The organism is Streptomyces sp. NPDC102467 (assembly GCF_044765445.1).
Classification (GTDB): Bacteria; Actinomycetota; Actinomycetes; order Streptomycetales; family Streptomycetaceae; genus Streptomyces.
This window is the reverse complement of the sequence record NZ_JBIWKA010000013.1, coordinates 55,926-170,328: the sequence shown is the minus strand read 5'-3', so window position 1 is coordinate 170,328 and position 114,403 is coordinate 55,926. Positions and strand designations below refer to the sequence as shown.

96 protein-coding genes, 5 pseudogenes and 1 riboswitch (2 of these 102 only partly in view) are annotated in these 114,403 nt (G+C 70.2%); of the genes and pseudogenes, 41 read left to right on the top strand and 60 right to left on the bottom strand.

Annotated elements, in window-relative coordinates; translation table 11 throughout:
• A protein-coding gene (locus tag ACIREE_RS27200; protein WP_404157361.1) for a DUF4239 domain-containing protein crosses the window boundary here: on the bottom strand, positions 1-75 show its 5' end (the start). It extends 714 nt beyond the left edge of the window; only the first 75 of its 789 coding nucleotides appear in the window; its start codon is at positions 73-75; its stop codon lies off the left edge, out of view.
• Positions 76-237: 162 nt separating this feature from the next.
• On the bottom strand, positions 238-1,965 hold the full coding sequence (locus tag ACIREE_RS27195; RefSeq protein WP_404157358.1) for a SpoIIE family protein phosphatase: 1,728 nt from the start codon (positions 1,963-1,965) through the stop codon (positions 238-240).
• A gap of 343 nt (positions 1,966-2,308) precedes the next feature.
• Between ACIREE_RS27195 and ACIREE_RS27190 the strand changes: the two genes are divergently transcribed.
• The 4 genes from ACIREE_RS27190 to ACIREE_RS27175 are packed head-to-tail and all read left to right on the top strand — an operon-like array spanning position 2,309 to position 7,203.
• Entirely contained in the window at positions 2,309-3,688 is a 1,380-nt protein-coding gene (locus ACIREE_RS27190; protein ID WP_404157355.1) for an MFS transporter, read from the top strand.
• Complete coding sequence (locus ACIREE_RS27185; protein ID WP_404157352.1) at positions 3,685-4,971, top strand: CaiB/BaiF CoA transferase family protein; 1,287 nt, start codon at positions 3,685-3,687, stop codon at positions 4,969-4,971. The genes ACIREE_RS27190 and ACIREE_RS27185 overlap by 4 nt, the downstream gene beginning before the upstream one ends.
• Positions 4,968-6,185, top strand: a complete 1,218-nt coding sequence (locus ACIREE_RS27180) for an acyl-CoA dehydrogenase family protein (protein WP_404157350.1) — start codon at positions 4,968-4,970, stop codon at positions 6,183-6,185. The genes ACIREE_RS27185 and ACIREE_RS27180 overlap by 4 nt, the downstream gene beginning before the upstream one ends.
• Positions 6,186-6,237: 52 nt before the next feature.
• Positions 6,238-7,203, top strand: a complete 966-nt coding sequence (locus tag ACIREE_RS27175; protein WP_404157347.1) for a LysR family transcriptional regulator — start codon at positions 6,238-6,240, stop codon at positions 7,201-7,203.
• A 515-nt stretch (positions 7,204-7,718) separates the two neighbouring features.
• Here the strand turns inward: ACIREE_RS27175 and ACIREE_RS27170 are convergent.
• Positions 7,719-8,387, bottom strand: a complete 669-nt coding sequence (locus tag ACIREE_RS27170) for a LysE family translocator (protein ID WP_404157344.1) — start codon at positions 8,385-8,387, stop codon at positions 7,719-7,721.
• Between the two features lie 26 nt (positions 8,388-8,413).
• Here ACIREE_RS27170 and ACIREE_RS27165 point away from each other — a divergent pair, with 26 nt between their 5' ends.
• The 3 genes from ACIREE_RS27165 to ligA all read left to right on the top strand — a co-directional run bounded on the left by ACIREE_RS27165 (position 8,414) and on the right by ligA (position 12,087).
• A complete protein-coding gene (locus ACIREE_RS27165; protein WP_404157343.1) occupies positions 8,414-8,938 on the top strand; it encodes a CGNR zinc finger domain-containing protein in 525 nt (174 codons plus the stop codon).
• Positions 8,939-9,076: 138 nt separating this feature from the next.
• Positions 9,077-9,640: a hypothetical protein gene (locus ACIREE_RS27160; RefSeq protein WP_404157340.1), complete on the top strand. Its 564-nt coding sequence runs from the start codon at positions 9,077-9,079 to the stop codon at positions 9,638-9,640.
• Positions 9,641-10,008: 368 nt separating this feature from the next.
• On the top strand, positions 10,009-12,087 hold the full coding sequence (gene ligA, locus ACIREE_RS27155) for an NAD-dependent DNA ligase LigA (protein ID WP_404157337.1): 2,079 nt from the start codon (positions 10,009-10,011) through the stop codon (positions 12,085-12,087).
• A gap of 324 nt (positions 12,088-12,411) precedes the next feature.
• On the opposite strand, the gene ACIREE_RS27150 is transcribed toward ligA, so the two are convergent.
• The 3 genes from ACIREE_RS27150 to ACIREE_RS27140 form a co-directional block, all read right to left on the bottom strand.
• The gene (locus ACIREE_RS27150) at positions 12,412-13,845 is read right to left on the bottom strand and encodes a DUF4157 domain-containing protein (protein WP_404157335.1); all 1,434 of its coding nucleotides are present in this window, start codon (positions 13,843-13,845) and stop codon (positions 12,412-12,414) included.
• Between the two features lie 160 nt (positions 13,846-14,005).
• On the bottom strand, positions 14,006-14,320 hold the full coding sequence (locus ACIREE_RS27145; RefSeq protein ID WP_404157332.1) for an RICIN domain-containing protein: 315 nt from the start codon (positions 14,318-14,320) through the stop codon (positions 14,006-14,008).
• Between the two features lie 371 nt (positions 14,321-14,691).
• Positions 14,692-15,267: a hypothetical protein gene (locus tag ACIREE_RS27140; RefSeq protein WP_404157329.1), complete on the bottom strand. Its 576-nt coding sequence runs from the start codon at positions 15,265-15,267 to the stop codon at positions 14,692-14,694.
• Positions 15,268-15,677: 410 nt separating this feature from the next.
• On the opposite strand from ACIREE_RS27140, the gene ACIREE_RS27135 reads away from it, so the two are divergent.
• On the top strand, positions 15,678-16,508 hold the full coding sequence (locus ACIREE_RS27135; RefSeq protein WP_404157683.1) for a hypothetical protein: 831 nt from the start codon (positions 15,678-15,680) through the stop codon (positions 16,506-16,508).
• Between the two features lie 190 nt (positions 16,509-16,698).
• Here the strand turns inward: ACIREE_RS27135 and ACIREE_RS27130 are convergent, their stop codons facing one another.
• Positions 16,699-17,631 (bottom strand): alpha/beta fold hydrolase, encoded by a 933-nt coding sequence (locus ACIREE_RS27130; protein WP_404157326.1) that lies wholly within the window; start codon positions 17,629-17,631, stop codon positions 16,699-16,701.
• Positions 17,632-18,282: 651 nt separating this feature from the next.
• Here ACIREE_RS27130 and ACIREE_RS27125 point away from each other — a divergent pair.
• Positions 18,283-18,873 carry a TetR/AcrR family transcriptional regulator gene (locus tag ACIREE_RS27125; RefSeq protein ID WP_404157323.1) on the top strand — a complete coding sequence of 197 codons (591 nt, stop codon included), beginning with the start codon at positions 18,283-18,285 and terminating at the stop codon, positions 18,871-18,873.
• A gap of 145 nt (positions 18,874-19,018) precedes the next feature.
• Here the strand turns inward: ACIREE_RS27125 and ACIREE_RS27120 are convergent, their stop codons facing one another.
• Positions 19,019-19,255, bottom strand: coding sequence for a hypothetical protein (locus ACIREE_RS27120; protein ID WP_404157320.1), 237 nt, complete (start codon positions 19,253-19,255; stop codon positions 19,019-19,021).
• Positions 19,252-19,671 carry a DUF1622 domain-containing protein gene (locus ACIREE_RS27115; protein ID WP_404157317.1) on the bottom strand — a complete coding sequence of 140 codons (420 nt, stop codon included), beginning with the start codon at positions 19,669-19,671 and terminating at the stop codon, positions 19,252-19,254. Before ACIREE_RS27115 ends, ACIREE_RS27120 begins: the two co-directional genes overlap by 4 nt.
• A 741-nt stretch (positions 19,672-20,412) precedes the next feature.
• Between ACIREE_RS27115 and ACIREE_RS27110 the strand changes: the two genes are divergently transcribed.
• On the top strand, positions 20,413-20,679 hold the full coding sequence (locus ACIREE_RS27110; RefSeq protein ID WP_404157314.1) for a hypothetical protein: 267 nt from the start codon (positions 20,413-20,415) through the stop codon (positions 20,677-20,679).
• A 440-nt stretch (positions 20,680-21,119) separates the two neighbouring features.
• Here ACIREE_RS27110 and ACIREE_RS27105 read toward each other — a convergent pair whose 3' ends face one another.
• Both ACIREE_RS27105 and ACIREE_RS27100 read right to left on the bottom strand, forming a co-directional pair.
• Positions 21,120-21,515, bottom strand: coding sequence for a Rid family hydrolase (locus ACIREE_RS27105; protein WP_404157311.1), 396 nt, complete (start codon positions 21,513-21,515; stop codon positions 21,120-21,122).
• Between the two features lie 244 nt (positions 21,516-21,759).
• Positions 21,760-23,163: a hypothetical protein gene (locus ACIREE_RS27100; RefSeq protein WP_404157308.1), complete on the bottom strand. Its 1,404-nt coding sequence runs from the start codon at positions 23,161-23,163 to the stop codon at positions 21,760-21,762.
• A gap of 960 nt (positions 23,164-24,123) precedes the next feature.
• Here ACIREE_RS27100 and ACIREE_RS27095 point away from each other — a divergent pair.
• The 3 genes from ACIREE_RS27095 to ACIREE_RS27085 all read left to right on the top strand — a co-directional run bounded on the left by ACIREE_RS27095 (position 24,124) and on the right by ACIREE_RS27085 (position 29,219).
• Positions 24,124-26,184: an ATP-binding protein gene (locus tag ACIREE_RS27095; RefSeq protein ID WP_404157305.1), complete on the top strand. Its 2,061-nt coding sequence runs from the start codon at positions 24,124-24,126 to the stop codon at positions 26,182-26,184.
• 366 nt (positions 26,185-26,550) lie between these two features.
• Positions 26,551-28,026, top strand: coding sequence for an amidohydrolase family protein (locus ACIREE_RS27090; RefSeq protein WP_404157303.1), 1,476 nt, complete (start codon positions 26,551-26,553; stop codon positions 28,024-28,026).
• Positions 28,023-29,219: a M20 family metallopeptidase gene (locus tag ACIREE_RS27085; RefSeq protein ID WP_404157300.1), complete on the top strand. Its 1,197-nt coding sequence runs from the start codon at positions 28,023-28,025 to the stop codon at positions 29,217-29,219. Before ACIREE_RS27090 ends, ACIREE_RS27085 begins: the two co-directional genes overlap by 4 nt.
• Positions 29,220-29,594: 375 nt before the next feature.
• On the opposite strand, the gene ACIREE_RS27080 is transcribed toward ACIREE_RS27085, so the two are convergent.
• Together ACIREE_RS27080 and ACIREE_RS27075 are read right to left on the bottom strand one after the other, a co-directional pair.
• The gene (locus ACIREE_RS27080; RefSeq protein WP_404157297.1) at positions 29,595-30,110 is read right to left on the bottom strand and encodes a hypothetical protein; all 516 of its coding nucleotides are present in this window, start codon (positions 30,108-30,110) and stop codon (positions 29,595-29,597) included.
• 553 nt (positions 30,111-30,663) lie between these two features.
• Complete coding sequence (locus ACIREE_RS27075) at positions 30,664-31,593, bottom strand: MBL fold metallo-hydrolase (RefSeq protein ID WP_404157294.1); 930 nt, start codon at positions 31,591-31,593, stop codon at positions 30,664-30,666.
• 508 nt (positions 31,594-32,101) lie between these two features.
• Here ACIREE_RS27075 and ACIREE_RS27070 point away from each other — a divergent pair.
• The 3 genes from ACIREE_RS27070 (at position 32,102) to ACIREE_RS27060 (ending at position 34,091) form a co-directional block, all read left to right on the top strand.
• A complete protein-coding gene (locus tag ACIREE_RS27070) occupies positions 32,102-32,662 on the top strand; it encodes a TetR/AcrR family transcriptional regulator (protein ID WP_404157290.1) in 561 nt (186 codons plus the stop codon).
• Between the two features lie 42 nt (positions 32,663-32,704).
• Entirely contained in the window at positions 32,705-33,244 is a 540-nt protein-coding gene (locus tag ACIREE_RS27065; protein WP_404157287.1) for a GNAT family N-acetyltransferase, read from the top strand.
• A gap of 526 nt (positions 33,245-33,770) precedes the next feature.
• Positions 33,771-34,091 carry a DUF6191 domain-containing protein gene (locus ACIREE_RS27060; RefSeq protein ID WP_404157285.1) on the top strand — a complete coding sequence of 107 codons (321 nt, stop codon included), beginning with the start codon at positions 33,771-33,773 and terminating at the stop codon, positions 34,089-34,091.
• Positions 34,092-34,193: 102 nt separating this feature from the next.
• Here ACIREE_RS27060 and ACIREE_RS27055 read toward each other — a convergent pair whose 3' ends face one another.
• Positions 34,194-34,784 (bottom strand): helix-turn-helix domain-containing protein, encoded by a 591-nt coding sequence (locus tag ACIREE_RS27055; protein WP_404157282.1) that lies wholly within the window; start codon positions 34,782-34,784, stop codon positions 34,194-34,196.
• A gap of 74 nt (positions 34,785-34,858) precedes the next feature.
• On the opposite strand from ACIREE_RS27055, the gene ACIREE_RS27050 reads away from it, so the two are divergent.
• Together ACIREE_RS27050 and ACIREE_RS27045 are read left to right on the top strand one after the other, a co-directional pair.
• Positions 34,859-35,800, top strand: coding sequence for an alpha/beta hydrolase (locus tag ACIREE_RS27050; protein WP_404157278.1), 942 nt, complete (start codon positions 34,859-34,861; stop codon positions 35,798-35,800).
• A 161-nt stretch (positions 35,801-35,961) separates the two neighbouring features.
• Positions 35,962-36,519 (top strand): GH25 family lysozyme, encoded by a 558-nt coding sequence (locus ACIREE_RS27045; protein WP_404157275.1) that lies wholly within the window; start codon positions 35,962-35,964, stop codon positions 36,517-36,519.
• A 105-nt stretch (positions 36,520-36,624) separates the two neighbouring features.
• Here the strand turns inward: ACIREE_RS27045 and ACIREE_RS27040 are convergent, their stop codons facing one another.
• On the bottom strand, positions 36,625-37,506 hold the full coding sequence (locus tag ACIREE_RS27040; protein WP_404157272.1) for a GNAT family N-acetyltransferase: 882 nt from the start codon (positions 37,504-37,506) through the stop codon (positions 36,625-36,627).
• 235 nt (positions 37,507-37,741) lie between these two features.
• On the opposite strand from ACIREE_RS27040, the gene ACIREE_RS27035 reads away from it, so the two are divergent.
• Entirely contained in the window at positions 37,742-38,929 is a 1,188-nt protein-coding gene (locus tag ACIREE_RS27035; protein WP_404157269.1) for an MFS transporter, read from the top strand.
• 90 nt (positions 38,930-39,019) lie between these two features.
• Here ACIREE_RS27035 and ACIREE_RS27030 read toward each other — a convergent pair whose 3' ends face one another.
• Positions 39,020-40,348, bottom strand: a complete 1,329-nt coding sequence (locus tag ACIREE_RS27030) for a beta-propeller fold lactonase family protein (RefSeq protein ID WP_404157266.1) — start codon at positions 40,346-40,348, stop codon at positions 39,020-39,022.
• 640 nt (positions 40,349-40,988) lie between these two features.
• Between ACIREE_RS27030 and ACIREE_RS27025 the strand changes: the two genes are divergently transcribed.
• Positions 40,989-41,576 (top strand): exonuclease domain-containing protein, encoded by a 588-nt coding sequence (locus ACIREE_RS27025; RefSeq protein WP_404157263.1) that lies wholly within the window; start codon positions 40,989-40,991, stop codon positions 41,574-41,576.
• 36 nt (positions 41,577-41,612) lie between these two features.
• On the opposite strand, the gene ACIREE_RS27020 is transcribed toward ACIREE_RS27025, so the two are convergent.
• The 5 genes and pseudogenes from ACIREE_RS27020 to ACIREE_RS27000 all read right to left on the bottom strand — a co-directional run bounded on the left by ACIREE_RS27020 (position 41,613) and on the right by ACIREE_RS27000 (position 45,916).
• Positions 41,613-42,821 carry a cytochrome P450 gene (locus ACIREE_RS27020; RefSeq protein WP_404157260.1) on the bottom strand — a complete coding sequence of 403 codons (1,209 nt, stop codon included), beginning with the start codon at positions 42,819-42,821 and terminating at the stop codon, positions 41,613-41,615.
• A gap of 29 nt (positions 42,822-42,850) precedes the next feature.
• Positions 42,851-44,224 (bottom strand): NAD(P)/FAD-dependent oxidoreductase, encoded by a 1,374-nt coding sequence (locus ACIREE_RS27015; RefSeq protein ID WP_404157257.1) that lies wholly within the window; start codon positions 44,222-44,224, stop codon positions 42,851-42,853.
• Positions 44,214-44,423 carry a ferredoxin gene (locus tag ACIREE_RS27010; protein WP_404157254.1) on the bottom strand — a complete coding sequence of 70 codons (210 nt, stop codon included), beginning with the start codon at positions 44,421-44,423 and terminating at the stop codon, positions 44,214-44,216. Before ACIREE_RS27010 ends, ACIREE_RS27015 begins: the two co-directional genes overlap by 11 nt.
• Positions 44,424-44,625: 202 nt before the next feature.
• A complete protein-coding gene (locus ACIREE_RS27005; RefSeq protein ID WP_404157251.1) occupies positions 44,626-44,889 on the bottom strand; it encodes a hypothetical protein in 264 nt (87 codons plus the stop codon).
• A gap of 45 nt (positions 44,890-44,934) precedes the next feature.
• Positions 44,935-45,916, bottom strand: a pseudogene (locus ACIREE_RS27000) (anion permease).
• A gap of 275 nt (positions 45,917-46,191) precedes the next feature.
• Here ACIREE_RS27000 and ACIREE_RS26995 point away from each other — a divergent pair.
• Positions 46,192-47,325 (top strand): PP2C family protein-serine/threonine phosphatase, encoded by a 1,134-nt coding sequence (locus ACIREE_RS26995; protein WP_404157248.1) that lies wholly within the window; start codon positions 46,192-46,194, stop codon positions 47,323-47,325.
• 239 nt (positions 47,326-47,564) lie between these two features.
• Here the strand turns inward: ACIREE_RS26995 and ACIREE_RS26990 are convergent, their stop codons facing one another.
• A complete protein-coding gene (locus tag ACIREE_RS26990; RefSeq protein ID WP_404157245.1) occupies positions 47,565-48,143 on the bottom strand; it encodes a TetR/AcrR family transcriptional regulator in 579 nt (192 codons plus the stop codon).
• Positions 48,144-48,409: 266 nt separating this feature from the next.
• Between ACIREE_RS26990 and ACIREE_RS26985 the strand changes: the two genes are divergently transcribed.
• From ACIREE_RS26985 to ACIREE_RS26970, 4 genes are all read left to right on the top strand, one after another.
• Positions 48,410-48,883: a DUF4267 domain-containing protein gene (locus ACIREE_RS26985; protein ID WP_404157242.1), complete on the top strand. Its 474-nt coding sequence runs from the start codon at positions 48,410-48,412 to the stop codon at positions 48,881-48,883.
• Between the two features lie 325 nt (positions 48,884-49,208).
• On the top strand, positions 49,209-50,135 hold the full coding sequence (locus ACIREE_RS26980) for a phosphotransferase family protein (protein ID WP_404157239.1): 927 nt from the start codon (positions 49,209-49,211) through the stop codon (positions 50,133-50,135).
• Positions 50,136-50,465: 330 nt separating this feature from the next.
• Positions 50,466-52,103, top strand: a complete 1,638-nt coding sequence (locus ACIREE_RS26975; protein ID WP_404157237.1) for an NAD-dependent malic enzyme — start codon at positions 50,466-50,468, stop codon at positions 52,101-52,103.
• 148 nt (positions 52,104-52,251) lie between these two features.
• Positions 52,252-54,396 carry an ATP-binding protein gene (locus ACIREE_RS26970; protein ID WP_404157234.1) on the top strand — a complete coding sequence of 715 codons (2,145 nt, stop codon included), beginning with the start codon at positions 52,252-52,254 and terminating at the stop codon, positions 54,394-54,396.
• Between the two features lie 46 nt (positions 54,397-54,442).
• Here the strand turns inward: ACIREE_RS26970 and ACIREE_RS26965 are convergent, their stop codons facing one another.
• Entirely contained in the window at positions 54,443-54,949 is a 507-nt protein-coding gene (locus tag ACIREE_RS26965) for a DinB family protein (protein WP_404157231.1), read from the bottom strand.
• A 38-nt stretch (positions 54,950-54,987) separates the two neighbouring features.
• Positions 54,988-55,839: an SDR family oxidoreductase gene (locus ACIREE_RS26960; RefSeq protein ID WP_404157228.1), complete on the bottom strand. Its 852-nt coding sequence runs from the start codon at positions 55,837-55,839 to the stop codon at positions 54,988-54,990.
• Positions 55,840-55,931: 92 nt separating this feature from the next.
• On the opposite strand from ACIREE_RS26960, the gene ACIREE_RS26955 reads away from it, so the two are divergent.
• Complete coding sequence (locus tag ACIREE_RS26955) at positions 55,932-56,309, top strand: winged helix-turn-helix transcriptional regulator (protein ID WP_404157225.1); 378 nt, start codon at positions 55,932-55,934, stop codon at positions 56,307-56,309.
• 51 nt (positions 56,310-56,360) lie between these two features.
• On the opposite strand, the gene ACIREE_RS26950 is transcribed toward ACIREE_RS26955, so the two are convergent.
• From ACIREE_RS26950 to ACIREE_RS26940, 3 genes are all read right to left on the bottom strand, one after another.
• Positions 56,361-57,575 carry an ATP-binding cassette domain-containing protein gene (locus tag ACIREE_RS26950; RefSeq protein WP_404157223.1) on the bottom strand — a complete coding sequence of 405 codons (1,215 nt, stop codon included), beginning with the start codon at positions 57,573-57,575 and terminating at the stop codon, positions 56,361-56,363.
• Entirely contained in the window at positions 57,545-57,985 is a 441-nt protein-coding gene (locus ACIREE_RS26945; protein ID WP_404157220.1) for an ABC transporter substrate-binding protein, read from the bottom strand. The genes ACIREE_RS26950 and ACIREE_RS26945 overlap by 31 nt, the downstream gene beginning before the upstream one ends.
• A gap of 116 nt (positions 57,986-58,101) precedes the next feature.
• The gene (locus tag ACIREE_RS26940; RefSeq protein ID WP_404157217.1) at positions 58,102-61,710 is read right to left on the bottom strand and encodes a choice-of-anchor D domain-containing protein; all 3,609 of its coding nucleotides are present in this window, start codon (positions 61,708-61,710) and stop codon (positions 58,102-58,104) included.
• A gap of 312 nt (positions 61,711-62,022) precedes the next feature.
• Between ACIREE_RS26940 and ACIREE_RS26935 the strand changes: the two genes are divergently transcribed.
• Entirely contained in the window at positions 62,023-62,712 is a 690-nt protein-coding gene (locus tag ACIREE_RS26935) for a TetR/AcrR family transcriptional regulator (RefSeq protein WP_404157214.1), read from the top strand.
• Positions 62,713-62,841: 129 nt separating this feature from the next.
• On the opposite strand, the gene ACIREE_RS26930 is transcribed toward ACIREE_RS26935, so the two are convergent.
• From ACIREE_RS26930 to ACIREE_RS26900, 7 genes are all read right to left on the bottom strand, one after another.
• A complete protein-coding gene (locus tag ACIREE_RS26930) occupies positions 62,842-64,449 on the bottom strand; it encodes an FAD-dependent oxidoreductase (RefSeq protein WP_404157212.1) in 1,608 nt (535 codons plus the stop codon).
• 42 nt (positions 64,450-64,491) lie between these two features.
• A complete protein-coding gene (locus tag ACIREE_RS26925) occupies positions 64,492-65,460 on the bottom strand; it encodes a diiron oxygenase (protein WP_404157209.1) in 969 nt (322 codons plus the stop codon).
• Between the two features lie 75 nt (positions 65,461-65,535).
• Positions 65,536-67,071: a flavin-containing monooxygenase gene (locus ACIREE_RS26920; RefSeq protein WP_404157206.1), complete on the bottom strand. Its 1,536-nt coding sequence runs from the start codon at positions 67,069-67,071 to the stop codon at positions 65,536-65,538.
• A gap of 243 nt (positions 67,072-67,314) precedes the next feature.
• Positions 67,315-68,616, bottom strand: coding sequence for a crotonyl-CoA carboxylase/reductase (ccrA, locus tag ACIREE_RS26915; RefSeq protein WP_404157203.1), 1,302 nt, complete (start codon positions 68,614-68,616; stop codon positions 67,315-67,317).
• A 93-nt stretch (positions 68,617-68,709) separates the two neighbouring features.
• Positions 68,710-69,777, bottom strand: coding sequence for an alpha/beta hydrolase (locus ACIREE_RS26910; protein WP_404157200.1), 1,068 nt, complete (start codon positions 69,775-69,777; stop codon positions 68,710-68,712).
• A gap of 56 nt (positions 69,778-69,833) precedes the next feature.
• Positions 69,834-74,021: a beta-ketoacyl synthase N-terminal-like domain-containing protein gene (locus ACIREE_RS26905; protein WP_404157198.1), complete on the bottom strand. Its 4,188-nt coding sequence runs from the start codon at positions 74,019-74,021 to the stop codon at positions 69,834-69,836.
• Between the two features lie 133 nt (positions 74,022-74,154).
• Positions 74,155-75,897 carry a fatty acyl-AMP ligase gene (locus tag ACIREE_RS26900; protein WP_404157195.1) on the bottom strand — a complete coding sequence of 581 codons (1,743 nt, stop codon included), beginning with the start codon at positions 75,895-75,897 and terminating at the stop codon, positions 74,155-74,157.
• A 283-nt stretch (positions 75,898-76,180) separates the two neighbouring features.
• Here ACIREE_RS26900 and ACIREE_RS26895 point away from each other — a divergent pair, with 283 nt between their 5' ends.
• Positions 76,181-77,599: an MFS transporter gene (locus ACIREE_RS26895; RefSeq protein WP_404157192.1), complete on the top strand. Its 1,419-nt coding sequence runs from the start codon at positions 76,181-76,183 to the stop codon at positions 77,597-77,599.
• On the opposite strand, the gene ACIREE_RS26890 is transcribed toward ACIREE_RS26895, so the two are convergent.
• Positions 77,538-79,019 carry an AMP-binding protein gene (locus tag ACIREE_RS26890; RefSeq protein WP_404157189.1) on the bottom strand — a complete coding sequence of 494 codons (1,482 nt, stop codon included), beginning with the start codon at positions 79,017-79,019 and terminating at the stop codon, positions 77,538-77,540. The genes ACIREE_RS26895 and ACIREE_RS26890 overlap by 62 nt on opposite strands.
• A 245-nt stretch (positions 79,020-79,264) precedes the next feature.
• Here ACIREE_RS26890 and ACIREE_RS26885 point away from each other — a divergent pair, with 245 nt between their 5' ends.
• Positions 79,265-80,518, top strand: coding sequence for a PucR family transcriptional regulator (locus ACIREE_RS26885; protein WP_404157186.1), 1,254 nt, complete (start codon positions 79,265-79,267; stop codon positions 80,516-80,518).
• A 26-nt stretch (positions 80,519-80,544) separates the two neighbouring features.
• Positions 80,545-81,186: a class I SAM-dependent methyltransferase gene (locus ACIREE_RS26880; protein WP_404157184.1), complete on the top strand. Its 642-nt coding sequence runs from the start codon at positions 80,545-80,547 to the stop codon at positions 81,184-81,186.
• A 62-nt stretch (positions 81,187-81,248) separates the two neighbouring features.
• On the opposite strand, the gene ACIREE_RS26875 is transcribed toward ACIREE_RS26880, so the two are convergent.
• A complete protein-coding gene (locus tag ACIREE_RS26875; RefSeq protein ID WP_404157181.1) occupies positions 81,249-81,791 on the bottom strand; it encodes a MarR family winged helix-turn-helix transcriptional regulator in 543 nt (180 codons plus the stop codon).
• A gap of 262 nt (positions 81,792-82,053) precedes the next feature.
• On the opposite strand from ACIREE_RS26875, the gene ACIREE_RS26870 reads away from it, so the two are divergent.
• Positions 82,054-83,556, top strand: coding sequence for an MFS transporter (locus ACIREE_RS26870; RefSeq protein ID WP_404157178.1), 1,503 nt, complete (start codon positions 82,054-82,056; stop codon positions 83,554-83,556).
• A 67-nt stretch (positions 83,557-83,623) separates the two neighbouring features.
• Here the strand turns inward: ACIREE_RS26870 and ACIREE_RS26865 are convergent, their stop codons facing one another.
• From ACIREE_RS26865 to ACIREE_RS26825, 9 genes and pseudogenes are all read right to left on the bottom strand, one after another.
• Positions 83,624-84,736, bottom strand: coding sequence for a B12-binding domain-containing protein (locus ACIREE_RS26865; RefSeq protein ID WP_404157175.1), 1,113 nt, complete (start codon positions 84,734-84,736; stop codon positions 83,624-83,626).
• Between the two features lie 27 nt (positions 84,737-84,763).
• Complete coding sequence (locus ACIREE_RS26860) at positions 84,764-86,389, bottom strand: PP2C family protein-serine/threonine phosphatase (protein ID WP_404157173.1); 1,626 nt, start codon at positions 86,387-86,389, stop codon at positions 84,764-84,766.
• Positions 86,390-86,552: 163 nt separating this feature from the next.
• Positions 86,553-86,909: pseudogene (locus tag ACIREE_RS26855) on the bottom strand (peptidase C39 family protein); the annotation flags it as partial.
• Between the two features lie 86 nt (positions 86,910-86,995).
• Positions 86,996-87,202 (bottom strand): annotated as a pseudogene (locus ACIREE_RS26850) (AraC family transcriptional regulator); the annotation flags it as partial.
• 46 nt (positions 87,203-87,248) lie between these two features.
• A complete protein-coding gene (locus ACIREE_RS26845; protein ID WP_404157170.1) occupies positions 87,249-88,901 on the bottom strand; it encodes an ABC transporter ATP-binding protein in 1,653 nt (550 codons plus the stop codon).
• Positions 88,898-89,203, bottom strand: coding sequence for a hypothetical protein (locus tag ACIREE_RS26840; RefSeq protein WP_404157168.1), 306 nt, complete (start codon positions 89,201-89,203; stop codon positions 88,898-88,900). Before ACIREE_RS26840 ends, ACIREE_RS26845 begins: the two co-directional genes overlap by 4 nt.
• Positions 89,204-89,298: 95 nt before the next feature.
• Positions 89,299-89,391 (bottom strand): annotated as a pseudogene (locus ACIREE_RS26835) (ABC transporter permease); the annotation flags it as partial.
• Positions 89,392-89,726: 335 nt separating this feature from the next.
• The gene (locus tag ACIREE_RS26830; RefSeq protein WP_404157165.1) at positions 89,727-90,674 is read right to left on the bottom strand and encodes an ABC transporter permease; all 948 of its coding nucleotides are present in this window, start codon (positions 90,672-90,674) and stop codon (positions 89,727-89,729) included.
• Between the two features lies 1 nt (position 90,675).
• On the bottom strand, positions 90,676-92,238 hold the full coding sequence (locus ACIREE_RS26825; protein ID WP_404157162.1) for an ABC transporter substrate-binding protein: 1,563 nt from the start codon (positions 92,236-92,238) through the stop codon (positions 90,676-90,678).
• Between the two features lie 52 nt (positions 92,239-92,290).
• Positions 92,291-92,419, bottom strand: a riboswitch (cobalamin riboswitch).
• Positions 92,420-92,644: 225 nt separating this feature from the next.
• Here ACIREE_RS26825 and ACIREE_RS26820 point away from each other — a divergent pair.
• On the top strand, positions 92,645-93,427 hold the full coding sequence (locus tag ACIREE_RS26820; RefSeq protein WP_404157160.1) for a class I SAM-dependent methyltransferase: 783 nt from the start codon (positions 92,645-92,647) through the stop codon (positions 93,425-93,427).
• Positions 93,428-93,568: 141 nt separating this feature from the next.
• On the opposite strand, the gene ACIREE_RS26815 is transcribed toward ACIREE_RS26820, so the two are convergent.
• Positions 93,569-94,420, bottom strand: coding sequence for a LysR substrate-binding domain-containing protein (locus ACIREE_RS26815; RefSeq protein WP_404157157.1), 852 nt, complete (start codon positions 94,418-94,420; stop codon positions 93,569-93,571).
• An 81-nt stretch (positions 94,421-94,501) separates the two neighbouring features.
• Between ACIREE_RS26815 and ACIREE_RS26810 the strand changes: the two genes are divergently transcribed.
• The 3 genes and pseudogenes from ACIREE_RS26810 (at position 94,502) to ACIREE_RS26800 (ending at position 96,604) form a co-directional block, all read left to right on the top strand.
• Complete coding sequence (locus ACIREE_RS26810; RefSeq protein WP_404157155.1) at positions 94,502-94,996, top strand: cupin domain-containing protein; 495 nt, start codon at positions 94,502-94,504, stop codon at positions 94,994-94,996.
• A 103-nt stretch (positions 94,997-95,099) separates the two neighbouring features.
• Positions 95,100-95,459 carry a DoxX family protein gene (locus tag ACIREE_RS26805; RefSeq protein ID WP_404157152.1) on the top strand — a complete coding sequence of 120 codons (360 nt, stop codon included), beginning with the start codon at positions 95,100-95,102 and terminating at the stop codon, positions 95,457-95,459.
• Between the two features lie 189 nt (positions 95,460-95,648).
• Positions 95,649-96,604: pseudogene (locus ACIREE_RS26800) on the top strand (IS481 family transposase).
• On the opposite strand, the gene ACIREE_RS26795 reads toward ACIREE_RS26800, so the two are convergent.
• Positions 96,601-97,188, bottom strand: coding sequence for a TetR/AcrR family transcriptional regulator (locus ACIREE_RS26795; RefSeq protein ID WP_404157149.1), 588 nt, complete (start codon positions 97,186-97,188; stop codon positions 96,601-96,603). The pseudogene ACIREE_RS26800 and the gene ACIREE_RS26795 sit on opposite strands and share 4 nt — an antisense overlap.
• Before the next feature lie 160 nt (positions 97,189-97,348).
• Between ACIREE_RS26795 and ACIREE_RS26790 the strand changes: the two genes are divergently transcribed.
• Positions 97,349-97,912 (top strand): hypothetical protein, encoded by a 564-nt coding sequence (locus ACIREE_RS26790; protein WP_404157147.1) that lies wholly within the window; start codon positions 97,349-97,351, stop codon positions 97,910-97,912.
• A 100-nt stretch (positions 97,913-98,012) separates the two neighbouring features.
• Here ACIREE_RS26790 and ACIREE_RS26785 read toward each other — a convergent pair whose 3' ends face one another.
• From ACIREE_RS26785 to ACIREE_RS26775, 3 genes are read right to left on the bottom strand one after another with little or no spacing between them, the layout of a single operon-like run.
• Positions 98,013-98,147, bottom strand: coding sequence for a hypothetical protein (locus ACIREE_RS26785; protein WP_404157144.1), 135 nt, complete (start codon positions 98,145-98,147; stop codon positions 98,013-98,015).
• Positions 98,147-98,476: a hypothetical protein gene (locus tag ACIREE_RS26780; protein ID WP_404157142.1), complete on the bottom strand. Its 330-nt coding sequence runs from the start codon at positions 98,474-98,476 to the stop codon at positions 98,147-98,149. The genes ACIREE_RS26785 and ACIREE_RS26780 overlap by 1 nt, the downstream gene beginning before the upstream one ends.
• Entirely contained in the window at positions 98,476-99,066 is a 591-nt protein-coding gene (locus tag ACIREE_RS26775; RefSeq protein WP_404157139.1) for a TetR/AcrR family transcriptional regulator, read from the bottom strand. Before ACIREE_RS26775 ends, ACIREE_RS26780 begins: the two co-directional genes overlap by 1 nt.
• Before the next feature lie 124 nt (positions 99,067-99,190).
• On the opposite strand from ACIREE_RS26775, the gene ACIREE_RS26770 reads away from it, so the two are divergent.
• The 3 genes from ACIREE_RS26770 (at position 99,191) to ACIREE_RS26760 (ending at position 102,901) form a co-directional block, all read left to right on the top strand.
• Entirely contained in the window at positions 99,191-100,201 is a 1,011-nt protein-coding gene (locus ACIREE_RS26770; protein WP_404157136.1) for an NADP-dependent oxidoreductase, read from the top strand.
• A gap of 139 nt (positions 100,202-100,340) precedes the next feature.
• Positions 100,341-101,147, top strand: coding sequence for a thioesterase family protein (locus ACIREE_RS26765; RefSeq protein WP_404157680.1), 807 nt, complete (start codon positions 100,341-100,343; stop codon positions 101,145-101,147).
• A 152-nt stretch (positions 101,148-101,299) separates the two neighbouring features.
• Positions 101,300-102,901 (top strand): APC family permease, encoded by a 1,602-nt coding sequence (locus ACIREE_RS26760; protein WP_404157133.1) that lies wholly within the window; start codon positions 101,300-101,302, stop codon positions 102,899-102,901.
• Positions 102,902-102,914: 13 nt separating this feature from the next.
• Here ACIREE_RS26760 and ACIREE_RS26755 read toward each other — a convergent pair whose 3' ends face one another.
• Complete coding sequence (locus tag ACIREE_RS26755; protein WP_404157130.1) at positions 102,915-103,748, bottom strand: PIG-L family deacetylase; 834 nt, start codon at positions 103,746-103,748, stop codon at positions 102,915-102,917.
• Positions 103,749-103,948: 200 nt separating this feature from the next.
• A complete protein-coding gene (locus ACIREE_RS26750) occupies positions 103,949-104,374 on the bottom strand; it encodes a winged helix-turn-helix transcriptional regulator (protein ID WP_404157677.1) in 426 nt (141 codons plus the stop codon).
• Positions 104,375-104,491: 117 nt separating this feature from the next.
• Here ACIREE_RS26750 and ACIREE_RS26745 point away from each other — a divergent pair, with 117 nt between their 5' ends.
• On the top strand, positions 104,492-105,379 hold the full coding sequence (locus ACIREE_RS26745) for an alpha/beta fold hydrolase (protein ID WP_404157127.1): 888 nt from the start codon (positions 104,492-104,494) through the stop codon (positions 105,377-105,379).
• A gap of 112 nt (positions 105,380-105,491) precedes the next feature.
• Here the strand turns inward: ACIREE_RS26745 and ACIREE_RS26740 are convergent, their stop codons facing one another.
• Complete coding sequence (locus tag ACIREE_RS26740; RefSeq protein ID WP_404157124.1) at positions 105,492-106,562, bottom strand: PHP domain-containing protein; 1,071 nt, start codon at positions 106,560-106,562, stop codon at positions 105,492-105,494.
• A 328-nt stretch (positions 106,563-106,890) separates the two neighbouring features.
• A complete protein-coding gene (locus ACIREE_RS26735; RefSeq protein WP_404157121.1) occupies positions 106,891-107,256 on the bottom strand; it encodes a darcynin family protein in 366 nt (121 codons plus the stop codon).
• A gap of 233 nt (positions 107,257-107,489) precedes the next feature.
• On the opposite strand from ACIREE_RS26735, the gene ACIREE_RS26730 reads away from it, so the two are divergent.
• Positions 107,490-108,437, top strand: coding sequence for a LysR substrate-binding domain-containing protein (locus ACIREE_RS26730; protein WP_404157119.1), 948 nt, complete (start codon positions 107,490-107,492; stop codon positions 108,435-108,437).
• 253 nt (positions 108,438-108,690) lie between these two features.
• Here ACIREE_RS26730 and ACIREE_RS26725 read toward each other — a convergent pair whose 3' ends face one another.
• The 6 genes from ACIREE_RS26725 to ACIREE_RS26700 all read right to left on the bottom strand — a co-directional run.
• The gene (locus tag ACIREE_RS26725) at positions 108,691-109,401 is read right to left on the bottom strand and encodes a 2-phosphosulfolactate phosphatase (protein ID WP_404157674.1); all 711 of its coding nucleotides are present in this window, start codon (positions 109,399-109,401) and stop codon (positions 108,691-108,693) included.
• Between the two features lie 96 nt (positions 109,402-109,497).
• A complete protein-coding gene (locus tag ACIREE_RS26720; protein ID WP_404157116.1) occupies positions 109,498-110,781 on the bottom strand; it encodes an MFS transporter in 1,284 nt (427 codons plus the stop codon).
• Positions 110,778-111,266 carry a MarR family winged helix-turn-helix transcriptional regulator gene (locus ACIREE_RS26715; protein ID WP_404157113.1) on the bottom strand — a complete coding sequence of 163 codons (489 nt, stop codon included), beginning with the start codon at positions 111,264-111,266 and terminating at the stop codon, positions 110,778-110,780. The genes ACIREE_RS26720 and ACIREE_RS26715 overlap by 4 nt, the downstream gene beginning before the upstream one ends.
• Before the next feature lie 49 nt (positions 111,267-111,315).
• Positions 111,316-111,879 (bottom strand): cysteine hydrolase family protein, encoded by a 564-nt coding sequence (locus tag ACIREE_RS26710; protein ID WP_404157110.1) that lies wholly within the window; start codon positions 111,877-111,879, stop codon positions 111,316-111,318.
• A gap of 198 nt (positions 111,880-112,077) precedes the next feature.
• Positions 112,078-113,052 carry a phosphotransferase family protein gene (locus ACIREE_RS26705; RefSeq protein WP_404157671.1) on the bottom strand — a complete coding sequence of 325 codons (975 nt, stop codon included), beginning with the start codon at positions 113,050-113,052 and terminating at the stop codon, positions 112,078-112,080.
• 64 nt (positions 113,053-113,116) lie between these two features.
• A protein-coding gene (locus ACIREE_RS26700; protein WP_404157108.1) for an FtsX-like permease family protein crosses the window boundary here: on the bottom strand, positions 113,117-114,403 show its 3' portion. Its footprint extends 1,278 nt past the window's final position; only the last 1,287 of its 2,565 coding nucleotides appear in the window; the start codon falls outside the window, past its right edge; it ends in the stop codon at positions 113,117-113,119.

The following is a 114,403-nucleotide window of genomic DNA, read 5'->3' as shown; positions in this document are numbered from 1 at the left end:
GAAGAACACGGCGCCGCCGCAGATGAGCAGGAACAGCACGAAGGTGCTGAGGTGATTGAGCAGCCAGATCTCCACGCCCGCACAACGCGCCACCCCCGGTACCGGGTCACGGCCGGGGCCCGATCGGATGCCATGTCTCGGGTGTTCATGGGCGGAGCAGCGGTCTTTCCCGTGCCCGTGGGGCTTCGCCGTTGCACCGCACGAGCATCTGCATCTCCGTTCGGTTGGGCCGTCGCGTCAGCGCACCCGCAGCGCCAGGATCGCGACGTCGTCCGGGTTCGCGCCCTCGTCCAGGCAGTGCTCCACCAGATGCGCGCACAATTCGCCGACCTCGGCCGGCGCTGTGAGCGCGGCCTGCCGCAGCCGCTCGAGGCCCGTGCCCAGTTCCTCTCCGCGCCGCTCCACCAGACCGTCGGTGTAGAGCACGAGCAGCGCCCCCGACGGAAGGTCGAACGCACCCTCCTCGGCCTGCCACTCGGCCACCACACCCAGCGGAACTCCCTGCCCGGCGCGGACGAACTCTGCCCCCGAGTGGTCGACGAGAAGGGGCGGACAGTGCCCCGCGGAGGCCATCGTCGCCCGCCTCCGCTCAGGATCCACCGTCATGTAGAGCACCGTCGCCAGTTCGGTCAGTGCCATGTCGTCCGTCAGCGCGTTCAGGTCCGTCAGGACCGCCACCGGGTCCTCGCCCTCCACCAGCGCGTAACTGCGCAGCGCGGTCCGCATCTGCCCCATCGCCGTCGCCGCTCCGAGCCCCTTGCCCATCACATCGCCCAGAGCGAGCCCCACCTTGCCCTCCGGCAGCCTGATCACGTCGTACCAGTCGCCACCCGCCTGCATGCCCTGTGCGCCGGGCAGGCTGCACGCCGCGATCTGCACTCCCTCGACGTCAGGGAGCCGCTGCGCGAGCATCGACTGCTGCAAGGTGCTCGCGATGCGCCGCTCGCGCTCGTAGAGGCGATTGTTCTCCACGACCTGGCCGGCGAACCGGCAATAGGTGGTGGCCAGTTGGCGCTGCCGCGATGTCGGGCGGCCCGGCCGGCCGAACGCCCACGCCACGGCGCCCAGCTTGCGGCCACGCGCACTGTGCAACGCCAGCACGTACACACTCCGGAAGCCCGCGACCCGCCCCAGCTCACGCAGTGCCCCCTCCGCTGCCGGATCGGTCAGCACGTCCTCGAAGACCAGCCAGCCACCTGCCCGCACGGCCGTGTCCACCATGTCCTCCGTGGTGCTGATCGCGTCGAGGAGGCGCTGCGCCTCCTCCATGGCGTCCGGGAGGCCGAAGGTCGCCCGCGTCCGCATGGCCCGCGCCTCCTCGTCGTACAGCCGCGCCGCCCCCATGTCCGCCTGCAGGAGCCGGGCTCCCTCGGCCAGCATCTGCTCCAGGGTTTCGTCGACACTGCCGTGGTCGGTGAGCCGCTCGGTCAGTCCGTGCACCCAGGTGATGTCCTGAAGCTGCTGCTCGAGGCGGCCGTTCGCCTCGTCCAGGGCAAGCGCCGCATGGTGCTGGTGCGAGATGTCGTGGATGTAGGCGACCGCCACCGGATCGGGGTAATGCGCACAGTCGAGGGGTGTCGCCGTGATATCGAGGCGGAGCGGCCGCTCGCCCGGGACCCGGTACTGCACCTCGGCCCGTGCGGGACGCCGCAGGTGCAGGGCGATACCGAGCGGCGACTGGTCGAACGCCATCGTCTCGCCGTTGCGGTCGAAGAGCGCCTGCGAGGCGGCGACCAGTCCGCCGTTGTCCGTCGGGACAGGGGTGTGGAACATCTCCTCGAGCCGGCCGTTCGCGTACACGACCGTTCCGCCGTCCAGCGTGGACGCGATGATGATGCCGTGCGGGGAGCCCTCGAAGACGGCGGCCGACGGCAGCGCCCCCGGCAGGCCCGCCGGGGGGTCGGGGTCCGCGTCGAGCCGGGACTCCGCGGAGCGGGGCTTGGTGGACAGGTCGTGAACGGACACGAGGTGCCTTTCGGGATGGATGGTGAGCCCCCCTCTTGAGCCCGGCCCTGACGACGCCCTCCCCCTGCCGACCCTGCCTTCAACACTAAAATCTTAAGGGTCGTACAAGGGGTCCGGTTCGGGACCAAAGTCATCCGTCGCCGGTCCTTCGGCACCGCGTTTGAGGACGTACGGCCCGACCCGAGAAGCCTGCCTTCAAGGTCCGGACCCTTACCCGCGGACCCGCAGACTTCGGAATCATCGAAGGGTCCCTGCGCAAACCACTGCTTGTTCGCCCGTCCGGCCTCCGATTGCCTGTGCTGTGCGCCATCGGGTCCGGTGGCGCGAGACCGTGGAGGTGAACGTGACCGCGCACGCAGCGTCGCAGGCGACGGCCGTGACGGGGGAATGGAGCGGGCCCCGTCGTGGGGTCTCCGCGAAGGACCGGTGGATCATCGGGCTGCTCCTGGCCTTCTTCACGCTCAATTTCGCCGACAAGGCGACCATCGGACTCGCCGCGCCCGACCTGGAAAGTGACCTCGGGCTCAGCCCTGCCCAGTACGGCCTGATGTCCAGTGCGTTCTTCTGGCTGTTCGCGGCCGGCGCGGTGGTCCTGGCGTTGTTCTTCCGGCGGATCGGCTGGCGCTGGTCGGCGGCGGGGCTCATGATCGCGTGGGTGGCGAGCATGGCGCCGCTGACGGTACCGACCACGGTGACCGTGGTGATCGCGTCGCGGATGCTGCTCGGCTTCTTCGAGGGCCCGGCGCACGCCTTGTGCCAGTCCGTCGTCGCCGACCGGTTCCCGTCCGAGCGGCGGGCGTTCGCCGGTGCTGTCGTCAACGCCGGTTCGTCGGTCGGGCCGCTGCTCGCCACCCCGCTGCTCACCTGGGTGATCGTGACCTGGAGCTGGCACGCGGCCTTCGTGGTCCTCGTGGCTGTCGGCGCGGTGTGGGCGGTGGTCTGGCTGATGGTCACCCGACGCGAGCCGGGCATGGGGCCGCGGAAGGCAACCGCGCGCGGAGCGCTCCAGCCGGTGGCGGACGACCCGGACCCGAACGGTGACATCGACGTACCGCTGATCTCGTTGTTGCGTACCGGCAGCTTCTGGGGGCTTGCGCTGCTCTCCTTCGCCGGGTACCTCATCTCCTCGCTGAAGGTGTCCTGGCTGCCGTCGTTCCTGCACGACGGTATGGGGTACTCCCGCGGGACGGTCGGCCTGCTCGCCACGCTGCCCTACGGCCTCGCGATCGTGGTCCTGCTCACCGCGGGGCTGATCTCCGGGCGCATGCTGCGGGCGGGCCGTTCGGCACGGGCCGCCCGGGGCCTGCTGACAATGGGCTATCTGTGCTTCGCGGGCGTCGCCATGGTCGCCTTCACCCAAGTCCCCCCGGGCATCGTGCAGTTGGCCCTCGTGGTCGCCGCGTTCTCGATCAACAGCGTCGCGTTCTCGGTAGCCTTCGCCGGCGCCGCCGACTTCCTGCCCCGTAAGCACCGGCCCGGCTTCTTCGGCTGCATCATCGCGGTGTACAGCGTCGCCGGGATCGTCTCGCCCTGGTTCCTCGGGGTGATCGTGGACGCCGCGGACACCGTCTCGCAGGGGTACGCGGACGGGTTCCTGGTCGTCGGCATCACCATCTGCGTCTTCGCGGTCGCCGGCGGTCTGCTCCTGAATCCGGCTCGCTCGCGCGAGGTCCTGCTGGCCGAGACCGCACGCCGCCGACCGGTGGCGGAGGCGGCCCGGTGAGCGCCGCGGCCAACGGCGTCCGCCCCCTGGCCGGGCTGCGAGTGATCGACTTCGGGCAGTACATCGCGGCGCCCGGCGCCGGTCAGAACCTCGCCGACCTCGGTGCCGACGTCATCAAGGTCGAACCCCTGACGGGCGACCAGGCACGAGGCATCGGCCACTTCGGGACGGCCATGGTGCGGGCCAACAACCGGGGCAAGCGCAGTCTCGCCGTCGACCTGCGACACCCGGCCGGGCACACGGTGGCCCGCGAACTCGTCGCCTCCGCGGACGTGCTCCTGCACAACTTCCGGCACGGGGTCAGCGAGCGGCTCGGGCTCGACCCGGACACACTCCTCGCCCGGCACCCCCGGCTGGTCTACGGCTTCGTCACCGGCTTCGGCACGCGAGGGCCCTCGGCGCGCAGGGTCGGCCTGGACATCGCCGCGCAGGCGGAGTTCGCCGTCATGGACGTCACGGGCGAGGCGGGCGGCGACCCGCAGCGCGTCGGCTTCACGATCGCGGACGTGCTGGCGGCCCAGGCGCTCACCTCGGGTGTGCTGGCAGCGCTGCTGCAGCGCGCCGGCACCGGGCGTGGTGACGTGGTCGAGACCTCGCTCATGGAAGCCGTCGTGCACGCGCAGGCGGCCACCTGGGCCGAGTACGAGCTGACCGGCGAGGCACCTCGTCGCCGCGGGAACGGTCAGGCCCTCGCGGCGCCCGCCGCCGACCTGGTGCGCACCCGCGACGGTGGAGCGCTCGTCGTCTCCGCGTACACGACGGAGAAGTTCGCGGCCCTGTGCGTGGCGATCGGCCGACCCTCACTCGTCACCGACCCCCGCTTCGCTTCCAACCCCGAACGGGTACGTCACCGCGAGGAGTTGCTCGACATACTCCACCGAACCCTCGGGCAGCTGGACCGGACGACGGCGCTGGAGAAGCTGCGCGCCGCGGGCATCGTCTGCGGCGCCGTGCGACGGTTCGACGAGGTCGTGGACGACGCCGACGTGCGGGCGTCCGGGCTGATCGCGCACTGCTCGTACGACCCGGGCGAAGGGCCCGGAGGCACCGCGCCCACCACGCCCTTCTCGCTGGGCGGCCGACGCCCCGCGACGACTCCACCCGCGCCCGACGTGGGGGAACACACCGTCCGCGTCCTCGCCGAACTGGGCAGGAGCGAGAAGGAGATTCGCGCCCTGACCGAGGCCGGAGTCGTCGCCTGCGCCCACGCCGCACCGACCGACGTTTCACCGGCCGCACCGACCGACGTATCACCCGCCGCGCCGAAGGAGCAGACCGCATGATCGACCCCGAAGTGTTCGCCCTCGACTTCGACGAGTACCTGGCGCGTGTCGCCGTGCTGACCGATGAAATCCTCATCCCCGCCGAAGAGGAGATGGTGGCGGCGGGCGCGGTACCGGAACACGTGCTGCGGGCCTTGGCCCGGCACGGGCTGTTCGGGGTGTCGATCCCCCGACGCCTCGGCGGTCTGGAGTGGAACATGACGCAACAGGTCGCGCTCACCATGGAGTTCACGCGCGCGTCGTGCGTCTACCGCTCCCGGTTCTCCACGGTGATCGGTCTGTGCTCGCAGGCCATTCTCGACCACGGCACCGACGCGCAGCGGGAGGGGCTGCTGCCGAAGATGGCCGCTGGTGAACACATCACCGCGTTCGCGCTGACCGAGCCCGAGGCGGGTTCGGACGCCGCCTCGCTGACCACCACCGCGCGACGTGTCGACGACGGCTGGCGCATCGACGGCAGCAAGCGGTACATCACCAACGCGCACTGGGCGGACGAGCTGGTGGTGTTCGCCCGGACCGGCGAAGCGTCCGAGGGGGCCGCCGGCGTCACCGCGTTCCTCGTGCCACGTGGCGCCGAGGGCGTGACGACACGCCTGCCGAGCCGGATGAACGGGCACGCCGAAGCCCCGGTGGCCGAGATCGAGTTGGTCGATGTCCGGGTCGACGACTCCGCGATTCTCGGCGGACAGGTCGGAAAGGGGTTCGCCGCCGCGCTGCGCGGCATCAACCACGCCCGCCTGCACGTCGCGGCCACCTGCGTCGGGCAGTCCACCCGCATGCTGGAGGAGACCGCCCGGCATCTGTCGGAGCGACGCCAGTTCGGGGCGCCGCTCGCCGACCTCGGCGCGGTGCAGGCCGACCTCGGCCGGTGTTTCGCGGATCTGGAAGCCGCCCGTGCGCTGACCGTGGAGGCGGCGCGGGCCTTCGACACCGGCACCGTGCCACGCCACCGGATCGCCGCCGCCAAGCTGTTCGCCTCGGAGATGGCGGGGCGGGTCGCGGACCGCTGCGTCCAACTGCTCGGCGGCGAGGGCATCGTCGGCGACCATCCGGTGCCCCGCATGTGGCGTGACGTGCGCGCCCTGCGCATCTACGAGGGCTCCTCCCCCGTTCACGAACGGAACCTGGGCCGGGCTGTGACGCGCCAGGTCCGGTTGGACGGCACGCTTCCGGACACCTACCGTGTCACGCGCGGACCGGCCGACGCGGCGTAAGCAGCGGTCCTGGCGGGCCGGGCGCCGGTTCCTCACATGAAGGAGAGAACCGGTGGAGCTCAGACAGCTCGAGCATTTTCTGGCCGTCGTGGGCCACGGCGGCCTGGGCCGTGCCGCGGAGCGGCTCTACCTCTCACAGGCCACCGTCTCCGCTTCGATCCGCGCCCTGGAACGTGAACTGAAGGTCCCGCTGTTCCACCGCACCGGCCGTCGCCTGGTGCCCACGTCGCCCGGCCGGGAACTGGTGCCGCTGGCACGACGCGTCCTCGACGACGTCGTCGCCGTACAGGACGCGATGCGCAGCGCGCGCGAGGTCGGTGGCGGTGTCCTCACCGTCATGTGCACACCGGACATGTCCGGCGAGGCCGTGGCCTCCTGGGCCGGCGGGTTCACCCACAAGTACCCGGCGGTCCGGCTCGACATCAGCGAGGTCGGTTCCCGGCAGGAGCTCGTGGCGGCGGTCGCCGACGGGCAGGCCGAACTCGGCTTCACCCTGAAGTCCGAACTGCGCAGCGATCTCAGTTTCATCGAACTCGGTGTGCAACGGCTGCTGTTGGTACGGCCACCGGGACAGCCGCCGGCCGGCCAAGAGGGGGCCGTGCCGCTCGCGAAGATCGGTGACCTGCCGATCGTGCGCCGCCAGGTCACCCGGAACGAGGACGACGCGGTGCACACGGCGCTCGTCGCCCACGGGGTGGATGCCGTGACCGGGGCGACGGTCCCCAGCCGGACCGCCCAGCTGACCTTCGTGCTCACGTCCGGATTCCAGGCCTTCCTGCCGCTGCGGATGTGCGCGGCCGCTCTGGACGCGGGCGCCTGCGTGGTGGAGACCGACCCGCTCATCGAGTCTCCCTTCGGCGTGGTGCACCGCTCCGGTGAACTCGCCCCGGCCGCGCAGCAGTTCGTGCACGATGTCCGGTCCGCGCTACGCAACTGGTATGACGCGATCGCCGGGCACCGCGACGCGGGCCTCGAACTGATCGACGCGGCGGCCGCCGCCCGGCACACGGCGGGCTGAGCACAGGAAGTTCTGTGCTCAGCCCACCACTCATCCCGACCACGGCGCTGCTACCGCACGACGGCCACCTGGCTCCCCCCGCCGGATCCGGATACGGAAGGGCCCGGCCTAGTTCCTAGGCACGGGCCGCCCGCTCGGCCTCCGCGCCGGGCAGTCACCTTGTGGCGGGCCTGGCGGTTGTTGCGGCCGTCGGCGGCACGCTCCGCGCGCTCCAGGAGCCGGGACGCCCCGGGCGCCTGGCCCGTTCGATCAGGCCCATGGCCTGGGCCGCCGTCCGGACGACATGAGCAACCGACTCCCCCGGTCACCCGCTGCGGCTCTGCACTCGACCTGCAACACCCCGGCCCGCAGCCTCCCCGGCAATGACGATGCAGCCGAGCAGCGGTGAGGACGCGGCGCACAGTGGACGGGCGATCACGAGCCACGCCCCAAGCTGAACCGGGCCTTCTGACAACCCGATTCGCAGGCTGATGCAGCGCTTGGCCACCGGCCGGTTCTCGACCGGGGGCTTCTGGTCAGACTCGGGCTCTTGCGGGCACCTCGCGGGCGAGCAGAAGTGCGACGGCGCCGAGGAGGGTGCCGGTGATGCGGCGTTGCATGGTGGCCCAGCTCGGGCGCTGCTCGAGGAAGGCGGCGATGGCGCCGGCGGCGATGACGATCAGGGCGTTGACGGTGAGGCTCACCGCGATCTGGAGCGACCCGAGACTCAGGCCCTGCACGGCCGGATGTCCGCGGGACGGGTCGATGAACTGCGGGATCAAGGTCAGGTACATGATTGCGGCCTTGGGGTTCAGCAGGTTCGTCACCAGCCCCATATGGAAGAGCCGGGCCGGGCTGTCGCGGGGAATGTCACGGACGTCGAACACGCCTCGGCCACCGGTCCGTAGGGCCTGCCATGCGAGGTATGCCAGGTAGAGGACGCCGGCGGCTTTGAAGCCGATGAACAACCAGGGCACGGCGACGAACACGACCGCGAGGCCGAGGTTGGCCATCAGCATGTAGAGGACGAATCCGATGCCGGTGCCGACCAGGGAGATGAGTCCCGCTGCGCGGCCCTGGCTGATGCTGCGTGAGACGAGGTAGATCATGTTGGGCCCGGGGGTCAGGACCATGGCCAGCGCGGTGAGCGCCATCCCGAGGGCGGCCGCCCCGGAGACGGGTGAGGACAGCGAGGTGAGGGACATGCCTCGCACTCTGGTGTAATGGCCTTGTGCATCTCAACCCTTACGGCGAGTATGCCGTGCTCCTCGCCCGTTCCTTGGCCGACGACTGGCCTGACACGCAGGCCGGGATCGTAGAGCGGACCCGTGAGTTCGGCATGACGATGTCCTTTCCCGAGCGGCCCGACGACCACGCCCGCTGCCGGGCAGTACTCGATGACTGGCTCCGGGTCGTCGACAGTTCCGACCCGGACGAGCGGACGTCGATCCTCAATGAACAGATGGCCGCCGCGACTGCGTATCCACGTCTGACGGACCACAATGGCGAGGGCTGGCATCTGCACTATCGCGACGTCGACGACGACCTGCCGCGAGTGCTGCACGCCGTGTTCAGCGTCGGCACTGCACTGCACCTGACCACACGTGGCATGAACCGCCTCGGCCGGTGCGCCGCCCGCCCGTGCAGGAACGTTGTCGTCGACACCTCGCGGAACGGCACCCAGCGGTACTGCTCGCCACGCTGCGGCAGCCGGGACGCCGTCCGTCGACACCGCGCTCGTCAGCGAGAACGGTGACTACTCGCGCTGCGACTGGCTTCGAGCGGCTCAACGCGCCCCGCTGCGACGCCGGGTGCGTGAGTCGTCGTCGCATGCGGCCTATCCCGCTGTGTTCTCGAGCATCATCCCTCGTGCTCCTTGGCGGACGCCTCCAGAGTGCCGGATACCGTGTTCCGCGATCATCAACAGGGCGGACGGGGAAAAATGAGTCGCTACTCGGACTGGCGGACAGGCACCAAGTACCCAGGGGAGGGCATAAGGCCCGTGATGCGGTCACAGATGGAAGCTGCTCTCCTTTCCCTCACGGTCCCGGACCGCCCCTGGCGGGTGCGCGCGGGCCTCGCGGGCGAGCGCGCTGATGTCGTTGCCGAGTGCCAGATGATGGAGCCGGCACGGGGCAAAGGGAAGGCTCGACGCCAGCTTGAACGGACGTTCAAGTTCCGGATTCATCTGGACGGGGAGCACCACGAGGTACGGGTGTGCGCGGATGTACGGGAGATCACCCGGGCCGGCGACCCTCCCCGTCGGATCGTAGAACGCAGGACCGGCAGCGGGCCGCGCACCCGGGTGTGGTCACGGCTGAGCCATTGGGAGAAGGACGCCACCGGGCGACGTCATCGCATCGACACCGTCGATTTCGACTCCAACCACATGCGCGACCCACTGCAGAAGATCGTCCTGTCCTCTGGCTGGACCTGGCGCGGAACCCACCTGGCCTGACCCCTCGCAGGCGGCCCGGCAACCCGCACCCGTACAGGACGCGGCCATCACTGGCGCTGGACCGTCGAACCTTTCGTGAGATACGGCCACAGACGTCGTCGCCGTGCGGATCGACGACGCGGCACGACCGAGCGGCCGTGCCGCCGAGCAGCCGCGCTCCCCAGCCCGGCGCGGATCCAGCCGAGACGCCCTCGGCGGCAACTGCTCCTCAGCTTCGGCCATGCCTTTTGCACCGTCAGAAGCCCCACGGCGTAACTCCGCTGGAAAGCAGAGTTCGAACTAGCCCCGTCGGCTGCGCCGCCCCGGCCGTTCAGCAGGGGTGGCGCGCTCCCCCGGGATTGTCAGACCCGTGAGGAAGGATGACCTGCATGACGACTTCTTCCGCCGTTGAGGCGTTGACCAGCCCTGCCCAGTACCAGGACGGCATCGTGCGCGTACGCGAGGCTGCCCGCGCGTACTACGGCGGCGACGGGGACTTCGCGACCGAGAGCGTGCTGGACGACGCCACCTACGACCAGCTGCTGCGGCGCATCGCCGAGTGGGAGCAGGCGCACCCGGACGAGATCTCGCCCGACTCCCCCACCGAGAAGGTCGCCGCCGGCGCCGCGCCGGTCGGCGACATCGCCCACACCACACCGCTCCTCAGCCTGGACAACGTCTTCTCGCCCGCCGAACTCGTGGACTGGGGCGCCGGGCTTGAGCGTCGTCTCGGCGATCCGGTCGCAGGCGGTTTCACCGTGGAGTTCAAGCTGGACGGCGCCGCGATCGCCGGCCGGTACGTGAACGGGCGCCTCACCCAGGTCGTCACCCGCGGTGACGGCCGGTTCGGTGAGGACATCAACCACGTGATCGGCTCGATTGTCGGTCTGCCCGCCCGGCTGGAGCTGCCGCACACCTTCGAGGTCCGTGGTGAAGTCCTGTTCACCCAGGACCAGTTCGAGCGGGCCAACGAGATCCGCGTCGAGCACAAGGAGAAGGTGTTCTCCAACCCGCGCAACGGCACCTCCGGCACCCTGCGCGCGAAGAACCGGCCGTACACGCTGGAGCTGACGTTCTGGGCCTACGGCGCCGTCAACCTGCCCGGCGAGACGTTCCTGCCCGACAACGCGGCACACACCGATGTTCTGAACGCCGTCTCCGACGCGGGGGTGCAGACCACCGCCGACCAGGCGGCCGGCATGAGCGTGGTGCCTACGCTGGCCGAGGCGCAGCAGCGCATCGAGGCGATCCAGGCGGTGCGTGCGAGCCTGCCGTTCGGGATCGACGGCGTGGTCATCAAGGCCAACAACGCGGCCGAGCAGGAGCGGGCGGGGTTCGGGTCGCGGTATCCGCATTGGGCGATCGCCTACAAGTTGCCCGCGGTGGAGCGGACGACCACGTTGCGGGCGGTGGAGTGGAACGTGGGCCGCACCGGGGTGATCGCGCCGCGCGCGCGGCTGGAGCCGGTCGAGGTCGATGGCAGCATCGTGGAGTTCGCCACGTTGCACAACCCGGCCGACATCCGTCGCCGGGACCTGCACCTGGGCGACACAGTGACCGTGTACAAGGCGGGCGACATCATCCCGCGTATCCAGGCGCCGGTGGTCGGCCTGCGTCCGGCGGACGCGGTCGAGGTGCCGTTGCCGGAGGTCTGTCCGAACTGCGGCTCGGACATCGACAGGAGCCAGGAGCGGTGGCGGTGCGTGCAGGGTGCCGCCTGCCGCCTGCCCGCGCTCATCGCGTACGCGGCGCAGCGTGACTGCCTCGACATCGACGGCCTGGGCCAGACCTACGTCGACGCGCTGGTCGAGTCAGGGGCCGTCGCGGATGTTGCCGATCTGTACACCCTCGACGAGGCCACGCTCACCACTGCGGCGGGCAGTGAGAAGCGCGGTATCAAGCTCGTGGAACAGATCCAGGCCGCCAAGGACAGACCGCTCAGCCGGCAGCTGTGCGCGCTCGGGATCCGCAACACCGGCCGGCGCCTGTCGCAGCGGATCGCGGCGTACTTCCGCACGATGGACGCGGTCCGCGCTGCGGACGCGGAGGCCATGACAGAGGTCGAGGGGATCGGCCCGGAGAAGGCGCCGGGCATCGTCGCCGCTCTGGCCGAACTCGGCCCGGTCATCGACAAGATGGCCGCCGCGGGCGCCATGATGTCCGAGCCGTTCGACGAGGCGGCCGGGCAGTCCGGTCCGCTGGCCGGGGAGGGCGGCAAGCCGCTGAAGGTCGTCGTCACCGGCAAAATGACCGGGCCGCTCGCCGAGGTCGGCCGCAGCGCCATGAACGACCTGATCAAGCGTGCGGGCGGCAAGGACAGCAGCAGCGTCACCGCCCAGACTGCCTACCTCGTGTCCGCCCCGGCCGCGGGCGGCAAGCTGTCCAGCAAGGCCACCAAGGCGCAAGAGCTCGGCGTGAAGGTCATCACCCCCGAGGAGTTCGCCGACCTCGTCGCCGACTACCTGTAGGTCATCCGACCGAAGCAAGTTCCTGTAACTCACATGACCGGCAAGGGAGTTGGGGATCTGGCTGAGCCCCGGGCCATGAGCGGCCCCGTGTTGACGATCGAGCTGGCGGAAGCGGTCCCGCGATCCGTGCTTCAGCAGATCCGCGCGCTCCTGGTTCGCTCACCAGCACATCTCGACGAGCAGGGTTCCTGCGCGCAGACGAACCGACGCACTCTCAACACCACCACAACGCGCCTGCCCCCAGCTGGCAAATCGCGGGAAACCGCAGCTAGAAGCCATGTATTCGCTTCAACCGCGCTACGGACGCACTTCGTTCAGGGGCCGTCAGGTTCCGGAGGAGGACGCCGTCGGCTTGCGCCGTGTGCGTCGGCCCCTCGCCATGATGCCGTTGATGATCTCGGAGTGACGGCCCTTGAGCGCCGCGACCGGCACCTCGATGGTCTGGTAGGTCTCGTGGCCGCCTTGCCGTTCTGCCACGCTGTTCTCGTCGTGCCAGCGCAGATCGGTGCCGCCTGCCTCGATAAACGGGATATCCGGGACAGTCTGGAGGAGCACCCGTCCGCCCCGCGGGTTGGAGAGTTCGATCCAGAAGTGCTCGGGGGCACCGAAAGCGCCGTCCATCCGGTAGTGGCACACGATCCAGCCCGCCGGGTTCGCGGCGTCGATCCGCAGGCCGTGGGATTGTACGAAGGTCCGGACCGCCCGCTCCATGAGGGGGCGGATCGCGGCCTCGTCGTGCTGGCCTTCGAAGTCGGGGTCGAAGCGCATGCCCGCGGCCGCGATGTCGTCCCGCAAACGGTCCAGATCGCTCCTGACCGCGGGCTCCACCTGGTCCATCTCCCGTACGTCGTCCTCATCGCTCAGGCCGATGAGGTAGTTCCAGTACTCCCCCCGGTCAAGGCCGCCGGAGTCCGCGGCAGCCCGCACGGCCCACTCCCAGCAGGCGGCCTCCACGGGCGTCTTGGGGAGCTTGCGCCCCTGCCCGCCGGCGTAGGTTTCCTCCCGCCCGGCAGTGGCGGCGATCAGGTTGACCGCGTCCTCGGAGATCTCCCCTTCCGTGCTCTCCTCGCGGGTGCGCTTCATCCGCTGGACGGCGCTGCCGTCGCTTCCGCGCGCGGACCGGTCGGCGTCGACGGTCCGCGCGACGGGAGAACCGTTCATCGCGCGCCGGGCGTTGGCCTCGGCCTCCCGTTCGAAGCTGTCGCCGGGGTCGGAGACGGACAGCCCGTCGCCGTTGTCGGTGCCCGCGACGGGCCCCTGCCGCTGCTGGATCACGTGGGTCAGCTCGTGGGCGAGGGTGTGCCGGTCGCCACCGCCGTCGCCGATGACGACATCGTTGCCGGAGGTGTAGGCACGCGCACCGATCTCGGCGGCGGAGCGGCGGGCCTCGGCGCCGGTGTGCAGTCGTACGTCGGAGAAGTCCGCGCCGAGGCGGCCCTCCATGTCTGTACGGGTGGTCGTGTCCAGGGCCCGTCCGCTGCCGCGCAGCACACCGGGCACCGTCGAACGCTGCACCGCCGACGGCGCCGACTGCCCTGACGGCCTCGGCTCCTCGGTGTGCCCGCATCCTGGTCCGTGCTGGTGCCCGTCCAGTGCCCCGGGGTGCCCGGACCGCCGCAGCAATTGCACCACCGCGGCGTTGCCGATCCTCGGCTGCATGCCGAGAGGCCCCGCCGCACTCGCCACCGGTGGCTTCGCGCCTGCCGTCGGCGAGGACAGGGGTTCCCGCTCGCTGTCACGACTTCTCCGCGCCCGCATGCCGGCTCCTCTTTGTCAGGGGTCGACCTCCCTGTCTACCAGCACATACGCGCGCGGCGCGAGAGACGAACGGGCAGTCACGCCTACCTGTAAGGGCAGGGAAACCGGCAGGCGGGGGCCATGTGAGTATGTCAGTCACAGCCAGCAGCGGTTCGGGGGGTCAGTTCGTTCGGACGAGGAAGCGCTGGTCGGCCTCGCCGGTACATGGTTCTTCGATCGCTTCGGCCCCCTCGGTGGTGTCGTCGTCGAGGATGCCGACGCACCGGCTGCTGTGGGCCGGGCGAAGCCGGAAAGTTGCGGTGCTGTCAGCGGCGGTGGGTTCCAGGCGGAACAGGGTGCCTTGCGTGCAGTCCATACGTGGTTCGAGCATGCCCTTGATCTGGTCGTCGCCCATGACCGTCAGGCATCCCATTCCCATCTGGGGGTGATGCCACTGGATGCGGTACAGGCCCTCGCCGGCCGGTTCGAGGGCCACCCGCGGCGCCCCACAGGCCCCCCAAGTCGCCGATCGTGGCACCTTTGACACAACCTGGGCGAAGCCGCCGAGAAGTGCGTCCACCGGCACCACGGCTGCCTGCGCCCCACGCCGGAACCGCCGGAGGAGCCCCCAGGCGCCGCCACCGAGCCCGATCACGACGAGCGCCGCGCCACTGCGCAGATGTCGGTCAGCACAGCTCCACCCCCTCCGCGTTTACCGCTTGTCCGAACGACATGGTTGGGTCTGCCCCAGGGTTCAGGTCGCCAGTCCAAGTGTTTGCGAACAGCAACTGCTGTTGCTGCGGCCGTATTTCGTCCACGGCGCGGCCTGCCAACGAAGCTGTGCGAGGGCCAGGGATGTGTTGCTCCTCAGGGACGCAGGGCTTCAAGTTCGTCCGCGCGACGGTGGTCTTTGGGGCGGCCGAGGGAGCGCCGCATAAGGATCAGATCGTCCAGGTTGGCGTAGGAGATGGCGAAGCCCGCCGGATCGCGTGAACTCGCTGCCCGAACAAGGCAGGGCGCGGTGTCCATGGCTCCCCAGGGCAGGGCGGGTGTGCACAGGTCGCCGCTGGCGTCGGCTACCCGGTAGGCCGCCTGGGGCGCTTCCAGGTCGGGAAGGTTCGTGCAGCCTGCGGCGGTCAGGGCGTCGCGGAGGGCGTCCGCCTGCTCGGGCGTACCGTCCCACAGCAGGTCGAGGTCGCCGGTCAGCTCTGCCGAGCCGTGCATGATGCCGGCTACCTGGCCTATGACCACCGCATGCGAACCGGCCTCGTGGAGAGCCCGAAGGAAAGGGAACGGATCGAAGCCGAGCGCGCCGTCCGTGGCGAACGTGCCGACTATGTCATCGGCTTCCTCAGGGCCGCGCCCCGTGGTGGCACGTTCACGCGTGGCGGCCTGAATACGCTGGACGGCCTGACGAAGTCGCAGAACAGCAGTCTCATTCACCCAGCTCATTCAACCGTAAGCAGCGCAGCCCACTTGACCGCTCACGCCTACTCCGGGTTTCAGCTGTGCGGCCGGGTTGGATCGGGCAACAGGTCGTGGGCGGCGCGGATGATTTCCTCGGTGGCGACCATGGGGTGCCCGCTGAGTCGACAGCAGACGCGGCGGCCAGGACGTCGCGGGTTCCCTGGGCGGTGGGTTCGAGGATGAACTCCGCCAGGGCGGCTAAGAGGTGGAGGACCCGGCGCCTGCCGCGCATGGTGGTTCCGCGCCGGGCGCAGGTCGGTCTTGCCGAACTTCTTGTCGCCTGGCCGCGCGCGGTGTGACTTGACACCGTTGTCGGCCCGTCCGGCCGGATAGGCGCTCAGTAGTCGGTGGAGCCGATCCGCAGCGTCCCGTACGGTCGGTCCGTGATGATCAAATTGGGCAGCCCGCGCAGCCTTGGCGTCCCTGCTCCCGAGGCGCGGTTGCACTTCGATACGGAGTTGCAGGAGAGCGGCGGGGCGCCGCGGCGCCGCTTGCTCATGGTCGACGACGAGCCTGCCTTCGAGCTCAGCTTCTACTGCGGAACGTGCCCACTCCTCTTCCGCCGGTTGGAGACCGCGAGGGAGAAATTGTCCCTGGAGAGCGTGCAGGACCGGCTCACCGGTGCACTGGAGGATCCGGACGACGACGGCGTGATCGAGGCGTTCGGTGCGTTGCTGCCGGAGGGCGAGTATCTTCCGCTGCTCCTGAGCGTGGAACCCCGGCTGGTCATCCCCGGTCAGGAGGGCGACTACTTCAGCGGCGAACAGGTCGCGACGTGGGGGATCGATCAGTTCTGGGGCCTCCCGGAGTACCCGCACACCCCGTACTACCGAACCTTCGAGACCGTCGTCGACGCGGACGCCCATCTGTACGAGTTCGTCGTGCCCATGGTCGCCCCGACGTGGAACGAGAGGGAGCGCGTCGAGGAGTACGTCGCGCTCATGGGGCAGGGAACGGTCCCCACGGCGGTAGCGATCTCCACGCTGGACGTGTGCCGGCCCGCCCTCCCTTCGGGAGATGACCCCTCCGCGCACTGGGGCCTGACCCACTTCATCCTCGACGGCCACCACAAACTGGAGGCCGCTGCCAGAGCCGGCCGATCGGTGCGGCTCCTCTCGCTCCTGGCCCTGGGCGAGAGCCTGGCCGGAGCGGAAGAGTGCGCCCGGCTGCCTGCCCTGCGGGACCGCCCCCGCTCAACGCGAGCGACCGGCACCTGAACCAGCGCCGAAGATCACACTCGCGGGCCAACGACAGCGCACACCCGGACCAACGAGACCGCCACGGCGTACGGCGAGAAGGTCGACCCGACTTTGGGCGGACCGGGCGGAGTCGCGGTAATGCGATGCGGAACAGCTGAGTCGGTCAGGGGGTGCGGGTGCCGGTATCGACACTTGCTTCCGCCCAGTCTCAACCGTCTTCGGCGATGAAGTCGGTCAGTGCGGCAGCGACGGCATCGGGCTGTTCATCGGGAATGAAGTGTCCTGCGTCCGGCACGACGATGCCGGTGGCCTGGTCGGCCCACGGCCTGATGGAAGCGGCCATGTCGGTGATGGAACCGTGGCTGCTGGAGACTCCGAGAACCGGAACCGTCAGGCGCTGTTGTTCCAACGCTTCGTGGTTCTTCTGCGCCGACTCGGAGGCGTCCCGGTAGTAGGCCAGGGATGCACGGAGACCGCCGTCGGCGGCCACGGACGCGGCGTAGTGCTCAATTTCGGCATCGTCGAAGGTGCCGGAGGAGAGGGTCTTGACCTTCAGGAACCAGCCGACGTACTCCCGTTCGCGGCCGGCGAGCAGTGTTTCGGGCAGGTCGGGCACGAGGTGGAAGGCGAAGTGCCAGGTCTTCCACGCCTGCTCGGGGTCGGTCGGAATGGCGTCAGGGAGTGTGATGCCCGGGATGCCGGCGTCGAGCAGTGCCAGGCCACGCAACTGGCTCTGGTACTTCAACGCGAGCGAAAAGGCGACCCACGCGCCGATGTCGTGGGCGACCAGCCAGTATGTGGAGACTCCGAGCGCTTTGACCGCGGCATGGACGTACGCAGCGACCGTGTGCGTGTCGTAGCTGATGTCCGGGCGTTCGGAGTGGCCCTGGCCCGGCAGGTCAATCGCGATGACGTGGAATCGGTCGGCCAGGTTCGGCATCACCTTGCGCCATGCCCACCAGGTCTGCGGGAACCCGGCGAGCAGCACGACGGCGGGACCGTCCGACCGGCCGCCCTCGACCGCGTGAAGCCGGATGCCACCCGCGTCGACCCAACGGTGGGTGAAACCGGCCAGGTCTGGCAGCGGTAGGTCGCGGACCGAGTTACCGGAGACGCGGGGCGCGTTTGCGGGGTCATTCATGTTTGTCCTCCACCGGTGTGAGATGTGCTGTAGCTCTGCTGAGGTGTCTGGTGTGCTGGTTGACGCGGTGCGTCGGCCGATGCCGAAGACACGTGTCACGACGGCCTGATCGGCGGAACCGAGCAGCAGGGCCGGGACGGCGAGCCCGTAGGAGTGGAACCGAAAGTAGGTTGCATGGAGTTCGGCTCGCTTGCCGGGATCGCCCAGTGCGTCGGCACCGCTCGCTCAGACCGTGTCGGAGCAGCGTTCCGACCGCCGCGGCAGCGAAGACAGTTCCGACGATGGAAAGGGCCGCAGGCGTGACGATCTGCGCCGGCAGCGCGTTGATGAACGGCGCGCCGACGCTCACGCCGCCGGCGACGAACGACCGCACCCGGCTTGGTCCGTCGGGAAAGACCGGGTGGCGGATACGAGGCCGCCGACACGCCGTTCGCCCGCGGTCTCGTCTGCGCCTTCGTCTGCGGTCTCGACTGCGGTCTCGGGGGCCCCGGTCGCCGACCGCGAGCACCCGGCGTGCGTGTCGCTGCACTGTGCGGTTTGCGGGGCGTCCCAGACGTGATCATGCCCTGACCCTAACCCATCTTGAACTGTTTAGTTCAAGATGAGAGGATGGTCTCCACTGGGAAGGCAGAGCAGGAAAGGAGGTGCGGCATGGCAGGCAAGAAGCAATTCGACGTCGCCGCGGCGCTCGATGCCGCGATGATCCAGTTCTGGCGGGCCGGTTACGCGGACACGTCGGTGGACGACCTGTCCCGGGCGACCGGGCTCAACCGCAGCTCCATCTACTCCTCCCTCGGTGACAAGGACACGCTCTTCATGCGCTGCCTGGAGCGCTACACCACGCGCTACGGGGACAAGTACGACGCTGCGTTGTCCTGCGCCGCCGACCGACCCCTGGCAGCCGCACGGGCGTTCTTCGACATCACCCTGGAACGGATCGCGGACCCCGGTCTGCCCGACGGATGCCTGGTGGCCCAAACCGTCATGGCGACCCCCGTGCTGAGCGTGAGCGTCGCGGCGCGCGCACGGGAGGCGATCGGTTTCCAGCACATCCGGCTGCGCGCCGCGCTACAGGCGGGCCGACTGCACGACGAGGCGGCCGAGTCCTTCGCGACCCACCTTGCGGCCGTGAACCAGTCCCTTGCCGTCATGAGCAGAGCCGGTACGAGCACGGAGCAGCTGCGCGCCATCGTCGACGTGACTCTCGGCGCACTTGCGCGAACTCTCGGCGCGAGCAACTGAGATTTGCCCGGCAAAGCGAACTCCGCCGTCTACCTGAGCAGAACCTGCCCCGCGGCAGTGTGCGCGTCAAGGCTCCGGTGTTTGCCGGCTCGTCCCAGCTCCAGTTGTGGGTTGACATCGGTGGTGGGCCCTGGAAGGACGCTCCTCAGAGCGGGGAGCGATAGGCGCCGAGGAGCCTGCGTAACGCGATCATCGCTGCTGCCAGGACCATGCTGTTCCACGATGGTTCGGCGGCCAGTCGGAGCAGAACAGCGGCGAACAGGAAGTCGAGCAGCACGGCCAGCGCCTGCCGCACGGTGTGCGTCAGACGCCAGGCCGCCACTGCGGCGACGAGACCGAGTACGGGGATCAGCATGGCCGCCCTCTGCAGCCACGTGCTCATGTCGGCAGGCCTTTGGTGCCCTTGATGTTGGGCGGGGGCACCGTGTCGCCTCGCTCGACCTCGGCCCGTTCCTGGGTGATCTCCCGTCCGAGGAAGTAGTTCAGCGCGGTCCGGATGGCCGCGATGGCTGCCAGTTGGCCGATCTCGGCGAAACTCGGCGCGACCGCCGTACGCAGCACGTCACCGGCGAGCTGGAACTCCAGGCCCAGGACCAGGAACCGCCCCAGGCCCAGCCTGATCCCGTTGAACTCCGCGCCCCTGCCGCGCCCGCGCAGGCCCGCGCGGACGAACTGCGCGAACGCCCACGCGGCACCGATGAAGATGACCAGCGCGCCCGCGGCCTCGACCAGCCTGACCAGCAGACCGATCACCTCGTGCAGCGTCGACTCGGGCAGCGCTTCCACCAACGTGGCCATTGGTGGAGGGTCTTCCCCTCATACCCAAGAGGCAAGGAGGAGTTCGCGCCTGTTTCCACCGCGACTCTGCGGGCACGTCGCGCCGTGCAACACCGGTCCGCCGTACGGACATGATGCCTGGGAGTCCGGTCCGTTTCCAGCCATCTCATGGGCACCCAAGCTCAGCGCTGGTTGAATGCTCCAGTGAGCGAACTTGTGGTTGCCCTGGCAGCAGCGGGGCTCACGGCGTGGTTGTTCCGCCGCAGAGTGAAGCAACGTGCAGACAGTGCCGCTCAGGGGAATGTGATCAGGGTTCCCTGCCTGCTCCGGCATCCTTCGCTCGAAGGACGGTGGCTCCGTGGTCGCCTGCTGATAGAGCCCTCAGGAATGGGGTGGGAGCCCCGGACCAAGGCCGGCTCGGAAGTATCCCTTCCTGATGGGTTGCGGTGGGCCGGCGTGCGGTCACCATCATTGCGCGAGGCGATGAAGATCAATGGTGGGTCCAGGATCGTTGAGTGCGCCTCTCCCGGGGGAACCCTCCTTGTTGCTGTGATGCCGAATGAGTTGGATCTCGTAATCACGGCCTTGAACAGCAACGGAGCAGAATAGGCAGCACCCCGTCATGCCTGAATCGGGTCGAAGGCGTCCTGAGCGTTTTTAACCTTGAGACGTTGACCGCGAGTTGGACGCTTCTGCGGGTCGACGAAGCTCTTGGTAGACGGGTTCTCGACCAAGATCACCCATGCCTGCCCGAAGCTTCGCGTGCGTGTCTGCGCGTCGGCGATCGATCTGTCCATCGGAATCGCGACCGTGTCCCGCTACATACGCGAGGCCGTCGACGTGTGGGCGGCCCTCGCTCCGTCCCTGGGCGAGGCGATGTGGACGACCCGGCAGGAGGCGTACGTCATCCTTGACGGCATCTTGCCGCCGATCGACGGATCGCCGCCGACACCCCGTATTACTCACGGAAGTACACACGCCGAAGGCGTTGAGCTGCAGAAAGTGCTGGCGGGGTTCAGCGCGAAGTGAGCCCGGTAGCCGGCCTGGCCCCGTTGCGCTTGACGTGCTCTCTGCGCGCGTTCACCCAGGGCTCGCAGCTGCTGCGGCTCCAGCAGGTCAGCTTGTGCCGCTCCGCGTACCAGACGAAGCGGTCGTTGATCTGTGCGGTGGGAACCTCGCGCCTGCTCTCCTTTGGTCCTCGCTCGGTACGCGTCTTCCCCTTGCGCGGCCGTAGGAGTCGGCGGTGCGGCGGAGGTTGCCGGCGCCGGTGGCGACGATCTCGGTGGGGCCAGCGAGGTGAAGCCTGCCGACGCCGCGGAAGGTGACGTGAAGGGCGCCGCTGACGCCACGTACGGACGTGCAGCGCCAGGTGACGAGGCCAGAGGCAGCAGATCGGCCGCGTCCGTGCGTACGGACGGACGGACGGACGTAGTGCACCCGCCGATGCCGTAGTGAGTGCAGATGATGCTTCAGCGCACCGCGACGGCCTCGATCTCGATGAGCATGTCCGGGTCCGACAGGGCGCTGACTTCCGCCAGCAGACTGGCAGGCCGACAATGCGCGGCCGCGAGTGCGTCCATGAGTACGCCGTACTCCGCCTTGCAAGAAGGGAGGTCGGTGGTGGCGATCCTGATCTGCACGACGTCTGCCATCGACATGCCTCCCTCCTCCACGGTCTCACCCAGCCGCTGCAGTGCGAGCCGCATCTGGCCTGCCATATCGCCTTGGTGCGTGATATTGCCATCGTCATCGCGTGCTTCGTGCCCCGAGACGAAGAGCCAACTGCGCGGCTCGTCCACCCGCACGGCACGGTTGTACATCAGCTTCCCGCCCGCCAGTCGCGGACCGATCTCCTTGGTGTTCATGTTCCGCTACTTCCCTAGGGAGGGTTCAACGTATCCCCCAATCTGCCGCGGGTGGCGCACCACAGGCGGGTGTCACGGTTGATCGGATGACGCCTCGCCGTCACAACCCTGACCGTCACGAACATGCCGACGAACGGAACCTCCGATACCCCTCGTCACGCTCCAAGCGGCATGGACGCGGGTTCCCCCTGATCGCGTGCGCTGCACCGTCGTCGGCAGCTACCCCTGGAATAGCAGCACTAGCTCAGGCCGATGACAGCTGTTCTGCTATCTCCTTGACCCAAGCAGCGCTCTTTTCCGGGTCGTTGAGGGAGTTCGACCACTCGTCCGGGGTCAGCCGGTGGTGGGTCGGGCCTGCTTTGAGAGCGATGAGAAGTGCTCGGGCCGAGGCCCGCATTTCGGCTGTTGTGTCGCCGCTCCCCTTGATGTCCGCGCCCGCCGCCAATCCGTAGAGTTTGCGGGCCATGGCCTGGCGTTCGCCGTTCGTCACCTTCTTCCAGAACTTCAGGGCCTCCTTCAGCGCGTCCTCGCGGGAGGCGGGCTCCGCCGGGGTCTCATCCGCCGCCCAGCGTTCGGGGTGGCGGGCCCCCTCATAGCGCTTCATGCCCGCGCGGCCTGCCTTGTAGGCAGTGACGCCGAGGATCAGGCCTGCCGCACCTGCGGCGAGTCCCCAGCCGACCGGGTTGCTCGCCAGTCCGGCGCCTCCCGCTGTGGCGGCGACCGCCGTCACGATGCCGCCCGCGGCCTTGGTGGACTCGCCCACGGCGGTGAACGCCTGCTTGCCCATCTTGTTGCGCTGCTTGCCGAGCGCGTACGTGTGCACCGTATCCATCGTGTTCACGTCTTCGGCGCGCCGGACGTCTCTGGCGGCGTCACGGGCGTCACCCATCGCTGCCCAGGCCGCATCGATGGCCTCGGAAACCCGCTCCAACCGGTCCTCGCCCTCGTGGCCCCAGTGGGCATCCAGCGCGACGTACGCCTCGGCCGCGGCCCATTCGGCTTCCTGCCGCGCCTCGTTCAGCCGGGTCAGTGCCCCCTCATCGGTGCGTTCGGGTTTCCCGAGCCCCTTCAGGGCACGGTATTTGCGTGCTGTCAGGCCGAAGCGGCCCGCCGCACGGGCGCCTTTCACCGCGCCGACAACACTGGAGCCGATACCGCTCGCCTCGGAGGCTGTCGCGGCGTGCGCCGCCTTCTGGGCTTTGGTCAGTTCCTTGGCAATACCGAGGGCGTAATTGCCCGCGCCGGCTGCGCCGACGACTGCATCGGCCGATTTGGTGTTGACCTTCTTGTTTGCTCCATGAAAGGCGGCGCCCTTCTTGTGCTTCTCGGCGTCCTTCTTGGCTTTGGCCGCCTCCATGCCGCTGAGCACGGCGCCGGCGGTCTCCGTGACGAGGTTCTCCGACGCGGCGGCGGCCCCTGAGGAGCCGGCGGAGTGTTTGAGTGCGTCGTTGGCCGTGGCGGAGGCTTGCTGGGAGAAGCCGGCGTTGGCGGGGACGTGAACACCCTTGACGAACGTGTCGATGAATTCGAGATTCTTCTTGAGCTTGTCGAGGACCGCGGCGATGCGGTCGCGGTAACTCCTCGATCCGGTGGACGCGTTGGCGTTCTCCCCCGTCCCTCCCTTCGCCGTGTCCTTGGCGCGCTGCACCGCCGTGACCGCGGCTCGGTTGCCGGCGCTGGACTGCACGTCGAGGAGGGCACGCTGCGCTGCTGCGGTCGCGGCTCGATCGCCTGTCCTGGACTGGGCCTCGACGAGGGCACGCTCCGCCGAATAGTCGGGCGGGCTCCCGGCCCGGCTCCGCTCGCGGCGCCGCCCGGCCGGCGTCGGGGCAGCCACGGACTGCGAAGTAGAGGTGCGGTAGACCGGGGTACTCATGAACGTGCCTCTCCTGTGCCGGACCAGGGCGACTGGAGAGTAGCCAGACATGGCTAACAGCAGGGGTGCAGCGGGGAAAGTATGGACGGATGGCGCATGGTCGTCGAGATGCGGCCAGAGCGGGGCACCGACCGGTCCGCGATGAAGGCGACGCGCGGCCGTATGCGTCCGGAGGCGCTTCCCGCAGGTCAGCGCAGGCGGGCAGGGGGTGGTCCGGGACGCGAACGGTGTACCGGTCGCGTTCGGCATCCTCCTCGCCAACACCCGTCGTCGCCCCGACAAACTGTTGCTCCTGGTAGGCGGATTTCGTGCACGTCCTCGCTTGCCGTTTGGCCTCAGCCTCAGCTGCCTTGCGGTGCTACGAAGCAAGGTCGGCGTTGTGCGGGGGTGTTGAGGAGTTGGGCCCTTGACGAGCCGAGCGTGTCGGGGCACAGGCGCTCAAACAGCCGTGATGGCCGGCTCCACGAGGGCATGGCTGCTCGCGCATCGCGGGAGCGCACGTTCCTGCCGGATTTCCGCGCGTCATTGTCCGGATGTGATCTGGCGTGATCGGCATGACAGCTCATCGGGACAGTTCGGGACAGTTCGTCGACAACGGTGCCGCACGGTGCCGTGCGGGACCAGGCTGGCGTCTGCACCGCCTGTGGCGGTGCCGGGTTCCGGGAGGTTGGTGTCGGCGTGGCTGGGGAGGAGCGACGAGTGGGGAATCTGCCCCGGCCTCGGACGGGAACGGTGGATCGCAGGACGGAACTGGCGGAGATCGAGGGCCTGTTCGCGGGGGTGTCGGGTGAGGCGCCGGCGCGTCTGGTGACGCTGACCGGGGTGGGCGGGGTGGGCAAGACCCGGGTGGCGCTGGCTGCCGCTGCCGCGCTGCAGCCCCGCGTCCGCGACGGGGTGTGGCTGGTGGAGCTGTCGCCGCTGCGCCAAGGGAAGCTGCTGGCGCATGTCGTCGCCGAGGCGCTGCCGATGGCCGATCAGACCACCCGGCCGATGCTCGACGTGCTGGCGGAGTACCTGGCCGACCGGGATCTGCTGCTGGTCCTGGACACCTGCGAGCACCTGGCGGATGCCTGCGTATCCACTGCTGAGGCGCTGCTGCGGGCCGCGCCCGGGCTGCGGATCCTGGCCACCAGTCGCAGTCCCCTGAACGTGGACGGTGAACGGGTGCTGACCATCGAGCCGTTGCCCGTGCCCGAGGCGGATGACGCGGAGGCGGGCAGTGCGGACGCGGTGTTCCTGCTGACGTTGCGTGCCATGGCTACGGTGCCCGGGTTCACGGTCACCGATGCCGACCGGGCGGAGCGAGTGCGGCTGTGCCGGCGCCTGGACGGGCTGCCCCTGGCGATCGAGCTGGCGGCCGCCCGGCTGGGCGAGATGTCGGTGCGGGAGTTGACCGCCCGGCTGGACGACCGCTTCGCCGTCCTCGGCGACCTCGACGGCATCGCGCGTGACGCCGAGCCTCCCTGGCACCAGGCCCTGCGTACAGCCATCGGCTGGAGCCACGAGTTGTGCAGCCCCGCCGAGCGGCTGCTGTGGGCGCGTCTGTCGGTCTTCGCCGGCAGCTGTGACGCCGAAACGGCCCGGCAGATCTGCGCCGACGAACACCTCCCCGGCGCGCAGATCCCCGATCTCCTCGGCGCACTGGTGGACAAGTCGATCCTGACCTGGGAACCGGCCGGGGACACGGAGCGCTACCGGATGCTGGACACCATCCGCGAATATGGCGCCCACTGGCTGCACGGTCTTGGCGAGGACGACGTCCTGCACCGCCGTCACCGGGACCACTACCTGGCCCTGGCCCGCCAGGGCGACGCCGCCTGGATCGGGCCCGATCAGTTCGCCTGGTACGACCGGATGACCGCCGAGCACGACAACCTCCGCGCGGCCCTGGAGTACAGCCTGACCGAACCCGAAGGCCACACCGCACTGGAGCTGGCCGCCGCGCTGTGGTTCTTCTGGTACGGCTGCGGGTTCCTCAAGGAGGGGCGGCTCTACCTGGACCGGGCCCTGGCCGCCGACACCGTCCCCTCGCGGGCGCGGGTGAAGGCCTTGTACGCCTGCGGTCCGCTGCTGGTCTACCTGGGCGATCTGCCCGCCCTGGAGGCACGGGCCGCCGAGTGCACCGCGCTGGCCGCACCGTTCAGCGCCATGGAGCAGTCCTACGCGACAGCAACCCAGCTGCGGGTCGCGGCATTGCGCGGCGACCTCACGCAGGGGGTGTCCCTGGCCAAGACCCTGCTCGCCATCGACTGGCGCGAAACGCCGCTCACCCTGCTCCCCCTGGCGGCCCTGGTCTTCGGCGCCCACACCCTCGTCGCCGGAGGCCACCACGAAGAGGCCCTCGCCTGGCTGGACGAGTTGAGCGCCGCCTGCGACCGGGGCGGCGAGCGCTGCATGCGCGCCTGGGGCGACTTCGTCCGCGCGCAGGCCGAGCTGGCCCTGCAGCGATTCCCTCAGGCACAACAGCACGCCCGGGACGCGCTCCTGGTCAAACACCGACTCCGCGACGGCGTGGGTAGCGGCATGGCCCTCGAATCACTGGCCCGTGCCGCCACCGCCCTGGGCCAACACCCCGACGCCGCCTGGCTGCTGGGCCTGGCCACACAGCTATGGAACACCCTCGGCCGGCCACAGGCCGGCGTCCCCGCGGTCACCGCGGCCCGCCGAGCCTGCGAACAACACACCCGCACCGCTCTCGGAGAAGACGCCTACCAGCGCGCCTACCAGAGCGGCTACACCTGTGACCTCGACACCGGCATCACTCACGCCATCTCCCCCACCCCCACGCCTTGAGCCACAGACCGCCTGGCAGATCGCGTACTGGCGCAAGAGGCAGGTGATGAACATCCACAGCCAACGATGGCCGGTCTCGGTTCTCCGCTCGGTTCTCCGCTCAGTTCTCCGAGGGAGTGCGTGCAGCGATCCCGCGGGCGAACCATTCGCAGGATGACTGGTGATCGACCTGCGTCAGCACCCTGACAACAGGCGGGCGGCGGGGGGCAGCGTCGACCGCCCACGCGGCGGCCCGTGCCAGGCCGACTTTCCCGACTTCGTGCGGCCGGATGGAATACAGCACCCTGGTTCGTCGACCCGGACGAATTCGCAGGCTCCGTTCCGCTCCTAGGGTCAGGGCCAGCAGGTGTTCACAAGGAGATGACCATGCAGACACTGTTGCGGGGCGGCCGCGTCATCAATCCGGCCGAGGGCTTCGACGGGACAGCCGACGTGCTCGTGACCGACGGAACGATCTGCGCCGTCGGCCCTGGGCTCGATACGCCGCCGGACGCCACAGTCATCGACGTCACGGGTCTCATCATCGGCCCGGGCTTCATTGATCTGCACAGTCACGTGCACTCGATCGCGGGTCACCGGTTGCAGGCCATGGACGGGGTGACCACCGCACTCGATCTCGAAGCCGGGCTGATGCCCATCGAACGCGCCTACGCCGAGGCCGCCGCGGCCGGGCGGCCGCTGCACTTCGGTTTCTCCGCGTCCTGGTGCGGTGCGCGAGCGCAGGTGCTGGCCGACATCGCCCCCGACGCCCGGATCGAGTCCGTCCTCGCGGTGCTGGGCAACCCCCGTTGGCAGCGCTCCTCTTCCCCGCGGGAACTGGCCGCCTGGCTCTCCCTGCTGGAAGGCGAACTCGCCGGCGGTGCGTTGGGGATCGGCGTCCTGATGGGCTATGCGCCCGCGACCGAGCCCGCGGAGTTCCTGGCTGTCGCTCGTCTGGCGGCCAAGGCCGGGGTACCGACGTTCACCCATGTCCGGGAACTGGTCGAGGTGGATCCGGCCACGTCGGTCGACGGGTCCGCCGAGATCGCCATCGCGGCGGCGGAGACCGGTGCCGCCATGCACCACTGTCACGTCAACAGCACGTCCGGCCGGCACGTCGACCGGGTCCTCGGCACGCTCGAGGAGTCACAGCGGGCCGGCTCGCGGGTGACGGTGGAGGCTTACCCGTACGGGGCAGGCAGCACGGCCGTCGGCGCAGCGTTCATCGCGCCGGAGCGGCTGCGCCTCAAGGGTCTGGGACCCAGCAGCGTCATCATGGTGGAGACCGGTGAGCGGATCGCCGACGAGGCGCGTCTACGGTATCTGCGCGCCCAGGACCCCGGCGCGCCCTGCCTGTTGGAATTCCTCGATGAGGGCAAGCCGCGCGATCTGGAGCTGATGCGGCAGGCACTCGCCTACCCGGACGCAGTCGTCGCCAGCGACGCGATGCCCGTCTTCTGGCCGAACGGTGACCACGACAGCACCCTGTGGCCTCTGCCGCCCGGCGGGACGACACACCCGCGCACGGCCGGAACCTTCGCCAAGGCGCTGCGTCTGATGGTGCGGGAGAGCGGCGCCTGGACCTGGGCGGAGGCGTTCCGGCGCTGCTCCTTCCTGCCCGCCAGAATCCTCGACGACGTCGCACCGGCTGCCCGCGCGAAAGGGCACCTGAGCGTCGGGGCCGATGCCGACATCGTCGTCCTGGACCCAGCGACGGTGACGGACACCGCCACCTACGTTGATCCCACGCGCCCGTCCCGCGGGGTCCGGTACCTGTACGTCGCGGGGCAGCCCGTCGTCACGGACGGCGTCCTGCGGGCAGACGCTCTGCCCGGACGCCCGCTGCGAGGCGAGTCGCGATGACAGCGCCGGATCTGAACGCCCTGCTCGCCGACATCGAGACTCTGGTGAGCTGCGAGTCACCGTCCCACGACCATCGAGCCCTCGCGCACAGCGCCGCTTCGGTGGCCGCAGTCGGCCTGCGTCTGCTGGGGGTGGGCCCTGAGCATCTCGTGACGGACGGCTGCCCCCATCTGCGGTGGCGCTTCGGCGATGGCCCCTCACGTGTACTGCTGCTCGGGCACCACGACACGGTGTGGCCGGTGGGGACGCTGCGCACCCACCCCTACTCCGTGCGCGACGGCATCCTGCGCGGTCCGGGCTGCTTCGACATGAAGGCGGGAGTGGTGATGGCTCTCCACGCCGCCGCGGCACTGCCCGACCGGGACGGGCTGACCATCCTGATCACCGGCGACGAGGAGATCGGCTCACCGGGGTCTCGCGAGCTGATCGAGGAAACGGCCCGCGGCTGCGAGGCGGTACTCGTCCTGGAGGCGTCGGCCGAGGGCGGGGCGCTGAAGTGCCGCCGCAAAGGCGTCTCGCTCTACCGGATCGAGGTCGAGGGACGCGCCGCACACGCCGGTCTGGAGCCGGACAAGGGCATCAACGCAGGCATGGAACTCGCCCATCACGTCCTCGCCACGGCCGCACTCTCCGACACGACGCGCGGGACGACGGTCGTACCCACAGCCCTGACAGCAGGCACGACGGCCAACACCGTGCCGGCCACCGCCCAGCTGGCCGTTGATGTACGGGCCTGGGACCGGACGGAACAAGAACGGGTCGATCAGGCCGTGCGCGCGCTGCGCCCCGTGTTGTCCGGCGCGCGCCTGCACATCGTCGGCGGCGTCAACCGCCCGCCCCTGGACGCGGCGGCGTCGACGGATCTGTTCGCTCTTGCCGACTCGCTCGCGGCCGACCTTCATATCGAGCCGTTGTCCGCCGCGAGCGTCGGTGGCGCCTCGGACGGCAACTTCACCGCCGGCCTGGGTGTGCCCACGCTGGACGGTCTGGGCGCAGTGGGCGGAGGCGCACACGCCGACACCGAACACGTCGTCGTCGCCGAACTGCCGCCGCGCACAACCTTGCTGACCGCTCTCACGCAGACGCTGCTGGCCCGCCATCGTCCGGCAGCCGATACCGGGCAACGAACCGGGCACCCGGCTTGTGGACCATCGGCGACGCGCCGCGCGTCCGCGCAGGAGCGGAAGAGGTGACTCGGTGCCTCGGTGCCTCGGTGCCTCGGTGCCTCGGTGCCTCGGTGCCTCGGTGATGGCACATACCGGAGAGCATCCTGCCGTCGCTGCAAAGCGACGCGGACCTGGCCGCGGCGACCGCATTTCGGTCTTCGGATTCCGGTCCTCGCCACACTCGCAGCCGCCTGTGTATCACTGACTACTCGGGCCGGCCCGCGCGCTGGGCAAGCGCCCACGCCCCACACGAAGATGTCGCGGATGGTTTTTCAGTGGCTCCGTCTGCCACACGATTTGCCTATGGCCAGTGACTGAGTCGCAGTTCGAGCGGTCTGCGCCTGACGCCTGACGGCGGGTGACGAGCGACGCCCGGCGTCGACAGGCTTCGGCGCCGATTCCTCACCTGGAGGGCGCGGCAGCTGCGTCTGTGCCGCGGTCGGCGGGCATGACGAACATGGTCCCGGCCTGGGTGGCGAGTGCCGCGAGCGTGGCGACGACGAAGACCATGAGCCCCATGGACGGCAGAGCGAGAGTGAGGGCGAGGAAGAAGACGGCGGGTGCGGCCAGTCCCATGACGAGGCCGTCGAGGTCGGCGGCGGCGTTCGGGCCATGGGTGCGGTGGGTGAAGACGGCCATCACGACGCCGAACACGGGGAACGGGGAGAGAAGTTCGGCCAGGTGCGGGCCGATGACGGGGGCGAGGGCGATGATGCCCCTCACCACGCCGGTGGCCACGGTCATGCGCAGCGGGAGGTCCCATCCGGGCGGGTTCGCCGCCGCGACGGATTCGTCGGTGACGTGTGCGGCGCGGCGTGTGATGGCGAACCCGGCGACGAGGGCGGCCAGGGCGGGTATGCCCCGGTGAGGGAGGCCGCGGTAGGCGAAGGCGAGTTGGGAGATGGTGCCTGCGAGCATGCCGATGGCGGCGTGTCCGGCGAAGGTGACCTGCCGTGTCCCAGCGGGCCGTGCACGACCTGAGCCTCTACACCGCCGAACCGGGCAGCACCTCCGAAGACCACCTCAAGCTCCTCGCCAGCATGGCAGCCACCCACTCCCCCGCCACCCCGTCGAGGCGAACGGTTGCCGGGTCACGCAAGGCCGCATCCCTTGCAGCGCGGGTCCGGTGAGAGCGTCGGCGCGGACCACGAGCCCGGCCAACTGGGCGCATGCAGGGGGCAGTTGCGGGTGCGGGAGAGTAGCGTCGAGGCCCTGGGACGGCTGCCGCACCATCCGGTGGCGGCGGCCGTCAGGTGCGCGCGGAGCGAGGCTCCCCTCGTCGCTCCTCGCGCGGGGCGCCCTCCCCGACCGGCGAGGTGGTGGAAGTAACGCGCCGCGATGTGCGGGGAGGACAGCGGCTGGAGCCGCCTTGGTCGGCGATGCGGCTCCGGGCGGGTCGTCACAGGCGTCCAGCCTCCCCGCCGGACAGAGCCACTGCCGCCGCGCCCGGGGACCGGCGCCGGTCCTCCGTTCAGCAGCGGGCCGTTGCGACCCGGGGTGCGGCAGGCAGCAGCCGGTACGCACTGCCCTCGCGCCGCACGTGACCGGCGGTCGGCGGCGGGAAGTGGCTGCCGAGCAGCAGGGTCGAGGTGCCGGCCAGCGAATCGAGGATCCGGCGCCGGGTCCTGGCGGCGAGTTCGGGTGCGATGTCCACGCAGCTGCAGAGCTCCGGATGCCCCATCTGGACCGGGTGGTGAATGCTGTCGCCGCTGATGAGCGCAGTCTCGTCCTGGCTGCTCAGCTCCACCGTCACCTGGCCGGGAGTGTGGCCGGGGCTGGGCAGTAGGCGGAGGCCCGGCGCGATGTCCGTGCCCGCGTCCGCGACGTCGACGAGTTCGAGGAGGCCCGCGTCCCGGACGGGGTGCACCGAGTCCTGGAACATCTGCTGCCGAGACTCCTCCATCTCGACACCTGCCCAGTAGTTCCATTCGGTTTGCGAGGTGAGGTAGCGCGCGTTGGGGAAGGTGGGCACCCAACTGTCGCCCTCAGAGCGCGTGTTCCAGCCCACATGGTCGGCGTGAAGGTGGGTCAGGATGACGACGTCGACGGTCTCCGGTGCGAAGCCTGCCGCCGTCAGCCGCGCTTCGTAGTCGCTGTTCAGGTTGTGCCAGGCGGGGTTGGCGCGCCGCTTTCCGTTTCCGATGCCGGTGTCGACCAGTATCCGCAGTCCGTCCACTTCGACCGCGAAGCTGTGGCTCGCCAGCCGGAGGACTCCCTCTTCGTCGGCGAAGTCGGGGCGCAGCCAAGGGGTGTGGGTCACGACATCCGCGGTCGCCCCGGGCAGCAGCCATGGGCCGGTCGCGGCGGGAAGCGCTGATTCGTCGACGCGTCGCACGGTGTGGTCGCCCACGGACCATGTTGGGGTCTGCGCGGTGGCGGGGGCGCTGGGCTGCGGGGTCATGGACACGGCGTTCGTCCCTTACGCGAGGTGCGACTAAAGCAACTGGTTTGCTTTAAGCAACCATAGGTCCTACCGTCACCTAAAGCAAACGATTCGCCTTTAGGTGGTAGCGGGGCGGGCCCCCAGTTCCCGGACCGCTGTACCGCGCAGACCTCGCTGTCGTGATCCCTGGACCACGTCGGCCCCCACGTCGGCCGGCGACTACCTTGCGCCCAGCGGGCCCGCTCCATGGTGCGCGACGCCTGGGCCCGCAATGTTCGACGGGATCGACGTCCTCGCCACCCCGACCGTGCCGACGACAGCCGCGAAGTCCGGCCAGGGCACCGTCGAGTACCGCGAGCAGGTCCAGCGGACATGCGCGTCGGGCGGGTGCATGAGGCCGTGGCCGCCGACGCGGGGCGGATCGCCCCGGTGGCGGCCCGAGGACCAGCACAAGCCCGGAGCACGCCGTCGCCGGGAACGGCAGAGAGGCGGCTAGAAGCCACGTATTCGCATTAAGGTGGAACACATGAGCCCCAAGCCCATGACGCGCCCCGGCGGGCGCAGTGCCCGTGTGCAGGAGTCCGTGCACACCGCGGTCCGCGAACTCGTCGACGAGGCAGGCCGCGAAGCGCTGACCGTTCCCCTGGTGGCGGCCCGGGCCGGTGTGACACCCTCCACGGTCTACCGCCGCTGGGGCGACCTGCAGGAACTCCTGTCCGATGTCGCGGTCGAACGGCTGCGCCCGGAGACCGGCCCCGCCGATCTCGGCAGCCTGCGGGCCGACCTCGACGCATGGGCGGAGCAGTTCCTCGACGAGATGGCCTCGCCGCCCGGGCGTGCGTACATCAGGGACGCGCTCCTCGGCGATCCGGACGGCACCAATGCCGGCCGGTGCTCCGCCTACGCCGCGGAGCAGATCGACGCCGTCCTGAACCGTGCGACACGGCGCGGAGAGGCAGTGCCTGACACGGAACGGGTGATCGACCGGGTCGTGGCGCCGATGATGTACCGCATTCTCTTCCGCCCCGGCCGTCTGGACGCCGCCTACGCGCGCGCACTCGTGACGAACGCCGTTGAAGGCCCCTGAGGGGTCTTGATCGTCGCCGAGCCTGCTGATTGGCTGGCCGACATGACCGACCTCGCCCCCGTCGCCTGGCCACCTGCCCCGATCCGGACCGAGAGGCTCATACTCCGCGAGCCCGAGGCCCGGGACCGTGCGGCGTTCATCGAGCTGCTCGCCTCGCCGGAGGTGCACACCTACCTCGGCGGCCCTCGACCGCGGGACGAACTCGAACGCGAGATGCCTGAAGCGCCCGAGCGCTGGCCCGGTAGTTTCGCCGTGGAACTCGACCGGGCGATGATCGGCCAGATCCTGCTCAGGAGAGCGCCGGGGCACCACCGCCCGGCTGCCGCGGGAAAGGCCGACCTCGGCTACCTGTTCCTGCCACAAGCATGGGGATTCGGGTACGCCGCCGAGGCGTGCGCGGCGGCACTCGACTGGTTCGACGGTGTCCTTCCCGGCGAGCCGGTCGTGCTCGCCACCCAGACCGCCAATGTCAGCTCGATGCGCCTCGCGGCGAAGCTGGGGTTCACCGAGCTGGAGCGGTTCCGGGCCTGGGACGCCGAGCAGTGGCTCGGCCTGCGGCCCCCGATCGCGCCGCCCGCTTGAGCTCGTACTGATCGGTTTCCGCACTCGACGCGATGCTGCCGTTCCCGCCGGCTCAGGCCGGGCAGTGGGCCCGCATGACGACTGGGATCACGCCATGCCGACGCGCCGGTGACCGGTGCGAGCGCGGGGATCGGACGAGAGTTCAAACGCCAACTGGCGGTGCGCGGTCACCGAGTGATCGCAGTACCCGGCATCCCGTCAGGAACCATGCCGCGCCTCATACGCCTCACGACGCCGCCGAGCCTCCGCGCGCGACCACGTGAGGCGCCCCCGGCGGTCGACCCACGGGCAGATCAGAAACCACACCGGGCCGGCTGTGAGCGCATACCAAAGCGTGTCCCAGCCCCATCCCTTGAACAGTGAATGGCCCACCGCCATGCACACGGCCCATACGACCGCCGGCCCTACGTACCCCGGTAACTACCCATGCCGCCCCGAATACCCTCGATGCAGCCGCACATGACCGTGCCGACCGCCCGCGATTTGTCGAAGCGGGCCGACAGGCGCCGGCACGGATACTGGGGGCATGCAATTCGTCTTCTTCATGACTCTGCCCGGGTTGGTCATCGTGCTGACCCTGCTGGCCTTCATCGACCAGCTGTTGTTGCGCGCGGGTCGGGCCGGGGTGTTGCCGTGGCGGAACAGCGCCCGTCAGGGACAGATATCGGCGACCGGGTTCGAGCAGTTGCATGCGAGCCTTTCGCCGGGCAAGCAGAACGAGTTGAAGGAACGGCAGTCGGCGCTGGTCATGCCGGACGACGAGGACGACGGAGCTCCGCCGAACAGGACCACGGTGGACTTGGCCGCGGGAACGGCGATCGTTCGCATGCCCCGCTCTCAGCATTAGCCCCCGTTCGGGACCCCGTCGAGGCTCGTTGGCGAAGAGCTCGTCGGTGGCGCCGGCTTGTGCGGCTCGCGCCGCGCACGAGGTCCTGTAACCAGCCGGGGATCATCCGAGTGCGCCTTGCTCCCCACCCCCGCCTTCGGCGCTGCCACCGCCCGCGTCGGTACCGGCTGCCTTGTCGGGGTGGAGCACCATGCTGATGATGTGGCGGGTGCGGCCGTCCGCGGGCTCGGTGTGCGCGTGGCGGGCGATGACAGCCTCCAACTGCTGTACGAGCGCGGCGAATTCGTCGTCGGTCGCCCACACCGCGCCCTGCCGGTAGAGGACGCCCTCGCGGGCAGGTTCGGCGTCGTCCCGGGCGAGATAGCGCTCGAAGTCGGACATCAGAGCGCCGGAGAACACGGCGAAGGCGTTGCGGTGATCGTCCTTGGTCATGGTGGCGCGGGCGTCGTCGTCCACGAGGGCCTGTTCCTGGCGTACCCGGTAGCTGCGTTCGACCGTGCCACGCACGGGCCTTTCCCGGACCACCTCGATGATGCCGGCCTGCGCGAGCGTGGCGACATGCCGGTACATGCTCGCCGCGGGCACGTCGGGCAGTCGGTCCCGCAGTTGGGCGGTGGTCAGCTCCCCGACACCGAGCATGGTCTGCAGGATGCGCAGTCGGACCGGGTGGAGCAGAAGATTCGCAGTGGGCATGCGCTTATGATCTCACATCTGATAACGTTCTTGAAGTTGAGATCAATAAGGATCGACGAAGCGAGAGCACAGCCTTGCCCGACATCGACATGACGGTCACCGCCGACGACGGAACCCCGCTGGCCGGCACTCTGACGCTGCCGCCCGGCCCGGGCCCGCACCCGGCGGTTCTGCTGCTGCACGGATCCGGCCCTCTGGACCGCGACGGCAACACCCCGAAGCTGCGGATGAACCTGGGCCGGCCGCTGGCCGATGCCCTCGCCGCCGCCGGGACAGCCACTCTGCGCTACGACCGGCGTGGCGTCGCCGGCACTCCTGGCGCCTGGCAAGCAGCCGGCTTCGACGACAACCGGCGTGACGCGGCCGCCGCCCTGCGCGCGCTGGCCGCCCGTCCCGATACCCGCGCCGACGCACTTGCCGTTGTCGGGCACAGCGAAGGTGCCCTGCACGCCATGGCCCTGGCCGGTCAGGAGAGCGTACGGGCGGCAGTGCTGCTGGCCGGCTTCGCCCGCGTGGGCGAGGACGCGCTGCGCTGGCAGGCGCGCACGGTCGCCACCGGGCTGCCCGCCCCGCTCCGCCTCCTGCGGCGTCCGCTGGGCGCCGTGGGCAACCGGGTCCTCGCCCGCATCAAGAAGACGAGCACGGACGTGGCGCGCGTCGCGGGCGTCCGGGTCAACGCCCGCTGGATGCGCGAGATGCTCGTCCACGACTCACGGGACGACCTCGCCGCCGCTCGCGTACCCGTCCTGGCGGTCACCGGCGCCAAGGACATCCAGGTCAACCCCGATGACTTGGATGTGATCCGGCGTCTGGTGCCGGGCGGAGCCGAGATTCACCGCGTCCCCGACCTGACCCACGTGCTGCGTCTCGATCCGGGGCGCCACAGCATCCGCTCCTACCCGCGCCTGGTACGCACCCCGGTGGACCCCGGAGTCCTGGCCCTCGTCACGGAGTGGCTCACCACCCAACTCGGCGCCCCCGCGGATGAGTTGTCGACCGGCAAGGAAAGTTCCTAACTCTCGCTTACGGGTCACTTACGGGCAGGCACTTGGGCCGCCTCTCCCCGTATAGGCGACGAGCCGAAACGACGTTCGACGAGAGGGCTGGGAATCGTCCCGGCTGACGCGGGGCATCACTTGGGCAGCGCCCGTCACCGATACGGCGAGGAGCCCCCCACATGCTGCACGGCCTCGACATCAGTGCGTTCCAGCCGCCTTCCTACGCCACCGACAACCTCTCCTTCGTCTTCGTCAAAGCGACCGAGGGCCGCACTTACACCAATCCCCACCTCGAAGCCCAGACACGAACAGGCCGCCGGGCCAACCTGATCGTCGGCTACTACCACTTCCTGTGGCCCGGCCGTATCCGCGCCCAGGCCAGGCACTTCCTCTCCAAAATCCCCGACAAGCCGGGCGACATCCTGGCCGTGGACTGGGAAGCCACCGCCAACGGCAGCCACGCCAGCAGCAAGGACAAGGACCTCTTCATCCGCAGGCTGAAGAAGCTACGGCCCCGCCACAGGATCGTTCTCTACACCAACCGCGACTTCTGGCTGAACGCCGACACCACTTCCTACGCCGGCGACGGGCTGTGGATCGCCGACTACGTCACCGCCGGCAAACCCCGCGTCAAAGCCGACTGGCTCTTCCACCAGTACACCTCCCACCCCCACGACAAGAACGTGGCCGCCTTTCCCGACCACGACGCTCTGCGCCACTGGGCCGAAGGCGCCTGACCCGCCACGCCCTCCCCGGGCGTATGCGCAGGAGGGCACGGAGCGGAGTCCAGGAGAACTCGCGATTGTGGGGCCGGGTCACGAAGGTGGCCCGGCCCGTCGTTCCTAGAGGTCGAGTTGGTACTCGAAGGTCGTGTGGATCGGCACATAGCCGAGCGCGTCGTTGATCCGACGCATGTGCGGATTGTTGTCGGCGGTGTCGGTGAGCAGGCCACCGAGGTCCGGGTGCCGCTCGCGGGCCTGCCGGATCGAGGCGGCCTTCATCCAGCGGGCGAGGCCGTGCCCGCGGTGTTCGGGCAGCACGCCGGTGCCGTAGTGCTGGCCATCACCCTTGCCGTCGCCGGGGACGACCAGTTCGGTGAACCCGGCGATCGAACCGTCCGACTCGTCGATGGCAACAACGGTGTGCAGAAGGTCGCCACGCTTCTCGACGGCGGCTGCCGCGGCCCGGACCCGGTCCAGGTCCCAGGTCACCGTCCCGAAGTCGGTGCCGCCCATCGGCATGTCGTCCATGGCATGACGCGACGCCACAAACGTCTCGGCGAGGCCGTCCGGGACCGTGCCCTCCCATGACGCCAGCCGATAACCGGGAGGTGACTGGTCGGTGATCTCGGTGAGAGCGGCGATGTCCGCATCGGCCAACTGCAGTCGGGTGAAGGTCAGGGTCAGGACCCTGCGGAAGCCCCGGGCCGACAGGAACCGGTCGCCGGGAGAGCCGGCCTCGGCCTGGGTGATGACAGAGCGTCGGCCGTCCTGGCGTGCGGCGGCGATGGCCGCGTCCAGGAGCCGGGAGCCGGTGCCGTTGCGCCGCCCGGCCGGATGGACGTGGAGTTCCAGTGCGGCGAGATGGTCCTGCCCGGTCCTGGTGTAGAGGCGCAGGAACGCCGACCCGACGGGGATCGCGTCGGTGTCGGATGCCAGCCATGCCAGGCGGTAACTGGACGCGCTGGTTTCGGGGTCGGTCAGTGCAGTGATGCGAACGGACATGGTGTCTCCGTCGTAGAGAGGTGGAAGCTGTCAGGACGTGGGGTCGACTGCTGACCATTCGTGCGCATGTGCTGCACACCTCCTTGGCGACGGCGTCGGCCTTCTGCGACCGGCGGCTCAGCGGACCAACTACCCAATGGGTTCGTGGGTGATGTCGGTCCGGTCGGCCAACCTGCTTGCTGAACATGGCGCGCCGGGCCGGGCCGGAATGGCGTTCGCAGTTAACGTCGGAGGTATGGACAGTGATCACCGGTGGCGCCCGTGCTTGCTCGGCGCGGCCGTATTCACCGTGTGCATGACGGGCACCACGCTACCGACTCCCCTGTACAGCCTTTACCAGGAGAAGTTCGGTTTCTCCGAGCTGACGGTCACGGTCGTGTACGCCGTGTACGCCCTGGGGGTCATCGGCGCCCTGCTGCTGGCCGGCAACGCATCGGACACGGTGGGCAGGCGTCCGGTACTGCTGTGGGGCCTCGGGTTCGCGGCGGCGAGTGCCGTCTGCTTCCTCTGCGCCACGGGGCTGGGCTGGCTGTATGTGGGGCGGCTGCTGTCGGGGCTGTCCGCCGGTCTGTTCACCGGCGCCGCGACGGCGTACGTGATGGAGTTGGCACCGGACGGGGGCGCTTCCCGGGCCACGTTCGTGGCGACGGCCGCCAACATGGGCGGACTGGGCTGCGGTCCCCTGCTCGCCGGAGTGCTCGCACAGTACGCTGCCTGGCCGCTGCACCTGACCTTTGCCGTGCACATCGCCCTGGTGGCCTGCTCGGCCGCTGTCCTGCTGTGGCTCGCGGAGACCGTACGGGAGCGGCAGCCGCTGAGCGCTGTACGACCGCAACGGCTGGGACTGCCCCGGCAGGTGCGGGCGGTGTTCGGGCCGGCGGCTATCGCCTCGTTCGTCGGGTTCGCCTTGTTCGGGGTGTTCACCTCGGTCACCCCGGCGTTCCTCGGGCAGTTCCTGCACGTGGACAACCTCGCGTTGAGCGGGCTGATCGTCGGGCTTGCCTTCTTCTCGTCGATCGCCGGGCAGTCGGCGGTCGGCCGGATCGGGGTGGGGCGATCGCTGCCGTTGGGCTGCGCCGTGCTCCTCGCCGGACTGGCTCTGTTCGCGGGCGCGCTCGGGTGGGATCTGCTGGCGCTGGTCGTGCTGAGCGCGGTCGTCGGCGGGTGCGGGCACGGGCTGGCGTTCCGTGGAGCCATGTCCGCGGTGACCGCGGCGTCTCCCGCGGACCAGCGGGCGACGGTGATCTCGGCGCTCTTCTTGGTGGCGTACGTGGGGATCTCGTTGCCGGTGGTCGGTGTGGGAGTGCTGACGGGACCGCTCGGACTGGAGGGCGCGGGGCTGGTGTTCATCGCGTGCATGGCCGTTCTGGTCTCGACCGCGGCCTTCTACCTGCTCCGGCGGCCGACCGGCGGCGCGAAGTGATTCCGCGCGCCCCGAAGTTCGCGGTCACTGCCGCCGCCCTCTGGTCGTGGGTGCCTGGTGGGCCGTCTCGGCCCGCCAGGCACCGGGAAGTCAGGGGCAGGTGGCGAGGATGATGGAGATGACGGTGCAGGTGGCCGACGCGCTGTCGTCTGCCGGGTCCGGGTCGGTGGGTGCGGAGGCGGTACGGGTGCCGGTGACCTTCACAGGGCCCAGCGACAGCAGACGCAGCGGGACACGGAACGACTTGTTCACGCTCGCGCCGTTGGCAATGGCCCCGTAGGTACAGGTCACGGTTCTGGTGATGGTGGTGCACCCGGCGGGCAGGTTCGTGGCGGAGGCGCCCGGAGGCAGGGATGCCTTCACGGTGGCCGAAGTGACCGTGTTCGGACCGGTGCTGTGTGCGGTGAGGGTGTAGGTCAGGTAGGGCACCAAGATGCTCAGATGCGGCTGAGCGGTGAGGTTGACGTCGATGTCCGCCGTCGGCTGCGAGGAGCCGACGGCTATGCCGTAGGGGCCGGTGAACCCGCTGATCGTGGCAGTGACGGCGTTGCTTCCGGCGTCGATCACCGAGACGGTGTCGTCAGCGCGGTTGGTGGCACGGACGGTCGCGCCGGACGGGTCGACCTCGACGCCGGCGGGGCTGTCGCCGACCGGGACACTCGCCGTCACGGTATGGGTCGCCGTGTTGATCACCTTCACGTCATCACTGCCGGCATCGGCGACGTAGGCCGTGGTGCCGGACGGGTTGAACGCGACGGCGTTCGGGGCGGTCCCGACCTCGATGGTGGCGCTGACCCTGTTCGTCGCGGTGTCGATGACCGAGACCGTGGTCCCGCCGTTGTTGGTGACGTACGCGCTGGCCCCGGACGGGCTGAACGCCACACCGGAGGGGGCGCTCCCGACCGGGACGGTGTCGCTGACCGTGTTCGTCGCCGTGTCGACGACCGAGACCGTGGAGTCCTCATTGTTCGTCACATAGGCGGTGGTGCCCGACGGGCTCACCGCCACGCCGTTCGGGCCCGCCCCGACGGGGACAGTGGCGCTGACGGTGTCCGTCGCGGTGTCGATGACCGAGACCGTGGTACCGCCGCTGTTGGCGACATACGCGCGGGTCCCGGACGGCGTGAACGCCACGTTGAGGGGATTCCTGCCGACCGGGACGGTCGCCGTGACCGCGTCGGTCCCCGTGTCGATCACCGAGACCGTGGCGGCATCGAAATTGGTGACATAGGCGTGCGTGGTGGCCGGGTTGACCGCCACACCGACAGGACTGTTGCCGACGGGGATACTGCTGGTGATCGTGTTCGTACTCGCATCGATCACCGAGACGGTGTCGCCATGGAAGTTGGCCACGTATGCCGACGGGCCGTCGCCGGTGAGTGCGGGCGCAGGCGCCGACAGCGCCACCAGCCCTGCCATCGTCAGAGCGCCGGCAGCGGCGAAGGACGTCAGCGCCCGCCGCCGACGCGGGAACCGGCGCGGTCTTGCAGGTCTTGCAGGTCCAGAGGTCAAGGGAGTCCCCCTTCATCAGGTCCGCACTCTGACGGCGGAGCCGAAGGACCCCGGGGACCGGCAGTGGTGCGGTCGCGCAAGCCCCATCACCAGCGGTCGACTCCACCACCGAGCGACAGAGCCCCATACCTCGCGTACCGCACCCCGGGGGCGCACTCGCTGCCCAAAGGTCACGGCACACTTGCTGCGCACCATCACGGCACCCCCCAGGGCCGCAACAGCCTTACCCCGTCCGAGTACCGGCAGACCAGCACCCATGGGAGTCACCAGCATCATGACGCTCCCCCAGCAACTCCGGAACGGGACCTCGACAGTTGTCCGCATTTGGCCAGAAGCTGGCCATCCGGCAACTTGACACGGCGTGCAGGTCCAGCCTGGGCGCACTTCGCAATTCCTTTACGGCTACCGGAAGTTCTTGCGCCGGCCCGGTCGGAGGTTGAGGTTGTCCTGGGGACGCCGGCTCGAAGAAGGGTGCTGTTGGCGGTGACGGAGTGTACGTGTGGAAATTGGGTGTCGGAGCCGGGCGGGCATCCCTAGCCTCGGTCCCATGCACCACGAATCAGCCCTGCTGAACGTCATCGATGTGGAAGCCACCTGCTGGGCTGGGCAGCCGCCGCCCGGCTCTGTGAACGAGATCATCGAGATCGGTCTCACGGTCGTGGACGTGTCGGCACGGCGCCGTGTGTCCCGGCATCGCCTCCTGGTTCGACCTGCCCGGTCGGCGGTGAGCGACTTCTGCACCGAACTGACCGGCCTGACCCAGACCGAGGTGGACCGCGGCGTCACCTTCGCCGAGGCATGCCGGATCCTCGTTGAGGAGTACGGGGCCGGGGAGCGCCCCTGGGCGAGCTGGGGCGAGTACGACCGTAGGCAATTCGCTCGGCAGAGTCAGGCCGACGGGACGGTCTACCCCTTCGGCTGTCCGACGGAGCGCACCCATACCAATGCCAAGGCCGCTTTCGCCGCGTTCTACGGGCTGCGCAAGAAGCCCGGCATGGATCACGCTCTACAGATCGCCGGACTGCCGCTCGAGGGACGCCACCACCGCGGCGAGGACGACGCGTGGAACATCGCCGCACTCGTCCTCCATCTGTTGGGCCGTGAGGCATGGCCGGTCGCGGCCGCAGTCGTCTGACGCGTGATGCGGATCGTCCGGGCAGCCGCTGCGCTGTTACCACTCGACGTGAAGGTGCCGGGGCCCTCGCAGTATCGCGCTGTTCCGATAGGGGGGAGGGTCTTCGACCAGGGTGGCGGTGGTGAGGCGGGATGCCAACGCGCCGAGGGCGATCTGGGCTTCGATCCTGGCCAGGGGCGCTCCGTAGCAGGAGTGGATGCCGCTGCCGAAGCCGAGGTGCTGGTTGTCCGGGCGCGCGGGATGGAACCGGTCGGGGTCGCGGAAGCGCCGCGGGTCGCGACTGCCGGAGGCCAACACCAGTACCAGGGGGGCGCCTTGAGGGATGGTGGTGCCCGCGATGTCGAGGGGGGCGAGTGGGGTGCGCGGCAGCATGTGGACCGGGGGCTCGTAGCGCAGCAGTTCCTCCACCGCGCTCGGCAGCAGTGCGGGCTCACGGCGCAGGAGGTCCAGTTGGTCGGGGTGGCGCAGCAGGGTGAGTACCCCGTTGGTGATCAGGTTGACCGTGGTCTCGTGGCCGGCGATGAGCAGCAGCGCGGAGGTCGCTGCCAACTCCTCGCGGGTGAGTTCTCCGGGCGGGCCCGGATCGTTGACGAAGGCGGAGAGCATGTCGTCGCCCGAACCGCCTCGGCGCTGCTCGGCAAGGCCCACCAGGTAGCGACCCATCTCGTGCCGGGCCTGCTCGCCGACCGTCTCGCGCTTGCCGGGGTCTTCGCCGGGCCCGATGTCGATGGAGTCGATGACCGTGGTGGACCACTCGCGGAAGACCGGTTCGTCCTCACGGGGTACGCCGAGCAGTCGGCAGATGACGGTGACGGGCAGCGGATAGGCGAAGTCGTCGACGATGTCGATCCGCGCGCGACCTTTGAGCGGTGCGATCAGTTCCTCGGTGATCCGGAGGATCTCTCCTCGCATCGCGTCGATGCGATGCGGGCTGTGCGGCGGACCGAACGGCCGCATGGCCATGCTGCGCAGCCTGTGATGCTCGGGGTCGTCGCGCCTGATGAAGGCGGGCGGTTGCTGTCCCTCTTCCGGGGCGATTCCGCGGTAGGGCGCGGCGCGGTTGCGCTGGTCCGAGCTGACCCGCGGGTCGTGGAGCAGGGCGACGATGTCGTGGTAGGTGCCGACCAGGTAGCTGCCGTCCGTCTGCCGCACCACACCCGCCTCGCGCAGTTCCGCGTACAACGGGTACGGGTCGGCGCGGTTGGTGTGGTCGGTGATGCGCCGCAGCAGAGTGTCGACGGCCATGGGAGTTCCTCCCGGCGGGGACGTGATGGTCAGTCGGCGGACCGCACCACGGTCAGCCGGCGGTCCGGCAGGTGACCGGTGAGCGCGACGGTGGGGCCATGGGAGAGCCCGGTCGCATCCGGTACGTCGGACGGGATGGGGAAGTCGGTCACCAGAGGGCGGCCGTCTGCCGCGCCGGGCCCGGGCGGGAACGGGGCGGCGGTTTCGATCAGACCCTGGTAGTGCTCCAGCCACTTGGCCATGTTGACGGTGACCGCGGCGGTGACGCGGCCCTGATAGCCGTAGACCGCCACCAGACGGCGTTCGGCGAGCGACCCCTGGGCGATGACTACCTGGTCGGAGAAGACGGGCACCCCCACGGACTTGATGTTGTATCCGAACTGGGTGGACCAGAAGACCGGGACCGCGAGGTGCGGGCGCCGCAGCGGCCCCGGGCACACCATGTTGTGGGCCGCCACTTCGGCCTGCGCGACCGCGTTGCCCCAGTGCTCGAGGGAGAGCATCTGGTACTCGAACAGCGGGTGCGGGAAACGGGCGATGTCGCCGGCCACGAAGATGTCGTCGGTGACGATCCCGTACATGTCCACGGCCCGGCACCCGGCGTCGCAGGCGACTCCGTGGGGGCCCGCCGCAAGTCCGGCGTCGGCCAGCCACTCGATGTTGCGGACCGCGCCCAACGCTACGACGCAGAGGTCCGCGTCGATGTGGCTGCCGTCGGACAGGTCCGCACCGCGGAACCGGCCGTTCTTCCCGTGCAGCGCGAAAACCGTCACCCCGCACCGCAGGTCCACACCGTGCGCCCGCTGCATTCCGGCCGCGAGCTTCGCCAGCGTGCCGCCGAGCGCGCCCACCAGCGGGCCGGGCCCGCGCTCGGCGACCGTGACCTCGATACCCCGCTCCCGGCAGGCCGAGGCGATCTCCGAGCCGGTGAAGCCCGCACCGATGACCAGGACCCGGCGTGGCCCGGACGCCAGCCGATCGGCCAGGATCGCGGCGTCCTCGCGGGTACGCAGGGTCAACACCCCGTCCAGGGCGGCCTGATCCGCATGAGGCCAGGGCCGCGCCCGGGTTCCGGTGGCAATCAGCAGACGGTCGTAGGGAAGCGGGTCGCCGTCGGCCAACAGCACCCGCTTGCCGAGCGGGTCGAGCCCGGTGGCCCGCACACCCAGTCGCCACTGGGCGTCCGGGTCCCGCCGCATCGGCAGCCCGGTGGTGTCCGCCGCCGCGGTGCCGAGCAGCACCTGCTTGGACAGCGGCGGCCGGTCGTAGGGCGGATGGGGCTCATCTCCGACGACCGTCAGGGAGCCGGTGAAGCCCTCCTCACGCAGCGTCTCGGCGGCCCGCAACCCGGCCAGCGAAGCGCCGACGATCACGATCCGGCCCTCGCGCAGATCACCGGACACCGACGCCCACCTCCTCCCCCAGGAGGATCGCCCGCACCGGGCAGGCCACGACGGCTTGGCGCACCCGATCGAGCTGCTCGTCGGGGACATCCGCGCTGTACAGCAACGCCTCTTCCCCGTGCAGCTCGAAGACCTGCGGAGCGAGGAAAACGCACTGCGCGTATGCCTGGCAGCGGGTGAGATCCACGACGATCCGCATCCCGGGCCACCCCCTCCCTGCGTCGGCCCAGCCTTCCCTCAGTAGGCTCCGCGGGACCCAGCGCGTCAAGGCACAGCGGTCACCATGGCCGGGAACGTCGCGCGTGCCTGTTGAACAGCGTGTGTTGCCGCAGGCAGATCGCGCCCCAGTTCGTCGTTGCACTCTTCGCTGACGTACGTGACCAGAGAACAGACGTGGTCCGTCAGTGCAGTTGCGGAATGATGAGGTACAGCCCGTAGCAGACGGCGGCCGTGCAGGCCAGGAAGCACATACCTGCGACTGCGAAAGACAGAACACCGCTACCGCTGCCACTTCGGTTACCGCAACCACAACCGCTACCGCCCCGGGCCGGGTACTCCCGGGCACTCAGAACGCGCACGCCCAGTGCGAACATCGTGACGACGCCCACGGTGACGCCGATACTCACTGCGGCCACCTGCCCCAGGGCGCTCCAGTCCACTGCCATCGCAGTCCCCTCTTCCCTCTGTCACTTCGCGGTTTCGAGCCGCGTTCAGCCTGCGGTGGCCGGAGCGTGTACGGCGACCGAGGGGCTGTCGTTGACGTTGTCCGCGTCAACCGGGTTGCGCCGCGAGAGCGCCACGATTCCGCCCGCTGCCGCGACCGCGCAGACGCCGATCAGGACGGTCCCCGCGGTCCCCCGTGCACGACCGCGCTCGCGGCGAGAGTGCCGACGGCGGCTGCGGTCGGCAGCGTCACACACCACGCCGCGACCATACGGCCCGCAGTACCCCAGCGGACCTCGGCCAGCTTCCGGCCCCGACCGGCGCCGAGGATCCCGCCGGAACACACCTGGGTGGTGGAGAGCGCGAACCCCAGGTGCGCCGACGTCAGGATCACGGTCGTGGCCGCAGTCTCGGCGGCGAACCCCTGCGGTGACTGGATGTCCGTGAGCCCCTTGCCCCTGGTCCGGATGATCCGCCGGCCGCCCAGGTAGGTACCCGGTGCGATGGCGAGACCGGCGGAGGCGATGACCCACAGCGGCGGCCCCGCATCGTGCCCGAGGGCTCCCACGGAGATGAGCGTGAGCGTGATGACGCCCATCGTCTTCTGTGCGTCGTTGGTCCCGTGAGCCAGGGAGACCAGCGAGGCGGACGCGATCTGCCCCAGCCGGAATCCCCGGGTGACCGTCTTCTCCTGCCACCGCCGGGTGAGCCGGTGGGCCAGGTAAGTAGCGATCAGCGCGGCGGTGCCGGCCACCAGTGGTGACGCGAGCGCCGGAAGGAGGATCTTCTGCACGACCTGATCGAAGTCCACGCCGTGACGGCCCGCTCCCACCCATTGGCGACTTCGGTGGACAGAAATGCGCCGACGAGGTTCAGGACGCCGCTGATGAGAACCGCCGTACGTGGACTCAGTGCTCCGGTGGCGATGGAGGTCGCCATGGCGTTCGCAGTGTCGTGGAAGCCGTTGGTGAAGTCGAAGGCCAACGCCGTGACGATCACCGCCACTACGAGCAACGAGATGTGGTCCATCTTCGCAGTGAAGCGCGGCCGCGTGGACGGCACCCGACATCGAGGCGAAGGCTTGAGCAAGGCCCGGGACCCCCTGCGCTACCCGCGGTGCGCCTACCCCAACTCACCGTAAGAGAAGGAGAGTTGAGGGCTCTCGCCTTCACCGCGCCGGGCCGCCGGCGCCGTCGCAGGCACCGGGCTCGCAGGACGTACCGGCACGGCGAGGGCGGCCCCTGCCTCGCCGGTCGCCCGTCCCTGCGCGCGCGAGCCGGGTCGGCGCGGTGTCGAGAAGAATGATGCCGCTGCGTCTCGGAAGACCTTCCCGACCGGTGCGGACGGGCCGGGCACTGGTCGCCATCCCGATCGCCTGGATCGTCGCGGTGTCCGTGATCGACGTCCTTGCGCCGCCCGACATTCATCTGGGCCCTCTGCTCGTCGCAGCCCCGGCGATCACTCCGTCGTTCGGCGGTCCACGGACGGTGGGGCTGGTAGCTGCCCTGGCGGTGATCGCACAGACGCTCGTCGGGGTCCTGCGCGACCCCGACGAACTGCTCTCGGCCAACCACGAGGCACAGATCGTGGCCCTGCTGCCGGCGGGAGCCAGCCTCGTCGTCTTCTGCGTCGTGCGGGAGCGCCGCGCACAAGAACTGCGACAAGTACGGTACGTGTCCGAGGCTGCCCAGCGTGTGGTCCTGCCTCCACTGCCCAGGCGGATCGGACCGCTGCGCGTCGCCTCTCTCTACCTGGCCGCGGAGGCCGAGGCCCGGATCGGCGGGGACCTGTATGCGGCGGCACGTACGGCCTCCGGCACTCGGCTGATCATCGGCGACGTGCGCGGTAAGGGCATGACGGCGGTCCATGACGCCGCCTTGCTGCTGGCGGCGTTCCGCGTCGCGGCCCATCGTCGGTCGAGCCTGAGCGAGCTGGTTGCCTACCTCGACCGCAGTGTGTGCTGGGATCTGATGGAGCCGGGTGAGACGGGCCGCTACGGAGAGACCTTCATCACCGCCACCGTCCTGGATATTCCGGACCGAGGCGGCCAGGTCCAGATGGTGTCCTGCGGGCACCCGCCACCCATCGCCCTCCACAACGGCCGGCCGATGGCGAGGGGCGCCCTGCGCCCGGCGCCTCCGCTGGGCCTCGGTGAACTGGTTCATCCGCGCTACCACGTCGAGAGCTTCCCCCTCGACCCCGCGGACCTCCTGCTGCTGCACACGGACGGCGTCACCGAGGCCCGCGACTCCGCCGGCGTTTTCTACCCGCTCACGGAACGCATCACCGGCTGGACCGAGCAGGACCCCGACGCCTTCCTCGACCGCCTCCGCCGTGACCTGCTGCACCACGTCGGCGGACACCTGGACGACGACGCCGCCATGATCGTCTTAGCGCGCCCCGCCACGCCGGACAGCGGCGCCTCCGCCGAGGAGTGACCGCGGCATCCGGGGTCGCCGTCGTAGACCTCGCCGCCTGCCCCATCCAGCCGATGCGGTGCCCAGTGTCCAGAAACCGCCCGATCATCACGCGAGCCAGTCCGGCTTGTTCGCCATGACTTGTTTGCCAAGACGTGCCCTCGCTCCGCCTCACCGCCCGGCAGCGGCCCGGATCCGAGGACTACGCGTGCGAGACGTACAACTCCCGGCCCACCGCCGCGTGCCGCCGCAACGGTGTGTCAAACCACGGCAAGCCGGTCCACCAGCAGCTCCAGCCTCGGCCCGGCATCCTCCGGCAGCAGCCGTCCCGCCCGGCTCAGGGTCGCAAGGCCGTGCAGGGACGCCCAGAACACCTCGGTGAAGAACCCCGGGTGGACGCCGTCCCCGGCGACCTCGCCCAGAGTCTCCAGCAGGGCGGCGAAGGCGTCTTTCAGCGGCTCCGGGGTGTCCTCGTCCGCGAAGGCCAGGCCGCCGTCGAGCTGGAACAGGGCGTCGTAGACCGCCGGGTTGCGTGCGGCGAAGTCGAGGTAGGCGCGGGCGAGCGCGGCGACCCGTTCGCGCCGGCCGTCCGCGGCACAGGTCGCGGCCCGAACCGCCGCGGCCATCTCGACGGCGCCCGCAAGGGCCACGGCGCCGATGATCTCCCGCTTGCCGCGGAAGTGGCTGTAGAGGACGGGCTGGCTGTACTCGATGCGCTCGGCGAGGCGGCGGGTGGTGACCGCGTCCCAGCCCTGCTGCTCGGCGAGTTCGCGGGCTGTCACCACGATGAGGCGCTCGCGCTCCACCCGTTCGCGCTGCTTGCGTTCCTGTACCGACATGGCCGAATTCTAGCACCGCTAGACAATCAAGCGGCGGTAGCACTAGCGTTGGTCCATCACCTAGCGCCGCTAGACATGCGAAGGGTCGTCATGCTCAATGCACTCCACGACGTCCGCGTCGCCGCCTTCATCGCCGCCTTCACCTGCTGGTCACCGCCCTCGTCTGAGCCCTCGGGCCGACCCCGCGCCGCCTGATCAGGTCCCTCACGACCCAGCAAGCTCCACGGAGCTGGCCAAGCCGACGAAGACTCGCAAGGAGAAGAACTGTGTCGCTGAAGAAGGTCAACACCGTCTTGGCCGCCGCCCTCATCCTCTTCATCCTCTGGTTCGGGGCGGAGTTCATCCTGAGCCCGGAGACGACGGCGCAGGGCTTCGGCCTGCGGAGTCGGCCGTCCGGCGACGGCGGCGGCTTCCTGATCATCAAGGGAATCCGCGACGTCGTACTGGCCCTGGTCCTGGTCATCCTGCTGGTGACGGGCCACCGCAGGGCGTTGGGCTGGGTGCTGCTGGTGGAAGCCCTCGCCGCATACGGCGACATGACCACCGTGCTGGCCCACCACGGCTCCGTGGCCACCGCGCTCGGCGTGCACTGCCTGACCGCGACCCTGATGGTGGTCAACGGCCTGTTGATTCTGCGCGAGACCCGCGAGACCCGCGAGGCCACGGCCGCTCCGGCTGCGGGGACCTGCCTGCAAGGCTGCGACAGGTCACAGGTCCCGGTGTCTGCGTTGCGCGCATGACGGGCGCCGCACGATGGTTGATTCGTTGAGAAATGCGGCTGGCAGTGGCGCGGGGACCGGCCGCTTCGCTCCCAGGTGGCGCCTGCGAGGTCTCACGGACTCGTGTACGAGGTGACTACCGGCGGGGATGGGCGGGGGCCGTCAGGGGCCCAACAGTCGCCCGCCGTCCGGCTCCTGCGTGCCCCTTGAGCTGCGCGGAGCGGGAAGATGGAAGCACCACCCCTCCTCTGTTCTCGGGGGCGAAGAGTACGGCGGCCGCGCCCGTGGCGCCGGCCCTCCGGATCCTCGCGTTCCTGACCGACCCTCGCCGCCGGATGGAGCGTTCATGACCGACTTGCGACAAGCTCACGGCGCCGCTCGCGCGATCGCCGCCGCTGCCCTGGGTCGAGACGTCGGCCCCATGGCCACCGCCGAGAGCAACTCCCACCACGTCTATGTCGGCTCGCACGCCGTCGTGAAGATCATCGAAAGCGACGGCCACGTGCGACTGAACCGGGAAACGGCGCTCGCACCCCACCTCCCCGCCCGTCTCACCGCCCGCTTGCTCGACAGCGGGCTCCACCGGCTGGGCACGCTCGACATCCGGTACGCCTGCTACGCCCGCGCACCGGGGGCAAGCCCCGGCATCGGGCTGCCCGGGACGGACGGCGCGACCGCACGCTCGTTGGCGCGGGCGGCAGTCCGCCAGCTCGGCCTACTGCACAGTTGGAGTCCCTCCGGCTCCGCCGAACGGATACTGAGGGAGTCCCCGGGTGACGGCGGGTTCACCGGCCAGGCCGCGCTCTTCGACAGCATGGAAAATCTCGCCGCCCTGGACCGGCACGGCACCGTACCCCGCCGTCTGCTCGACGGCTTGAGGGCGATCGCAGAGCACGCTCCGCCGCACGCACGGTCGACCGTCCCGGTTCACGCGGACTGCCATTGGGGCAACTGGCTCGTGGATGAGCGGAACGAGGCCACCCTCCTGGATTTCGAGTGGGCGCGCTTCGGCGAACCTGCCGACGACTGGTTCTTCCTGGCCCGGTTCAGCGGCCCCCACACGCACATCGTTCTCGACGCCATCGCCGAGGCGACGACGAGCTCAGTGGAGACCCTCCGAGCAGAATGCGAGATCCGCGAAGCGGCCCACCTCGCTTCCGATCTCTGCCTCGCGCTCGAACACCCCGATACACACGCCCGGATAGCCGCGGACAGGCTCCGTGCACTCGATGAACTCATCATCGGGCGCTTCTGGTGGCGCCACACCCGCTGACGCACGCCCGCTTCCGCAACTGGACCGGCTGAGCGGCTTCCTGACCACAACGGACACCCGCAGGGTGCGGCGGGCTCGTGGCGCGCACTCCGGCCCGCGCGCTCACACATGAGGGGCTCAGCGTCACACACGGGGGAATGCGACGCTGAGCCGGTCATCACCGTAGTCGTGCACGCCCTCGCCGGTGGCTCAACTCTCGTACAGGCGGCGGAAAATGAACGGCGGAAGGCCGGCAACCGCCAGCTCACGTCGGTTGCTCTGGTCGGCTCCTCATCCATAGGTGGCGTGTCGAGGGTGTGATCGCCGCCACTTGCCCATGACCATGGCTCCATGAGCGATCTCACCGGCCCTGCCCTGCTGTCCGATCCGCTGTGTACGAAGGGAACCGCGTTCACCGAATGCGAGCGCGCCGAGCACGGGCTGCGTGGGCTGCTTCCGTACTCGGTGACCAGCCTGGACGAGCAGGTCCGCCGCTCCTGGGGGCAGATCGATCGGCAGGCCGACGACCTCCAGCGATATGTGTACCTGCGTTCCTTGCAGGACCGCAACGAGGCCCTCTTCTACGCCGTGCTGGCCCATGACGTACCGACCGCACTCCCCCTCGTGTACACCCCGACCGTCGCCGAGGGATGCGCACACTTCTCCGAGCTGTGGCAACGTCCGCGCGGGCTCTACCTGTCCTGGCCCCACCGGGAACAACTCGTGGAGATGCTGCGCAACCGCCCCCGTAAGGACGTCGACGTCATCGTCGTCACTGACGGGCAGCGCATCCTCGGCATCGGTGACCAAGGGGTCGGCGGGATGGGTATCCCGGTCGGCAAGCTCTCGCTCTACACGTTGATCGGAGGCATCGACCCGGCGCGTACCCTTCCGGTCCTGCTCGACGTCGGCACCGACAACCCCGATCTGCTCGACGACCCGTTCTACCTGGGATGGCGACACCGTCGTATCGGCGACGACGAGTACTTCGCCTTCGTGGACGCGTTCGTGGAGGCTGTGCGGGCCGAGCTGCCGGAGGTGCTGTTGCAGTGGGAGGACTTCGCCACCCCGCACGCGGCACCGATCCTGGATCGTTACCGAGACCGGCTGCTCACCTTCAACGACGATATTCAGGGCACGGCCGCCGTCGCGCTCGGCGCGTTGCGCGGGGCGGGCAAAGTCGCCGGCGTCCCGCTGAAGGAGCAGCAGGTGGTGATGGTCGGCGCGGGTTCCGCGGGCATCGGCGTCATGGACATGGTTCGTCAGGAGATGGTCGACGAGGGCCTGTCGGACGCGCAGGCCCGTGCCCGCTGCTGGATTCTCGACGTCCATGGCCTGCTCACCACCGATCGCGACGACCTCGCGGAGGACCAGCGTGCCTTCGCGCATGATCCCGCGGACGTCACAGGCTGGGGCACGCGAGGGACCCCGCAGTTGGCGGATGTCGTCGAGAACCTGCGGGTAGGGGTCCTGCTCGGACTCTCCACGGCCCAGGGTGCGTTCACCGAGAAGATCGTCCGGGCCATGGCCGCGAAGGTGGACCGGCCGATCATCTTCCCGTTGTCCAACCCCACAGCGAACGCCGAGGCCCGGCCGGCAGATCTGGATGCGTGGACCGATGGCAAGGTCCTGGTCGCGACGGGCTCGCCCTTCCCACCGCTTCACCGGGACGGCGTCGACGTCCCCGTGGCGCAGTGCAACAACGTCTACGTCTTCCCGGCCGTGGGACTGGCGGTGACGGCGGCGAGGGCGAACCGGGTGACGGACGCGATGATGCGGGCCGCGTCCCGGGCGCTCGGTGACGCCTCTCCAGCTCTCTCGGACAAGAAGGCACCGCTGCTCCCGGCGTGGGCGGACGTTCGGGACGTGGCCGATGGCATCGCGCTGGCCGTGGCGCGGCAGGCCGTCGCCGACGGCGTCGCACCGGACGCCTCCGACGACGACCTGCGTACCGCGATCCGGGACACCCGATGGACGCCCGGCTACTGAGAACCCGCATGGGCCGGGATGGGGGTCCCCTGGCTCCTCGACAGCACGGCCGCTGACCGGACAGGTGAATCGAGCGATAACTCTCCCCCGCCCCCCGCTGAGTTGATAGCACTGACGGTGCAAGGAGCCTCGGCACGGGAGTTGAACCATGGCAGCGGACGACAAGCAACGAGAGCGGCGGGTGGGGGAACTGCCCCGGGAGGCCGGTGAACTGGTCGGTCGGCGGAGCGAATTGGCGCAGGTCGTGCAGGCGTTCGGGCCACACCGCGTAGTGACGCTCGTGGGGGTCGGCGGTGTGGGCAAGACGCGGTTGGCACAGAGCGTCGCCGCCCGGTTGCAGCCGGGCCTGAGCGACGGAGCGTGGTGGGTCGCGCTGTCGGGTCTGCGCGACGCGGAGGTGCTGCCTCACGCCATTGCCGAGGCGCTGCCGATGGCACACCAGACAGCCATACCCGTGATCGATGCTCTGGCGCGCTATCTCGCCGAGCGAAACATGCTGCTGGTCCTTGATACGTGCGAGCACCTTACGCAGGAACTACGGCCCCTGGTCGAACGGTTGGTCGGAGCCTCACCGGGGCTTCGGATCCTGGCCACGAGCCGGCGTCCGCTGGGAGTGGCGGTGGAAGAGGTCCTTGCCGTGGAACCGCTGCCGGTTCCTGGGCCGGCAAAGGGGCCGGAAAGAGGGCCGCACGCCGACGCCTTGGTGTTGTTGGCCGAACGGGCGGCCGACGCGGTCCCCGGATTCGCGGTCACTGAGGCCGGCCGGGCCGATCTGGAGCGTCTGTGCCGCCAGTTGGAAGGCCTGCCTCTGGCGATCGAGCTGGCTGCGGCCCGGTTGCGGGAACTGTCGCCGGCCGAGCTGGCCGACCGCCTGTCGGACCGCGTGTCGGACCGGTTCTCGGTGCTCGACGAGGCCAAGGCCGAAGCCGAGGCCGCCATCGAGCACGCGGATCCCCTCTGGCATCGGGCGCTGCGCACCACGATCGGCTGGAGCCATCAGCTGTGCACTCCGGCCGAGAGGCTGTTGTGGGCGCGGCTGTCGGTGTTCGTGGGGAGCTTCGACGCAGAGGGCGCCGTGCAGGTCTGCGGCGACGACCGCCTGGATCGCGAGGAGATTCCTCACCTGCTGGCCGGACTCGCGGACAAGTCGATCATCACCTGGGAACCGACGGCGGCCGGTGAGCGATACCGGATGCTGGACACGATCCGCGAGTACGGTGAGGAATGGCTGCGGAGTCTGGGCGAGGGGCGCGAGTTCCGCCGCCGGCACCGCACCTGGTACGTGCGCCTCGCCCGGGACGGCGATGCGGCCTGGATGGGGCCCGACCAGTACATCTGGTACGAACGGATGCATGCCGAACTCGATAATCTCCGGCTCGCCCTGGAGTCCTGCCTCGGTTCTGCCGACAGCCGGATCGGCCTGGGAATGGCCGGAGACCTGTGGTTCCTCTGGTACGCGTGCGGCCTTGCCCGGGAAGGCAGGCATTACCTCGACCGCGCGCTGGCAGCGTTCCTGGGGCCGAGTCCGCTTCGGCTGAAGGCTCTCTACGCCCAAGCCCTGGTGCTGACCGAGTTGGGCGACCTGCCCGCGCTGGAGGAGCGCTCCGCCGAATGCACCGCCTTGGCGGCGCGGTTCGGTGAGGCCGAGGACAGCCTCGCGAAGTCCGCGGCCGTGGTGACGGCGGCGCTGCGCGGGGACGCGGTCACGGTGCTGAAGCTGACCGATGAGCTGCACGCCCGGCACAGCCGGTCGCCCGAGGCCATGCTCAGCGTGCCCGGCCTGGGTTCTCTCTCGGTCGGAAGCCATGCTCGTATCGCCATGGGGATGCCTGAGGATGCCCTGACGGGCCTGGACGAACTGCGGCGGGTGTGCGACATCTCGGGCGAGACGTGGATGCGCGCGTGGGGCGATTCCATCCGCGCCCAGGCGGAGCTTGCCCTGGGACGCATCCACGCCGCTGAGCACTCCGCCCGGGCGTCGCTCTCGGTCAAGCACCGGATGCACGACAGCTTCGGCTCCGGCATCTGCCTGGAGGCGATCGCCCAGTGCGCGATCGCCGACGGCCAGGCCGACCGGGCGGCCTGTCTGCTCGGCCTGGCACATCAGCTGTGGGACACCCTCGGCCGACCCCAAGTCGGCATTCCCACCTGGGTGGCAGCCCACGAGGACTGCGTCAGCCGCACCCGTGCGGCGCTCGGCGAGCCGGCCTACGACCGCGCCTTTCGCACCGGCTTCCGGACCGACCTCGACGCCGGGATCGCCGAGGCCCTGAACGGCGTCCTGTCCGCCTGAGCGGGACGAGTCCGATCCTGCGCCAAGGGGAGCCGGATCCAGGGCCCTAGTCGCCGGTCGTGCCGTCGAGCATCTCGCGCAGGATGTCCAAGTGGCCGTTGTGGCGGGCCGTCTCCTCGATGAGGTGAAGGAGGATCCAGCGCAAGTCGACGTGGAGACCGTCGCGGACGGCTCGCTGAGCTTGCTTGTCCAGCCCGTTCCCGGCGACCAACTCGCGGTAGCGTGCGCTCTGTTCGGCATACTCGTCGAGCACCTGCGTGAGCGGGAAGTCGACGGCGATACGCATCTCGCGGTCGGGGTCCTCCTCTGTCCAGGGGCCCTGGTCCTCCTCGCCGAGGAAGACCACTTGGAACCAGTAGTACTCGACCCAGCGGAGGTGGTTGATCACTCCGCTCAAGGTCATCAGCGGTGAGCCCGGCAGGAGCGCCTTGTGGGCGTTCTCCGCGGAGACGCCCTCACACTTGGCGCGGGCGGTGCCACGCGCGTAGTCGAGAAACGTGGTGAGCTGGGTGCGTTCGTCCCAGGCGGGCGGCGTGTCGTCGATTCTGGTCATCGCGCAAAGCGTCCCCGATCACCGTCACCGATGTCGAGCTATTTGGGCGAGGAGCGGAATGCGGCAATGTTGCGGGTGACCCAGCCGCTGAAGGGGCGCGGGGCGCGGCCGAGGACTCGCTGCACATCTGGGCTGATCCGCAGTTCCGCGGGGTTGGGGGCGGCGATGATGTCCAGGGTGTCCTCGGCGAGCTCCGCCGGTACGTACTGGGTCATCGCGGCCCTGGCCTCGTCGCGGGTGAGTTCGTGGAACCGCACCGGCGAGCCGAGCACGGCGGCGATCGCCTGCGCCTGCTGACGCGGCGTGATCACCTCCGGCCCGGTCAGCTCGTAGACCCCGCCGGTGTGGCGGTCGTCCAGCAGGCAGGCCGCCGCGACCTCGGCGATGTCCGCCGGGTCGACGACCGGAACACCGACGTCACCGAAGGGCGCGGCGACCGTTCCCCGCGTGCGAACGGATTCCGCCCAGCCCAAGGCGTTGGAGGCGAAGCCGCCCGGTCGCAGGACGGCCCAGTCCAGGCCTGACTCCCGCAAGGCGTCCTCCAGCTCGCGCATCGCGACCCGCGTCGGGCCGAGCGGCCTGGTCGCCACGCCCTGCGAGGACAACAGGACGATCCGCCGGACCCCGCAGGCCGCGGCCTGGGCAATGATGTCGGCCGGTCTGGCCTCGGGGGCGTGCAAGCCGCCTGACAGCAGGAGGAACAGCGCCTTCGCCCCGTCCAACACGGGTGCGAGCCCCGCCGGTTCGGCCAGGTCTGCCGCGACGTGCCGGACGCCGTCCGGCACCGTCGCCGCGTGCCGCGATACCGCCGTCACTTGCTCGCCCGCCTTCGCAAGGGCCTCCGTCAACGGCCGACCCACATTTCCGGTAGCCCCGGTCACCACGATCATGTTCAGCTCCAAGTCCGTTGTGCGCTGTGGCAATTGACGCTAGAAGACGGACTTACATTTCGTAAGAACATACCTAGAGGTAAGCTCCGAACATGAAAGAAGGCGCGCAGCTGACGCAGGCCGGGGTGTCCCCGCGGTATGAGGTGTTTCACACCGACTGCCCCGCACGCGACGTGGTCGACCACGTGACCAGCCGGTGGGGCATCTGGGTGCTGATCTCCTTGCGGAGCAACAACCTTCGCTTCTACGAGCTGCGCGAGAGCATCCGGGGCATCAGCGAGAAGATGCTCGCGCAGACCCTTCGCGCGCTGGTCGAGGACGGCCTGGTCTGGCGGAAGGTCGAGCCGACGACTCCGCCGCAAGTCACGTACGGGCTGACCGAGTTCGGCCAGGACATCGGTGAACCGCTGACGGACTTGTTCGACCGGATCACGCAGCGGCTGCCACCACGGAGCGACGGCGATCTCTAGCGGGATCGGCGCGGAACGTGTCACGGTGCCGGTCGGTTTCTTCGCGTCACGTCACGGCGGCGGCAGGGAAGTGAGGCGCGGGACGGCATCGCGCAGGGTGCGGGTTGCGGGGTGCTGAGGGTGGTGGAGTACGCCGGCGAGGTCGCCTTCCTCCACCACACGGCCGCGGTGCAGGACGAGCACGCGCGGACAGAGCTGCTCCACGACCGCGAGGTCGTGGGAGATCAGCAGGCAGGAGAGCCGGTGCTCGGTGCGGAGCCGGCGGAGCAGGTCGAGGATGCTGGCCTGGACGGTGGTGTCCAGCGCGCTGGTCGGCTCGTCCAGGATCAGGAAGCGCAGCCGCACGGCCAGCGCGCGGGCGATCGCCGCACGCTGGCGCTGGCCGCCGGAGAGCTGGTGCGGAAACCGCGCGGCGTGCTCGGCGGTCAGCCCCACGTCGGCGAGCAACTCGGTGACGCGTTCCGGCTCGGTGCCGCGCCGCACCATCCGGTGCGCCCGCAGCACTTCGCCGATCGCCCTGCCCACCCGCATCCGCGGATCGGGTGCGCCCTCGGTGTCCTGCACGACGATCTGTACGGCACGCCGGTAGGGGCGCGGCCACCGCGTCCCGTCGAGGTCGACGCCGCGGAAACGCACCGTGCCGCTCGTGGGCGCCACCAGACCCAGCAGGCACCTGGCCACCGTCGTCTTGCCCGAACCGCTCTCGCCGATCAGCCCCAGACCGAAGGGGCCCTCGGGCAGCGCGAGGCTCACGCGGTCCAGCACGGCCGTGCCGCCGTACACGACGGTCACTTCGCGCGCCTCAAGCGCCATCGGCGGCCCCCTCGTCACAGCTGTCGCACGGTCCTGGTCGCCGGGCAGGTCCAGCGTGGTGGTGTGTCCGAACATGCCGTCGGGGATAACGCCGTCGGAGGCCACGAGGGCGCCCCTGCTCGCTTTGACGAGTTCCCCGTAGTCGAGCGCGTCCGCGACCGCCTGGCGCACCCGGATGTCGTCCAGCGGCTTCTTCTGGGTGTTCAGCAGGCCGATCAAGGTCTGCCACGAGGGCCGTTCGTACACGGTGAGGTTCGGTCGGCCGCGCAACGTGTCCACGAGCTGCGGCGGCAGCCCACCGGCGTAGGTCCCCTCGCCCGCACGCATGAGCTGTGCTTCGGTGGAGGACTGTGGCACCGCCTGGAAGACCACCTTGGTGTAGCGCTTGCCGCGCCATCCGCCCCAGTAGTCCTTGAAGGCGGTCAGCTCCACCTCGTTCTCACTGGATCCCACGAGGCAACCGTGTACGGCCCGGTGCCGCGAGCGGTGGCCCGGTAGTCCTTGGTGTCGTCGGCGACCGCGTAGATCCAGGCCGCGTAGGTGGCGGAGGCGATGATGTCCAGCGGTGCCGGGCGGGACAGCTCGAAGCGGACCTGCCGCTTCCCGGTCGCGGTGATCCTCCGCACCGGGTCCCACACGTACGAGGCGCTGGCCTTCAGCCTCATGGTGCGCTCGATGGATGCCTTCACCGCCTCGGCGGTCAGCGGGTGTCCCGAGTGGAACCGCGCGTTGTCCCGCAGGGTGAACGTCCAGGTCCGCCGGTCCCTGGACGAAATCCACCGGGTCGCGAGCACCCCCTCGGTCCTGCCGGTGCCGGCGTTGTACCGGGTGAGCGTCTCGTACATGTTCGACAGGGCCACCACTTCGTCCGAGTAGGAGGGGCCACCCGGACGAGCAGGGCCGTTTGCGCCGTCCGGAAGCCAACTGTCGTCCCCTGGTCCGGCGCCGTTCGAGCGGCGCCGGACCAGGGGCGGTCACGTCAGGAATCCCAGACCTGGAACTCCGAGAGCTGGCCGGCAGGCCAGCTGGTGTTCGCCGTGAAGTTCAGCCGGAAGTAGCGTTGGCTGGTGGCGGTGAACGTGAGGGTGACCGTGTTGTTGGCGGACGGGGTGAAGGAGTAGGCGGCGGAGGACTTGACGGTGGTGAAGTTCGAGCCGTCGGTGCTGCCCGTCAGGGACAACGTCTGGGTGCGGGCCTCCCAGCCCGCGGGGAGCTGGAGGACGACGCGGCTCGCGCTCTTGGCCGCGCCGAGGTCGACCTGCGCCCACTGCGGGAAGGCGTTGTTGGCGCTCTCCCAATACGTGCTCTGGCTGCCGTCGGTAACGTGGGAGGACGGGTAGACGTCGGCATGGCTCGACTCGGAGGTCGGGCGGCCCGCCGCGAGATCGGTGCCGGCCGAGCCCGTTCCCGTACCGCTCAGGGCTACGGTCAGTGGACTGTTGGACGCGTTGCTGGTGACCGTCAAAGTTCCGGTGCGGGTGCCGGACGCTGTCGGCTTGAAGGTGACGCTGACATTGCAGGAGGCTCCGGAGGCGAGGGAGGAGCCGCAGGTGTGGGTCTGGGCGAAGTCGCCGGTGGCGGTTACGGAGGAGATCGCCGCAGACGTGTCACCGGAGTTGGTGACCTTCACGGTCTGCGCGGCGCTGGTGCTGCCCGGCGCCTGGCTCGCGAAGGTCAGGGAGTCGGGTGACGCGCCGAGGCTCGCCGTCGGCGAGGTGCCGCCGCCCGGGAAGATCTGGAAGTCGGACAGCTGGCCCGCGCTCCAGCCGGTGTTGGCCGTGATGTTGGCCCGGACGTACCGCGCGTTCGCCGCCGGGAAGGTGATCGTCACGGAGTTGTTGCCGGAGGACGGGTCGAAGGTGTAGGCCGCCGAGGCCTTGAGCGTGGTGAAGGAGGAGCCGTCGGTCGAGCCCTGGATCGAGAGGGTCTGCGAGCGGGTGGCCCAGGCGGTGGACGGCGGCAGCTTGAGGACGACCTTGCCGACGCTCCAGTTCCTGCCGAGGTCGACCTGCGCCCACTGCGGGAAGGACGTCGTGCTCTCCCAGTAGCTGGAGGCGTCGGAGTCGGTCAGGTTTCCGGGGGCGTAGGGGTTGTTGCTGGAGCTGGCGGACGCGCTCTGGCCCGCCGCGATGTTGGTGGAACTGTCGATGCCGGTGCCGCTGAGGGACACCTTGGTGGGGCTGTTGTTGGCGTTGCTGGTGACGGTGAGGGTGCCGGTGCGCGTGCCGCTGGCGGTGGGCTTGAAGGAGACGGTCACCGCGCACGAGCCGCCGGCCGCGATGCTGGTGCAGTTGTTGGTCTGCGTGAAGTCGCCGCTCGCCGCGACCGAGGCGACGGTGGCCGCGCTGGTGCCCGAGTTGGTGAGGGTGACGGTCTGCGCGGTCGCGGTGGCGCCGACGGCGGTCGCCGCGTACGACAGGCTGCCCGGGGACGCCGAGACGACGGGGCCCGGCGCGGTGCCGGTGCCCGAGAGGGCGACGGTGTTGGTGACGCCGCCCGCGTTCACGGTCAGGGCTCCGCTGCGGGAGCCGGTCGCGGTGGGCTTGAAGGTGACGCTCGCCGTGCACGAACCGTGCGCGGCGATGGAGGAACCGCAGGTGTTCGTCTGGGCGAAGTCACCGGTCGCCGCGACGGAGGAGACGGCGGCGGCCGAGCCGGTGGGGTTGGAGACGGTCACCGTCTGCGGGGCGCTGGTCGCACCGTTCGCCACGGCGCCGAAGTCCAGGGCGCTCGGCGAGGCGCTGACGCCCTCGGCGGGGTAGGGCGGGTAGTTCGGCGTGGGCCACGGACCGCACAGCGGGGTGCCGCTGATACCGGAGTTGCCGCCGCCGTCGGTCACCTTGAAGTTGTCGCCCTCACAGCTGTAGACGGGGCTGGAGGCGCCCACTCCCGTCGCCGTGACGTTGGTGAACGTGGCCGCGCCGCCGGTCTGCTCCTGCAAGGCGAAGGTGCCGGTGCCCTGAATGGTGACGTTCTTCAGGTTGACGCCGCTGATGGTCCCTTCCACCCACTGCACGGCCTCGTACGGGCTCTGCTGGATCAGCGCGTTGGTGACATTGATCGGGCCGGTGATGGCGCCCTGGCTGCCGTCGAACCACAGCGCGCCGACGCCGAACTGCCAGTTCGGGTCGAGGCTGCCCGCGCGGACGAAGGTGTTGTCGGAGATGGTGGTGGTGCCCACCGGCGTCGAGGTGAAGCGCTGGCCGACGTGGATGCCGCCGCCCTGCGCGAGCCCGGTGTCCTTGACGAGGTTGCCGCTGACGGTGTTGTCGTGGCCGCCGTAGATCGCGATGGCGTTGGCGAGGATCTGGAGCTGGACGGTGTTGTGGGAGATCGTGTCGTAGGCGTCGGCGCCGAGCGCGGAGTCGGCCCACGTCGCGATGCCGTCGTCACCGGTATTGCGCAGGTCGCTGTTGGTGACCGTGGAGTTGGTGACACCACCATGGAAGTTGATGCCGTCGGCGGTGACGTTGCGGATCCGCAGACCGCTGAACGTCAGCTTGTCCATCGGCCCGTCCATCCAGGCGCCGACCTTGTCGTGCTCGATCCACAAGCTCGACACGGACGAGTTGCTCATCGCGCCGCCGATCCCGTTGACCTGGGCGTTGTCGTTGCGCTCCTGCACGTCACCGAAGATCGCGAAGTTCTGCAGGTGGACGTTGGTGCTCGGGGACGGCGCCGAGTTGCCGTAGAAGCCGGGGGCGGCGCCGGTGACGGTCGAGTACCACATGCCGGCTCCGGCCACGGTCACGTTGTTGACCGCGATGTGGCCCGGGATCTTGAACGTGCCCGGCGGTATCCACACCGTGCCGCCCGAACCGGCCGCCCTGATAGCGGAGTTGAAGGCGTCGGTCGAGTCCTTGGCACCGCTCGCGTCCGCGCCCTGCGCGACCACGGAGACCGACCCGGAGGGCTGGGTGAGGGCCGCGCCGACCTGCTCGAAGTCGGCGAAGTCGATCGTGTACGAGGAGGCGGTGGCGCTCGCGTCCACCTTCAGCTGGAAGGTGGTGCCCGCCGGGTACGTCGTCGGGAAGAGGCGGTGCGCCTCGTCGTAGAAGTGGTGCGGGTTGCTGCCCGGCGTATTGGTGAACGGGTAGCTGCCGTAGTACCAGCTGTAGGCGTTGGTCAGAGGGAAGTCGGCCTGCTTGGCGCCGTTCACGTACAGCGACAGCGGTGCGGTGTAGACCGAGCCGCCCGACGTGTCCGGGATGCTGTAGCGGAAGTCGATCGAGTTGGTCGCGACCGGAGTGGTGAAGGTGACGTACTGGCCGCTGCCCTTGAGGGTCACGGCCTTGCGGTACGAAGCCTCGTCGGCGAGCTGGCCCTGGGTGTAACTCGGGCCGATCACCGTGCCGTTGGTGGCGGAGTTCTCCGCCTGCACTTCGACGTAGGGCAGGTTGGCGCCGCTGCCGCCGGTCGCCGCGGACGCCGCCGCGGACACGGGCGCGGGCGCCGCGACCGCGGGCGCCGCGACCGCGGGTGCCGCGACCGCGGGTGCCGCGACCGCGAGTGCTCCCGCGGCGAACAACGTCGAGGCGCTCGCCGTCAGGGCGAGCCACCGTCTGAGACCTCTCAACGACTGAAACACCGTGAGCTCCTTGGGGACGGGAAAGCCGGATCGGGCCGTCGGCACCGCGGGCCGGACGCAACGCAGCGATGGAGCGGTGGGTCGGTGAAGCGGTGGGTCAGGGCGAACGGGGCGCAGGAGCCGGTAGGGAGAGGAGCGGCGGTGTCGGCGCAAGGGGGACCGTATTGACTCGGACGCTCAAGCGCAATATCTGGATGCTGGATTGCATATTTCTTACTAGAACTTGGAAGAGCCTTCCTTCCCGCCGAGTCTCACGCTCGGAGGACCTGGGAAACCGTTCGGTCTGCCGATCCGGGCCGATATCCTGGCGGGATGGCGGACAGAACCGGCGGCGAGCCGCAGATCGACGGACGCTCCACCCGCTGGGACGAGCACAAGGCGCAGCGACAGGTCGAGTTGGTGGACGCCGCGGTCGCGCTCATCGAGGAGGAGGGCGCGCGCTTTCGGGTGCAGCGGCTGGCGGAGCGTGTGGGTCTGCCGCGGTCGGTGCTCTATCGGCACTTCAAGGACCGCGCCAATCTGGACGAGTTGATCCGCCGGCGCGTGGTGGAGTCGTTCATGCGGCGGATGGAGCCCACGCTCACCTTCGACGGGACGATCGAGGAGGCCGTACACCGCGTGGTGGGCGCACACCTGGACTGGGTGGCCCAACACCCGCGCCTCTACGCCTACATGGGCGTCGGGGAACACGCGATGGGGGACGGGTCGCTGGTGGCGGACACCAAGACGGCCATCGCGCTGATGCTGAGTGACCGGTTCGGGGACGTACTCGAGGCGCTCGGGGTACGGGAGGCGCCGATCCGCTCGGTCGCGGTCGGGATCGTGGGGTTCGTGGACACCGCGGTCGACCAGTGGGTGCGCGATGCCCGGCGTGAGCAGTCCGAGGAGGAGTTGCGCGCGATGCTGTGCCGCTCGGTCTGGGCGGTGCTGGACGCGACGCTGCGGGACTTCGGCGTGGAGTTGTCGCCGCAGCAGCGGGTGGCGGATCTGGAGTGGGCTTGAGGAGACTGGAGCGGTCTGACCGGCTGCGTGAGACGCACGCGTCAGGGGCCACTCCCCCACGACGTGCCCCCTGAGCCCGGCAGCCGTGGTCGGCTGCCGGGTCCGGTCCTGGGGGTCGTGGAAGTAAGGTCAGCCGCGCGCTGCCGTGACGGCCCGCGCGGCTCGGTGCAGGGACTCGGTGTCCGTGAACTTGACGCGGGGACGGCCCGTGGCCTCGCCCGCCGCTAGTTCCGCGCCGTCTATCGCGCGCCAGGCGTCCAGGCCCAGAGTGTCCGCCGCCGTGCTGACGCTACGCACCGGCGGTGTGAGACGGCCGGCGGCGAAGTCGTCCAGGAGAGACTCGACCGTCTCGTGGGCGCAGGTCTTGTTCGTCCCGATGAAGCCGGTCGGTCCGCGCTTGATCCAGCCCGCGACATAGACGCCGGGCTCGACCCGGCCGCCCTCGTGTGGGACGGTCGCGCTGTCCTCGTCGAAGGGCAGGCCGGGGACGGGGCGGGCGCGGTAGCCGACGGAGCGTAGGACGAGGCCGGTCTCAAGGGTCTGCGTGTCGCCGGTGGGCAGCGCGCGGACGGTGCCGTCCTTGTCGGTGTGCAGCGCGGTGGTGGTGATCTCGAGAGCTCGTACGGACGTCTCGCCGGTGAGCCGCACCGGGCTGGTCAGGAAGCGCAGCACAATACGGCGGCGCCCGGCGGTCGGCGTGCGGGCGGCCAGCCGCGACAGCAGCCGGGTCTTCTCGGTGGCGTCGGGCGCCAGGTCGTCGGGCCAGCCCTCGACGCTCACGTCCACGTCCTTGAGTGCGGCGAGCGCGAGCAGCTCGGGCATGGTGAACGCGGCCTGGGCGGGTCCGCGTCGGCCCAGGAGGACGACCTCGCGGACCCTGCCGGCGCGGAGCGCGGCGAGTGCGCGGTCGGAGATGTCGGTACGGGCCAGGGCGTCGGGGTCGGCGGTGAGGATGCGGGCGACATCGAGGGCGACGTTGCCGTTGCCGATGACGACGGCGCGTTCGGTGTCCAGGGCGTGGTCGTCGTCTGCGTGGTCGGGGTGGCCGTTGTACCACGCGACGAAGTCCGTCGCGGAGGCGCTGCCCCGCAGATCCTCGCCCTCGATGCCGAGGCGTTTGTCTGTCGCGGCGCCGGTGGCGTAGATCACCGCGTGGTGTTCGCGCAGGAGATCGGTGTGGGTGAGGTGGGTGCCGACCTCGACGCCGAGGCGATAGCTGAAGCCGGGCTGGGACTCGATCGTACGGAAGAGCCGGCTGACCTGCTTGGTGTCCTGGTGGTCCGGTGCGACGCCGGCCCGTGCGAGGCCGTACGGAGTCGGGAGCCGGTCGTGGACGGTGACGCGCACGCCCGGATGGCGCAGCAACGCGTCGGCGGCGAAGAGTCCGGCGGGTCCTGCGCCGACCACGGCGACGGACAACTCGGTTGTGGGGAGGCTGCGTTGCCGCGGCACGACGTACATCGGCGTGCGGTCGGCGTGCGGGCTCTCTTTGTAGTAAGCGGCGTTCAGCTCCACGAACGGCAACTCCCCCGCGCCGAGCGCGGTATGGGGCTTGAGCGCGTCGACCGGGCAGGCCGTCGTGCAGGCGCCGCAGTCCACGCAGGTGCGCGGATCCACGTACAGCATCTCGGCCGTCCCGAAGCCGGGCTCCTCCGGCGTGGGGTGAATGCAGTTGACCGGGCAGGCCAGCACGCAGGAGGCGTCGGCGCAGCAGGATCGGGTGACGACGTACGGCACGGCGGGCTGGTCTCCGTTCGGGGAAGCGGGAAAGACAGGCTCTCAGTCGGTGCGCAGGGCGGGCTCGCCGCGGAAGCGCGCCGGGCGGCCGTCGATGCGCAGGGCCTTCCATACCGGGCGGGACACCTTGTTCATCAGGCCGATGTCATCGGCGAGCATCCGTACGTCGGAGAAGAGGTCGTGGAGCATCTTCTGGCCGGCTTCGGACTTCCAGAAGACGTCCTTCACCACCCAGGCCGGGATGCCGACTTCCGCGGCGGACTTCCGGTCGGGGATCATGATGACGTCGCACAGGACCCGCATGATCAGCGGGAAGAGGACGGACAGAGCGGCACGGCGGGCCTTGCCGAAGCGCGGGACGCGCAGCCGCAGGAACTCGTGGGCGAAGGAGATGTGCCGGGCCTCTTCGGCTATGTGGATCTGCATGATCCGCTGCGGGAGGGGGTGCACCGGCTCGCCACTGCGCAGGGCGGACTTCTGCAGGTGGTCGATGGGCTCCTCGCCGGCCAGGATGCCGGTGAAGAACGCCTCGGGGTAGAGGGAGCCTGCCAGCGGGAGGAAACGGCTGACCTTGCGGAACCAGCGTTTTCCGCCGGCCGTGTTCACGCCGGTGCGGTTGACCAGCTCCTGGAACATCTGCGTGTGGTGGGTCTCTTCGGTGATCTCGTGCGTGAGATACCTGAACTCCTCGTTCCGGTTGCCCAGTTCGTACAGGTAGTCAAGCGCTCCGCGCATGAGGATGTTCTCGAACTGCATGCCCACCTTGGCGATCACCGCCCAGCGCCAGATCCCGATGCGGATCCGCGTCTCGAGCGGCTGCTCCTGGTACCAGGGGTGGGCGCCGAGGGCGTCCGCGGTGGTGAGCACCCAGCGTGCGTCGCTGGTGTCGACGGCGAACTCGGGATCGTCCCACTTGATGTCGGTGAAGGCGTTGAAGTTGACGTTCACTGAGCCCTCGGACAGGGTCCGCAGGCGCTCGTCGTAGAGCTTCCTGGTCAGGTTCGCAGACATCTTCGTCCTCGAGTCCTCGATGGTGTGTGCTCGATGATGTGTGGTCGGTGGTGTGTGGTGGTACGGGCCGTGCGGTCAGGCGGCGCGGGTCGATTCCTGGGGGTCGGCCGCGGCATCCGTACCGGTGGGGCGTGCGGAGTCCGGCGTGCCCGCCGTGTCGAAGCGCAGCGGGCCGTCGTCGATGGGGGCGCCCTGGAGCAGGGCGCGGTCGCGGTAGTAGTTGTTCCACAGCCGCCAGGGGTCGCGGGTGCCCTGGCGCGGCATGACCTCGTTGGCCCGGGCGATGTAGCCGGAGGTCAGCGCCTCGCCCATGACGGAGAACTCCGAACGGTCGCCGCCGGAGGCCAGCGGGGTGGCGATGTCGTGCCCGTGGCGCCGCATGTGGGCGAGCAGACGGGCGGTGTAGGCGGCCGCCAGGTCCGCCTTCAGGGTCCAGGAGGCGTTGGTGTAGCCGATGACGAGGGACATGTTGGGGACGCCCTCGATCAGGACGGCTTTGTAGAGAACGCGGTTCGTGATGTCCACCGGGCTGCCGTCGACGGTGAGGGCCATGCCGCCCAGGAGGCGGACGTTCAGGCCCGTGGCCGTGACGACGATGTCGGCCTTCAGTTCCTCGCCGGACTTCAGGCGGATGCCGTCGGCGGTGAAGGTGTCGATGTGGTCGGTGGCGATCGACGCCTTGCCACTCTTGAGCACCTTGAACAGGTCGCCGCCGGGGACGACGCACAGGCGCTGGTCCCAGGGCTTGTAGTTCGGGCTGAAGTGCCGCATGTCGACGCCCTTTCCCGCCTGGGCTCGGACGAGGCCGAGGAGCGCTTTGCGGGCGAGGCGGGGGTACTTGCGGCAGAAGGCGTAACTCCCGCGCTGCAGCGCGATGTTACGGGCACGGACGACCTTGTGGGTCAGCCGGGCGGGAGCGCGCAGCTTCTGCAGGACGAGAGAGAGCGGGTCGACCTCGGGCAGCGCGAGGATGTAGGTGGGCGAGCGCTGCACCATGGTGATGTGCGCGGCGTCGTCGGCCAGCGCGGGCAGCAGGGTGATGGCGGTGGCGCCGGACCCGATGACGACCACGCGCTTGCCGGTGTGGTCGAGGTCCTCGGGCCAGTGCTGCGGATGGACCAGGGTGCCCTCGTACTCCGCCTCGCCGGGGAATTGCGGACGGTACGGGGTGTCGTAGTCGTAGTAGCCGGTCGCTCCGACGACGTAGCCCGCGCTGTACGACTCGCGCTCGCCGGTGTTCTCGTCCTCGACGTCGACGGTCCAACGGCCTGTGGTGTGCGAGAAGTCGGCGCTGATCGCCCGGCGGCCGAAGCGGATGCGCTCCAGTACGCCCTTGTCGGTTGCGGCGTCTTCGACGTACTGCCGGATCTGCGCACCTTCGGCGAGGATGCGTGCGCCGCGCCAAGGGCGGAAGCCGAATCCGAAGGTGGGCATGTCGGAGTCGGAGCGGATACCGGGATACCGGAAGAGGTCCCAGGTGCCACCGACGCGGGTGCGGCGCTCGAGCACGACGAGCGAAGCGCGGGGATTGTCACGCAGTACGTGGCATGCGGCGCTGATGCCGGATATGCCGGCGCCGATGACCAGGACGTCGACGTGCTGCTGCTCCATCGCGGTGGGTCCTCACTCTCGCTCGCGCGCCCCCGGGAGAGGTGGGGGCGGAGGGTCACCGCCGTCACTCGGGGCGCCGGCGGTTGCTCAGACACGTGGTTCCACTTCTGCGTGTTCCCCGCAACTTACCTGCGACACCGTGTTTCAGATACCTCCGGTAACATGATGTAGGTCACATATAAATAGGGGTTAATCGGAATTGACCGTACAGACGGCACGGATACTCCACGCGGACGCTCCCCCTCACCCCATGAGCGCCCGCCGGACATCGGGGTCGGACACGCCGAGGCCCGTGCGGGGCGCGAGGGCCAGTACGCCCACCTTTCCCGTGTGCCGGCCTTGCTGGACCAGGCGCGCGGCCTCCCCCGCCTCCTCCAGCGGATACGTCACCGAGAGTGCGGGACGCAGTCGTCCGATCTCCAACAGGCGCTGCATGGCAGCCAGTTCGGCGAGGTTGACACCGTGGCTGCCGATGACGCGCTTGAGCCGCATCCACAGGTAGCGGTTGTCGAACTCGTGCTGGTAGCCGGTCGTCGAGCCGCACGTCACGACGGTGCCGCCGCGCCCCACCACGTACACGGAGACACCGAACGTGGCCCGCCCCACGTGCTCGAACACGATGTGCGGGTCCGCGCCGACGGCCGCCCTGATCAGTTTGCCGAGACGGCGCCCCGGGACGGCCGGGTCCGCGGGCACGCCTCCGTCCAGGCCGATCTCGCGCCGGTCGATGACGGCATGGCACCCGAACTCCCGTGCCGCGCGCGCCTTCTCCTCGCCGCCGACCACACCGACCGCTATCCCGCCGCCGCCGCGCACGAGTTGCGCCGCGTACGCGCCGAGACCGCCCGCGGCCCCCCAGATCAGCACGACGTCGCCCTGCTTCATCCGGGCGCCCCGGTCGCTGACGAGCATCCGGTACGCGGTGCCCGCGCACAGGGGATTGCTCGCCGCCTCCTCCCACGTCAAGTGGGCAAGTTTCGGGAGGAGTTGACTCGCGCGGGCGACGCAGTAGTGGGCGAGGCCGCCGAAGTTCGTCTCGAACCCCCAGGCCAGCTGGGAGGGGCTCATCATGCCGTCCGCGTGCGTCGCCGGGTCCTCGTCATCGACGTACACGGGAGAGACCACGACCCGGTCGCCGATCCGCCACCGCCGTACGCCCGCGCCCGCGCGCACGACGACGCCCGCCGCGTCCGAGCCGATGACGTGCTGCGGGGCGTCGTGCCGCGCCGCCCAGCCGCCCTCGCTGCCGAATCGGCGCAGGAAGGAGAAGGTCGGCACCGGCTCGAACATCGCCGACCACACGGTGTTGTGGTTGATGCCGCTCGCGAGGACCGCGACGAGGACCTCGTCCGGGGCGAGATCGGGCATCGGCACCGTGCCGACATGGATCGACTTGCGTACGTCCTTGTCGTCGACACCGCGGAAGGTGTCCTGGTCCTCGGCACGCAGATGGGCCGCCAAGTAGTGCCGAGGTATGGGGAGTTCGGCAAGGGTGGCCGCTGGGGCGTCGGCCACCACGGCCGCGGCGAGGGGATCGGCTTCCATGGCTTTCCTTTCGGACATGAGGAGGCGGGGTTGAGGGGATGGGCCTGAGAGGACGGTTGTGAGAGGGGCGGGCTTGCGAAAGGCGGGCGGTGGTCAACTCGTGGGGAGCCCGAGTCCTGCGGCGAGCGTCGGCCAGGACGCCTTGAACTCGCCCTGCCAGGACGACCAGGCGTGCGACCCGCCCTGGTACAGGTGCGTCTGCGCGGGTACGCCGACGGCTGCGAGACGGTCGGTGAACTTCCGCGCCTGCCCGTACAACGTGCCCTCCAGGAAGGCACCTTGGAGATTGCCGTAGTCGGTACTGGGTATGCCGCTGCCCTGCGAGACGTACAGGCGTGTGCCCTTGAGATGCTCGGCGAGAGCGTACGGATTGTGCGCGGTCCAGTTCGCACGCTGGAGGAGGGGGTCGCCCCACAGGAATCCGGGCAGTTGGAGTTCACGGGCGACGATCGCGTTGACGACGGTGACCATGCCCAGTGCCGTCGTGTCGAGGATCCCGCTGTACGACGCCGCGGCCGCGAAGGAGCCGGGCCTGCGCGCGGCGAAGGCGAGCGCGCCGTAGCCGCCCGTGGACACCCCGGCGACGGCTCGCCGCTCCCCCGCGTGGAACTCCTCGCGCAGCAACCGCATCACCTCGTCGACCTGGAACGTCTCGTAGTCGGGTGTGCGGCGGCCGAGGTTCCACCAGTCCGTGGGGATGCCGGTCGCGCCCGACGACGGCATGACGGTGATGACGTCCTGCCCGGCCAGGAAGGACTCGACGTCCGTCTCCCGGGTCCAGGATGTGTAGTCGTCGTGCGCGCCCTGGAGGAGGTAGAGCACGGGCCGTTCCCGGTCGGGCGCCTGGGCGTACGAGGTGGGGAGGAGGACGCGGACCGGGACGTCGGCGCCCACGGCCGGGGACCGCACCGTGAGGTCGACGGTCCGCGCGTCGAGCCAGTTCCGCGCCACGATCCGTGCTCCGTCGGCGATCCGTGCTCCGTCGGCCACGGGCACGGCTTGCCCGGCGGACAAGGTGGACGAGATGGACGAGATGGACGAGGTGGACGCGCCCTGTGCGGAGGCCGTCCCGAGCGCGCCTCCGGTGGCGAGGAGCGCGGATGTGGCGGCGTAGGCGGCGAGACGGGTGCGGGCGGGTCTGCGGTGGCGGCGTGCGGGCATGTGGGCTCCAAGTGCTCAGCGAGGGTGCTCCGTTGGGTGCTCGGCTGGGAGGATGCTCAGTTGGGTGCGACGGCGCGTGTCAGTTCGGCGGCCAGGACGTCCACCACCGGAGGGTCGAGCAGGGCCAGGTGGTGGCCGGGAAGCGACGTCACGGTGAGATCGGTGCAGTGCGCGTCCCAGCCGAGAGCCGCCTCGGTGCGCTCGTAGCGGAGGTCGCGGACCGTGTGGGGCGCCGGTCGCGTCGCCCGGTAGAGAAGGGTCCGGCCGTCGTAGCGGCCTGGTGTGTGACGCTCCCCGCTGCGCAGATCCAGGTAGGAGGTGCGCTGGTGGGCGAGGACGGCGGTGGGCAGATCGACGGCCTGCTCCAGGAGTTCGAGGACGAGATCGACTTGCGCGCCGTCGTCCAGGCCGCCCAATTTCTCGTAGGGCAGGGCAAGTTCAGCTTCGTAGGTGGTCCGGATGTACGTCGCGAAATTCGTGAAGCGGCGCCGGGCCTCGTCGGCCGGGCTGCCCGTGGGCGGGGCGGGCAGCGGGAGCACCGAGTCGATGAGGACGAGCGTGGTGACCTCCCCGTGCGGTGAAAGGAGCCGCGCCGCTTCCTGGGCGACGAGACCGCCGTACGACCATCCGCCCAGCACCCAGGGACCGTCGGGCCGCAGCAGGCGGATGCGGTGGGCGAACTCGGTGGCGCGACCCGGCACGTCGTCCGGCCGCTCGAGTCGGTCGAACCCGAACACCGGCCGGTCACCGTCCAGTTGAGCGGCGAGACGCCCGTACACGTCGGAGGAGCCGCCGGCGGCATGCGCGAGGAACACCGGGGTGCGAGGGCCGCCGCCGGGGAACGACCGCAGGATTCCCGGTGCGCCGAAGGACGGCTCCGGGGGATGAGCGAGGGAGGGGCGCGCGACCGCGGGCGGAACGGATGCGTCGGCTCCGTCAGATGCACTGGATGCACCGGTTACGTCGGATACACCGGCCGCGTCGGATACACCGGCCGCGTCGGAGACATCGTCCACGCCGTCGACGAGCGCCGCCACTCCCCGCAGGGTGCCCTGGCGCAGCAGTACACCCGGCTCCGGCGCCATGCCGAACTCCCGCTCCACGGCTGTCCGGATGCGGACAGCCGTGAGTGAGTCGAGGCCGAGCTCCGTCAGCGGGACGTCCGGGTCGAGCCGGTCGGGGCCGAAGCCCATGACGCCCGCCACCACGGCCCGCAACCGGTCGAGCGGCGTGGCCGCCGTGGCCGGTGCCGCTTCCGTGGCCGGTGCCGCTTCAGGTGCCTCGGGTGTCTCGCCCGCCCAGAAGCGGCGGTGCTGCCACGGGGGCGAGGGGACGTCCATGATCCGGCCGCGCGGGTGCAGCGTCTCGCGCGCCGCGGGCACCCGCACGCCGTGCACCAGGAGCGAGGCGAGCGACGAGCGCAACGTCAGCGCGTCATCGGTGCCGCGCCGCAAAGTCGGCAACACCAGCGGGCGGTCCACTCCCGCCCCCTCCAGCGTCCGGACGAGAGGATGCAACTGCGTGGCGTGCGGGGCGACTTCGACGAAGACGCGGTGCCCGTCCTCGGCCGCTGCCCGTACCGCCTGCTCGAACCGGACAGGGCGCCGCACATTCGCCAGCCAGTACGCCGTGTCGTACGGGTCACCGGCCCGCGGGTCGTCGAGGACCGTCGAGTAGCGCCTGCACTCGGGCTCCGCGTGCCGGACCGTGCCGAGTTCCCACGCGAACTCGTCGAGCAGCGGCTCGACGTCCGGCGAGTGGCCCGCCGCGGTCACCGGCATCGCCCGCGCGAAGCCGCCGTCGGCGGTGACCCGGGCGACGAGCGCTTCCACATCGGCGGTCGAGCCCGTCACCACACACTGCGCGGGCGAGGCGTGCACCGCGACGTTCAGGGACGGCAACTCCCGTGCGGGCAGGGCGATGTCCGCGGCCGGGAGGTCGACGACGGCCATCGTGCCGCCGCTCAGGGTGGCCAGGAGGCGGGAGCGCACCGCGACGATGCGCGCCCCGGTCGACGGATCAAGGGCGCCCGCCGCGACGGCCCCCGCGATCTCGCCCAAGGAGTGACCGATGATCGCCGAGGGCTCCACACCGTAGGACCGCCACAGTTCGGCGAGCGCGACCTGGAGGCCGTACAGGACCGGCATGACGACGGTGAGGGAAGACAGGTCGGCGTCGGGCTCCAGGGCGGCGCGCAGTGAGATGCCGGTGTGTTCGCGCAGCACGGGTTCGAGCCGGTCGACGGTGGCCGCGAACACCGGCTCGGCGGCGAGGAGTGCCCGTCCCATGCCGGGCCACTGCGACCCGTACCCGGAGAACACCCAGACAGGTCCTGGGGCGCCGGTGGTGAGCCGGGCCCGGTCGGCGGTGATCAGGTGGGTGTCCGGTGCGCCCGTGGCGAGACGGTGCAGGGCGGTCGTTGCGGCCGGCAGGTCCCGGCTGACGACGGCGGCGCATCGGCGGCCGCGTCCGGTACGGCCCGCCAAGGTCCGTGCCACGTCCGTCAGTTGTACGCCGCGGCTCGCCGGGGAGTCGAGCCAGTGGGCCAGCGCGCCTGCCTGGGCGCGGAGCCGGGTGTCGGTGGGCGCGTCGAGCAGGATCACCGAGGGCTGGCCGGTGTCGCCCGCGCCGCCGGACGTCACCGGTCGGGTATCGGGGCCGGACGTCACCGGTCGGATATCGGGGCCGGGCGTCGGCGCTCGGTACTCGGTGAGGGCGACATGCGCGTTCGTGCCGCCGAAGCCGAACGCCGAGACGCCCGCCGTCGCCGCGCCCGAGTAGCGCGGCCAGGGCTCCGCGGAGGTGACGACGCGCAGGCCGAGTTGGTCGAGGTCGACGTGCGGTCCCGGTGCCGTGAAGTGGAGCTGGGGCGGCAGTTCGTCGTGGTGCAGGGCGAGGACCGTCTTGATCAGTCCGGCGATCCCTGCGGCCGCTTCCAGGTGGCCGAGGTTCGTCTTCACCGAGCCGAGCAGCAACGGCTGTTCGGGAGAACGGCCGCGGCCGAGGACGGCACCGAGCGCGCCCGCCTCGATGGGGTCGCCGAGCGGGGTGCCGGTACCGTGCGCTTCCACGTAGTCGAGCAACTGGCCGCCTGTTGCGTGCACTTGCTTCAGCAGAGAGCGCTGCGCGGACGCGTTGGGCGCGGTGAGCCCGTTCGAGCGGCCGTCGGAGCTCACCGCTGTTCCCGTGACGACCGCGAGGATCCGGTCACCGTCCCGCTCGGCGTCGGCGAGCCGCTTGAGGACGACGACGCCGCAGCCCTCCCCGCGCACCATGCCGTCGGCCGCCGCGTCGAACGCCTTGCACCGCCCGTCCCCGGCCAGCGCACCGGCCCGCTGGAAGCCGAGCGTCACGGCCGGCGAGAGCAGCACGTTGACGCCCGCCGCGAGCGCCACGTCGGACGTGCCGTCCGCCAGACTGCGCACCGCGTGGTCCACGGCGACCAGCGAGGACGAGCAGGCCGTGTCCACGGCGAGGCTCGGACCGCGCAGGTCGAACACATACGAGAGGCGGCCCGCGGCGACACTCAGCGCACCCCCGGGCGCGGTCCACGGGGTCACCGACTCCGGCCGTGCGGCGGTGAGATGCACGTACTCGGTGCCACTGATGCCGACGAACACCCCCGCCCGCCTCCCTGCGAGAGAGGGCGCGGGCAGCGCCGCGTGGTCCAGGGCCTCCCGCGTCACCTCCAGGAGCAGCCGCTGCTGCGGGTCGAGGGCGACGGCCTCGTCGGCGGCGATGCCGAAGAACTCGGCGTCGAATGCGGCAAGCCCGTCCAGGAAGGCGCCGTGCCGGCTGAGGTCGGCGGGCAGTTCGGACCCGGACGGCACGAACTGTTCCCAGCGCCCGTCGGGCACCGACCCGACAGCGTCCCGGCCTTCGCTGAGCAGCCGCCAGTACGCTGCCGGGGAGTCCACCCCACCCGGGAAACGGCAGCCGATCCCGATCACGGCGACAGCCGAACGTGCCTGTGGAGAAGGCGAGTTGGGCCCGGGTTCACCTACCTCGTCCGCTGTGAGGGCCGTCACGAGCGCGCCCGGGGTCGGCGTCTCCCACAGCAGGGTCGCGGGCAACCGGCGCCCCGTGACCTCGCCGAGCAGTGCCGTCAGCGCGACGGCGTCCCTCGAGGTGAGGCCCAGTTCGGCGAGCGGCCTGTCGTCGGTCACCTCGTCGGGCGACACCCCGTACCACTCGCCGAGCCGGTCGACGAGCACCTCACGGATGCGCTGCGCGGTACTCAACACGGCACCTCCTGCACACGCTGCGCGGCGCTCATCACAGCGCCTCCCGTATCCGCTGCACGGCACTCATCGCAGTACCTTCCGTATGCGCCGCGCGGCACTCATCACAGCGCCTCCCGTATCCGCTGCGCGGCACTCATCGCAATGCCTCCGTGTGCAGCGCACCGGAGAGGAACCGTTCCCGGCATGCCGCCCGCGCGACCTTCCCGCTCGACGTCCGCGGCACTGTCCCCGCCGGTACCAGGACCAGTTCGGCCAGGCGCAGCCCGTGCCGGGTGGCGATCGCCCCGCGGGCGGCGACCTTGGCGTCGCGCACCGCCGCCCCGTCGGGTGCGGCGCCGCGCTGTGTCTCGGCCACCACCACGAGCTCCTCGTCCCGCGCGCCGTCGCCGCACGGGGCGAGGAGCGGATCGGCGCCGCGCGGCACGAGGAACGCGGCGAGCCGGTCCGTGCGGACCAGGTCCACCGCCGACTGCACCGTCTCCTCGACGTCCTGCGGATAGTGGTTGCGGCCGTCCACCACGATCAGATCCTTGAGCCGCCCGGTCACCAGGAGCCGCCCCTGGCGCAGCGCCCCCAGATCACCGGTGCGCAGCCACCCGTCACGGAACGTCTCGGCAGTGCGCTCTGGCTGCTTCCAGTACCCGGCGCCGATATTCGGTCCCCGCACCTGGATCTCGCCGACCCGCCCCTCGTCGAGCACCGCCCCCGTCCGAGGGGCGGCGATCCGTACGTCCTGCCCGACCGGCCGTCCGCAGTCGGCGAGCCGTGCGGTCGCGCCCGGGCGCTCCTCGATCAGGCCGGCCGCGAGGGCAGCGGCGTCGCACTCCACGGCCGCCGTGGGCCGGTCGCGCGGGTCGGCCGTCACGAACACGGTCGCCTCGGCGAGCCCATAGGCCGGACACAGCGCCTGCGCGCCGAGCCCGGCCCCGCCGAACGTGTGGAGGAACCGCTCCAGCGTGGCGGGCCGCACCGGCTCGCTCCCGTTGAGCAGCGCCGCGACCCGGTCGAGGCGCAACCCGGCCGTCTCGTCCGCGTCGGCGCGGGTGACGCAGTAGTCGTAGGCGAAGTTGGGCGCCGCGCTGATCGTCCCCGGGTAACCGCCGAGCAGCCGGAGCCAGCGCACGGGCCGTTCCAGGAACGCCACGGGATCGAGCAGCACGGACGGGAACCCGGCGTACACCGGCGCGGCCACGCTCAGTACGAGCCCCATGTCGTGGAAGAGCGGCAGCCAGCCCACCGACGTGTTCCGTCCACGTCCGATGTCGAACGCGGTGACCGCCTGCCGCGCGTTGGCGACGACGTTCGCGTGCGTCACCATCACTCCCGACGGGCTACGGGTGGAGCCGGACGTGTACTGCAGGTACGCCACGTCGTCCGGCGCGGGCCGGGGCAGCTCCGTCGCGGGCGCCACATGCGGCAGCGCATCCACCGCGAGCACGGGCAGCCGGCCGCCCGTGAAGGCCTGCACCGACACCCGCGACGCCTCGTCGGACAGCAGGCATGACGGCTCGCAGTCGTCGAGGACCGCCGTCAACCTCCCGTCGTGGCCCGGCAGTTCGGGCGTGAACAGCGGCACCGCGATCACTCCGGCGTACAGGCAGCCGAGGAACGCGACCGCGTAGTCCAGGCCTTGCGGCAACAGGAGTGCGACCCGGTCGCCGGGCCGGACCGTACGCACCAGGTGCCCGGCGACCGCACGGGCCCGGGTGTCGAGGCCTCGCCAGCCCAGACTGCGGTGCACTCCTGGAGAGTGCGGTTCGGGGAAGTCGACGAACGTGAAGGCCCGCTGGTGGGCACTCTCCCCGGCCCACTGCCGCAGCCGGTCGGTCAGGAGCGGCGCGTGCTCGAACGTCGTCGTCTCGATCATCTCGGTCATCTCGGCTGCTCCCCTGAGTGACGGACAGTGGCCATGGGCGGTGGTGACGGCCAGTGCGGGCAAGGCCCAAGGTTCCGCCGCCGTGGGACGCCTGAGAAAGAGGAGGCGCTGACAGTTCGTCCGAGACGGACTGTCAGCGAGGTGACAACGCGGACGGGGGGAATCGGCAGTCCGCGCAGCAGAGCCCACCCCGTCCGCGCACGCACAATCCGGTGAGGAAAAGGCCAGTGAGACGACCAAGACGACCGAGACGATCTGAGAAATCAGCGGAGGGGGCGGGGCCATGCATCGGGGAAGACTGTCTGCGCTCCTGACTCTGGTATCCCTGGCCGGATTCCTGACCACGCTCGACAACACCGTCATCAACGTCGCCCTGCCCACCGTGCAGGACGAACTGGGCCTGAGCGTGGCCGACTTGGAGTGGGTGGCGACCAGCTACGTCCTGTCCTTCGGGGCGCTGCTGCTCGCCGGAGGACGTCTCACCGACCTCATCGGACGCCGCTCCGTCCTCGCCGCGGGCCTCGTCGTCTTCACGCTCGCCTCCGCCGCGGCCGCCCTGGCCGGCAGTGGCACCGCACTCGTCGTGGCCCGCACCGTGCAGGGCGCCGGAGCCGCGCTCGTCATCCCCGCGTCCCTCGCGGTCGTCGCCGCGGACCTGCCGCGGCGGCGCCGCTCCACCGCCGTCGGACTGTGGACGGCCTCCCTCGCCGTCGCCCTCGCGCTCGGCCCCGTCATCGGCGGACTCGTCACCGAACACTGGGGCTGGAGCTGGGTGTTCCTGCTCAACGTTCCTTTCGGGACGTTCGCGCTGCTGCTCGTGCCCGCCGTCCCGGCCGCCGGCCGGCGCCGCGCCGCGGGCCTGCCCGCACTCCTCGACCTGCCCGGGGTCGCCCTGTCGGCCCTCGCCCTGTTCCTCCTCACCTACGCCCTGGTGAGGGGCGGTGAGGACACCTTCAGCACGCCGCCCGTCCCCGTGTGCCTGGGCCTGGCCGCGGCGACAGGTCTGGCGTTCCTGGTGGTCGAGGCGCGGACCTTCCTGCCGCTGGTGGATCTGCGGATGCTGCGCGACCGGTTCCTCGTCGGCGGGGTCGTCGCGCAGATGCTCTGGGGCGTGGGCGTGAACGGCGTGTTCTTCTTCACCGCCCTCTACCTCCAGCAGGTCCTCGGCTTCTCGCCGGTCAAGGCAGGCCTCGCGTTTCTGCCGCTGGCCGGTGCGCTCCTGCTGTGCACGCCGTTCGCCGAACGGGCCGCCCGGCTCGTCGGCGCCCACCGCTCCATCGCCGCCGGCCTCGCGCTCGTCGCGGCGGGCCTGCTGCTCGTCTCACGGGTAGGGGCCGGCGCCTCCTGCGCCGACCTGCAGCCCGGCCTCGTACTCATCGGCGTCGGCTCCTCGCTGACCACGCCGCTGACCGTACGATCCGTTGACAGCGTCCCCGCCACCCGCACCGGTACGGCGTCCGGCCTGGTGAGCGCGGCACGCGAGATCAGCGGCGTGTTCGGGGTCGTCGTCGTCGGCATCGTGCTCACCCGCACCGAACGCGTCGCGCTGCACGACGGCGCCGATCCGCGCACGGCGTTCCTCGACGGGTACGACACCGGTCTGCGGCTGGCCGCCGGGTGCGTGTTCCTGGGCGCCGTGATCACCGCCGTCGCGCTGCGCCGCCCGGGTCGTCATCGGCGTCGCGCGGGCCGAGCAAGGTGACGTACCCGTCGGGTCCGCACACCGCGAGCCGTCCCGTACGCAGCCATCCGCCCGGCAACAGGCCTGGGCTCTCGCCGACTTGCGGCCCGCGCAGCAGCAGTTCGCCCGCGTCACCGGGCAGCGCCTCCGCCGCGAGCGCCCCTTCCACGCCGATCCGCGCCTCCGTGCCGGGCAGCGGGACCCCGACCGTGCCCGAACGGGCGTCGGCCGTGGCCGGGTTGGCGAGCGCCACCCCGGCTGCGGCGCAGGACCCGTACGCCTCGACGATGCGGGCATCCAGGGCCGCCCTCAGCTGCTCGCCGGTGACGGCGTCCAGCGGGCCCGTGACGACGGTGCGCACCGTGGCGAGCGCCTCCCGCTCATGGGCGGGCCGCTCCATGAGCAGGCGCAACCAGGCGGGTGCCGCAGTGAGGACGGTCGGCGCGGCGCGCCGTGCGGCCCGCAGCACCGTCACGGGATCGCCGTCGGGCACCAGTACGGTGCAGGCCCCGGTGAGCGCGGCCGCCGCGACGCCGAGAGCGAGACCGCGCGGCTCGCGCAACGGCACCAGCGACAACAGCCGTACGCGCCGCTCCGCCGACTCCGGATACCAGGAGCGGATCTGGTGGGCCGCCGCGACGAGATGACGGTGCCGGAGCGTCAGGGAGGCGCCGTCACGGCGGGGCACGACGACGGCGACGTCCTCAGGAAGCGGACGGCCGGCCCGGCTCCGGCCCGCAGCGCCGCTCCACCCGCGCCCCGGGTACCGGTCCAGGTCACGGTAGGCCACGAGCGTCGCCGCCTTTGACGGCAACGCGGTCTCCCCCGGCGCTTCGGTCTCCCCCGGCATCTCGGCCTCCCGCGGCATCTCGGCCTCCCGCGGCTTTCGGGGATCGGTTCCCGGGCCGCGCACCGAGGTGGTCCGGCTCGCCGACGCGGGCGCGGGCCCACGCCGCCGTGCCGCGGTCACCTCGACGGCCACGGTCACGACCGCGGACAGCGCCGCGTACCTCCCGGCCCGCGCCACCCGCGCCACCTCCGGCCCTCTCCCCCGCGGCACGACGGCGACCACGGCTCCCGCCACCGCCCGCCCGGGGTCCGCCGGGTCCCCGGGCACGACCACTGCCCCGAGCCGCCACACCGCATGACACATCACCACCAGTTCCGGACAATCGGGGAGCAGCACCGCCACTCGGTCGCCACGGCGCACCCCGAGCCGGTCGAGCGCCGTGGCGAGCCGGACCGCCGCCCGCCGCAGGGTGCGGAAACCCGTCCGGCGCCCCTGCCAGGAGAGCGCGGCGCGGAACCGGAACCGACGGGCCGCGCCGTCGAGCAGGTCCACCAGCGTGACCGGGGGTATCGGTACTTCTCGGGGCACGCCGGGAGCGTAGATGCGCAACCAGGGCTGCGCCGCGGGCCGCCGCGCGAACAGGTCCGTCATGCACGGATCGTGGGGCATGACACATCGTCACCACTTGTGCGCGTACGCGCAGGACTCGTCGCCGGGTTGTCACTCCAGTGACAAGGGTCACCGCTGAAACGCCCGAACGACCTGGACACGTAGGCGCGTTGTCACTCCACTGACAGGGACCACCGCCGAGACTGTACGCCGATGATGAGGCGCCGCCCCCGGCCCGGCAGTATCGTCGCCGAGCCCCTGATGTCCCCACGCACAGAGGGAGCCCCATGGCCGACGGAGCCCGCACGACGACCGAACTCCCCGCCAACGGGGCCGCGTTCCGGTCGTTTCCCGCCGAACTCCACGCTCAGCTAAGGCCGTTCCTCGGCGACCTCACCGACGAGGTCGTACGGGCCATCAGAACCGGGATCGCCGAGTACGCCCGGCCGATGGACGATACGTACATGCACGTCGTGCACCGCGGCGTCGAGCAGGCCCTGGAGGGGTTCCTCGCCCGCGTCGCCGACTCCGAGACCGACTGGGAGGACGTCAAGGCGACGTACCAGCGCATCGGCAGGGGCGAGGCCGACGAGGGTCGCAGCCTCGACTCGTTCCAGGCGGCTCTGCGGCTGGGCGCCCGCGTCACCTGGCGCCGGGTCAGCGAACTGGTCCGGGCCGACCGGCTCCCGCCGCACGTCCTCGTAGCGTTCGGCGAGGCCATGTTCCTGCACCTCGACGAGATGGCGGCCGCCACCACCGCCGGATACACCGAGGCGCGGCTGCACGCCGTCGGTGAACTCCAGCAGCGCCGCGGCCGGTTGATCGACCTGCTCACCGCCGACCCGCCGGTCTCCCCGGAGGCGGTCGCCGACCTCGCGCACACCGCACAGTGGCCGGTACCCCGCGAGATCGCTCTCGTCGCCGCCGAAGGCACCGGGAAGGGCGAGACGGTCCGCCCCATCGTGCCGCCCGAGTTCCTCGCCCGGTTCGAGGGGCAGTCCGGCGTCATCGTCGTGCCCGACCCAGGGGGCCCCGGACGAGAGAGGGCCATCACCGGGGCGTTACGGGGCCTGCGAGCCGCGCTCGGGCCGACGGTCGCACTCGACGAGGGCGCTCGCTCCCTGCGGTGGGCCCGCGACGCGCTCGACCTCGTGCGCCGTGGCGCGCTGCCCGCCACCGGTCTCGTCCGCTGCACCGAACACCTGGCCACCCTGCTGCTCTTCCGCGACGAGGACCTCGTCGACGCCCTCGCCCGCCAGCACCTCGGCCCGCTCGACGCCGTACGGTCCCCGCAGCGTGAACGACTGGCCGAGACCCTGCTGTGCTGGCTGAGCTGCGCCCGCAATGCGAGCGAGGTCGCCCAGCGCCTGGCCGTGCACCCCCAGACCGTCCGCTACCGGCTGCGCCAGCTGGAGGAGGTCTTCGGTAAGCAACTGCGCGATCCGACCACGCAGTTCGAGATGCAACTCGCGCTACGGGCACTGAGCCTGCGCCGCTCACCGGAGGGGACGACTGCGTCGGACGGCTCGCGGACCGGCTAGCCTGACCGTCCGAGGAGGCAACTGCCATGTCAGAACTCGACAGCCAGATTCCCTACTGGGATGCTGCCGCGGCCACGAAGACGTTCACCCACCCGCTGCACCTGCCATGGCTCGACGGGATCAGCAGGCACTCCGCGATCCTCGACTACGGATGTGGCTACGGCCGCACTTTGCAAGAGCTCGAACAGCAGCGCTTCGACAACCTCACGGGCGTCGACACCTCGCCCGCAATGATCGAGCGAGCGGGCCTCCTCCATCCCACCGTGCGCTTCGGCGTCTTGGACGCGCCACCGCTCTCTCCGTACCCGGATGCCGCCTTCGACGCGGTGGTGCTCTTCGCCCTGCTGACGTGCATCCCCGGCGAAGAAGCTCAGCGCGGAGTGATCGCGGAGCTCCACCGGGTCCTCGAGCCGGGCGGAATCTTGTACGTCAGCGACTTCTTGCTGCAGGACGACGAACGCAACCGCGTCCGTTACGACCGCTGCGCCAGCCACTACGACCATTACGGCGTCTTCGAAACGGACGACGGAGCGGTCTTCCGCCACCACCCCCGCTCGTGGTTCCCCTTCCTGCTCTCCGCGTTCGAAGAACTCGACACCCGGGACATCACGGTCACCACCATGAGTGGACATGAGTCGAGGGGAATTCAGATCCTCGCAAGACGGTGACTCGGTCCACCCGGACCCGGTCCATGGAGCGGGCCGGTCCGGCCCGACCGCCCCCGCCCCGTCTAGTCCTTCGGCCGCGGCGTCGCGCTGCCCGGCCGATCACCGGGGCAGACGGCGACGTCCTGCCCGGGTACGGCAGTCCGCGCGGGTGCGGAGCCCGTCGCGTGGGCGTCGTACAGGGTGCGCAGGGCCGCGGTCAGCTGCCCCGCGGTGTCCTCGTCGAGCGGCGCGAGGAACGCCGCCTCGGCCTCGACGCGGGCCCGGTCGGCCTCCCGCAGACAGGTGATGCCGGTTTCGGTGAGTGTCACCACGTTCCGGCGGCGGTCCCGGACGCTGCGGTGACGCTCGACGAGGCCCTTGCCCTCCAGCGCGTCGATGACGGAGACCATCGTGGTGCGGTCCATGCCGATCTCCGATGCCAGCTCGTTCTGGGACCGCTCGGCGCCGTCCGCCCCGATCACGGAGAGCACGCCCAGCTCCTTGGGATGCACGTCGTACGGGGCGAGAGCCGCGCCCAGCAGGTCGGCCAGGCGCAGATACGCGTGCTTCATCAGGTAACCGAGCCGTTGGGTGAGCAGGTCGGCCAGTCCGGCTTCGTCCGTCATGCCTGATAGCGTATCCTCAATCTGATAATCAGCACTGCTGACGATTTCTCGGACGCACGACTTTTCCGTACCAGCACACTCTGGGTACGAACCGGCACACTCTGGCCACACAGTCACCTCGCCGGGACACCGACGTCCCGGCCCGGCACTTATGCACCGATCTCTGTGCCTGTGGCCCCGTCCCGCCGCTGCACGGCGCCCGGCTCCGGCCCGCACCGCGCAGCGCACAGCACACACTCAGCAAGGAAGCGACGTCCTCGACATGAGCGACTCCATATCCACCGGCGCCACGCGCACGGCGCCGGGCTCCCACTCCCCCGACGCGGTGGAGGCACCCGACCCCCGGCGCTGGTGGGGCCTGGTCATCATCGCCCTGGCCCAGCTCATGGTGGTGCTCGACGCGACCATCGTGAACATCGCGCTACCGTCCGCCCAGACCGACCTCGGCATGTCGGACGGCAACCGCCAGTGGGTCATCACCGCCTACACCCTGGCCTTCGGCGGCCTGCTGCTGCTCGGCGGCCGCGTCGCCGACCTCGTCGGCCGTAAGCGCACCTTCATGATCGGCCTGGTCGGCTTCGCCCTCGCGTCCGCGGTCGGCGGCGCCGCGACCGGATCCGGCATGCTCTTCACCGCCCGCGCCGCGCAAGGCGTCTTCGGCGCGCTCCTCGCCCCGTCCGCGCTGTCCCTGATGACGACGACGTTCACCGACCCGCGCGAGCGCGGCAAGGCGTTCGGCATCTACGGCGCGCTGGCCGGCGCGGGCGGCGCCGTCGGTCTGCTGCTCGGCGGCATCCTCACCTCGTACCTGAACTGGCGCTGGTGCCTGTACGTGAACATCCCGATCGCGATCGTCGCGGTCATCGGCGCCAGGATCCTGCTGCACGACCGCCCCGGCCACAAGGACGTCCGACTCGACGTGCCCGGCGTGATTCTGGGCTGCGGCGGTCTGGTCGCCATCGTGTACGGCTTCTCCGAGGCCGAGCCGCGCGGCTGGAGCGACTCGCTCGTCGTCTCACTGCTGGTCGGCGGCGTGGTGGCGCTGGTGGCGTTCGTCCTGTGGCAGGGCCGGGCGAAGTCGCCGCTGCTGCCGCTGCACATCCTGCGCGACCGCAACCGCGCCGGCTGCTTCCTCACGATGGGCCTCGCCACGATCGGCATGTTCGGCCTGTTCCTGTTCATGACCTACTACTTGCAGGGCATCCTCGGGTACTCCCCGGTCAGGACGGGCCTCGCGTTCCTGCCGATGTCGGTCGCGATCATCATCGGTTCGACGCAGATCTCCGCCCGCCTGCTGCCCCGTGTCCAGGCCCGCGCCCTGATGGTGCCCGGCATGCTGCTCGCCGCGTGCGGTCTGCTGATCCTGACCCAGCTCGACGTCGACTCGTCGTACGCGACGCACATCCTGCCGGCCGAGCTCATCATGGGTCTCGGCATGGGTCTGACGTTCATGCCGGTCTTCTCCACGGCCACGCACGGTGTGCGCCCGCAGGACGCCGGCGTCACCTCGGCCATGGTGAACACCTCGCAGCAGGTCGGCGGTTCGCTGGGCACGGCGCTGCTGAACACCATCGCCACCTCGGCGACGTCGACGTACATCGCGAGCCACCTGACCGACCCGTCGAAGAAGGCGGAGGTCATCGCCTCGGGTGTGGTCCACGGCTACACCCACGCGATCGGCTACGCGGTCGTCGCCATGCTCCTCGCCGGCTGCGCGGCGGCTCTCCTGGTCAACGCCAAGCCGGTCCGCCACGGCGCGCACTGACACGGACACCGACCGCGCGAAGGGGCCCGCAGGATGTGTTCCTGCGGGCCCCTTCCGTGTCGCCGGGTCATCCCTTCGGAGGGACGAGGAGGCTTCGGGCGGCGGTGAGGATGCCGCTCGCTCGAGGGAAATCCTTCAGCTGATGCAGCAGCGAGTCCAGAGCAGGGAGCAGGCACCGCGGCGGTACGTCCCGGGCTGCCAGGATGTCCGCGGTCCACGTGACGAACCTGGTGAACAGGCCCCAGTCGTCGACGTAGAGGGCGGCGGCAAGGTAGTTGACGATGTGGTCGATGTCCTCGACGGTGCGCTCCCGCTGATACTCGCTGTACCGGCGCATCTCGGGAAAGCCCTCCTCGACGTCGGCAAGGGCCTGCTTGATCAATCGCAACCTGGTCCGGCGGACCATGGTGTATTCCTGGTCGCCCAGGTGCGGCAGGTCCAGATCGGGCAGGCGGGCGGCGTGCGCTCCGGGTCCCGTCAGGTCCTCCGCGAGCAGGGTGGCCGCGCCGGGCGCGTCCTTGGCCCACTCGGCCTGCATCAATCGCGCATAGCGACCCTGCGGACCGAACGCGGCTCCGCCGACAAGTACCGGAACGCCGGCACCCTGACACGAAGCGATCGCATTGTGGGCGCCGGGCAGGAGGGTCGGGATGGACGAGGACAGCAACACCGCCTGTGCACGCGTACGGTGCACGTGCGCGACCAGATGCTCGGTGGGGACCTGCGCCCCGAGATAGTCGACACGCCAGCCACGCAGCCGCAGCACCTCACTGACCAGACGCGCGGGCAGGGCATGCCATTCGCCGTCGACACACGCCACCAGGACCCTGCCCACGAACGTGCCGGACAGAGCGGGGGCGGTGGCGTCGGCAACCGTTGCGATGCACCGCTCGCTGATCGCCGTCACCGCGTGTTCCTGCGCCACTGTGATGTCGTTGGCCGCCCAGGCCAGACCCACCCGCTCCTGAGCCGGTGCGATCAGTTCGAGCAGGACCCGCTCCCCCGCGGCCCGCATGTCCTCGGCTGCCGAAGTGTGCACGGCAGGCACCTGCTCGGGTTCGGCCGCGCCGAGCGCGCGACGCACGACGGCGACGGCGCGGATCTCGTCGAACTCCTCGAGCGCTTGCCACAGTTGCTCACGCGGCTCGGCGAGGGAATCAGTGTTCTTGCCACCGTTCACACGGTTCACCTTCTCGGTTGGGCTCGTTCACAGATGTCGGACGGTTGTCGGGGGCGCGCCGATCGCCAGAACGGACATGTCGTCGTGCGGGCCGTCCCCCACCCACTGGGCGACCACCATCTGCACGCGTTCGGTGACCACCTCGGCCGGCATTCCGGCGCACTGGGCCAGCACGGTGCGCAGCCTGTCCTCGCTGAACATCACGTTGCCCAGCGGGCCGCCGCGCGCTTCGGTGATCCCGTCGGAATACAGCAGACAGGTCTCACCCGGCTGCAAGGCGACTTCGGCCGTCCTGAACTCGAGGTCGGCGAACGCGCCGATCAGGGTGCCGCCGGTCCGGGTCTCTTCGACATGGCCGGTGGCGCGCACGATGAGCGGAGCGGGATGGCCCGCACTTGAGATGCGTAGCCGTACCCGGGCGTCCTGGCGTACCGCGGTGGCCAGGACCAGCGTCACGAAGGGTGTCCGGTGCGAGGACAGCAGAGCGCGGTTGAGGAGGGTCAGCAGGCGGGTGTGGTCGGCGGCGAACGGTACGAGAGCCTGCAGTGCGTGGCGAGTCCTGCCTGCTGTGACCGCGGCTTCCAGCCCCTTGCCGCAGACGTCGCCCAGCACCGTGACGATCTCGGCTTCCGGTGTGTCAGGGGGGTACAGGTCGTAGAAGTCGCCGCCGATGCGATCGCCTGCCGCCGAGGCACGGTATCGGCCGGAGAAGCAGACGCCGTGCACCCGGTCAAGGGCGGGCGGCAGCAGGTCGCGTACCAGCACTTCGGTGAGGTGCGCCTGGCGGGCGTGACTGCGGGCCACGGACAGGGCGGCGCCGGCGCGTGCCGCGAAGAGCTGGGCGAAGGACTCCTCGTCGGGGGTGAACGTCGCTTCCTGGCGGTGGCGCAGCAGAATGAGGCAGCCGGCCGGAACGCCGTGCCCCGGCAACGGCACCACCGCCACCGAGCCGAGGTCGGCGGCGGCGTCCACGAAATCGTCGGGCATGGCCCAGGACGGCACCTGGCGGGGATCGATCCAGCGGGAGGACACCGCGGGAAGCCCCAGCAACGCCTCTGCCAGGCCCGGGAGTTGCTCGGGGTCCAAGGCGATCCGCTCCTGCACCACCGGACCACCGGCGGTGCAGAGTGTCACAGGGAAAGTGCGTCCGTCGCCCGTCCCGACGATGACCGCCGCGTCCGCCAAGTGCTGCGCCGCCCGGCGCGCCGTCACCGCCGTACAGCGCTCGACGTTCAGCGAGGCGAACAGTTCGGAAGAGAACTCCTGCAGCAGACCGGCTCTCGTCCGCTCGCGCGCCAACTCCTGCGCGGCGCTCGGCGCACCACTGTCATGGACCAACCACCAGGTCACCGCGTCCTGCACGCGCGGCCCGGCAAGCGCCTTCACGCGCTGCCCGCCGATCCGGCCGCCCGCCCACGCCGGCAGTTCCTCCTCCGCACCGCTGACACGCCGCAGGTGGGCCTCGATCAGCCATGCGGGCGCGACATCGGCCAGCGCGACGCCGACGCCGACCCGCGCCAACAGAACAACGGCCTGCTCGTTGTGGGACAGCACGACGCCGGCCGCGTCCACCGTCACCACCGGGTACGGGTCACAAGGCTGCGCTGCAGGTTCTACGCCACAAAAGCTGCTCTGCTCCGGCAAGGAGACCATCGATCCGGAACCCACTGGCGCGGGCCCCCACCACCCATCCCGTCCGCTTGAAGGCAGGTGACCATCACCTTACCGATGGCATATGACTGTCCTCTGCACTTTGCGATACCTCCGGCACACTCGTCCCGAGTACTGCATAATCCGCCCAGCAGACGTCAGTTCTTCAGGAGGACGCGTCGCGCTGCCGCGCGCTGCCGATGATCACGGCGCCGCGGAGGCGGTCCGAGGACAGGATCGACATCGTGTCGAGCGACGCATCGGGGACGGGCAGCAGATGGGCGTCGACCCAGGTGTCTCCCGTTGCCGCGTTGGCCCAGGGATCATCTGCCACGGCGCCGGGTACGGCGCCGTGGCAGAGCACCCAGTGCGGCACGTCGAAACCTTGCATGCCGGCGAGTGAGACCAGGAGCAGCACGTGCTCCCGTCGGCCGATCGCACTCCGGATCGCGGTCAGGGAGAGGCGGCCCGGGTCGATCGGGGCACCGATCCGTCCGGCGTCCGTACGCGACGTGCGCTGGAGCCCGGTCGGGCATGAATCCGCCGCGCCAGGACGAGACGGCGATCAGCGCGAACGTGGCGAGCCCCGTGGCGACCGCAACCGCGATGAGCAGCGGTCGTCCGGCGGTCCGCCACCCGTGACGTCAGCGTTCCCCCGCGGACCCAGATCAGTTCGTGCCGGGTATGTGAGTGCGGCACCCACTCGGTGGGGACCGTGGGGATCTGCAGCCCGGCGAAGATGGCGAAGGGGGCTACCGCCTGCTCCGGGAACGCCCCGACCCGGAGCACCACGGTGCGGGCCTCATGCCGCCACATCCCGGGGCCGGCGTCGCCGCGGGACGATCTGATCATGCGGATGAGTCTACTGAGGGCCCCAGGTCATGAGCGCCGTACGTTCATGGCCCTCGGCCACGGCGCCGCCGGCCCAAGCCGGGGGCAGCACTTCGTCGAGAGGCCCGCGCCGCACACAGCGACCGGCTTCGAACATCACGACCTCCTCGGTCAGCAGGCGCACCGCAGGCAGGTCGTGGCTGATGAACAGCAATGCCGTCCGCGCAGGGGCGAGCAGGCGGGGCAGGGCTTCGAGCACCCGTTCACGGGAGACAGTGTCCAGCGCCGATGTCACCTCGTCGCACACGAGGAGAGCCGGGTGTGCCGTCAGCGCACGGACCAACGCACACCGTTGCAACTGCCCGCCGGAGAGCCGGCCGGGGTTTCGGTGCAGCAGTTCCTCGTCGAGACCCAGTGCTGTGGCTGCCTCGATGGCTTCGTCGGTAGCCGTGGTCTCGCGCAGGCCGCGCAACAGCCGGGCCGTATCGGAGAGTTGGCCGAGGATCGAGCGGTGCGCCTCGAAGGTGTCGGCGCTGCTCTGATGCACGTATTGGACAACGCGGCGCTGTGCGGCCGAGCGACGGTCGACGCGGCCGGGGAGCAGGAGGCCGCCGTGCCGGACCGTGCCCAGGGTCGGTGTCGTCAGCCCTGCCAGGACCCGGGCGAACGTCGTCTTGCCCGAGCCGGACGGACCGATCAGCGAGGTCCGGCTGCCGGGTGGGAAGGCCATCGATACCGGCCCGGCCAAGAGGTCGGCGGACCGGCGGCGCACGACGATCGCCTCGGCGCACACTCCGGCGCTGCTCCGCGCGGCCGGAGTCTCGGCACGCGGTCCCGTCACTCGGCCCACACCGATGCGCCGCTCCGCCGCGAGGAGCCCCTCGGTCGCCCGGTGACGAGCAACGGCAGGAGCCGTGCCGGATGGCGACGCAGCGTCCGCGTCAGGGGCGATGGCGCCCAGTACGTCCGCCACGGGGCCGGCGTCGACGGCCCGACCGCGCTCCAGGACGATGACGTGGTCGGCCGTCGCGCGCACCATCGGCAGGTCGTGGCTGAGCAGCAGTACCCCCGCCCCGTCGTCCGCGAGTTCGCGCACCGTGCGCGCCAGAGCGTGCGCGAGCGCCGGGTCGAGGCCGCTCGTCGGCTCGTCCAGGACCAGCAGGCGCGCGCCTGTCACCAGCGCGGAGGCGAGTGCCAGACGCTGTTGCTGTCCGCCGGAGAGCTGGTGCGGGAAGCGGCGGCGTACGGTTTCCCACTCCAGGCCGCACCGTGCCAGCGCCTGGCTTGCCGCGGCTTTGCGCGCGTCGCGTCCGGCATGTGCGAGAGCGGCCAGCTCGGTGAGCGCGTTGCCGGTGCGGCGGACCGGGTCCAGGACGCTCTCCGGGTGTTGGGGCAGGTGGGCGGTGTGTCCCGCCCGCGCGGCACGCCGTTGCGCGGGCGGCAGGGACATGAGGTCCGTGCCCGACAGCAGGACGTGTCCCGCCAGCTCCACGCCGCTGCGCGAAGCACCGAGCGCCGCGAGTCCGAGCGTGGTCTTGCCGCTGCCCGACGGCCCGACGACGGCCACCACAGCTCCCGCCGGAACGGTCAGCGCGACCTGGTCCAGCAGGGGACGCGGTGCTCCGTCCGCGTAGGCGGAGATCTCCGGGATCTCCAGCAACGGTTCGGGGGTGTGCGCAGTCACCGGAGTCTCCTCCTGCGGGCAAGGGTGCGGTCCACGAGCAGATTGCTGCCTACGCACAGCGCCGTCAGCAGACCGGCGGGCACCAGCACCGCGGCGGGCTGGGTGAACAACGCGTCGCTGTTGCGCTCGATGAGCACCGCCCAGTCCGGTGAGGACGCGGGCAGCCCCAGGCCGAGGAAGTTCGCGGACGCCAGGAGGTACAGCACGACGGCGAACCGGCCGGCCGCGTCGGTGGCCACCGGCGCCGCCAACTCCCGCGCCAGGTACCGCAGATGGATATGGGCCCAGCCGTGCCCCTGCATCCGCAGTGCCTCGACGACCGTGCGGGAGCCGGTCCGAGGGCGGCTCCGCGGACCAGGCGGGCCACGGCCGGCACCTGGAGCAACCCGGCGACGGTCACCAGCCAGTACCCGTCACGGTGGCCCGTCGCGGCCAGGGCCATCAGCACCAGCAGACCGGGGAAGGCGAGGAGCAGATCCAGGGCGCGCATCACCGTCTCGTCGATCCTGCGGCTGGGCCCGGCGGCCAGCAGACCCAGCGGCACTCCCGCGACCAGGCCGATCAGGAGCGCGCCCAGAGCGCTTCCCAGTACCGATGCGCCTCCGTGCAGGACGAGCGACAGCACGTCGCGTCCCAGGACGTCGGTACCGAGCGCATGCCCCGCGCCGGGCGGCTGCGAAGGCAGCGCGTCCTCCTGCGGGGATGTGTCTCCCGCCAGAAACGGTCCGATCAGCGCCGTCGACACCGGCACCGCGAGGAGGACCAGAGCGATCCACGGACGGCGCGCGCGATCCGTGCGCGTGTCGGCGGTCTCGGTCGGCAGGGTCACGCGGTGACCTCCCGTCGCGGTGCGAGTCGATGGGCGACCACGTCACCGACGAGGTTCACCACGACCGCGGTGCCGGCGAACAACAGGGCGTACGTCTGCACTTGCGGGAGATCTCGGTTCTGCACCGCTTCGACGAAGCCGTTGCCGAGGCCGCGGAATCCGAAGACCGCTTCGACCACCACGGCGCCGCCCAGCAGCCCTTCCACGCAGCGGGCGTACTGCTGGGCGGCGGGGCCCAGCGCGTTGGGCAGTACGTGGCGGAGCACCACCGTGCGTTCCCGTACGCCCAGCAGTCGCAGGTGTTCGGCCACGGGGCCATGGCGCTCCCCCGCCACTCCCGCGCGGACCTGCCGTGCCAGATCGCACAGGTGCCGGGCCGTCAGGACGACCACGGGAAGCACCAGGACGGACGGCAGGTCGAGCAGCGCGGTGGTGTCCATGCCGACGGCGGTGGCGGGCAGCAGTCCGGCCGCCAGCGAGACCGAGGCGACCAGCAGCAGCGCGAGCACGAATTCGGGGACGGCGTGCAGCAGGACCGTGGCGGTGTTCAGGGCCCGGTCGAGGCGGCTGCCTTCCCGCAGCCCCGACACGGTTCCCAGCAGCGGTGCCAGCACGGTGACGAGGATCAGCGCCGGCCCGCCGAGGAGCAGCGTCACCCCGATACGGCGGCCGATGTCGTCGCCGACCGGCAGCCCGGTCGTCAGCGAGTGTCCCAGGTCGCCGGTGAAGAGGTGGCCGAGCCAGTGCCCGAAGCGGGTCCAGGCCGGTTCGTCGAGGCCCAACTGGTGCCGCAGCGCCGTCACTTGTTCGGGGGTGCCGAGTTCACCGCGCAATACGTCAGCCGTGTCTCCGGGCAGGAGGGCTCCGACGGCGAACACGGCGACCAGCACCACCAGGCACTGCAGGAGTGCCAGCAAGGAGCGCCGCAGCACGTAGGCGCGCACGTCAGGTGAGGCGGACCCGGTCGAAGCGGGCCCAGTCGTGCGAGTTGGGCGGCGCCGCGCGCAGACCGGTGACCGACCGGCGGATGGCGTCGTTCGCGTCCGAGAACGCCCACACCAGAAGTCCCGACTCGGCGCGAGCGATCTTCTGGGCGCGGGCCAGCAGGCTGAGCCGGTCCTTCTCCTCACGGGTGGTACGGGCCCGGTCGAGCAGCGCGTCGAACTTCTTCGAGGCGTACTGGGTCTGGTTGCGGGCCGCCCCTCCCCGGACCCGCTGCTGCAGGAAGTCGGAGACGGGCAGGGTGGAGGTGGTGTTGAAGGCGGCGACGCCCTTGGTCTTGATCTCGCTGAAGTACGTGCTGGACGCGCGGGTGTTGGCGGTCAGCTTCAGCCCGATCTCCCGCAGGTGCCGCGTCATCAGGTCGGCCGCGGGTTCCCATGCCGCGTCGACCGAACTGGTCTCCACGGTGATGTGCAGCCCTTCCGCGCCGGCTTCCTTCACCAGTTTCCGCGCCGCGGCGACGTCCCGTGTGCGGGGCTCGAGGTCTTCGGGGTAGCCGCGCAGGCCCATGCCGAAGAGGTCGTTGCCCGTCTCGCCATGTCCGGCCAGCGCGATACGGACCAGCGCCTCCCGGTCGATCCCCAGCCGCACGGCCCGTATCAGCCGTGGATCGTCGAACGGCGCACGGCCGGTGCGCAACAGGAGCTGCTGGGCAGTGGCGCGCTCGGCGGTCAGCAGCCGCGTCGAGCCGTCCTTCTTCAGCCGTTCCACGAAGGCACCGGCCATGTCGGCCGCGTAGTGCACCTGCCCGGACAGCAGGGCGTTGAGCCGCGCCGACTCCTCGTTCGCGGGGACGATCTCCAGCTCGGCGATGTGCGGGGCGCCGTCCCAGTGGTCCGCCCAGCGCCGGTAGCGGGCGGTTCCACCGGGCGTGAACGATACGTAGGTGAAGGGTCCGGAGCCGACGGGCTTACGGAAGTCCGTCGTCCCGGCCGGGATGATCTCCGTTCCGGGGCCGGCGAACACGGTGGGGAACTCGAAGTTCGGCGCTTTGAGGACGAGGACGACCGACCGATCGCCGTCAGCCGTGCTCGCGGTGAAGTCGATCGCGGAGAGCAGCATCTGCGAGGGCGAGCCGACAGCGGGGTCGGCGGCGCGCCGGTAACTGTAGAGAACGTCCTTGGCGGTGACCGGCTTCCCGTCATGGAACCGGGCCGCGCGCAGTCGTACGCGCCACCGGGTACCGGAAGCGTCGCTCTCCCAGGACTCCGCGAGCCGCCCCCGCACCGACATGTCGTCGGCGTATGTGCCGAGCGTGTCGTAGAGGGCCTTGGCGCGGGCCTGGTCGACGAAGTTCGGGGCGACGTGCGGGTCCAGGGTCTCCTGGGAACCGCCCGAGGTGAACGCGGCGCGGAACCGGTCGCCCCCTCCCCCGTCCTTCGCGTCGCCGCCGCAGCCGGTGAGCAGGCCGGACGCGGCGAGCGCCAGGGCTCCGCCGGCGGCCAGCACGCCTCGTCTGCCGAGTTCCGGCCGCCTCTCCGGTTCCGTCCGGGCACGCGTCGTCACAGTCGATCCTCTCCGGGGTGTCCTCGCCCCTGACGTCAGACCGGCGACGGGTCAGTCTCCTGGCTTCCGGATCGTCGCTCGCCTCCGCCTTCCCGTCCGCGACAGCGGACAGTGGCGTGCAGGAGATTCGCTCCCCGGTCACAGTGGCGGGACCGCGCCGGAATCGCACCGGCTTCCTGGTCCCCATCGCCTTGTGTGCTCATTGTGGCGTACGAGGCTCCGGCCGCCGGAACCCGGTCGTCCCGGTCACCGTTCGCCCCGGGATCAGGCCTCCTGCGCGACTCTCGCGGCTCGGCACACCATGTCGATCAGTACGGTGGGGAACACACCCCCCGAGCAGTACGCATCGAGCGACCGGCAGTGGCCCGCCCCGCCCCGGAGTCCCGCGAGAGGAAGCACCACCCGCATGACAGCGAAGCACGTGTCCAACTGGCAGAGCTGGCAATCCAGTTGGGACCGCCAGCAGGAGTGGTACATGCCCGACCGGGAGGAACGTTTCCGGGTCATGGTCGACACGGTCGAGGCCCTGGCGGGCCGGACACCGCGCGTCCTCGACCTGGCCTGCGGCACCGGCAGCATCTCCGACCGGCTCCTGCGACGCCTCCCCGACGCCGACGTCACCTGCGTGGACATCGATCCGCTCCTGCTGACCATCGCCCGCGGCCACTTCGCCGGGGACGGGCGCGTCTCCTTCGTCGAGGCCGACCTGACCGACGCCGCGTGGACCGCACGCCTCCCGCACACGTCGTACGACGCCGTGGTCACCGCCACCGCTCTGCACTGGCTCGACACCGAACCGCTCGACCGGCTGTACGCCACCCTGGCCGGCCTGCTGCGCGAAGGCGGCGTCTTCCTGAACGCCGACCACATGAAGGACGAGTCCGCGCCCCGCATCAACGCCGCCCTCCAGGCTCTGCACACCGACCGACAGACTCACCAGCGCGGACAGGGATCCCTTGACTGGGCCGGCTGGTGGGGCGAGGCGGCCCGCGATCCGCACCTCGCCGAGGCGGCAGCCGAACGCTTCGCGCTGCTGGGCGATCCTCGAAAGCCCCGCACCGACCCACCGCGACGCGATCGCCCGACCGCGACCCGGTGGCACATCGAGACGCTGCTGCGCCAAGGGTTCAGCGAGGCGCGTCAAGTGTGGTGCTCGACAAGCGATGCGCTGGTGGCCGCACTGCGCTGACCCGCAACGGTAGGCGGAGTCGAAGCACTCACCAACGCTGCGCGCGATTCGGCCGGGACGCGTTCGATCCCTCGACTGGCGGGCCTTCAGCTCGCACCTCGACGGCAGCTCTCCCGAGCTGAGCGTCACCGCCGATGTTGCTCAGTGCCGGTACGCGGCGGTCGCCGTCTCGACGAAGGACCGGATCAACGGGTTCGTGTCACCTTCGTTCCACACGGCCACCACGCGGCTCGGCGCCATGCCGCTCAGCGGTACCAGGGCGAACTCAGCGGGCAGTTCGTGCCCGAGCGGGGCCAGGCCGACCGTGCCGTTCCACAGCACGGCCTGCAGACATTCCTGGACGGCACGCACCACTGGCCCCTCGCGCGGCCTGCCACCGTTCCAGTACGACTGCCAGACGGGGTCGGTGCCCTGCGGGAACTGGAACCAGCGGCGGTCGCTCAGCTCGGCCGGCCGCACCTGGTCGCGGCGGGCCAGCGGATCGTCGGCGCGCAGGACCACGCCGACGGGGTCGGATCGCAGTGCACGCACCGTCAGGGCGGTTTCGTCGAACGGCGCCCGGGTCAGGGCGACATCGACCAGTCGGGCCCGCAGCCCGCAGGTCGGATCGGTCAGGTCGGTGTCTCGGATCCGGATGTCGATGCCGGGGTGGCTTCGTCGGTAGGCGGCGGCCAGCCTGGACACCGCCGGGTCGGTGGCGTCGCCCAGCAGGCCGACGGTGATGGTCGAGGCGCCGGCCGCCGCGCTCACCCGTATCCGGACGCGGTCGGCATGGTCGAGCAGAGCCCGCGCCTCGTCGAGCAGCACCGTGCCCACCGCGGTGAGCGTGACGCCGGTGGGCGAGCGGGCGAAGAGCAGGGCTCCGGCATCGGCCTCCAGCTGCTTGATCGCGCGGCTCAGCGGCGGCTGACTCATGTGCAGTCGGTTGGCGGCCCGGCCGAAGTGGAGTTCCTCGGCGACCGCCACGAAGTAGCGCAAGGTGCGTAGCTCCACGCTGCAACGATACCCACGAGGTATCGGCGTTGCGGAACAGGTCTTGGACACGCATGTGGTCCCGGCGGTGGACTCGTGAGCATGACCGAAGAAGCCAAGAGCAACGAGACCCAGGTCGGCCCCGCCGTTTCGGTGGTGGGCCCCGGCGACGGCGAGACGATCGTTCTGGGCCCCACGCGTATGCGCGTTCTGGAGGACGGCAGTCACACCGGGCACCGCCTCGCGATCACCGAGTCCGTCCTCGCCCCGCATACGCAGGGGCCGCCGCAACACCGCCACGCCCGACACGACGAGGGCTTCTACATCCTCTCCGGCACCGTGCGGTTCACCGTCGGGGAGAAGGACCACGACGCCACCACGGGCACGCTCGTCATGGTTCCGCCGGGCACCCCTCACACCTTCGCCAACCCGACGGACCAGCCCGCCGTCATGCTCAGCACCTTCACCCCCGACCTGTACGTGCAGTACTTCCGAGACCTCCAACAGGTGCTCACCGACGGCCGGCCACTGACACCACGGGCCAACGTCGACGCCATGAGCCGCTACGCGACCGAGCCCGCCACCGACCTCGCCTGAAGCCGACCGGCCGCAACCGCCCGGTCACCCTCCTTCCGGTCCGCTCGGTCCCGGCCGACGGACCGGCTCTCCTCCAGCGCTCTTCGACCCATGAACGGGAACCATGCACATCGCCTACTGGATCGTCGCGGGCCTGCTCGCGCTCTTCTACTTCTACGCGGGCACGCTCAAGGTGATCCGCAGCCGCGATCAACTCCGGCCGATGATGGCCTGGGTCGACCGCCTGCCCTTGCCCGCCCTCAGGGCGCTGGGCACGGTGGAGATACTCGGCGCGGCCGGCCTGGTCCTGCCACCGCTGACGCACATCGCGCCGTCACTGGCACCGGCCGCGGCCATCGGGTTCGTCCTCCTGCAGACCGCCGCGATCGCCGTCCACCTGACCGGTGGAGACCGCCGGATCACTCTCAACATCGGGCTCGCCGCGGCGGCGGCCGCAATCATCTGGCCGGCCACCACGCTGTGACCGCCCCGACATCCCGCAACAGCGCTCAACCCAAGCGCAGTCGGGCCTTGTCCGCGCGTACGGCCTAGGTGTTCTGTCCGGGGAGGTTGTGGACGGGTGAGCGAAATCTCGGCTGAGGGATCTTGAACGAGTGAGGGCCTCCCGGGTTCGGTGTGGATTGCGACGTCTACACCGACCAGAAAGGCCCTCGTGCCTCACCGTAATGCACCGCTGACCGAGACCGGCCGGCTGCGCCTGGCCCGCTGCGTCGTCGACGACGGCTGGCCCCTGCGCCGGGCTGCCGAACGCTTTCAGGTCTCACCCACCACCGCCCAACGATGGGCCGGCCGCTATCAGGTCATGGGTGAGGCAGGAATGGCCGACCGCTCCAGCCACCCGCGCACGAGCCCGCACCACACCCCGACCCGCACCGAGCGACGGATCGTCAAGGTCCGCGTCCTGCGCCGCTGGGGACCCGCCCGCATCGCCTACCTGCTACGACTGAACCCGTCCACGGTGCACCGGGTCCTCACCCGCTACAAACTGGCCCGCCTGACCCACCTCGACCGCGCCACCGGACGGGTGATCCGCCGCTACGAGCGCGACAGGCCAGGCGAGTTGGTGCACGTGGACATCAAGAAACTCGGGAACATCCCCGACGGCGGCGGACACAAGACCCTCGGCCGCCCCAGGCCGGCCGCAAGACCCGCTCCGCAGTCGGCTACAGCTACCTGCACAATGCCGTCGACGACCACTCCCGCCTGGCCTACAGCGAGATCCTCGCCGACGAGAAGAAGGAGACCGCCACCGGCTTCTGGACCCGGGCCCAGGCGTTCTTCACCCAGGCCGGGATCACCGTCGAGCGCGTGCTGACCGACAACGGCTCCTGCTACCGCTCACGCGACTGGCGCGACCTGCTCAGCACCTCCGGAATCACCCACAAACGCACCCGGCCCTACCGGCCGCAGACCAACGGCAAGGTCGAACGCTTCAACCGCACCCTGTTGGACGAGTGGGCCTACGCCCGCCCCTACCGCTCAGAGGCCGAACGTCGCGAAGCATTCCCCGACTGGCTGCACACCTACAATCACCACCGCGGACACACCGCGCTGAAAGGCCAACCACCCGTCAGCCGCGTCCCCAACCTCACGGGTCAATACACCTAGGTGTGCGAAGGAGGTGCCAGGATGCCTTCGACGCCGTGCAGGAACGTCTCGGAGATCAGCACCGGGTCGAAGAGACAGCCGGCTGCCATGGCCCCGTCCCGGAGCATGACGAAGTGCCGTCCCGCCGCGTCGGCGGGCGTACAGCCGGCCTCCGCCAGCAACTGCGTGACGGTCTCCAGGAACCATTGCCGATGCGCCAGCACGGCTCGGTGGACCGGGTGGGCCGGGTCGGGATACTCGGCCGCCGCGTTCAGGAAGGCGCACCCGCGGAACCCGGAGTACTGGATGCCCTCGACGATCGTCCGGCCGACGGCCCTGACCGTGTCCGCCGCGGGCCCGCCCTCCACCCGGGTGGCTGCGACCTGCGCCCGGATGCCGTGGTCGGCCTGCTGGAGGTAGGCAAGGATCAACTCCTCCTTCCCCTTGAAATGCCGATACAGGGTGGCACGGGTGACCTGGGCTTCCGCGATGATCCGGTCCACGCCGACGGAGTGGATGCCCTCCGCGTAGAAGATCCGGGTCGCTGTGTCGAGCAGGCGAGACCGCGCCTCGGACGTGCTCCCGCCTTCTGTACGCGCACTCATGGCGCCCACCGTACCAGTCGATGAGGGAGAACGTTCGGTCTTGACAGTGCGGCGACGGCGCCCTTAAATCAAGCAAGAGACCGAACGTTCTCCCTCATCGGTGACGTGTCTCGGACGCCACTCCTCTCGCACCACGCCGCTTTCGCCGGAAGGAACCCTCATGGACACCACCGTCGCCGCCCCCGCACCTACCGCGAGCGCCTCCACAGCGCTGCGCCACCTGTATCTCGTGCGCTTCGTGTTCGCCGCCGTCTGGGCCGCCCTGCTGTTCACATCCGCCCATGACCTGGGCACCCTCGGCACGACACTGCTGGTGATCTACCCCTTGTTCGACATGGCGTGCGCCGTCGTCGACGCCAGGGCCGCCAAAGCGGACGGCGGACCGGTGCGCGGCCTCTACGCGAACATCGCGCTCAGCGCCCTCACCACCGCAGGTCTTGCCGCCGCCGCATCCTCCGGCATCCCGGCCGTCTTGCGCGTCTGGGGCGCCTGGGCAATCACCGCGGGCCTCGTCCAGCTGATCGTCGGCGTCCTGCGACGCAGCATGGGAGGCCAGTGGCCGATGATCGCGAGCGGCGCCATCTCCACCCTCGCCGGATCCTCGTTCATCGCGCAGGCCGGTAAGGACAACGCCTCGCTGAGCACCCTGGCCGGCTATGCCTTCCTCGGCGGAGTCTTCTTCCTCGTCTCCGCCCTCCGCCTGAACCGAACCGCCCGCCATTGAGCACGGGTGAGCACGCGGCCGGCCCGGCCCTTCGCCCTCACAGGCAGCACTGTGAGGGCGGAGGGTGATCGGCGTCGTCGGGACGTCACCCGGGCGTCGGTCAGGTGCCCTTCTCCCGCGGGCGGTAGGCGTCCCGGTCCTGTTGGAGGAGCCACAGATCCCGCATATGGCCGGGCCGGTCGAAGAGTTCATGGAACTTTCCGCTCTGGACGATCCGGCCGCGGTGCAGCACCACTACGCGGTCGGCGATAGAGGCATTGCTTCGGCGGTGCCGGGGTAGCGGAAGGTGACATCGCGCAGGGCGATGTGCCGCGGTCGGCCGGGGGCGTGGTCGCCCCGGGCGAGGTGTTGCCCGGCGGCTTCGGTGACGAACCGTTCCCAGTCATCGAGATAGACCCCGGTGCGCAGGAGGTCACGGCCGTAGGCGACGAGGCCCTGGAGGCCGGAGGCCGCCGATCGCAGGGCGAAGACCCAGCGGTGCACCGCGCCAGGAGCAATCCACACCGCGGACCGTTCCCCGAGCGGGTGGCCGAGTTCACCGGTCAGGTGCGCGACGATCTCCACTACGAACGCGAAGCGGGCTGTTCCCCCTCCGCGTCATCGCTCGCCGCGGCGGTCAGAATCGCGCCGGCGACGACGTCGAAGAGGTGGTCGGCGCGTGGCGCGAGCGAGGGTTGATCGCCGATCCATGCCAGCGCCGCCACCAGCGCGAACAGATCGGCGCCATCCATGTCGGTCCGCGCCACGCCCGCGGCCTGGGCACGACGGAGCAGCCCCGCGCCGGCCGCGCGCAGGGTGACGCACGAAGCGTGAAGCGCGGACTCGGTGTCCTCGATGGCGGCTGCCATCAGCACGGTCACGCCCCGATACTCGGTTGTCCATTCGACGCAGTCGCGTAGCCACGAGACGAGAGCGACTTCGGGCGAGCTCGACGTCTCGAACTCGCCTGCCTTCGCCGTCAGTTCGTCGAAGCTCGTGCGGAGCAGGGCATCGAGCAGCGCCTCGCGGGTCGGGAAGTGCCGTAGCAGCGTCGCGAGCCCGACGTCGGCCCTGCGCGCGATGTCGCGCAGGGATACGTCGACGCCTTGCTCACTGATGGCGGTGCTCGCCACAGCGAGTATCTGGTCACGGTTCTTTTTGGCGTCGGCGCGCATCTGTCCCCTTCGGCCTTCCCTCTTGACTACCCGGATCAGTGGTCCATATATTCGGATCAGTGATCCAGTTATGTGGAGCACTGATCCGAATGAGTCTATCCCGCGGTGCGGACAGGAGAGAACGATGCCGAAACACACGATGCGTGCCGTGCGGATCCACGAGCACGGAGGCCCCGAGGTACTGCGTGACGAAGAGGTAGCGATGCCGGTGCCGGGGCCGGGCGAGGTGCTCGTCCGCGTGCACGCGGTCGGCGTCAATCCCCCCGACTGGTACCTGCGCGACGGGATGTCCAACCTGCCTCCGGAGACGAGGCCGAAGTTCAGCTTGCCGGTGATCCCGGGGACGGATCTGTCGGGCGTCGTCGAGGCTGTCGCCGCGGACGTGGACGGCCTCGCCGTCGGTGATGAAGTCTTCGGTCTCCTTCGCTTCCCCAGCTTCGACGGCGCCACCTACGCCGAGTATGTGGCCGCGCCCGCCTCGGACCTAGCACGCAAGCCGGCCGGCATCGATCACGTGCACGCCGCCGGGGCACCCATGGCCGGGCTCACCGCCTGGCAGTTCCTGATCGACGTCGGACACGACCACCCCTCCCCCTTCCAGGAAGCACGGCATCGCCCGACGACGCTCGACGCCGACACGACGGTGCTCGTCAACGGCGCCGCGGGTGGCGTCGGGCACCTTGCACTGCAGCTGGCGAAATGGAAGGGCGCACGCGTCATCGCGGTGGCATCCGGCGCACATGAATCATTCCTGAGCGAACTCGGCGCCGACCGGTTCATCGACTACACCAAGAGTCGCCCCGAGGAACTCGTGCACGATGTCGACCTCGTGCTCGACACCGTCGGCGGCCCCGGCAGCAGCCGCTTCCTGCGTACGCTCAAGCGGGGTGGCGCTCTGTTCCCGGTGTTCTTCGGCGAGTTCGACGAGGAGGAGACCACGAGGCTGGGCGTCACGGTCTCGGGCGCCCAGGTCCGCTCGAACGGCGCGCAACTCACCGAACTGGGACGCCTGCTCGACGCGGGCACCGTCCGCGTCGCGATCGACAGCACGTTCACGCTCGCGGACGCGCGGGCGGCGCACGAGCGCGCCGCCCGGGGGCACATCCGAGGCAAGATCGTGCTCACGGTCGCTTAGAGCCTGCCTTTGAACGGACGCCGTCACCATCGGCGTTCACCTGACCTTCGGCCGGCGCACCATACTGAGTGTGGGTGTAGGCACCATCGTCTACGTCGTCCACTACCAGTACGGCGAACTGCCCGAGGAGAAACGTCCGTTGAACACCGGCACCACGGTCCCCGACAGCTACTACGAGCGTATCGACGAGCACCGCTACAAGCCCACGGCCCACGCCGGCGGCGCCTGGGACCCGGACGAACTGCACTTCAGCCCGCTCGGCGGCCTCATCGTTCACGCCATCGAGCGTCAACTGGCGCCGGGGGCGGACACGGGCCTCGTGATGGCCCGGATCAGTTACGACATCCTCGGCCGGCTCGCCCTCGACGAGTGCGAGATCCGGGTGGACATCATCCGCTCCGGCCGCACCATCGAGCTGGTCGAGGCCGTGGTGCTCGTCGCCGACCGGCCGGTGGTCCGGGCCCGCGCCTGGTTCCTCGCCACAGTCGACACCTCCGCTGTCGCGGGCGGCCCCGACGACCGACTCACGCCTCCCGAGCGGCTCGCCCCGTGGGCGATGTCCTCGGTGTGGCCCGGCGGATACATCGCCTCCCTGGACGTCCGGCCGCTCGCGCCACCCCGGCCTGGCCGTACAAAGGCCTGGATCTCCACCCGGCACGCCCTCGTCGCGGGCGAGCCCAGCAGCCCGCTCGCGTCCTACCTCGCGCTCGTCGACACCGCGAACGGCATCGCCGTACGACAGCCACCCACCGACTGGATCTACCCGAACGTCGACCTGACGGTTCACCTGCACCGCCAACCCGAGGGCAACTGGACCGGCCTGGACACGACGGTCACCTTCGGCCCGACCGGACAAGGCCTCACCAGCACTGTCCTGCACGACATCAACGGACCGGTCGGACACGCACAACAGATGCTCACCGTCCGCCCCATACCGAAACAGTGATCACGAATGCCGACGCCGTACCGACCCGGCGACTGCCGTGAACGGGCCGGGACCGCCCCGACGGCGCGGGGCGCACCGCGCTTCGACACACGCGACGTTCCGCATGGCACGCTGACCCCCGTGGATCCGTGATCGTCGAGGAGGTTCGTCACGTGGCGCAGCAACAGCCGACGGAGACTGCCGGTGCCCCGGACGTCCGCGCCGAGGAGAACCGGCTGCGCAAGGACCTCGGGTTCTGGGGTCTGACCGCGATCGGCTTCTCCAACATCCTCGGCTCGGGCTGGCTGTTCGCCGCCATGTACGCCGCCCAGACCGCAGGACCCGCCGCGTTGCTTTCTTGGATCGCGGCCGGACTGCTCTGCGCGCTGGTGGCCCTGGTCATGGTCGAACTCGGCGCCACCAGGCCGGAAGGCGGCGGCACGGTCCGCTGGCCGCTGTACGCGAACGGCCGGCTGGTCGGCACGGTCGTCGGCTGGTCCGTCCTGCTCTCCGTGGGCGGCACGGCGGCCGAGATCAGCGCGATCATGCAGTACGCCGCCCATTACGTTCCTGGGCTCTACCACGACGGCAGCCTCACCGCGTCGGGTCTCGGCGTCGCCGCCGCACTGAGCGTGCTGCTCACCGCACTGAACTGGTTCGCGGTGCGGTTGTTCGCGCGCATGAACAACCTGGTGTCGGTGTTCAAGGTCGTCGTGCCCGTGCTCACGGTGGTCGCCCTGTTCCTTTCCGGCACCCACGCGGGCCGCCTCACGGACCACGGCGGGTTCGCGCCGTACGGTTACGCGGCCTGCCTCACCGCACTCGCCGGCGGCGGCATCGTGTACTCCGTGAACGGGTTCCAGGCCCCGCTGGACTTCTCCGGAGAAGCCCGCAATCCGCGCCGCAACGTACCCGCCGCCGTCCTCACCGGAATCGGCCTCGCGGTCCTCGTCTACCTCGGGCTCCAACTCGCCTTCCTCTATACGGTGCCCGACTCACTGCTCGCGCACGGCTGGCAGGGGGTCAACTTCGAGTCGCCGTTCGGCCAACTCGCCCTCGTCCTCAACCTGCACTGGCTCGCCACCCTGCTCTACGCCGACGCGGTGGTCTCCCCGGGCGGCTCCGCCTACGTGGGTGTCGCGATCGACGCCCGCCACACCTACGCCCTCTCGAAGAACGGCCTGCTGCCCCGCTTCTTCATGCGCATCGATCCCCGCTCCGGCATCGCGCGCCGCGCCCTGGTCCTCAACCTCGCGGTGATCATCGTGTTCATGCTGCCGTTCGGCGGCTGGCAGGACATCGTGAGCGTGATGGGGGACATGTACCTGATCATCTACGCCGCCTCGGCGGTGGCCGTGGCGTCCTTCCGGGCGCACGACCGGGAGCGTGGAATGCCCCTCGCGGACGGCCACATGCCGGGGGTGCGCTGGATCGCACCGGTCAGTTTCGCCGTGGCGACCGAGTTCGTCTACTGGTCGGGCTGGGACGACCTGCGCCTCGCCCTGCCTCTCGTCCTCGCCGGAGTCCCGCTCTTCCTGCTGCAACGACGCAGGGCGGCGGCCGGCGGTGCCCCGGCCCAGGAACTGCGCCAGGGCGCCTGGCTCGTATTCCACCTGGCGGCGCTGACCCTGTTGTCGTGGCTCGGCACTTTCGGTGGCTCCGGACGCCTGCCGGCGCCGTACGACTCGGTCCTGGTGGGCATCGTCGCCTTCGCGGTCTTCGGGTGGGCGGTGCGCTCGGGCGCCGCCCACCTCCGCACGGACCCCGCGCACTGAGCGAGCGGGCGGATCAGCGCAGACCGGCGAAGAGATCGTCCTCGGATACGGCCGCGCCGGTGGCGTCCTTGACCCGTACGAAGGTCTCCACGCCCATCAACTCACCGAACCTCTCCTTGCCCATCTTGAGGAAGAAGATGTTCTCGCCCTGGCTGGCGTGAGCGGCAAGCGCATCGAACTTCTGACCGCTGAACGCGGTGGTGTCCACCCACGTGGTGATCTCGTCGTCGGGGAGACCGATCTCGGCCATCGCGGCGGCCTCGGCGGGATCCGGCTCCGGCATGTCCGGCTGGAACTCGCGCATGATCTCGCCGAACCGCTGCATCCCGGAGTGGGGCATCGTGGTCCAGTACACCTTCGGTGTCAGCGTGATCATCTCCAGCGCCGCCATCGTGATGCGGTGGGCCTGGATGTGGTCGGGGTGGCCGTAGAAGCCGTTCTCGTCGTAGGTGACGACCACATCGGGCCGGTAGTGCCGCATGAGCTCCGCGAGTCGGGCCGCGCCTTCTTCCACGGGTGTCTGCCAGAAGGATCCGGGGGCATCGTTGCTCGGCCAGCCGGTCATCCCGGAGTCGGCGTAGTCCAGCATCTCCAGATCGCTGATCTTCAGGACCTCGCAACTGGCCTCGAGTTCTTGGCGGCGCATCGAGGCAACGGCCGCCGCATCGTGCCCGGGATCACCCGGTTTGACGCCCCCGGGTCCGTCACCGCAGCCGCCGTCAGTACAGGTCACGAGGACCGTGCGGATGCCTTCCGCCGCGTACCGCGCGAGAACCCCTCCGGTGCTGGTGGCCTCGTCGTCGGGGTGGGCGTGCACAGCCATGAGCGTCAAGGGCCGTTCGGTCATGAAAAGGTCCTCCTGCAGAAATGCGTCTTCGTCCGAGTGCGCGGCGGGGATGCCACGATCCAGGGGCCGGCCCCTGGCGGGCGGACGACCTTGCGGTCTCCGTGTCCCCGCCCGTACGGCGCCGGCACCTCGGTCGATGCAACAGTGCCGACCCACCCGACTGTTCCCGGCACAGCCGATCGGCGTGCCGGACACCCGGCTCATGCGGGCGTCTCGTCCCGGCTGTACTGCTCGTTGGCCTGGTCGATCTCAAACATGTGCGCCTCGGCCCACTCCCGCAGGGCGGCAAGCGGAACCTCCAGCGAGAGTCCGAGCGGGGTCAGCCGATAGAACACCCGCGGAGGCACGACGGGTTCGACACGACGGCTGACGAGGCCATCGCGAACCATTCCCTGCAGCGTGACCGACAGCATCTTCTGCGAGACCCCTGTCATCCGGCGCTGCATCTGGGAGAACCGCAACTCCCCGCCTTCCGCGGCCAGCACCTTGACCGCCATGGAGATCCACTTCGTGCCGATGCGGTCGAGGAGCTTACGAGTCGGACACGCCGGTGAGAAGAGATCACCACGCGACCCGACCGTGCCCTGCGACCTTCGCGTCTCCCGCGCCTCCCGCGCCTCCCGCACCGAAGAGTCAGTCACCTGCACCTCACCACCTGTCGCGAAAGTACCGTCTTCCAGCACTGACCCTAGTCACCTAGCGTTTGGCTGTCACTAAAGGTTACTGCCCCCTGGAGAGCCCCCATGCCTACCGGCCCCACTGCAATTCGCGAGGACCCGCCTGCTGTCCCCGCTCCCCAAGTCGAACTGCGGCGGGTGAAGGCCAACGGAGTCGAGCTGAACGTCGCCCTCGCCGGGCAGGGCCCCGCCCTCTTGCTGCTCCACGGGTTTCCGCACACCTGGCAGGTCTGGAGCAAGGTGATCGACCCACTTGCGGCTCACCACCTCGTGATCGCGCCCGACATGCGCGGGTTCGGCGCGAGCGAGCGGGCGGCAGGGGGCTACGACGCCAACACGCTCGCCGACGACGCGCGAGCCCTGCTGGGCACATTGGGATTCGCCTCCGCCGCGGTGGTGGCACTCGACGCAGGCGTGCCGCCCGCGCTCTCGCTCGCCCTGCGCCACCCTGACCTCGTGGACCGGCTGGCCGTCATGGAGTCGTTGGCGGGCACGTTGCCGGGCGCAGAGGACTTCCTGACGGGCGGTCCCCCGTGGTGGTTCGGCTTCCACTCGGTCCCTGGACTGGCCGAGTCAGTACTGGGAGGCAACGAGGATCGCTATGTGGACTTCTTCCTCGACGCCGGCACGATGGGGGACGGCATACCGGCTGCCGTACGCGAGGCCTTCATCGCCGCCTACACCGGCCATGACGCTCTGCGCTGCGCCTTCTCGTACTACCGCGCCCTGCCGATGAGCGCCGAGCAGATCCGGCAGGCCGTGACACAGGCACGGCTCACGGTGCCCACCATGGCCATCGGCGCACATCCGGTGGGGCGGGCACTGGAGCAACAACTGCGCCCGGTAGCAGATGATTTGACGGGCCACACCCTCGACGACTGCGGCCACATCATTCCGCTGCACCGGCCGGCCGCACTGCTGCGGCTGCTGGAACCATTCCTCGATGATGTGTAGGCGGGTCGCCGGCATGCGAGGGGGGCTGCGGCCGCAGTTGTGTTGGTACCTACGGCCGCCGCCCTGCACCCCGACGCTCGGGCCCGCCTGGAGGTTCTTGAACCACGCCCGCTCACCGCAACTCTCCCGCCCGCTTCGCCCGGGTCCATTCCAGCAAGGTGTCCACGGGCCAGGTCGTGACCACGCGTTCGGCGGGCACACCGCATTCCTCCGCCCGCGCGCAGCCGATCACCTGCCAGTCCAACTGGCCCGGCGCATGCGCGTCCGTGTCCACCGAGAACAGGGTCCCCGCCGCCACGGCGAGGCGCAGCAGACGGCGCGGCGGATCGAGGCGCTCCGGGCGGCTGTTGATCTCCACCGCCGTGCCGGCGGCCGCGCACGCCGCGAACACCGCGTCGGCGTCGAACTGCGACTCTGGCCTGCCGCGGCCGGTGACCAGCCGGCCGGTGCAGTGCCCGAGGATGTCGGACCGCGGATTGCTGACGGCGGCAACCATCCGACGGGTCATCGCGTCGGCGTCCATACGCAGTTTGGAGTGCACCGAGACGACCACGACATCGAGCTGGTCGAGCAGGTCGGGTTCCTGGTCGAGGGAGCCGTCGTCGAGGATGTCGCACTCGATGCCGGTGAGCAGCCGAAACGGTGCCCAGCGAGCGTTCAGGTCGGCCACCGCCGCAAGTTGCTCCCGCAGCCTCTCGGGGGACAGCCCGCGGGCCACCGTCAGTCTCGGGGAGTGGTCGGTCAGGACCGCCCACTCGTGCCCGACCTCTTGGGCGGCCCGGCCCATCTCCTCGATCGGGCTGCCGCCGTCCGACCAGTCGGAGTGCACGTGGCAGTCACCGCGCAGCAGCGCCCGCAGCCCGGTGCCCGCTTCGCCCGCCACGAGGGGCGTTGCCCGGGCCTCCGTCTCGAGGCGTTCCAGATACGTGGGAACGTCGCCTGCCCACGCCTCACGGATCACTGCGGCAGTCTTGGGGCCGATCCCCTTGAGCGCTTCCAGGGAACCGTTGGTCACACGCTCCGTGAACTCGGAGTCGGTCAGTCCGGTCAGCACCGCGGCGGCCGTCCGGAAGGCGCGTACCCGGTAGGTCGGTGCGCGATCGCGCTCCAGCAGGAACGCGATCCGCTCCAACGCCCGCACTGGTTCCCTCGCCGGCTCACTGTGCACCTTGGTCGCGGTCATCGGGTTGCTCCAGCTGGTCATCCCGCGGCAGCGGCTCGTCCGCGGGTCGGCTCGACGAGCGAAACGCAACCGGCTCGTCCACATCAGGATGAGCGGAGCGATCACCTTCAGCACCCGGGTCCGGCGTCTTGACTCAAAGACGTGCCGGGCCGTTCCGGGCTCGACGCCCGCCGGAGTGACACTCGGCGCGAGGGAGCCGAACGCCGCCAGGGCTCTTCCATGGGCGTTGGCCCGATCGGGCGAGGGCGGTCCGGCGCTGCTCGCGCGCCGATGCCCTCCGGACCTACGAAGGGCCGGGGACATTCGGCGGCGCGGGTCGGGTGGTGTGTCAGGTGCTGATGGTGGTGACGGCGTCGAGCCCGTACGTGCGGGCATAGCCGTTCTCGGTGCCGACGAGGAGGTCGACGATCGTGAAGTAGCGGTCCCAGAAGGGGGTTTCGCGCAGTGCGTCGATGAGGAGCTGGTAGGCGTCGTGGTCGTCGGCTTCCCAGACCCAGACGTCGGTGACGCGGGTCGAGTAGAACTCCGTGTCGTAGAAGCGTGAGCGGACGCCGGTGGTCTTGGCCTTGATGGCGGGGACGACCTGGGCGGTGAAGGCGTTCACGCGTTCCTCGGGGGTCATGGCCAGCCACTCAGGTGTGGTTTTGATGAGCATGAACGCGGTGACCGGCGGTGTGCTGTTCTCAACAGGCATGACAGGCGCTTTCGACGTAGCGGATGGCTGGGGTGCAGTCGGTATTTCGAGGCTTGGTGCTGGGTGCGGGTGACGCCCGCGTCGAGGCCCCCGTTCTGGCGGGAGCGGCAATGACGATCATGGAAACCTCCTGGTCGTGCCGGATCGGGAGGACCCTCATCCTGGGCGGGACCATGGTGTTGCCACAATGGGAACTTGAGCACGGGATCATTGCCTGAAATGGAATAACGCCTATGAGCAGCAGTGCAGAACCTGGCATCGACGCCAATCTCGCCATCTCGTTGGACGCGTTGCTGACCGAGCAGAGCGTCACGCGCGCCGCTGCCCGGCTGCACACCTCGCCGGCCGCGATGAGCCGCACACTCGCCCGGCTGCGGCGCATCCTCCAGGACCCTCTGCTGGTCCGGGCCGGTCAGGCCATGGTCCCCACTCCTCGCGCCCAGGCCCTGCGCGAGGAGACGGCCGCGGTGGTGCGTCGTCTGGGAGCTCTGCTGGCTCCGGACGCCGGCGTCGATCCCGCCGTCCTGCGCAGCACTTTCACCCTCCAGACGGCCGATCTGCTCGGCGCGGCGCTGGCCCCGGGGATGCTGCGCCTGGCCCGGCAGGAGGCGCCGGGAATCTCGCTGCGGTTCCGCGCCGAAGAACTGGAAGCCGGACCGGCGCTGCGCGACGGCCGGATCGACCTGGAGATCGGGTCCATCGGCCACGTCGACCCCGAGACCCTGACCGAGGAACTGCTCACCCTGCGGATGGCGGCGGCCGTCCGGCCCGGCCACCCCCTCACCGAAGGGGCCCTGACCCCCGCCCGGCTCGCAGCCGCCGAACACGTGGTCGTCAGCCGCCGCGGCCGGTTCACCGGTCCCCTGGACACCGCTCTGGCCGAGCGCAACCTGCGCCGACGCGTCACCGTGGTCCTGCCCAGTCACATGGCGGCCATGGCTCTCGCCGCCTGCAGCGACATCGTCTGTCTCGTCCCCACCGCTCCCCCGGGCGCCGGCACCTCCCCCCTCACCGGCACCGCCACCACCCTGGGCCTGCGCCTCCTCGACATCCCCCTGCCCCTGCCGCCGCTGACCATCGGCATGGCCTGGCACCCCCGGCACGCCGCCGACGCGGGCCATCACTGGCTCCGCGACGCCGTCCGCCGGACCCTGCACGCACCCGGGAACTCGACTGTCTGACGTCACGTGCCGGATCTGGTGCGGGCCGCCTTCATGTCAAAGGTTTTCGGCCCAGTAGGCGGCCCGCACCTCCCCCTCCGCGAAGTCCCGGCGCGGCAGACGCAGACCGCTGCCAGGCCTCGGCCAGTGTCTGCTTGGTGATCTTCATGGCGTGAATATAGGAGGGGTCACTGACAACCTGCCGTGAGAGGAGGCCAGTTGCGTGCTTGGTCGCTCAGCGGATGGGCGGAGCCGGGTAGTTGGCCGTGCCGGCTCACCGGCCGCCGGACCGCGGCACAGGTTTCGGGCTCGCGACTGCTACGGGACGCAGCACCGTCAGAGCCCCTTCCTGGCGAGCCGTCATCGCAAAGGAGAACCTGTCGATCTCCAGGCAGAGATCGACGTCGTCCGGGTGGTATCCGCTCCGCAGCCCGCCGGCGAGGTCCCCCGCGGCGCGCGAAGTCCTCGCGCGGTGGAGGTACGGGGCGGGCTCGACCTCGCCTCCGGCCATACATTGAGCGATGTATTCAGCGCAGGCCAGATCTTCGTCGGCCTCTCCTCCCTCGCCGGTGACAACGAACGTCACCGGACCGGAATCCTCGGCCCGTAGAAACCGCGCGGTCGGCCCGGCCACCACGAAGCTCGCGCACAGGACCAACGGCGCGTCCGCGACGGCCAGCGCGCCCACGGTTCCTGCCGTCGTCTTCTGCACCAGCGTGCGACCGGTGAAGTCGCGTGACCTGAGCAGGCCAGGTGAGTTCACCGCGTCGAAGCCCGCTGCCGGGGCCCCGTCCTTCAAAGCCAGCCAACCCGAGTGGCTGTTCTTCAGGTCGAGCGCCTCAGCTTCCGTCGACGCCAGGACGATTCTCTCCACGCCGCGCGAGAACGCCCAAGCCGCCACGGTGAAGGCGCGCATGACGTCGATGACGACCGCCACCCGGGGAACGCCGGTCAACTCGGGGATGCCGACGAAATGATGATCCATCGCACCATCATGATGCCTCGGGGCCGCCTGACGGACGGCGGGGCCTTGCACCCTCCGTACAGCAACTGGTCACGCCTGTACGAGAGTCCGAGGAGGCTACCCGGGCGTCGCCGCCGCGGGGGCGGTCTCGGATCCAGTCGGTTCCACGACGGAAGCCGGTGTGCGGTAGGCACGGAGAGGGGAATTGACCGCCGCAACGATGGAAGTTGCCAGGACGGCGGACAAGCCGCCGGCGATCAGGGAGAACGAGGCGGAGGTGGCCGACGCGATGAGGCCGCCGCGGAAGTTGCCGAGTTCGGGCCCGGCGACGCCGATGACGTGTTCCACGGAAGAGACCCTCCCCCGGTAGGCGTCCGGGGTCTCCAACTGGACCAGGGCGCTGCGGGTCACCACCGAAACGGTGTCGGCGGCACCGGCCACGGCCAGGAAGCCGAGAACCATCCACAGCGGCCCCGCGAAGCCGAAGCCGATCATCGCCAGACCCCAGATCCCGGCTGCGGCAAGCTGGACAAGGCCACTGCGCCGCCAGCGCGTCACCGTGCCGGAGAGCAGGCCTGCCGTGATGCCACCGACCGCGACGGCCGAGAGAAACAGGCCGAGGGTCTGCGGGTTGTCGTCGAAGCGGACTTCGTTGACCAGCGGGAAGAGCGCGATGGGCATGGCGAGCAGGGTCGCGGACAGGTCGGTGGCCATCGAGCCCCACAGCGTCGGGCGCTGCAGGATGATCCGCCAACCACCGCGCTCCGGGCGCCGCTTACCCTGCGGAGCAGCTCCCTGAGGCTTGAGGGACGGGAGGCAGATCACCGTGAGCAGTGACACCAGGGCGGCTGCGGCTTGCGTGGCGTAGGCGGCGGAAAAGCCCCATCGGGCGATGATCAGCCCGGCCAGCGCGGGCCCGGCCAGCATCGCCACCTGGAAGGAGACGTTGGTCAGCGCGAGTCCGGTCGCGACCTGGTCCGGCGGCAGCAGCCGTACCGGGAAAGTGCGCCGAGCGGGAGCGCCGAGGGCGCCGCAGGCGGTTCCGGCAGCCACCAGGGCGAGCAGGAGCAGCACGTTGTGGTTGCCCGTCAGCGCCTGGGCGCACATGCCTGCGGCGGCCAGCAACCGGCCTGCGGCGGTGGCCCGTACCACTGTGCGACGGTCGACGGTGTCGGCCAGGGTGCCGCCGAGCAGTCCGAACAGCACCATCGGCACTCCCGTGGCGAGCCCGATGGTGCCGGTGCCCACCGCGCTGCCGGTCAGGTCCCAGACCTGGGCCAGCACCGCCATGTTGGCTATCTGGCCGCCGAGTTGGGAGACCGCGGTGCCGGCCCACAGCGCCCGGAACGGTCGGCTCTCGCGGAGCGGGCGGGTATCGAGGAAGCGGACCGGCTTACTCATGACGGTGGTTCCACGAGGTGGTCGAGGATCCGCCGGCGCATCGAACGGTGCTCCAGCGCCTTCCGTACTTCCTCGACGACGGCGGTCATCGCGTGCGGGACCTCGCCGTCCAGCTCGGCGACCGTCGCGTGCGTGGCGCGCCACTCGGCCTCCAGGAACGGCACCAGTGAGCGGCCGCGCTCGGTCAGATCGATCCGCCGGGTACGGGCGTCCGCGCCCGGCTCGGAGGTGACCAGATCCTCTTTGCGCATGGCGGCGATGGTCTGGCTGATCGCGGAGTGCGAGCGGTTCAGGGACGCGGCGAGCTCGCGGATCGTCAGCGGCCCGGTGTGGGCCAGCCGGATCAGCGGATAGGCGAAGCGGGGCCGCACGCCTTCGATGCCACGCTCGAGGTAGAACTGCTCGATCGCGGCATCCATAGCGGCCAGCAGCTCGTGCAAGGACTGCCAGGGGTCGGGCCGGGTCGTGGGATCGGAGATTGTCACAGCGCTAATATAACAGCGCTGCGGCAATGTGGGTCCGGACAGCCCGTCGCTATTGCGGTGCGATGTCCTTGAGCCAGTCCTCGACCGCGACGACGTCTGCCCACTGCGGGAAGAGCTTCTCGATGAGGAACCGGTGCACCTCGGGGTCGGTGTCGAGACAGGCGTCCGCCAGGACGGTGAGGCCGAAGTCCAGATCGATGGCGCGCCACAGGGTGGACAGCACTACGGCGCTGGTGGCGATGCCGGTGAGAACGAGGCTGTCGATGCCCCGAGCCCTGAGAACCAAGTCGAGGTCGCTGCCCGAGAAAGCGCTCCCCCGCCTCTTGGTGACCACGACATCGCCCTGCTGAGGCGCGACGTCGTCATGGATCGCGGTGCCAGGGGCGCCCTCGGTGAACAGGCCGGCCCGCACGACGTTCGCGATCACTTTGTTGCGCGAGCCGACTTCCGGATCGCCCGGCCGTAACCCGAGCACGACGTAGATCACGGGGATGCCGGCAGCCCGCGCGCCGTCGATCGCCTTGCGCAAGCGCTGCAGATATTTGGAACCGTCGTCGGCGATGGCCACGACGTCCCGTTGGACGTCCATCACCAGAAGTGCGCTGTTCGCCATTGCCAGCCACCTCTTCTGTGTCGAGAAACAAGACTGCCGGTGCCCGCCCGGCTGAAGAAATGGATGTCCGGGCCCTGTTCGGAGCCTTCCAGGTACCTGACGGTGAACCCGCCGTCGGGGTCCTCGTGGGATGCGGCAACGGCCGTAATTACTTGCCCGCGTGCCGCCGGGCTGAACCTGACCGGCGCGCACAGGCCATCAGGCGTGGATCAGTTCCAGCGCCTGTTTCAGGTTGTGCTCAGCGATGCCCGCCATGAAGGCCCGGTCGGGGAAGTTCCCGTCGAGCAGCCGCAGTGGGCCTGCCGTCAGCGAGAGTCGCTGGGCGAGCATGTAGAGCGCGAGCCTGTCCTCGTCCAGTCCGTCCGCCTCCAGCGGCTGGTAGGCGGCGTGCAGGCGGATCCGTAGAAACACGTGCTCCCACTCGATGTCGAAGTACATCGATCCCTCGATGTCGATCACCACCGGGCATCCGTCCGCGTCCACCAGCACGTGATCGGGCCCCAGTTCGCCGTGCACGACCGCGTACTCCGCGCGCGGCCGTACCGCCGCCGCCAGGCCCAACAGCCGCTCCTCCAACCGGTCGTGGGCCTCCGCGATCCGCGGATCGCGCGAGGTCGCCTCGGCGAGGTCCCGCAGCGCACGGTCGAGAACGACCCCCTCGCACGACGTACCGCGCGACGTTCCTCCGGCGTCGACCACCGCCACCTTGCCGTACGCCGGCGCCCGATGGCCACGCATCGCCTCCAGCGACTCCGCGAGCCGGGCCATGACCGGGGCGGCCGCGCGCGGATCGCGTACGAGCAGTTGCTCCAGGTTCTCTCCCGTCAGGTCCTCGACGATCGCAAGGTCGGCCGGGCAGTGGTCGCCGTCGCGGTCGACGAGACGGATCGCCGGGACGCGGACGCCGAGCGCGTCCAGCCGCGCATGCGCGGCCCGGAACAGATCGAGCCCGAGGCCGGGCGAGAACGGGTCGGTGAGGTCGTCGTCCCCCTCGGCTGCCGGCCAGTAGTTCTCGGCGTCGTCCCACAAGTAGGCGATCGCGCTCGTCGCGTCGTTCATCACCAGGCGGTACACGCCCTTCTTGCTGCCGCCCGCGACCCGCTCGACCGCCTCGAGCCGCCGACCGCCGCCCAGCGCGGCCCGCGCCGCACCCGCCAACTGCTCCCGCGTCACTGCCCTGCAAGGCACGTTCCGGTCCACCCTTCTGTCTTTCTGCCTGACAACTGACGGCCGGTTGTTACGGGGCGACGGCGGCCTCGGCAGGTTTCGCCCGCAGCGCGACCGACGTCGGGATCAGGATCGTCACGAACGTCAGTACCACCGCAGTCCCTACGATCGTCAGATAGATCCACGCGGGCCCGCTGGGCAGCACCGACCCGTCCAGGGCCAGTCCGAAGGGAATCAGTGCCCCGGCGGCGACCCCGGTGCCGAGCACGATCCCGACCAGCGCCGTCACCAACGCCTCGACCGACACCATCCACATCACCTGTCCGCGGGTCGAGCCGATCAACCGTTGCAGCGCGAACTCGCCACGCCGCTCGGCGGTCGCCACGATCAGCGAGTTGATCAGTGCGATCACCGCGTAGCCGACGACCACCGCGGCCAGCAGGAAGCTCGCCACCCGGCCGCTCTCATCGCTCTGCGCGTGCGCGACGGTCGCCTCCGTGCGGTCCGCGACAAGGAGTCCGGGCACATCACCCGCCGCTTTACGTACCGCCGCCTTCAGAGCCGCGGACGACACTCCCGGCCCGGCCTTCACCAGGATCTGCGGCAGTACACCGGTTGTGGTGCGGGGCAGCAGCTCGATCGCGGGCACCATCGCGTAGGCGAACCCGCGCGGCGGGACGAACGATCCGACGACCGTCATCGTGGTCACCTCGCCGTCGCCCCAGCGCAGCCGCACCCGATCGCCGACGTCTTTACCGTTGTCGTCCAGCACATCCGTGGGCAGCACGATGGTGTCGCCGGTGAGGCGCCGGTAGTCGCCGTGCGCCGTCGGGTGCCCGATCGCCTGCCGCGCACCGGACGCCGTGACCCCTTGCAGGTCGATCTCGATGGGCTCGACCCGATGATCCGCCGTCGAGTCGTTGTCGTCCCCGCCCGAACCGATGACGGTCTCCAGACGCGCCTCGCTGGACACCGATGCGGACGCCCCGGCGACCTGCGGCAGACGGGAGAGCGTGTCCACGAGCGACAGCGGGAGAGCCCCGTTCTGCGAGCTGACCACCGTGTCCGCCTTCAGGCCGTCGGCGAACATCCGGTCGCCGGCGTCGTCCTGACTGGTCTGCAGGTAGACCAGTGCCGTGGCAAGGCCGGTGGCCAGCATGATCGGGGTGACCGCCGAGGCCAGCCGGACCTTGCGCACCGACGCGTTCAGCATCGCCATCCGCCCCGGAAGACCGGTGAACCAGCCGACCGGCCATCGCAGCAGAGCCGCCAGCCAACGGCACAGGCCCGGGGCCACCAGGGCGACCCCGACGGCCCACAACATCGCGGCGGGCCCGGCCGTACTCGCCGCGATCGG

Coding starts and splice junctions, on each gene's coding strand:
- ACIREE_RS27180 (WP_404157350.1), top strand. CDS start 4,968: ATGATCGACCCCGAAGTGTTCGCCCTCGACTTCGACGAGTACCTGGCG.
- ACIREE_RS27170 (WP_404157344.1), bottom strand. CDS start 8,387: ATGTCCCTCACCTCGCTGTCCTCACCCGTCTCCGGGGCGGCCGCCCTC.
- ligA (WP_404157337.1), top strand. CDS start 10,009: ATGACGACTTCTTCCGCCGTTGAGGCGTTGACCAGCCCTGCCCAGTAC.
- ACIREE_RS27150 (WP_404157335.1), bottom strand. CDS start 13,845: ATGCGGGCGCGGAGAAGTCGTGACAGCGAGCGGGAACCCCTGTCCTCG.
- ACIREE_RS27135 (WP_404157683.1), top strand. CDS start 15,678: ATGATCAAATTGGGCAGCCCGCGCAGCCTTGGCGTCCCTGCTCCCGAG.
- ACIREE_RS27130 (WP_404157326.1), bottom strand. CDS start 17,631: ATGAATGACCCCGCAAACGCGCCCCGCGTCTCCGGTAACTCGGTCCGC.
- ACIREE_RS27125 (WP_404157323.1), top strand. CDS start 18,283: ATGGCAGGCAAGAAGCAATTCGACGTCGCCGCGGCGCTCGATGCCGCG.
- ACIREE_RS27120 (WP_404157320.1), bottom strand. CDS start 19,255: ATGAGCACGTGGCTGCAGAGGGCGGCCATGCTGATCCCCGTACTCGGT.
- ACIREE_RS27115 (WP_404157317.1), bottom strand. CDS start 19,671: ATGGCCACGTTGGTGGAAGCGCTGCCCGAGTCGACGCTGCACGAGGTG.
- ACIREE_RS27105 (WP_404157311.1), bottom strand. CDS start 21,515: ATGAACACCAAGGAGATCGGTCCGCGACTGGCGGGCGGGAAGCTGATG.
- ACIREE_RS27090 (WP_404157303.1), top strand. CDS start 26,551: ATGCAGACACTGTTGCGGGGCGGCCGCGTCATCAATCCGGCCGAGGGC.
- ACIREE_RS27085 (WP_404157300.1), top strand. CDS start 28,023: ATGACAGCGCCGGATCTGAACGCCCTGCTCGCCGACATCGAGACTCTG.
- ACIREE_RS27080 (WP_404157297.1), bottom strand. CDS start 30,110: ATGCTCGCAGGCACCATCTCCCAACTCGCCTTCGCCTACCGCGGCCTC.
- ACIREE_RS27075 (WP_404157294.1), bottom strand. CDS start 31,593: ATGACCCCGCAGCCCAGCGCCCCCGCCACCGCGCAGACCCCAACATGG.
- ACIREE_RS27070 (WP_404157290.1), top strand. CDS start 32,102: ATGAGCCCCAAGCCCATGACGCGCCCCGGCGGGCGCAGTGCCCGTGTG.
- ACIREE_RS27065 (WP_404157287.1), top strand. CDS start 32,705: ATGACCGACCTCGCCCCCGTCGCCTGGCCACCTGCCCCGATCCGGACC.
- ACIREE_RS27060 (WP_404157285.1), top strand. CDS start 33,771: ATGCAATTCGTCTTCTTCATGACTCTGCCCGGGTTGGTCATCGTGCTG.
- ACIREE_RS27055 (WP_404157282.1), bottom strand. CDS start 34,784: ATGCCCACTGCGAATCTTCTGCTCCACCCGGTCCGACTGCGCATCCTG.
- ACIREE_RS27045 (WP_404157275.1), top strand. CDS start 35,962: ATGCTGCACGGCCTCGACATCAGTGCGTTCCAGCCGCCTTCCTACGCC.
- ACIREE_RS27040 (WP_404157272.1), bottom strand. CDS start 37,506: ATGTCCGTTCGCATCACTGCACTGACCGACCCCGAAACCAGCGCGTCC.
- ACIREE_RS27035 (WP_404157269.1), top strand. CDS start 37,742: ATGGACAGTGATCACCGGTGGCGCCCGTGCTTGCTCGGCGCGGCCGTA.
- ACIREE_RS27030 (WP_404157266.1), bottom strand. CDS start 40,348: ATGGCAGGGCTGGTGGCGCTGTCGGCGCCTGCGCCCGCACTCACCGGC.
- ACIREE_RS27025 (WP_404157263.1), top strand. CDS start 40,989: ATGCACCACGAATCAGCCCTGCTGAACGTCATCGATGTGGAAGCCACC.
- ACIREE_RS27020 (WP_404157260.1), bottom strand. CDS start 42,821: ATGGCCGTCGACACTCTGCTGCGGCGCATCACCGACCACACCAACCGC.
- ACIREE_RS27010 (WP_404157254.1), bottom strand. CDS start 44,423: ATGCGGATCGTCGTGGATCTCACCCGCTGCCAGGCATACGCGCAGTGC.
- ACIREE_RS27005 (WP_404157251.1), bottom strand. CDS start 44,889: ATGGCAGTGGACTGGAGCGCCCTGGGGCAGGTGGCCGCAGTGAGTATC.
- ACIREE_RS26995 (WP_404157248.1), top strand. CDS start 46,192: ATGCCGCTGCGTCTCGGAAGACCTTCCCGACCGGTGCGGACGGGCCGG.
- ACIREE_RS26990 (WP_404157245.1), bottom strand. CDS start 48,143: ATGTCGGTACAGGAACGCAAGCAGCGCGAACGGGTGGAGCGCGAGCGC.
- ACIREE_RS26980 (WP_404157239.1), top strand. CDS start 49,209: ATGACCGACTTGCGACAAGCTCACGGCGCCGCTCGCGCGATCGCCGCC.
- ACIREE_RS26975 (WP_404157237.1), top strand. CDS start 50,466: ATGAGCGATCTCACCGGCCCTGCCCTGCTGTCCGATCCGCTGTGTACG.
- ACIREE_RS26970 (WP_404157234.1), top strand. CDS start 52,252: ATGGCAGCGGACGACAAGCAACGAGAGCGGCGGGTGGGGGAACTGCCC.
- ACIREE_RS26965 (WP_404157231.1), bottom strand. CDS start 54,949: ATGACCAGAATCGACGACACGCCGCCCGCCTGGGACGAACGCACCCAG.
- ACIREE_RS26960 (WP_404157228.1), bottom strand. CDS start 55,839: ATGATCGTGGTGACCGGGGCTACCGGAAATGTGGGTCGGCCGTTGACG.
- ACIREE_RS26955 (WP_404157225.1), top strand. CDS start 55,932: ATGAAAGAAGGCGCGCAGCTGACGCAGGCCGGGGTGTCCCCGCGGTAT.
- ACIREE_RS26935 (WP_404157214.1), top strand. CDS start 62,023: ATGGCGGACAGAACCGGCGGCGAGCCGCAGATCGACGGACGCTCCACC.
- ACIREE_RS26925 (WP_404157209.1), bottom strand. CDS start 65,460: ATGTCTGCGAACCTGACCAGGAAGCTCTACGACGAGCGCCTGCGGACC.
- ACIREE_RS26920 (WP_404157206.1), bottom strand. CDS start 67,071: ATGGAGCAGCAGCACGTCGACGTCCTGGTCATCGGCGCCGGCATATCC.
- ccrA (WP_404157203.1), bottom strand. CDS start 68,616: ATGGAAGCCGATCCCCTCGCCGCGGCCGTGGTGGCCGACGCCCCAGCG.
- ACIREE_RS26910 (WP_404157200.1), bottom strand. CDS start 69,777: ATGCCCGCACGCCGCCACCGCAGACCCGCCCGCACCCGTCTCGCCGCC.
- ACIREE_RS26900 (WP_404157195.1), bottom strand. CDS start 75,897: ATGACCGAGATGATCGAGACGACGACGTTCGAGCACGCGCCGCTCCTG.
- ACIREE_RS26895 (WP_404157192.1), top strand. CDS start 76,181: ATGCATCGGGGAAGACTGTCTGCGCTCCTGACTCTGGTATCCCTGGCC.
- ACIREE_RS26890 (WP_404157189.1), bottom strand. CDS start 79,019: ATGACGGACCTGTTCGCGCGGCGGCCCGCGGCGCAGCCCTGGTTGCGC.
- ACIREE_RS26885 (WP_404157186.1), top strand. CDS start 79,265: ATGGCCGACGGAGCCCGCACGACGACCGAACTCCCCGCCAACGGGGCC.
- ACIREE_RS26880 (WP_404157184.1), top strand. CDS start 80,545: ATGTCAGAACTCGACAGCCAGATTCCCTACTGGGATGCTGCCGCGGCC.
- ACIREE_RS26875 (WP_404157181.1), bottom strand. CDS start 81,791: ATGACGGACGAAGCCGGACTGGCCGACCTGCTCACCCAACGGCTCGGT.
- ACIREE_RS26870 (WP_404157178.1), top strand. CDS start 82,054: ATGAGCGACTCCATATCCACCGGCGCCACGCGCACGGCGCCGGGCTCC.
- ACIREE_RS26860 (WP_404157173.1), bottom strand. CDS start 86,389: ATGGTCTCCTTGCCGGAGCAGAGCAGCTTTTGTGGCGTAGAACCTGCA.
- ACIREE_RS26840 (WP_404157168.1), bottom strand. CDS start 89,203: ATGCAGGGGCACGGCTGGGCCCATATCCATCTGCGGTACCTGGCGCGG.
- ACIREE_RS26820 (WP_404157160.1), top strand. CDS start 92,645: ATGACAGCGAAGCACGTGTCCAACTGGCAGAGCTGGCAATCCAGTTGG.
- ACIREE_RS26810 (WP_404157155.1), top strand. CDS start 94,502: ATGACCGAAGAAGCCAAGAGCAACGAGACCCAGGTCGGCCCCGCCGTT.
- ACIREE_RS26805 (WP_404157152.1), top strand. CDS start 95,100: ATGCACATCGCCTACTGGATCGTCGCGGGCCTGCTCGCGCTCTTCTAC.
- ACIREE_RS26795 (WP_404157149.1), bottom strand. CDS start 97,188: ATGAGTGCGCGTACAGAAGGCGGGAGCACGTCCGAGGCGCGGTCTCGC.
- ACIREE_RS26790 (WP_404157147.1), top strand. CDS start 97,349: ATGGACACCACCGTCGCCGCCCCCGCACCTACCGCGAGCGCCTCCACA.
- ACIREE_RS26775 (WP_404157139.1), bottom strand. CDS start 99,066: ATGCGCGCCGACGCCAAAAAGAACCGTGACCAGATACTCGCTGTGGCG.
- ACIREE_RS26770 (WP_404157136.1), top strand. CDS start 99,191: ATGCCGAAACACACGATGCGTGCCGTGCGGATCCACGAGCACGGAGGC.
- ACIREE_RS26755 (WP_404157130.1), bottom strand. CDS start 103,748: ATGACCGAACGGCCCTTGACGCTCATGGCTGTGCACGCCCACCCCGAC.
- ACIREE_RS26745 (WP_404157127.1), top strand. CDS start 104,492: ATGCCTACCGGCCCCACTGCAATTCGCGAGGACCCGCCTGCTGTCCCC.
- ACIREE_RS26740 (WP_404157124.1), bottom strand. CDS start 106,562: ATGACCGCGACCAAGGTGCACAGTGAGCCGGCGAGGGAACCAGTGCGG.
- ACIREE_RS26735 (WP_404157121.1), bottom strand. CDS start 107,256: ATGCCTGTTGAGAACAGCACACCGCCGGTCACCGCGTTCATGCTCATC.
- ACIREE_RS26730 (WP_404157119.1), top strand. CDS start 107,490: ATGAGCAGCAGTGCAGAACCTGGCATCGACGCCAATCTCGCCATCTCG.
- ACIREE_RS26725 (WP_404157674.1), bottom strand. CDS start 109,401: ATGGATCATCATTTCGTCGGCATCCCCGAGTTGACCGGCGTTCCCCGG.
- ACIREE_RS26720 (WP_404157116.1), bottom strand. CDS start 110,781: ATGAGTAAGCCGGTCCGCTTCCTCGATACCCGCCCGCTCCGCGAGAGC.
- ACIREE_RS26710 (WP_404157110.1), bottom strand. CDS start 111,879: ATGGCGAACAGCGCACTTCTGGTGATGGACGTCCAACGGGACGTCGTG.